Raw genomic sequence first — 115,343 nt, forward strand, 5'->3', positions numbered from 1 at the left:
GTCGCAGCTGGCCACACGCCGCGTCAATTTCGCGTCCCTTGGTCTTCCGAACACTGACGCTGATCCCGCGTGCCCGGACAATCGACACAAACTTCTGGATCGTCGATGGAAACGGCCGCTCATACGGCAGAGTTTCCACGGGATTGTAGGGGATCAGGTTAACGTGCGCCTTGCGGGCCTCGAGCAGGTTGGCCAGCGCCTGCGCATCTTCGATTCGATCGTTGATCCCACGCAACATGACATATTCAAACGTCACCTGCCGACCGCTATTCCGGAAGTAGGCGTCGGCCGCGTCCATCACGGCACCGAGCCCAACCTTTTCGTTGATCGGCACCAGCTCGTTCCGCAACGCTTCCGTGGGCGCGTGCAACGAAACGGCCAGGTGATACTGTCGGCCCAGCCCCGCCAGAACCATCATCTTCTCGGGCAGGCCCACCGTCGAAATGGTCACGCGCCGCTGCCCCAGGCCGAGCCCTTCCGGGGAGCAAATTCGGTCGAGGGCCGCGACCAGGTTGTCGAGATTCGCCAGGCTTTCGCCCATCCCCATGACCACCAGGTTGGTGATCGTCTCGTCGGGGGGCAAGAGGTTCCGGAGCCGAACCACCTGCTCCACCATCTCGCCCCGGGTCAGGTTTCGCTCGACCCCTTTGAGCCCGCTGGCGCAAAAAACGCAACCCATCCCGCAGCCGACTTGCGTGCTGATGCAGACCGTCCGGCGATCGCCCTCCGCCATCAAGACGCACTCGATCCGCCGGCCGTCCGCGCAGCCCAGCAAGAGCTTATCCGTACCGTCGGGCGCGACGTGATGATAGGCCACCTCGGTCCCGAACACCCCCCACTCGGCGTCGAGCTGCTCGCGCAACGCTTTCGGAAGATCCGACATGTGCGCAAACTGTTCGACGCGACGCTGAAAGACCCAGCGAAAAACTTGCCGGGCATGGAAGCCGGGAAACCCCCGCGCGACCATCCACTCCGCTAGCTCCGGAGCGGGCACTTCCAATAACGCTCGTTTCATCGTCGTCCGCGCACTTCTGGTATCAAGAAGAAGGTACTCCTCCGAAAGATCGACGATCGATCCTTGCGAAGCTCGAGACGCTCGCTCCCATCCATAATACGTCGAACATCAGAGACAAGTCTATCAAAGTCGTGGGTCTAAGAAACGATCTCGGTCCTTCTGAAGCCAGCGAATTCTCTGAGGCGAGCGAAAACGCTCGAGCAAACCAGAGCGCAATAAAAAACGCCCCGACCCTTCGATGAAGAAGGATCGGGGCGTTGCTGAAGGATTCCGGCGATCACCGACTTTCGCGCCAAAGGCACTATCATGGGCCTGACGGGCTTAACGGCCGTGTTCGGAATGGGAACGGGTGGGACCCCGTCAGTATGTTCGCCGGAAAAGCACTCGGCAAGCGATCAAGCCTGCCGAGCACGTGTCAGTCGTTCAGATTCGTGTGGTCATCACGCAAGCTCAAACCGCGGTTTTCGATGGGCATGACCAACCGTCTTCGTGTCTCTTCACGACGCGTGGTCCCCGTATTGGATGGGATCCGTCGCCGTGTGATCGATCGAATGCGATCGGTGAATGATGCAACCCTGATTCCAGTCCGTTTCGAGTCCCGATCAAGGGAGCCGGCGGACGGATCGGGGTGGTCAAGCGATCGGCTGTTAGGACCGGTCGGCTGCGGCGATCACTCGCCGTGCACTCCCGGCCTATCGACCTGGTCGTCTTCCAGGAGCCTTCGCACTTGCGTGCTGGAAACCTCGTCTTGAAGAGGGCTTCGCGCTTAGATGCCTTCAGCGCTTATCCTTTCCCGACCTAGCTACCCGGCGATGCCCCGAGCGGAACAGCCGGTACACCAGAGGTCGGTCCTCCCCAATCCTCTCGTACTAGGGGAGACCCTTCGCAAGTTTCCTACGCCCACGGCAGATAGGGACCGACCTGTCTCACGACGGTCTGAACCCAGCTCGCGTACCGCTTTCATTGGCGAACAGCCAAACCCTTGGGACCTTCTCCAGCCCCAGGATGCGATGAGCCGACATCGAGGTGCCAAACCTCCCCGCCGCTATGGACGCTCGGGGGAGATCAGCCTGTTATCCCCGGAGTACCTTTTATCTGTTGAGCGACGGCCTTTCCATCCAGCACCGCCGGATCACTAACGCCGACTTTCGTCCCTGCTCGACTGATGGGTCTCGCAGTCAGGCACCCTTCTACGTTTGCGCTCATGTTGCCAGATTGCCGACCTGGCCGAGGGTACCATTGCACTCCTCCGTTACTCTTTGGGAGGAGACCGCCCCAGTCAAACTGCCCGATGAGCATGGTCCCGGTCCGGGCTACGGACCGGTGAGGATCAGAGTCATTTCAGGGTGGTATTTCACCGATGGCTCCCCGACGGCTGGCGCCGCCGGATCACGGCCTCCCACCTATGCTACACAGAAAGGACGCTGACCCAATGCCAACCTGCAGTAAAGGTTCACGGGGTCTTTCCGTCTGACCGCGGGTACGTGGCATCTTCACCACGGCTACAGTTTCACCGGGTCCCTCGTGGAGACAGTGCTCCAGTCGTTACGCCATTCATGCAGGTCGGAACTTACCCGACAAGGAACTTCGCTACCTTAGGACCGTCATAGTTACGGCCGCCGTTTATCGGGGCTTCGGTCGCCAACTTCAGCTTACGCCTCATCGGCTCCCTTAACCTACCGACACCGAGCAGGCGTCAGACTCTATACGTCCTCTTGCGAGTTGGCAGAGTCCTGTGTTTTTGATAAACAGTCGCTAGAGCCGATTCTCTGCGGCTCTCCTTACGGAGAGCACCCCTTATACCGAAGGTACGGGGTCATTTTGCCGAGTTCCTTCACGAGGGTTCTCCCGAACGCCTTCGGATACTCGCCTAGCACACCTGTGTCGGATTGCGGTACGGGCCGGATGGTTCGTCCAGACAGGGCTTTTCGTGGCCGGCTTGGCATCAGGCTTCCAGATCGAATGCTGTCGGCCTTGCGGCACGGGGTATTCTAGCACCCCGACCTGACTGAAACCGGCGTCCTCTGTCGTTCAACCTTACCATCGGGTGGCGGAATATTAACCGTCTGTCCATCGGCTACGCCCTTGGGCCTCGCCTTAGGTCCCGACTGACCCTGGGCGGATTGACCTTCCCCAGGAAACCTTGTGCTTTCGGCGGACAGGCTTCCCACCTGTCTTGTCGTTACTCGTTCCGGCATTCGCACTCGCCCACGCTCCACAGATCGTTTCCATTCTGCTTCGTTGCGGTGGGCGACGCTCTCCTACCATCAGTTTTTAACCTGATCCGCGACTGCGGCACGACGCTTAGTCCCCGTCATTTTCGGCGCGGGATGGCTCGACCGGTAAGCTGTTACGCACTTTTGAAATGATGGCTGCTTCTAAGCCAACATCCCGGCTGTCACCGCGATCCCACTTCCTTTGCCACTGAGCGTCGATTTGGGGGCCTTGGTCGGCGGTCTGGGTTGTTTCCCTTTTGAACGTGAAGCTTATCCCCCACGTTCTGACTCCCGGGGTCCGTCACGCGGTATTCGGAGTTGGGTTTCGGAGGGTAGGCGGGAAGCCCCCCTACCGAATTCCGTCGCTCTACCCCCGCGTGATATGTCCCGAGGCTGGCCCTAAAGCCATTTCGGAGAGAACGAGCTATCTCCAGGTTTGATAAGACTTTCACTCCTCCCCACGGGTCCTCCCCCAGTTTTTCAACACTGGTGGGTTCGGTCCTCCACGACCGGTTAGGGTCGCTTCAACCTGCCCATGGGTAGTTCACCTGGTTTCGCGTCTACTGCACCCGACTATGGCGCCCGATGAAGACTCGCTTTCGCTACGGCTCCCCCCCTGAAGGGGTTAACCTGGGGCCGGATACAGTAACTCGCCGGATCATTATGCAAAAGGCACGCGGTCACGCGGTCCGAAGACATCGCGCTCCCACCGCTTGTAGGCACGGGGTTTCAGGTTCAGTCTCCTCCCCTAATCGGGGTTCTTCCCACCGTTCGGTCGCCCTACTGGGTTCGCTATCGGTCGTCATCGAGTGCTTAGCCTTGCGGGATGGTCCCCGCCGATTCAGGCCGGGTTTCACGTGCCCGACCCTACTCGGGTACCGAAGAGGGGAGGTTGCATCGTCGCTTACGGGGCTATCACCCGCTCTGGCGCTCCGTTCCAGGAGACTTCAGCTGACGCTCACTCATCCCATGTTATCGGCCCCACGACCCCGAGTGGTGTCCCACTCGGTTTAGGCTGATCCCCGTTCGCTCGCCGCTACTGAGGGAGTCTCGGTTGATTTCCTTTCCTCCGGGTACTGAGATGTTTCAGTTCCCCGGGTCTCTACAGGCATTCCAGGATCGACGTTCGTTGGGCAACTCCCCTGGACTTATCGCAGCCTTCCACGCCTGTCTCTCTGATGACGCCTAGGCATCCCCCCCGTGCCCTTAGGAGCTTGACCACGCCGATCCGGACGCCGCGGTTTCCCGAAAGAAACTCGACTGCCAGACTGGCGAGGGGTCAGTCCCCGATCTCTCTTCGATCGAGTGCCCAGCGTCTCGCGACGCAGGAATCACTCTCACTTGGGTAACGATCCCAATGTGAGGTCGGTTGCTTCGCAGCAAGCGACTCTCACGCATCCGTAAGGGTTCCACTGTATTGTGGAGAGATTCTTCTACTTTGGTCTGCCACGACCACTTCGTTTGCGGTTCTCACTTGCGTGATCTAACCACCGAATTGGAAAAGAGCTGACCGAACTCCCACGACGGACCCGCAAGACCGAAGCCTTGAAGTTCCCTCCTGAGAATCCGCACTGGCCGCTGGCCAGGGGGCGAGACCGCGTACGGTCCCGCCCCGCACCCAGCAGTGCAAAGCAAACGGAAGAAAGCGAAAGGACCCCTCGGATGAGGGGTCCCCTCCCTGGTCGATCGTGTGTGTGGTTCGAGAACCTTGGTGGGAAGCCGGCGTAAATACCATCTGATCAAGGAGCCGGTGCCGATGCGGCCCTTCTTGAATCGGTTCCATCGCCGAAGCGATGTTCCACGATCCTCAGAGCCGAGATTTTCTAAGAAAAATCCTTAGAAAGGAGGTGATCCAACCGCAGGTTCCCCTACGGTTACCTTGTTACGACTTAGTCCCCATCACGGGTTTCATCTTCGGCGCCTGCCTTGCGGCTCCGGCGACTTCGGATGCCCCCCGCTTTGGTGGCTTGACGGGCGGTGTGTACAAGGCTCAGGAACACATTCACCGCGGCATGCTGATCCGCGATTACTAGCGATTCCAGCTTCATGCGGGCGGGTTGCAGCCCGCAATCCGAACTGAGGAACGGTTTTTGCGATTAGCGTGACTTTGCAGCCTAGCAACGCTCTGTCCGCCCCATTGTAGTACGTGTGCAGCCCCAAGCATAAGGGCCATGAGGACTTGACGTCATCCCCGCCTTCCTCCGGCTTAACGCCGGCGGTCTGTCTAGAGTTCCCACCGTTACGTGCTGGCAACTAGACACAGGGGTTTCGCTCGTTAGGGGACTTAACCCAACACCTCACGGCACGAGCTGACGACAGCCATGCAGCACCTGTGCACGTTGTACCTTGCGGCCTCACCGACGTTTCCGCCGGCTAATCCGTGCATGTCAAGCCTGGGATAAGGTTTTGCGCGTAGCCTCGAATTAAGCCACATACTCCACCGCTTGTGTGAGCCCCCGTCAATTCCTTTGAGTTTCAGCCTTGCGACCATACTCCCCAGGCGGGGTACTTCACGGTTTCCCTACGACAGGGAGCCCATCGGCGAGCCCCCTATCCAGTACCCATCGTTTACGGCCAGGACTACCGGGGTATCTAATCCCGTTCGCTCCCCTGGCTTTCGCGTCTCAGCGTCAGTAGGCATCCAGGACCTCGCTTTCGCCACGGGCGTTCCTTCCGATCTCAACGCATTTCACCGCTCCACCGGAAGTTCCAGGTCCCCCTATGCCCCTCCAGACTCGTCGTATCCGCGCCCCTTCCCCGGTTGAGCCGGGGGATTTCAGCGACAGACGCACGAACCCGCCTACACGCGCTTTAAGCCCAATGATTCCGAATAACGTTCGCACGGTTCGTCTTACCGCGGCTGCTGGCACGAACTTAGCCCGTGCTTCCTCCAGGGATCAATCAAGGCCTTGCGACCCTTTTTCCCCCTCGACAGGAGTTTACAACCCGAAGGCCTTCATCCTCCACGCGGCGTCGCTCGGTCAGGCTTGCGCCCATTGCCGAAGATTCTCGACTGCAGCCTCCCGTAGGAGTCTGGGCAGTGTCTCAGTCCCAGTGTGCCGGGCCACGCTCGCACGCCCGGTAGGCATCGCAGCCTTGGTGGGCCATTACCCCGCCAACAAGCTAATACCACGACAGCCCGTCCCAAGACGCCGAAGCTTTGGCAAAACACCGATGCCGGTGTCGTTGCGTCGCTGGGGATTACCCGCGGTTTCCCGCGGCTATACCCAATCTTGGGGTTGGTTACCGTCGCCTTACTCACCCTTGCGCCACTGGCCTTGCGGCCCGTTCGACTTGCATGCCTAATCCACGCCGCCAACGTTCATTCTGAGCCAGGATCAAACCCTTCGAGATTGGTCGGTTCGTTTGCTCCGAAAAGCAAAAGATCCGGTCCTCACCTTCCAAAGGGTTGAGGAATTTGCTAACTGGTCGCAGCTCGAGGGCACCGGGGCAAGCCCCTGCTCCCTCGTGCTGTTGGCTGTTGGGTCCGTCTCCGTCGCGATTCGACCTCCAACCAAACGGGGTCGAGACGACTCAAACGGCTCCACGCCGGCTTCCCTCAAAGGTTCTCTTCAACCACAAGAACCACGATCGACCGGATTGTCAAAGAACGAAGTTGCTATCGATGCGATTGGCCGGAGCGACTTGCCTGTGAAGGCGTGTCACGCCGGCCGACCCTACCGACAACATCGCGGCCCGCTGTCTTGGTCGTCGGTTTCCCGCCGCCAGGTCAGCCGGCCGTTTCGTTGTCACCCGTGGTGACACAGGCGACAAGGGAGATAATAGCAGGTTGGTTCCGAAGGTCAACACTCCACTGCCGAATCGCTCGCTTTTTCGCGAACCGAAGTCGACGACCACGTGTCAGGCCGCCTCGCATACGCGCGTGGCCAAAAGCATGTCCGCTCTCCTGTAGGGTGGGCACGGCCCACCAGGTTTCGCCCCTGAACCTGGAAAGCCCGCCCCGCACGGACAAGCCGCTGGTCTCCAGCCCTCGTTATCAGGGTGCCCAACGGCAATCCCCAAGCATGGATTCAAACCGTCGGCTTCTCGAGGAGCGGACGCCCCCCCTACCCTCTTCGGTACAACCTGGTGGGCCGTGCCCACCCTACAAGAGGGCGTGGGCCATGCAAGTAGGCGTGGGCCATTGCAAGAAGAGGGCGTGGGCCATATCGCTTCGGTTCGTTCCAATCGAAATCCGATGCAGGTCGACCTACAGCAGGCAGGGGAGAAATGCCGAACCCATATAGAGACGGTCCTCCGAAGACGGCAATGGATGCCGGCACCTTCGGGTGGGAACCAGACTGGCGGGGCAAGACGCCCTGCCCGCACCGACGGATCGACCTAGGCAGGGCCGAACGCCCTGCTCCACAGACGGAACGACATTGGCGGGGCCGGACGCCCTGCCTGCACAGACGGATCGACACAAGACAGGGCCAGGCGACTGGCCTGATGGGGAGACGGAGCGCCACCGGCGGGGGTCGGACCCCTGGCCGCCTCGTATTCGGCGATTCTGAACAAAACCGCACAAGCCGGACCGGCCCCCCGGGCCGGCCCAGGCGGTCGCACCGACACGGATCCGCCAGCTTCGCCTTAACGGCAAGGCTGACGTAGCCGGGATACGGCCCACAGAGCGTTCCTTTAATGATTTGTTACCCCAAACCCGGGTTTTCCCCAGAGCCCGCAATTCGCAAAGTCCAGGTGGAGTTGTTAACCAAACCAGTCGATAACGATCGCTAGGCAGCACTGGTTTGGATTCGCGTTCAAAAGCGATCGAATACGTTCGATCCTGAACGAGAGTTTCGGGGAGCGGAGGAGTCGTCTTGCCCGTCGCCATGCCCACCCAAACTGACTGGGTTAAGAGCGTTCTGTTCGACCGGGGCTACCTGGCTCGGATACGAGGCGACGCGATCAAGGTGTATCTGGTGATGCTTGAGATTTGCGGGGGCGAGCCGGACAAGAACGTGACGATCAGCCTTAGCCAGCTGATGAAGCGAACGCGGCTGTCTTGCCCCACGGTGATCGAGGGACTGTCGCGGCTGGAGAGTCTGGGGCTTGTGGTCTCGACGACCCATGAGCGCGGCAAGGTGAAGACCTACTACGTCTCTGATCCCCCCGTGAGTCTGACCGAGTGATTGCGTTTCGCCGCTTTGTTGCGACTTCAACTTTGGTACGTCGGCTCCGGGAGGGTGCCCGCAGGTCATGGCCCCTTACTTCTTTCGCGTCGAGCACGACCTCTTGCGGTCCGAGTCGTTCAAAGCCCTCGGGGGCTCGGCGATCAAGGTCTACCTCACGATCGGGCTCTATTCCGACTTCGGGTCGGACTGGGCTTACCCCAGCATCCGGACCATTGCCGCCCAGGCAGGGCTGAGTCGTCAGACCGTCCTGGCCGCCATTGAGGAACTGACGCGCCGAGGCCTGCTCGCCGCCAGCAAGTCGAAAGGGCGATCGACGGCTTATAAGATCATGCGACAGGCCCCGCCGGAGCGCCCGCCGGCCAAAACCACCAAGCGAGCTGAAAACCTGCCTGCCACTGGTCCAACTCTTTTAGAGGGGACCCCCAAAACTGGCCTATTTTCTTTAGACCTCCCCCCGGAAACTGGTCCAAATTCTTTCGAGGCGTTGGCCCAATTCCTCGGCCCGGCTGGCCCCGAGGCTGGGCCCAAACAAGAACAAGGATCAAGAGAAGACACGACAAGCATCCCGATTCCGGGAACACCCTTCCGTTTGTCTGCCGCCGGACGGCTTCTTGTTGCTGTGGATTTGCAGGAACTGCTGACAAATCAGGGAATCCCGAAGCAGTTGGCCGGTCGCCTGGCCGCGCAGAAGGAACCGGAGGACGTCGCGAAGGTCCTCTTGAATGCCTTTTACCTTCAAAGCCAGGGCAAACTGCAAAATGGCCCCGGCTATATTCGCGCCGGGCTCGAGGATGGGTACGACCTCTTACCTCAGGTCGCCAACAAACTCGAAACCCGACGGCGCGAGCTGGAAAACCGGCTTCGCACCGTGGAAACCCAGCGCGAGCAGCGGCGTGAAGAGGAGTCGCGGGTGGCCGAAGAGGCGGCGATCAATCTCGTGATCGAAAGCCTGCGACCGCAAGAATTGCGCGAGTTGATCGCGCAGGCCGTGGCCTCATTGCCGGAGCCGATCGTGCGCCGGAACCCGACCCTCACCAACCCCTTCCTGCGGGCCAAAGTGTACGAACTGGCCTGCGGCGAACCCCTGTCCTAAACCCATATCGGCAAGTGGTTTACGCGCGATCAACAGGTCGCGCACTTGCCCGAGCATTCGCCCCTCGGTGCGCGCGCGGCGCACGTGTTGCGGCAAATAAGCGCCGTCCATCGGACAACTGATCCGCCGCTCCGGCAGGAACCCGGCGGCGACCAGGGCGGCATAGCCATAAAAGGCATGATCGAGATAGCCATGCCCCGCGGGCAGGTCTTTTTCGGTCTGGTTCGCCACCAAAAGTGCGAGGTAGCCGCCGGGGCGGATCGTGGCAAATGCATGCCGCGCCAACTGGTTCAAAAAGTCGACCCAGGCGGCAAACGGCGCCGTCGCGATCCCCTCGGCGCCGTACTGCCGCGCCTGCATCGTATGGTAGGGCGGGTCGCAGAAAATGAGGTCGCATCCGCTCGTTTCGGGCGGAAAGCCGTTCTTTACGTCGCGTTCCTGGACGTCCGGGCGTACGGAGTGGATGTCGTACGCAAGACAGCGGCGTCCCATTGATTCGCAGACGTCGATCACGGTGCCGCCGCCGGCCATCGGGTCAACGACGAGGGCATTCGGTGTCGTGTAATAATGCAAGGTGTGGGCGACGATTGCCGGCGGGATCGCTCCCGGATGGGGGACGCCGAAGCCGTGGTCGTGTTTGAACGCCCAGACGTCGTACGGGGTGGGTCGAAATCCGGCGGCGAACCGGTCGCGCCGCCTTAGGTCTTTATAAGCGGCATGGATCGTCTTGGTCCCGGCGTCGAGTCGGGTGAGGCTGGCGACCGCGCGGGCGTCCCCCTCCTTCGCGGTCTTCCAGATCGCCCGCGCCTGGCGGTAGAGGTCCTTGCCCCCGAGACCGATCGCCCGGGCGAGAGTTGAGTCGCTACGACCCGGCCGATCGTCGGAATTCCGACAGTCGGTGGTTTCGCCATTGTCGGAGGCCTCGTCCTGGAACTGGCGAAGGTTCGCCAGCCGCCGCCGGCGGGCCGCGGCGGTCTGCAACTCTTCGTGCGCGTCCGCCTCGCGCATCATCTGGGTGAACGTTTTTCGCCGCTGGCGGTTATATTCAAGGATCGCCAGGTCCCGGGCGGCCCGCGACGGGTAGGACTTAATCTCGCAGGGGACCTCGGTCAGCCCGAGCGCACGGGCGCAGGCGAGTCGGCGGTGGCCGGAAACCAGCTCCCAGGTCGATCCTTCGTGAACGACGGCCAGGGGGACCAGGATTCCCTGGGTGCGAACGCTCTCGATGAGGTCGTCAATTTCGCCCGCTGGGTCGCCGTAAATCGAGATGCTTAAAGGGTTTGCCCGGATTTCTTCGGGGGCGACCAGGCGGATGGCCGGGGTGGGTGTCAAGGTGGAAGGCATGGCCGGGGCGTCCTTGTCCTCAGCAATTCCTCGTGAAGATCGGGCGTATCAGTCGCCGATCCCTTTAGGGTTGATGGGGCAACCTAGCAGGACCCCTAAGGTCTGTCTATAACGGTTTCCGGCGTGGCGAGGGCTGGTCCGTCGCCTGATTCTGGGATAGGCGCGCCAACGATTCTGTGGAGAATGCCGAGGCATTAAATGGGGACCATGGATGGTCTCCTAGGCCTGTCTCCGCGGTCGGCAAGGAGGCTACGTTCATGTCGTCCATGCGGCAGGATCCGTCTCATCGGCCGGGGCCGGTGGGTCGGACCAGGGGGCCCTCTTCCGGAGAGGGTTCGAGGCGGGAGTGTGGTGCCTGGCTCTCGGTGGTCGTGCCGGCCAAGAACGAGGCGGCCGGTTTGCCGCAACTGGTCGAGGAAATCGCGCGGGCGTTGCGGCCGCTCTGCAGCCCGGCGGCAGCAGCAACGGCGGCGGGTGCGCGGCTCGCCGGCTTCGAGATCATGATTATTGATGACGGGTCCACCGACTCGACCCCCGAGGTCCTCGAGGGGCTCGGGGAGGCCTATCCCGAGCTTCGGCCGGTCCGGCTGGCGAGGAACGTGGGGCAGTCGGCGGCGACTGCGGCCGGGTTCCGCGAGGCTCGGGGCGACTGGCTGGCGACCCTCGACGCCGACCTCCAGAACGACCCGGCCGACCTCGCGGCGCTCTGGCAGGCGCTGCCCGGCCATGACGCCGCGCTCGGCTGGCGGGTCAAGCGTGAGGACGTCTGGTCGAAGCGGATCATCAGTCGATGGGCCAACCGGATCCGCAACGCGGTCCTCGGCCAGTCGATTCGCGACACCGGCTGCTCGGTCCGGATTTTCCCGAGAGACATGGCCTTACGGCTGCCGATGTTCTATGGCGCGCATCGGTTCCTCGGCCCCTTGCTGCTTCGCGAAGGCTGCCGGATCGTGCAGGTGCCGGTGACTCATCGTCCGAGGCCGCACGGCGAGTCGCACTACAACCTTTGGAACCGGTCGCTTCGGGTCGTGATCGACCTGTTCGGCGTCGCCTGGTTGATGAGGCGCTCGGTGCGCTATGAGCTGGCCGCGACCGTTGCGGACGACGCGCTTTCTCCTTCTCCCCCTGCCCCGCTTTCCCCGGCCCGACGTGGTGTCGGTCAGGAGCTTTGAACGATGTCGGACCTGTCGCGCCTCTTTTCCGACCTCTGGAGCGTGTTGTGGGGCATGTCGCTCTGGGTCAAGATCGGCTTCCTGGGGCAGGCTGCGTTCACGGCGCGGTTCCTCGTGCAGTGGGTGGCCTCCGAGAAGAAGAAGGCCTCGGTCGTGCCGGTCGCCTTCTGGTGGCTGAGCATTATCGGCGGCCTGGTCCTGCTCGCCTACGCCATCCATAACCGCGATCCGGTCATCATCGTCGGCCAGGCGACGGGCTTGCTGGTCTACATCAGGAACCTGATGCTCGTCCAACGCGCCCGGTCCCGGGGGGCCAAGCGAACGAAAAAGGACCAGAAGGATCAGGGCGAGCCCGCCGAGCTGGAGTCGACGACTCGCCCGCATCGGGTCGATTCCGCCGCCAAGAAGATCCCTTGGTCGTGAATTGAGGACTGAACGCCCCTCACCCGGCCGGGGCCACCGGGTCCTGAGCGGGTTGCGCCTCGGGGGCAAGCCCGAGGAGTTGCTCGACGGCCAGGCCGATGTTCTCCGCACGCATCAAGGACTCGCCGACGAGGATGGCCGAGACACCGGCGGCTTCGAGCCGCTCGACGTCCGCGTGGGTCCGGATCCCGCTCTCGCTGACCAGGAGCACGTCGGGGGGGATCTGGGGGCGGAGTCGCAAGGTCAGGTCGAGGTCGGTGACGAACCGGCGGAGGTCGCGGTTGTTGATCCCGACCAGGTCGGCTCCCGAGGCGAGCACGCGCGGCAGGTTGGCCTCTTCGTGGAACTCGACCAGGGCGGCCATGCCCAGGCCTCGAGCGCGGGCGAGCAACTGCGCCATCGTCTCATCGTCGAGGATCTCGGCGATCAAGAGGATCGCGTCGGCCCCGGCGAGCCGGGCCTCGACGACCTGGTACTCGTCGATGATGAAATCCTTGCGGAGCAACGGGATCGCGACCGAGGCTCGGATCCGCGCGAGGTAGGACAGATGCCCCTGGAAATAAGGGACGTCGGTCAAGACGCTGAGACAGGCCGCCCCATGCCCTTGGTAAGCGCGGGCGATGGCGATCGGGTCGAAGTCGGCCCGGATCACCTTGGCCGAAGGACTCGCCTTCTTGACCTCGGCGATCAACTGGATCGGCCCGGGTCCGGCCAGTGCCGCGCGGAAATCGCGGACCGGCGGGGCTGAGGCGGCCTGGTCCTCCATCTCCTGGAGCGGCATTCGGAGCCGGGCCGCGGCCACCTCACGCCGCTTGGATGCGACGATTTCGTCGAGGATCGATTCCGCCACGGCGGTTTTCCCTTTCCCTATTTTCTTTTCTTCTCGGTTTTCGGCCACTTCGGTTGTCGTGGCGCATCCCCTTTGATCGGCAGCCAGCCGGCTGTCGATTCTACCGTAGGAGAGTCGAACGTCGCGACTCCCCTTCGCTTTACCGGCATTTTCGGAGCGGAGGCTTCGATCTTTCCCTTGTGGCGTCCGCGTCGGTTATCATAATGTTGAAGAATCGCTAAACCGGGTCGGGTTCGCTACGGAAGTCAAATGAGGACAGGAGAGTCAGACCAATGCTGACGTTGTTCGGTTCAGGGCACCGGTATTGCGATGGGGTCTCTCGGCGCTCGTTTCTCAAGATCGGCGGCCTGGCGATGGGTGGGCTCAGCCTGCCCGAGTTGCTCCGGGCCGAGGCGCGGGGGGCTTCCGGTGGCTCGTCGAACAAGTCGGTCATCATGGTCTACCTGACGGGCGGCCTGGCGCATCAGGACACGTTCGACCTCAAGCCCGACGCGCCTGAAGGGATCCGAGGCGAGTTCAAGCCGATCGCGACCCGGGTCCCCGGGATCGAGGTGGGCGAGCTTCTGCCCAGGATGGCCGCCTCGATTGACAAGGTGGCCGTGCTTCGCTCGATCGTCGGCCTCCGCGACGAGCACTCCAGCTTCCAGAACATCACCGGCTACCCGATGGACGTCAGCCAGCGCGAGGGGAAGCCGCACTTCGGGTCGGTGGTCTCCAAGGTTCAAGGCCCGCGCAACGCCGTCGTGCCGCCGTTCATCGACCTCTTCCCGACGATGCAGCACCGGCCCTACAACACGCCGGGGCCCGGCCACCTGGGCCTGATTCATGGCGCCGCGCGCATGGATGGAGACGACCTCGCCTTGCTCAAGCAGACCGAGGTCGCGCCCGCTCGGTTCGCGGGGCGCAAGCAGCTCCTCACCCAGTTCGACCAGTTTCGTCGTGAGGTGGACACGGTCCAGGTCGGGGGCATGGAGAGCGTCTACCGCCGCGCGTTCGATGTGCTGGCCACGAGCCGCGTGGCGCAGGCGCTCGACGTCGAGCGGGAAGACCCGAAGCTGCGCGATCGCTACGGGATCGGCTCGTCCAAGCACCTCGGCGACGGCGCCCCGATGTGGAACGACCAGCTCTTGATCGCCCGCCGCCTGGTCGAGGCCGGGGCCCGCTGTGTGACCGTGGCTTACGGCTTCTGGGACACGCATGGAAATAATTTCGGTCACTTGCGCAATCATCTCCCGCTGTTCGATCAGGGGATTTCGGCTCTGGTTGAAGATATCTACGCCCGTGGTCTGGATCAGGATGTGACGGTCGTCGTGTGGGGCGAGTTCGGCCGGTCCCCCAAGATCAACAAGGACGCCGGCCGCGACCACTGGGCGCCTGTGAATGGGGCGTTGATGGCCGGCGGCGGGATGAAGGTCGGCCAGGTGATCGGCTCGACCGACAAGCTGGGCGGGGCGGCGGCGAGCCACCCGATTCATTACCATGACGTCCTGGCGACCGTCTACCACAACCTCGGCATTAACCCGCACTCGTTCGTTCAGGACAAGTCGGGCCGGCCGATCCCGATCCTTCCGGGGACGGCGACGCCGATCGCGGAACTTGTCTGAGCGACGGGGGGCCTGAGTTGTCGCCTGGAGATATCTCTACACCGTTCGGTGCTTCGGCTGAACCCGGAGCCGCGTGGGCTGGAGCGAGAAACACGAAGAGCCGGGAGACTGCCCAAGCAGTCACCCGGCTCTTTGATTTTTGGAGACTGTCGCCAGGATACCGGGATCTCATTCCCACGCTCTTCGTAGGAACGAGTTTCGCCCGCGAATTTCGGACTCCGGGGCAGACAGACGGCCCGGTTTCCTTGAGACAGACTCGATTTTTGTGGATGTATGATCAAGCGGTGTTCGTTTGCGTGTTTTGTGTAAAAAAGTTCTCATTGAATAGGGTGAGTCCGCCGATGGTGTGTGTTCGGGGGATCGCTGAGCCACGCTTCGCTGGCCGCCATCCGGTGCCGTGGGCGACTTCCTTGGCGGACAGCAGGGTGTTCTCTCGAAATCTTTCGTTGAGTAACACCCCGTCATGCCTTTTTTTTGTTCATTTAGAGAGATCGATCGGGAGTTCGGAGGCCGTCACATCCTTGACGGAAAGGTCCCCAAACACGGCCCGTTGTTTCTCTGTTCCTTTCGCGATGTACCAGCCGAGGATCCGGTCGGCCTGGCCGAGCTTGGCCCCCGCGCCGACATAGTGGAAGGACTCGGGCTCGGCGTGGTCTTCCACGAATTGGAGGACCGGCGACCGGTGGATCTCGCGGGTGAGGTATTTGTCGTGGAGTCGGATCAGCTCCTGTTCGACGAGGGTTTGGTCGGCCGGTGTCTTGAGGCTGGCCGCGTTGAACTTCGCCTGGTCGAATGCCGCGTAAGGCGAGTCCGGGAAAAGGCCGTCGTTGAACCGCGCGGCGGCCCCAAGGTATGCGATCATTTCCTCCTCGGTGATGGTGGGCTTGGCGAGGGCCTGGTACGCGTAGCCGGCCGGAGGATCGAGGCTGAAATCCGCCGCGTCGAGCTTGGGGTCCAGGACCATCTCGTGTTCCCGGTAGGCGACGGGGAAACTCGAAGAGAAGAGCTTCTCGGCGGCCTGGTTTCGTTCCGGTGCGGTCTCAAGATCGAAGCGGTTCTCATTGGGGATCCAGATGGCGACCAGCCGCTTCGAGTTCAGGTCGAAGAAGAAGTCGTGGAGCGCGTATCCCTGGTCATCACCTCGATCGATCATGGCCCGGACGACGTTCGTTTCGGTCTTGTCGATTTCCTTGCGCCCCTGGAGTGAGATGGATTTGACGCGTAGGGCTTTGGCGACCAAGCGGTCGCGGAGCGCCTCGCCGACCCAGGCGAACGGCCCGCGGAGGTCGAGTCGGCCTACCGGGGCTTTCAAAACCGCTTTCTTGTCCTTGAGGTCGAGCACCAGCATTCGCCCCACCCGGGCGTCGCTGATCTCGACGATCCGAGGCTGGTTCGCTTCGTCCAGGAGGGTCTCGCGGTACTGGCCCGGGTGCCGGTAGGCGTGGAGCCGGCGTTCCGGCTGGAGCCAGGTCCGCTTACCGTCAGCGCTCGTCACGCGCGAATAATAGGTGGTGGTCCAGGTCAGGGTCTTGGGGGCGTCGACCCCCGGGATGGTGCCGGCGAAGGCGTTGCGTCCGACCGTTCCCTCGGAGCGGAAGAGGGCGAGGCCGAACAGGGCGAGGAGCAGTGACGCGGCAATCCACCTCGAACGGGTCATGACGGTTCTCCGGCAGGAAAGCAATCGGGGTGTGGGAGGCTTCGAAGAGTCGATGGCGTATCGGGCTCGCCAGGCGTCAAAGTCCGGTTGCGGCGGCGGGCCCAGGGCCGCTCGGAGCTGATCTTCCCAGCCCTCGTCGTGAAGCGAAGTGTTCATGTCTTGGCTCCTGATGAGTCATGGGCGTCGAGAATTTTGGCCAGTTTGCCCCGCGCCCGCTGGAGGCGTCCGTGGATGCTCTGGACGGAGAGGTCGAGCGCCTGGCCGATCTCGTCGTATGACAGACCGCTGAAGTAATGGAGTAAGACGATCTCGCGCGAGGTCTCCTCAAGGCATTGCAAGGCGTCCTGAACCTGCAGCCGGAGATCGGAATCGCACGCGGGTTTGGGGGCGTCAGGCAACGGCTCGTGGGTTGGCCGGTGGGCGTCCAATCGCGAAGCCGTTCGTCGGCAGATCGTTCCCAGCCACTGGGGGAACCGGTGGCGGTCCCGCAACGTGGGCAGGGTCCGCCAGGCGATCGCAAACGTCTCCTGCGCTGCGTCTTCCGCCAGGTGGTGGTCCGCCAACCGGGCGCGAGCGATCCCCACCGCCATGCGATAATGACGCTCGTACAGCAGGCCAAAACTGGTCAGGTCTCCCTGACAGGCGGCCGCGACGAGTTCCGCGTCGGGACGATGCACGGGGGATTCCATCTCCTTGTTGAACCGAGCGAAGTCAACACGGCCGCTGTTGGGTTAGTGCATCGAACGGGTGGGAAATGAGCGCGGAGTTGTTGGCGATCTTTGCGCGCGGTCGATCGCGACTTGACGGGTTCGGGGGCGGGCCGAGGTCGTCGTTCCCAGGGGTGAACGCTTACGATGTCCGCGGTTCGACTCAGGGGAGAGCATGAAGCCGAGACCCTGGAGACGATCCGCGAGAACGCCAATCGACTCGTCAGAAGAATGTCGGATCCCCGTTATTGCTGGCGTGGGACGTGCTCATGCCGAGCGTTGATTGTGGGGTAAAGCGTCACACGCCTCCAGGCATGCTCGCAGCCAGATCACCTCATCCTTGCCTGTCAGGCCGGTAAGGCGGCCCAGCGCCAGCGCGGCATCGATCAGCGGTAGGTTGGGCGGTTCGGTCGGTCCCGAGTCCACGATCTGGGCGGCGATCTGCTGGGTGGCCTGGAGGGCTTCTTCCACGAGCCCGAGCGTGAACGAGATCGGGTTGGCCCAGTTGAGGTCGCCGCTCGAGACCGTTCCAGTCTTCGTCGTTCGATCGAAGGTCAGGACGAACTGCTCGCTGTAGCGGTTTTCAAAATAGCCGTGATAGAGCCTGGGAGTGTCGGTGTTCCGGAGCCCGGGGGGCGCACCGCATCGCTCGTGGTGTGTGTTGTACGCGGCGAAAACGAGGCCGGCGCCGTCGGATTTCTGACCCTTCGGTCTTGCCATCGCGGTCGGTCCCTTCCTGTAAATTTGCGATGCTCATTGGAATGGATGTTTCCATGGTTGCAGTCGTGAGCTGCGGTCGCCAGGTCCGAGCTCGCCGAGACTTATACTCGCGTTCATTCTTCACAATAAATATGGTGGCCGCTTCTCCTCGCGTTCATCATTCTGTGGTAGGTTACGACTTCCCCATCTCTCTTTGTATTGCGGCCCCTGTCATATTCGTGACTGATTTGGATCGGGACTGCCGCACCGGATGGGGGTATTTGACGCTCTTTGAAATCATCTCATTCGTTTGGAAAGGGGACGCCGTCATGTCCAGGACGAGAAGTGGGTTCACGCTGATCGAACTTTTGGTGGTGATCGCGATCATCGCCGTCTTGATCGCGCTGCTGCTGCCGGCCGTGCAGGCGGCGCGCGAGGCCGCGCGGCGGTCGCAATGCGTCAACAACCTGAAGCAGATGGGGTTGGCCGCGCACAATTTCGAGTCGAGCAACGGCTACTTTCCTCCGGGCTTCGGACCGACGCCCACGATCGGGGTGCCGCTTTATCCTCGCCCCACTGCCCAGGTCCAGATCCTCCAGTATCTTGAGAACTCGAACCTCTACAACACGTTCAATTTTCAATTCAATCTCAACGGAATCAATAACAATAAAACCAGCGACGCCAACTACACGGCCGGGACTCAGTTGATCTCGGCCTATGTTTGCCCTTCGGATCCCTCGAACGTGAGGTTCGCCGGAATCTTGGGGTACGATAATTATTTCGCATCGATCGGTGGGACTGCTTGCGCGGAGCTTGGCCCTCCGCCGGCCGGGTACGCCGCGGGCAAGACCGAGACGAACACGGCGGTCGCTGGCATCTTTAATGTCACGCTGGATTATGGGCAGCCGGACAAGTTGCCCAATGGGGACTTCAACCCCGAGTATCTCCGCGTCTCAGGTAAGACCTCAATCGCCACCGTCACGGACGGCACCAGCAACACGACGATGTTTGCCGAAACGGTCCGTTCGGTGGCCTCGGCCAACCTTGATACCGAAGTGCCGGCGAAGAGTTACTTGAACGTCTTCGGTATTGCCGCGGGGAGCTTTACCACGAGCGTTCTCCCGCCGCTCGCGACCTGCACCGCGGGTGCTCGCTTGAAGTATCGCGGTCAGCAGTATTACCGGGGCATCGCGCCCATGACCTTCTTCAGTCACACGCTGACCCCGAATTCGAAATTCTATGACTGTGCGAACAGCAGTGACTATATCTGTGCTCATATCGGGGCTCGTAGCACCCACTCCGGCGGTGTGAACGTGGGCTTCGCCGATGGGTCGGTTCGCTTCATCAAGGATTCGATTAGCCCTACGACTTGGTACGCACTCGGAACGCGTGGCGGAGGCGAGGTCGTGAGCGCGGACTCTTACTGAGCCCGTCGACGACTGCATATTATAGCGATTAATGATCGGTTGATGCCGAAAATGGCCTGACGGGGGGGCGGGTGGTGGTCTCTGCCGCCCTCGATTCCCCCCCCGCTCTCTCTTTCACTCGCCCGGCTCTCAACTTCCCACATTCAAGGAGTCCCATGAGACCTTGGATCCGACGTGCCAGTGTGAGACTCTTTGCATCTCTGACGCTTCTTGGCCTCATGGGTTGCGGCTCGAAGAATGTCGATTTCACTCCCGACCAGGTTGAGGAGTCGAGGCTGCGCGAGGTGAGTCAAGTGCTTCGAGAGTATCAATTGTTCAATCCCAAGCCGCCGAAGTCCGTGAAGGACATCCAGGCGTCCGCGGGGAGTTCACCCGGCGGCTTCGAATTGATCAAGAGCGGTGAAGTCGTCGTTTGTTGGGGCGCGAGCTTGCCCGACACGAAGGAGGAGCCAGGCTCCGGGGACTCGAAAGAGGTGCTTGCCTACCTCAAGAAAGTTCCTCAGGAGGGAGGGCTTGTGCTCATGCTCGACCGAACCGTGCGGAACATGACCGCCGAGGAGTTCAAGGCGGCTCCCCAAGCGGGAACTCTTGCTCCCGCCAAGTGAGGTTCGCGATCCCGGCGAGTGGGGAGTGTGAGCACCCCCCTACTCTGTCATGATGAGAGAAAGCAAAAAAAGAAGATGGTGGGCCGTGCCCGCCCAACGGGTAATTGAACGCTGAGGATTGCTTCGCTATGACCAGGTTCAAGGTTCTTCTCACGCCTCTCCTGATGTTCGCCGCGGCCGGGGTTTCGGCGGTTGCGGCCGAGCCGACTCGGATCCGGATCCTCAGTTACAACATCCACCACGGCGAGGGGACGGATCAAAAGGTCGACCTCGAACGGCTCGCTCGGGTGATCCTGTCGGTCAAGCCTGACGTGGTCGCGCTTCAGGAGGTCGATCGGGGTGTGAAGCGGACGAACAAGGTGGATGAGCCGGCGGAGTTGGGCCGGCTGACGGGCATGCGGCCGATCTTCGAGCGGAACATCATTTTCGAAGGGGGAGATTACGGCAACGCCATCCTGAGTGGTTTGCCGGTCACCAGCCATAAGAATATTCCGCTCCCTTCCCACTACGTCGGTGAGCAACGCGGCGCTCTGGTTGCCGAGTTGACTGCCCCCGATGGCCGCACGCCGTTTCGGTTCATCGCCACGCACCTCGACTACCGTGGCAATGACGGGGAACGCCGAGATTCGGTCAAGCGGCTCGAAGAAGTGGCCCGTGAAGCGCCCGATCGCCCCACGCTCCTCGTCGGTGACCTCAACTCCTTGCCCGACAGCGAGGTGCTCACTCAGTTCGAGGTCAACTGGAAGCGTTCGACGTCGACGCCGCTGCCGACCTTTCCCTCGGATAAGCCGACCCGCCAGATCGACTATGTCCTCTTCCGCCCCGCCTCGCGCTGGAAGGTTGTCGAGAACTGGGTGCTGGACGAACCGGTGGCCTCGGACCATCGGCCGTTGCTGGTCGTGCTTGAACTGGTGAATTGATTCGGGCGTGCGTTGTTGAACCCACGATTGATTGAGGTGGTTGCATCACGACTTCCAAGGGATCATCGATCGCGCGCCTCCGAGAGCGGATTGATTCCCCGGTCGGTTGGGGGGAATCTCCAACCGACCGGGTCGTTCGCCGATTGACAGGCGCCAGTGGTGATCTAGACTTGTGGAGTGCGAAGGAACCGTGATCGGAGGATCATTTCTCAATGATCACTGGTATTCTGGTTCGGGATGAGAAATCCACGCAGCCTCTTATCGGTCGCCGATCCCCGGATCGGGGCAGCGGGGACTTCTCGCAAGAAGTTTCGAGGGTTGCCCGATTTTCGTCAAGCTGTCCCGTCGGTAGGTCGGCATGGCTACGGAGGCGCACAAATGGGGGGGGATTTCGACGGGTATCAAGCGCTCAAGGGAGTGAATGATGGCGAGAGTCCTTGTGGTCGATGATTCCAGGTTCAGCCGGAATTTGACAGCGCGTATCCTTCGCGAGGCTGGGCATGAGGTTGTCGAAGCCTCGGACGGCGAACGTGGCCTGGAGGCGGTTCGCGAGCATGAGCCCGACTGTGTCGTGCTCGACCTCCTCATGCCGGTCCTTGACGGGCCGGGCTTTTTGAGCCGACTCCGGGGTGAAGGATCGGTTCTTCCCGTCGTGGTTGCCAGCGCCGATATCCAGATTAGCTCACGGCTCCTCTGTGAGGAACTGGGGATCAGTGGGTTCGTGAATAAGCCGGCCCGCGCCGAAGAACTCTGTCCTTGCATCGAGCGGGCCATTCGAGGCTCGTCGGTGGGAGAGCCTCGATGAGACTGGATCCGTATCAAGAGGATGCGCTCCGGGAGGTCATTAATATCGGCATCGGCCGTGCCGCCGCCACGCTCAGCGAACTGATGGGGACCCGGATCGAGCTCTCGATCCCGAGCATCGCGGTCTACGAGTTCGACGATTGGCTCGGGCAGGGTGGCGCGGGGGGGATGGGTGTGGCGGTCGTCCAGGACTTCGAGGGCCCCTGCTCCGGGCGGGCGGTCCTCGTATTGCCCCTGGACAGCGGTCTGCGCATGGCACAGATCCTCGGTGGAGTGGAGGACGGCTCAGACGAGTTAGACCTCGAGTTGAGCGGGATCCTGGCCGAGGTCGGCAATATCATGATCAACGCAGTGCTCGGCTCGCTGGCCAACGCCACGGGGGCCCGGCTGTCCTACGGCTTGCCCGAATTCTACAGCGAACCGGAGTTGGCCTTCCTCTCGACGCCGGTCGCCGGTGAGGGCGTGAGAGGGATCCTGATTGCCGACACCCATTTTCATGTCCGACAATTCGCCGTCCGGGGCTCACTTCTGATCGCCTTCGAGCGGGGTGGGATCGAGGTCTTGGTCCAGGCGCTCTGCGCCACGGAATCCGACTCCCGGGAGGTTCGATGACCGACGAGGGCGTGACGGTCGGAATCCATCCGGGGCTGGCGGAATCCCTCGACTTGATGCCGCTGGGTGCCTGCGTGATCGACGTTGACAGGACCGTCCGTGTCTGGAATCGGACCCTCGTGGAATGGACCGGAATCTCCCGCGAGGAAGCCGTCGGCATGGACCTGGCCGAGCGCTTTCCCGCGCTCCGGGGGAATCGGATCGGGGGGCGGCTCCAGCAGGTGTTCGAGGCGGGGAGCCCCGCCGTCTTCTCCGCGGCGATCCACAAGCAATTCCTCGCTGTTCCCACTCGGCTCGGTCCGCCGGGAAGTCTGATGGTCCAGCAGACCCAGGTGCGTCTGCTCCCCGGCCGATCGACGCTGGCCCTGATCACGATTGGCGACGTCACCTCCGAAGCGTTTCAGCTTGCCGCCCTCCGCGCGGAGCGGGCCCACCTGGTCGCCGCTCAGGCCGAGCTCCTGCGGTTGATGGAAGCGGCCGAGGCCGATCGACGACGCGTGGAACGGCTTCATGTCGAATTGCAGCAGGCGCACGTCTCGCTGGAACGGAAGAACGCCGAGCTGGCCGAGCTCGCGGCGACGGACGCCTTGACCGGCCTGGCCAATCGCCGACGGTTCCGAGAGGCGCTCGAGACGGCCTCGGCATTGGCGATCCGCGACGACCTGCCCCTCTCGTTGATGATGCTTGATATTGATGAATTCAAGAGATATAACGACGAATATGGCCACATCGCCGGCGACGAGGTCTTACAGGGTTTGGCCGGTATCTTTGGTGCGAGTCTCCGAGTCTCCGACACCACCGCGCGGTACGGCGGCGAGGAGTTTGTCGTCCTGTTGCCGAGGACCGATGCCAGGACCGCCCGGCTGGTGGCCGAGCGACTGCGGGCCGATATCGAACGCCACGCTTGGCCGTTGCGACGTGTGACGAGCAGCGTCGGGGTCGCCACGCTTGCCCCCTCGAGCGCGGGCGCGGCCGAGTTCTTGAACCAGGCCGACCGGGCGCTCTATCACTCCAAACGGCGGGGACGCAACTGCGTCTCCCACTACGAGGACCTGGCGTTGCTCACGGCCAGGCAGGAACCGCGCAGCGCCCCCGATCTGAACCCGCAGGGAGACGCCGACCCGGCGGCCTGGCGACAAAATGAGGAAAATCCGCAAGGTGCCTCCGCATCCGACGGAAAAATAGGGAAAGATTGCCTGGGCGCCGAAGCGCCCGAGGAATCGAATGGAGGGTTTACCCACCTCCGCGCCTACCCCGGTCCGCCTTCGGGGAGACAGGCCAACACGGCTTGATTGGTTTCCGGCCATCGTCGAGGCCGCCAAGAAAGCGGGCGCGGATCCACGTGAGGTCCTCCAGGTTCGCGGGCTCATTGCCGCCCCTGCGGGGCTGCAGATTGCGTGCATGACTTCTCTGACTCACAACCAGCAGGCCGAAGAGGACACGTGAGCGACCTGGATGGCAGCCTCAGGGAATTCCTGGACGAGACGTACGAGAACCTCGGTCAGTTGGACCTCGATTTCGTGGCGATCGAGGCGAACCCCCACGACCGGTCGAACTTGCTCGGGATTGCGCGCACCCTGCATACGCTCAAGGGGACTTGCGGTTTCTTCGGCTTCGCCAAGCTGGAAGCGCTCGCCCATGCGGGTGAAGACTTGCTTCACCGGTTGCGCGACAGCTCGCTCAACCCTGACGCCGAGTTCATCGGGGCGATGCTGGACCTAGTGGACGCAATCCGCCGGATCCTTGCCCATATCGAGAAGACTCATGAAGAGGGGGACGACGACAACTCGGCCCTGATCGCCCGCCTGACGACTCGGGAGCTCGATTCGTGTCCCCGCGAAGCGGCGAGCCGCGGGCCTGACGAGTCGCCCCTCGGTTTGTCGCGAGCCGTCGAAGCGGGGCCGCCCCAGGCTGCCTCTCGCGAATTCCGCGCGGGGGAGGCCGCCAGCGCCACCGTGCGGGTTGGCGTTGGGTTGCTCGATCGACTGATGGATATGTCCGGTGAGTTGGTCCTGGCCCGCAACCAGCTCATGCAATACGCCGCGACGAGCGACGATCCGCGGTTGCTGGGTTCCCTGGGCCGGATGAGCCAGATCATCACCGAGTTGCAGGGGAGCGTGATGAAGTCGCGGATGCAGCCGATCGGGACCATCTGGGATCGAATCCCACGCGTGGTCCGCGACCTGGCGCAGTCCTGCGGCAAACGGGTCCGGATCGAGTTCGAGGGCCGGGAAACCGATTTGGACCGGACCGTTCTCGAGGCGATCAAGGACCCGCTCACCCATGCCGTGCGGAACGCCGTCGATCACGGCATCGAAACGCCCGAGGAACGCGTGGCGGCGGGCAAGCGCGCTGAGGGTTGCCTGCGGCTGCGGGCCGCCCACGAGAGTGGCCGGGTCCAGATTGAGCTCATTGACGACGGGGCCGGCATCGATCCCGAGCGGATTCGCGACCGCGCCTTGAAGCACGGTCTGCTCACCCGCGAAAAGGTGGATCGCCTGGGCGATCGCGAGTTGCTCCAACTCCTCTTTCTGCCCGGTTTCTCGACGGCCGAGCGGATCACGAGCGTATCGGGGCGCGGGGTCGGCATGGACGTGGTGAGGGCCAACGTCGAGCGGATCGGCGGGTCGGTGGAAATCCGCAGCGAGCTTGGGGTGGGGACGACCGTCGTGATCGTGCTTCCTTTGACGCTGGCCGTCATCCCTTCGCTGATCGTCAGCGAGGGGGACGACCGGTACGCGATCCCCCAGGTTGTGATCCGGGAGCTGGTCCGGATCGAGGAAGCGGGGGCGGGCCGAGGCCGAGGGGTCGAGACCTTCCACGGATCGCCTGTGTTTCGGCTCCGAGGAACGCTGCTTCCCTTGGTCGAGCTCGGGCGGGCGTTGGCGAGGCCGGAGCGGCGGCTCGCCCTGGATCGCGACGTCCTGAACATCGCCGTGCTTCAGGCCAACGGCGCGAACTTCGGGCTGGTGGTCGATCGGTTCCATGACATTGAAGAGATCGTGGTCAAGCCACTCGACAAGCATTTGAAAAATGTTGATGTTTTCTCGGGTGCGACCGTCCTTGGGGATGGAAAGCTCGCGATCATTCTTGACGTGCCAGGCCTGGCACGGAAGGCGGGAATGGCCGGGAAAGCCGACCAAAGCGCCGCGCCCCTGCCCGATTCCTCGACCGCCGGGGCTGGAGGCGAGACGGCCTCGACCTTGCTCCTCTTCGAGCTCGGCAACGGTCGGAGGATGGCCGTCCCGCTCGACCTGGTGGCCCGGCTGGAGGAGATTCCGGCTTCGGCCGTGGAGCGGGCCGACGGCCAGGAAGTCCTCCTGCATGATGGCCGGCTGATCCCCCTGCTCCGCCCCGATGGCGATCCGGTCGTCACCGAGGCCGCGGTCCGAGGGGCCGAGATCCTCAAGATCATCGTCTGTCGCGTCGGCGACCGCCGGCTGGGCTTGGCCGTGGACGCGGTCCACGACATCGTCCGGACCACGTTGCGGGTTCATCATTCGGAACGCAAGCAGGGAATCGAGGGGGCGGCGATCATCGAGGGACGCGCCACCGACCTGCTCGACCTGCCTGGTTTGATCCGGGCCGCCGCTCCTCTCTTCTTCGTCTCGCCCGACTCCGATTCCGCGCTTGCCGCGGCGGAGGTGTGAACCTATGACGACGCATCGCCAACTCTGCACGTTTCGCCTGGATGACCACCTCTACGGTGTGGACGTGGCGCGGATTCTGGAGATCCTCCGAGCGCCGGCGGTGACCGGAGTCCCTCTGGCCTCCTCGTCGGTCCGCGGTCTGATCAACCTTCGCGGCCAGGTGATCACGGCCCTCGACCTGCGGTATCGCCTGGGGCTGGGTGCAGCCTCGACGGACTCGGCCCTCATGGCCCTTGTGGTTCGGGACGAAGAAGACGCCGTCATTCTGCTTGTCGATCATGTCGAGGATGTCCTCGAGGTGGATGAGGCCGGGTTCGAGACCACGCCCGACACGCTCCCAGGCGCGGCCCGAGCGCTGATCCAGGGGGCCTACAAGCTGGAGGACCAACTCCTGCTGCTGCTCGACATCGACGAGGCCGTGAAGCTCGCGACCGATTCCCCGGAGTTCCTCGCATGAATCCCGATTCCCAGGCCGACGTCCGTGGCGCGGGGCGGCTCTTCCAGCTCCGCAACCTGACCATCCGCTCGAAGCTCTTCCTCCTGATCGGCGTGTTCGCGGCCGGGTTCGTGGCCTTCGCCGCCTACGCCTACAGCACATTTGAAGCGGTCAAAGTCAATGGATTGCTCTATAGTAAAATTAACTTGATGCAGGAGATGGATAGCGACTACAAGCCGGCTGTGGCCACCATGGTGGAACCGCACACGCTGACGCGCCAGCTCGTGAGCCTTGATGATCAGGCGAAGCTCCCCGCGTTGATCGAGGAAAGCCGGAGGTTGCGGAAGGTGTACGAGGATCGCTATCAGTACTGGAGCAAACAGGCGCTCGAGGGGGAGCTCAAGGAGGCCGCGATTGTCTCGGCGTACCTCCCGGCGATCGCCTACTTCAAGATCAGGGACGAGCAACTGATCCCGGCCGTTCTGGCGGGCGATCGCGACGGGGCTCGTAAGCTTCTGGACGGCGAGATGAGCCGGCTCTATCACGACCATCGACTCGGGGTGACCAAGGTCAATCAACTGACCAGCGCCGCGATCAAATCGACCGAGAAGGAAGCGGCGTTGTTCCTCCAACGGCGGCTGATCCTTTTGCTCGGGCTGGGAGTCGGCCTGCTCGTGACGGTGGTCGGATTCTCCCTCTGGATCGTCCGAGGGATCACCCAGCCGTTGAACCGGACCATGCAGGTCCTGGGCGCGGTGGCCACCGGCGACTTGACGGATCGGCTTCAGGAGATATCCAGGGATGAGGTCGGCGTGATGGGACGGGGCTTGAACCAGGCGCTGGATCGGATGGAGGGCGCCGTCCGGTCGATCGGGCAGAACGCCCAAGGCTTGGCCGGTGCCGCGGAGGAGCTCTCGGCCGTCAGCCGGCAGATGAGCGACAACGCGGATGAGACCGCTTCGCAGGCCAACGTCGTCTCGGCGGCCTCGGAGCAGGTCAGCGTGAGCGTTCAGACCGTCGCCGCGGCCGTCGCGCAGATGGGGGCGGTCTCCCGGGAGATCGCCAAGAGCGCCGGCGAGGCGGCGGGCGTCGCCGAGGGGGCGGTCCGGATGGCCGAGGCGACCAACACCACCGTCACCCGGCTCGGTCAGAGCGGCGCCGAGATCGGCTCGGTCGTCAAGCTCATCACCTCCATCGCCGAGCAGACCAACCTGCTCGCCCTCAACGCGACGATCGAGGCGGCCCGCGCCGGCGAGGCTGGCAAGGGTTTCGCCGTGGTTGCCAGTGAAGTCAAGGAACTGGCCAAGGCCACGGCCAAGGCGACCGGAGAGATCGGCCAGAAGATCGAGGCGATTCAGCGCGACACCGCGGGGGCCATCGCCGCGATCGGCCAGATTGGTGGCACGATCTCCCAGATCAGCGACCTTCAAGGCACGATTGCGGGCGCCGTTGAGGAGCAGACGGTGACGACCAGCGAGATCGCCCGAAACATCGCCGAGGTGGCTCAGGGGAGCTCCGAGATCGCCCGGACCATCCTGGCCGTCGCCGAGGCCACTCGCGGCACCTCCGAGGGGGCTGCGCAGACCCAGTTGGCGGCCGCGGAACTCGCCAGGATGGCGACCGAGCTTCACGGCCTCGTCGCCCAGTTCACTTACGATCGGGCCGACGAGGAACAGCGACCGGGAGCCCACGGGGGGGATGGCGGACGGCGGCTGCTCTCATCGCGATTCCCCATGAGAAATCCGGCCCGCCTGAACGGGCAAAGCCAGGGCGGTTTTTATGTTCGCAATTAAAATGGATGTTAGCGTCTGGATGTTGCGAAGCCGTCTGCGTTCGGGGGGATCACAGGCCGAGCGATCAGGGTGGCTGGGGGCCGTACTCGGACCCAGGTCTTTTGGCTCGCCTACCGGGGTCCGAGTACGGACCCAGCCACCCAGGCATGGGCAATTCAAGAGTGAACTGCTGTAGATTCTCGGAGGGATCTCCTGATGCGCGTGCTCATCGTCGATGACTCTCGGGCCGTTCAGTCCATCCTCACGCGAATCCTGGTGGGCCTCGGCTTCGAGGTCCACGTGGCGAGCCATGGTCGGGAGGGGCTCGAGCGACTCGCCGAGATCGACCGGATCGCCCTGGCGCTGGTGGACTGGACCATGCCTGAAATGAATGGCCTCGAATTTGTCCGCGCCGTGCGTACTCGTCATGAGTATGATGGCCTGAGGCTGATGATGGTCACCGCGGAGACCGACATGGACCGGGTGGTCGATGCGCTCGAACAGGGTGCTGATGAGTACCTGATGAAGCCATTTACCAAGGACATGATTGTCCAGAAGCTAGAACTTTTGGGGATGATGTCCGCATCGACCGATCCTCTCCCGCAGCCGCCGTTGACCCGATGAGCCTGTGCCTCGAGGATCACCTGACCGAGCGGAGCCGAACCCGAGCCATGCGAAAGCTCCGCGTCCTCATCATCGGCGGTTCCGTCATCGTCCGCCGGACGGTGGCCGATGCCATTGAGGCCGACCCCGCCCTGGAGGTCGTCGGCGTCGCCGCGGGCGCTCGCCTTGGCCTGGCGATCATCGAGCAGGCCCACCCCGACCTGGTCGTGCTGGGCGCGGTGCTGCTGAGGGGGACCGTTCCGGAACCTTGGCGACGATCCGCCGCGAGCACCCGCAACTCGCCGTCGTTCTGTTCGGCGACGAGCGCGAGCCGCGCCGCGATCTCTCCACGACCCCCGGGCGGCTGGAGGCGGCGATTCACGGGGTCCCCGACGGGCTCATTCCCACGATCAAGCGACATGGCGTCAGTACTGAGGGTTTGAGCACCCCCCGGACCGTCGCCCCAATGGTTCCTGGGAGGATCGAAGTCTTGGTCATTGGCGCTTCGACCGGGGGCCCCGATGCTCTCTCCCGGCTCCTGTCGTCGCTTCCGGCCGATTTCCCGGTCCCGATCCTCATCGTGCAGCACCTCCCGGCCAACTTCACGCGGTACTTGGCCGACCGGTTGGCGCATCAGTCGGCCTTTGAAGTGCAAGAGGCGACGTCCGGCGATCGACTTCTCCCCGGCCAAGTTCGGCTGGCACCGGGGAACGTTCATATGGTGATTGCAAAAGATTTCCAGGGGCCCTTCGTTCAGTTCAATGAAGATCCGCCGGAGCAATCGTGTCGGCCGTCGGTTGACGTCCTGTTCCGCTCGGCGGCGGCCGCCTTCGGGCCGACTGCGCTGGCGGTTGTTTTGACCGGCATGGGCCGAGACGGACTGGCCGGGTGCGTGGCGATCCGTGCGGCGGGCGGTCAGATCCTCGTTCAAGACGAGGCGACCAGCGTCGTCTGGGGGATGCCCGGCCACATCGCACGCGCCGGCCTGGCCAACCTGGCCCTGCCGCTCGACGCGCTGGGACCGGAGATCGACCGGCGGTCGCGTGAGGGAATGCCGGCGCGGCGCAGGACCGGGGGAGAATCCGAGGAGGCGCCATGCCGTTGAGCCGAGCCGACTTCGACTTTGTCCGGGACCTGGTCTGCTCGCGATCGGCCATCGCGCTCCCCGCGGAGAAGCTGTACCTGGCCGAGGCTCGCCTCGGTCCGCTGGCCCTGGCCGAAGGATTTGGATCGATCGCCGAACTCCTGGGCCAAGTCCGCGCCCTGCCGGGCGGCGGCCTGCCTCAGAAGGTGGTCGAGGCCCTGGCCACTCACGAAACCTCGTTCTTCCGCGACCTCCATCCTTTCGAGGCCCTGCGCCGGGACATCCTCCCCGAGCTCATCCAGCGGCGGTCGGCCGAGCGCCGGCTCGAGATCTGGAGCGCCGCCTGCTCCAGCGGCCAAGAGCCTTATAGCATCGCCATGCTCTTACGCGAACATTTCGCGGGCCTCCCCGGCTGGACCGTCTCGATTCTCGCGACCGACATCTCTTCCGAGATCCTCCGGAAAGCAGGCGAAGGCCGCTACAACCAGGCCGAGATCAACCGAGGCCTGCCGGCGCGGTTGCTCGTCAAGTACTTCCGCAAGCAAGGGACCTCCTGGCAACTCACCGACGACATCCGCCGGATGGTGGAGTTCCGGGCGTTGAACCTGATCGAGCCTTGGCCTCGTTTGCGTGCTCCGGACATCCTCCTGCTCCGCAATGCCCTGATCTATTTCGAGACCGAAACCAAGAAGATGATCCTGAGCCGGATCCACCGAGTGCTCCGCCCCGACGGCTACCTCTTCCTGGGCGGAGCCGAGTCCACCCTCGGTCTGGCCGACGCCTTCGAGCGAACGGACCACGAGCGTGCCGGTTGCTATCGATTGCGTTAACTATGTGTAAATTAGAATTGTCGTTAAGTGATTGGAGTTTGTTGTGAGGAGACATTGTGTCTCTCGATTGTCTGAATTTTTCGAGACTGTAGCCACGTTGCCGGGTGTTTGTTGTCAGCCGGAAGACAGGGAGCTCACGCTCCCCGCTCGCCTTTGTCTGGCGAGCGAAGACCAACGACCAAGAGACGGCACCGATCGTGGTGCAACGGATTTCGCTCGCCTGGAAGGCGAGCGGGGAGCGTGAGCTCCCTGTCTTTGAGTCTTCGCGTGGGGTGGTTCTTTTGACACTGTGGTAGCGGAAACCCCGTAACGTGGCGTCAGTGTCAATTATTCTTGGATCATCTGCGTCACGACGCTCGAGGAGATCGCGATTCAAATGCCGAACGTGGCGAAGCCGGAATGACAGTCTCCATTCATGCCGGGGTCTCTGCTGTTCCACTCCCGGCCGATCGAGATGCTCGGGATCATTGCATTCGATCAGGGCCGGGGAGGAATCGCCCCTTGCCGACGTGGCCGAAGACGCTCAGAGCTTGAGCCCCTTGCGGGCGATTTGCACCTTGAGGGCCTCGCTGACCGCCTGATCGAACCCCGTCGGGTTCTTGGCGGATTGCTTCTGACGCTCCTCGAGAATGAACGCATCGCGCTTCTTCGCGAGCTCGAGGATTTGCTCGCGGATCTTCTTGCGCTCTTCGATCTTGCCCGCGATGACCTTCTTACGCTCGTCGGCCGAGAGCTTCTGGAGTTCGTCGGGCAGCTCGTCCTGCTTCAGGGCGTCGAGCTTGACCGTCCCGTTCTCGACGCCTTGGATCAGGTCGCTATCGTCGTAGGCTGCGGCGTTGATCGCCTTGTTGAACGCACGTTCGGCCCGGGCTGTCGCCGGGGCGGCCAGGGCGACGTTCCCCTCGAGTTTTCTATGGGCTGCGGCCTTGTTCGATCGAAAGGCCAGGCCGCTCAGCATGCCCATGCCGCCGCCGTAGGCCATGTACGTCTCCCCGACCTTGGTCCCGAGCTGGGAGAGTTCGGCGTCGAACGGCGTGGCGATGGCCACGACGCCCCCATCCTGGGCGATCGCGAAGTATTGCCCCTCGCCCGCGCGACAGATCCGCCTCCAGACGTCGCCGGTTCCTGGCAGATCGCCGCACTGGATGGTGTTGACGATGATCCCGGCCTTCACGGCTGCCGACGCTGTGGTGATCGTGTCGGGTTCGTTGCCGTAGTCGTCGTGGGGCGGTGCGTCCCCGACCAGGAAAAGGATCTGGGCGATGTTGCTGGAGCGGGGCGACCAGCCGGCTTTGTGGACGCCGTCGGCAAGCGCCTGCCGGACGTCCTCCGGGGTGTCTCCGCCCCCGTCGGCCTTGTAGGCCATGAGCGTGCTGTAGACCTTGTCGAGGTCCCGCGTGACGGGGAGGACCTGCGTGACGTAGGCATCCTCGTGATCGCGGTAGGCGACCAGGCCCATCCGGACTTCCGGCTTCGCGGGCGACTTCATGACCTCGTTGACGATCCCCCAGATTTTCTGCTTCGCTCCGTCGATCAGACCGCCCATCGAGCCGGTGGTGTCGATCACGAAGACCAGCTCGATCGTCGGCTTACCGCCGGCGACGTCCTTGACCTGCCCGGCCGGATCATTCTGGGCCCGAGCGGCCGTGGTCGCGAGCAAGACCGCTCCGCCGATGAGCAGACGCTTTGCAAGACGCATGGGTCGCCTCCCGAAGTCGAGCGAGTGAAGGATGTGAGCCGGCTATCGGATTAACGGATGCCAGCACAGATCCTTAGACGAGGGGAGCGATTCCTCGGTTCCAGGCGCGCGAGGGCCCGGATCTTTGCGACTCCCGACCGGCCTTGTAGGATGGACCTCATCCGCAAGACAGGCCAGATGACTCAGGCCGCCACCGCTTCCCGAGGTCCCCGCCCATGAAACACCTGCTTTCGGCCATCGCGCTCGGCCTGCTGGCCATTCCCCCAGCTCACGGCGAGGGGGTTCCCCGCCCTTACATCGAGGCACGCGACTACTCGAAATGGGAAAATGAGGTCGCCGCCTACGAGGCGTCCGACGGCCAGACTCCCAAGGGAGGCATCCTTTTCATCGGCTCTTCGACGATCCGGCTCTGGAAGACGCTCGCCGAGGACTTCCCGGAGCACAAGGTCATCAACCGCGGCTTCGGCGGCACCGAGATCGTCGATGCCACCCACTTTGCCGACCGCCTGATCTTCCCCCACGAGCCCAAGCAGATCTTCCTCCGGGCCGGTGGTAATGACATCCATGCCGGCCGCACCCCCAAGGCCGTGGCACGCGACTTCAGGGACTTCGTCAGCGTCGTTCACGCACGCCTCCCCAAGGCGGAGATCCTCTACATCAGCGTCAGCCCCGCGCCCGCACGATGGGGCGAGTCGGATAAATACCGGGAGCTGAACCGGCTGATTCGGCAGATGGCCCTGGAAATGCCGCTCGTTGGTTTCGTGGACACGTACGACATGGTCCTCAAGCCCGACGGCAGTGCCATTCCCGAGCTGTTCGTCAAGGACAGGCTCCACTTCTCGCCGGAAGGATACAAGCGGCTCAGGGAGCGTGTCCGACCGTTTCTGACGCCGTAGCAGGGAGGGGGGCGAGGAATCCGAATGCAGCCCGCCCGAACGGGTCGCCGGGATCGACCGCGCGAACCTTTGAGGGGTGAGTGCCTGTCAGCGCAGGCGATCCTGTTGAGATTCATCGATGCGTCGCGCGATTTCAAAGGGAATCTATGAACTGGTCGCCACCCACCCTGGCCGACGTCCTGCGGGCCAAGGCTTCGATCGCCCCCTACCTGCGTCCCACCCCGACGCTTGAACGCCCTTCACTCGATGCGGTGTTGGGTTGCCGGGCTTATGTCAAATGCGAGAACCTCAACCCGACCGGGGCGTTCAAGGTGCGGGGCGGGATCAACCTGCTCTCGACTCTCGACGACGAACAGAAAGCCCGGGGGGTGCTGGCCGCCTCGACGGGCAACCATGCCCAGTCGGTCGCCTATGCGGCGCGGCTGTTCGGAATCAGGGCGATGATCTACATGCCCGAGGCGGCCAACCCGATGAAAGTGGCCGCGACCCGCGCCTTCGGGGCCGAGGTCGTGCTCCACGGGCGTGACTTCGACGAGGCGCGACGGGCCGCCGACGCGAGGGCCAGGCAGGAGGGCATGCGTTACGTCCACTCGGCCGACGAGCCGCTCCTGATCGCCGGCGTGGGGACCTATGCGTTGGAGTTGTTCGAGGTCGCGCCGGATCTGGACGTCCTGTTCGTGCCCGTCGGGGGCGGAAGCGGCGTCCTGGGCGCGGCGGTTGTGGCCCGGGCAGTGAACCCGAAAACGAAGGTCATCGGTGTCCAGGCCGAGGGGGCGCCCGCGGTCTACCTCTCATGGAAGGCGGGGCACCGGGTGGTCACGGACGAAGTCTCCACGTTTGCTGAAGGGCTGGCAACCCGCGAGCCGTTCGACCTACCGCTCCAACTGCTGCCCAAGCTGGTCGACGAGATCATGCTGGTGAGCGATGCCGAGCTGGAAGCGGCGATCCGCCTCCTACTCGAAACGACGAGCCAGGTTGCCGAGGGGGCCGGAGCCGCGGCGGTCGCCGGCGCCTACCAGCGACGCGGCGAACTGGAAGGCAAGTCGGTCGGTCTGATCCTGAGCGGCGGGAATCTCGGGATGGCGACCTTGAAGCGGATCTTGGAAGTTTGACAGCCTCATCAGTATTGAATAGATGATGAATTATGTTATGTCAAATCATGTAGTTTTTGCGTTTTCCTAGGTGGCCAAGGAGAACATCGAAAACAAGATGATCTGACACCGAATTGTTCCCTACCGGATGCCCCGTCGCGCCTGCTCTCGTCACTCGGGCAGGAAGGGTGCTGAGGGCCGGGGCCCGGGTCGACGTCGTCGGCCCGGCCGAGTCCCCCGGGCCCTGCCCCGCGGAGGTGGCGATGGCCGGCGGTCCGGCCGGGGGATCGTCCCCCGGGATCCCCTCCCGGCTTACCAGCCGCGGGAGGAGAGGTCGGCCACCTGTGGCCGTTCCAACTCCTCATAGTCGCGATAGCTCATGCGGATCGCCTCGTGGTGGGTGTTCCCCTCGAAGACGATCCGTTCGTCGCGCGTGAGCGACTCGTCGACCAGCGTCGCCAGGCCGTACTGCGAGCCGAACGGCGGCAAGGCGCCCCGCTCGCAGTCGGGAAACAGCCGGGCGAACGCCCCCTCGTCGGCCAGGGCGACGGTGGCGGCCTGGAGCACGCCCCGGGCCTTCTCCAGATCGACATGGTGCGTGGACGGTAGGACGGCCATCACGTAGCGGCCGTCGGCCTCGAGGACCACGGTCTTGGCCACCTCGTCGCCCGGGACGTGGACGGCCTGGGCCACTTGCTGGGCGGTGTAGGTCGTGGAATGCTCCAGGACCTCGAAGGCCCGCCCACCCCGGCTGAGGAATTGCTGGATGTTCATGATCCACCTCCGATTGATGCGTCGGTGCTTGGGTCCCCCTTGCACGCTCGCGGCCGGCGACCGGGATCGGCGCGGGATGGGACGTCGCGGCCCCTGCGAGCGAACTGATCGCCTCGGTGTGATCGCCACCGACCGCACGGAAGGGACTCGGGACGAGGTCGGCGATCGGCGGCTGGGCCGTAGCCGTGGTGCCTCGACGCTGGCGGCACTCCGCACCGCGGGCTCACGACCCGGGGCAAATCAGCACCTTTTGATGCTACCGCCGAGGCCGCCTCCCGACAAGCAGGTACCCGGAGCCGCTGCATACTCGTGCGCAGATCGAGTGGCCAGGCACCCCAGTTGGGAGATCTGGGGAATTCAGTGAAAATGGGTGGCCAGCCGTAAACCTGGACGGATTGTCCAGGTTTCCCGCTTTACCTACTATAGGTGCCTAGATCGAGTGGCCAGGCACCCCAGTTGGGAGATCTGGGGAATTCAGTGAAAATGGGTGGCCAGTCGTAAACCTGGACGGATTGTCCAGGTTTCCCGCTTTACCTACTATAGGTGCCTGGCCACCATTCCTTCCATTCCCTTTGGGCCGGGAAGCGTCACGGTTCCGAACCCGTGATGTGCCGCCCGGCAGTTGTCTCAGCTCAATGCCGAATCGACCGCCACGGTGTTCGGGCTTCAACACCGTGGTAGGGTTCTGGTCGATGGCAAGAGAAGGGAGCTTGGACGAAAGTGAAACCCGTCCCCCGTGTTTCGGGGGGACGCCGTCAGGCTCGCTCTCGGCAAGGACTCATCTGAACCCGCCGCCCATCCCGCCACCCATGCCTATCGATTGCTGAATCGATTGTAATTCCCGCTGCTCCAACTGGAGGCGTTTGCTGAAAACAATATATTTTGCTTTGATCTTTTCGTATTCCTTTCGTGCCGCTTCGGCCTTGGCCTGTTGGGTCTCGTCGTCGCTGGCGGCGAATTCGGCAGTGGCGAGAGCGTCGATGGCCTTGCTCAACGGGTCTTGCAGGAGGTTGAGCTGAGCCTGAAGGAGCTGGGTTTCGATCCGTGCCTTCTCGATTTTCTCGAGGGCGTCCTGCCTGTCGGCTGCTGTGGGGCAGGTGAAACGGCGTTCGGAACCCGCATCCCCGTAACCCGGCTCTTCCCCAGTTCAGCGGCCCGCGCGATGATGTCTGCCTTCTTCTTGGCAATGAACTCACTCAAGGCATTGGCCTCTTTTTCAGAGAGGTTTGCCTCAGCCTTCAAGCCCTGCCGTCCCTGAACCATCAATGCCTCTCGGAGGATCGTTTTGTCGACGTCCTGCGCAATTTCTATGAGCTCGAATTCGATACCCGGACTCTGCGGCTGCCTCGATGCCTGCTGTGCGAGCGCTGGTGCACAGAGAAGGAGGAGGACTAAGGCAAACGCGGCTAAGCTCTTCATGGGAGACTCCTGTAAGGGGTTGGGGAAGCCCGATCGTCGCAGGGCTTGGCTTTGCAGACCTCGGTTCTCAGCGCGGCAGATCGCATCAATCCTCAGTACGGCCCCTGCCCTGTCCTTCGGCCTGCGGTGCAGGCTGAGCGGCTTGGGGATCGTTGTCCCGTTCACGTCGCGAGGCGAAATAACAGGCAACCCAGCCGCCAGCGAACGCCCAGAGCAAGGCTTCCAGCGCCTCGCCGATCCGCTGATACTCGGGGACGTTCGGAGTCATTGCGCCGCCAAATCCGCCGCTCGTTTCTGTCGCACCCACGATCCCAACAGGGACGCTTTGGAACCCTCCACCGGTGCCGCCGGTCGGGGTGGGTTGGAGGACGTCTGCGAGATAGGTGAAGAGGTTCGGGGCCAGGAGATGCGGCCCGATCCTCTGGTCCACCCACGGGGCGTAAAGCAGAATCAGGTAACCCCAGCCCAGTGTGGCGAATCCTGACCAGTAGACCCGCCGCATGCCTCGCTCCAAGGCAACCCCGAGAAGCGAACAGATCATCACAAAAAACGTGATCGAGGTCATCGCCCCAGCCCAGGACGCAGAACCACTCCGGATCGCGGCGAAAGCGACGGCGCTGATCGCCACGATGAGGATAATGTGGGCGATCGTGATCCGAGGGCGTTTCATGAGAGCGGCTCCGGAAGGGTTTGAGATGTGTCCATGGTAACGGAGCGCGGGGTCAGAGTCCTACGTATTTCGGGTTAAGGCGCCCAGAAATCACTTCATCGTTTCCCTGCAATGGCCGCCTCGGCACTTTGCTGATGAATGATTCTGTGTTAGAGTTGATTCTTAATTGAAATACTTTGGTGGCCGAGAATAATGTGATCTGGCGTCTGAGTGTTTGGATCGAGCCGCGCACGCCGCGCAGTAAGCGGTCCCAGGCTGACGTACCGAGATGCAGAGCCAGAGCGCAACCAGATTGCTTGCATTACGGAAGTAAATCACGCTAAACGAGTTTCATTCACGGCCAAGCGGTGATACTGTAGGATTAGGGGCGGTCATTTTTAAATGTGGAGACGAGCCTTGCGAAAGCCCAGGCCATTCGCCACGCCCCCTGTGCAGTTTGCGCTCTTGGGGTTGGTGATCGCGGTGGTCCTTGTGGCGTGCGTGCTGGGAGCCGCCGCCGCCTTCGCAAGGGAGCCAGTCAGCGCGCGGAGCGTTCTCGCGGGGTGGGCCGCGCTCTACGGCATCCCATCCGCAGTCATTTTCGGGAGGAGTGTCCCATTCAGGAGGGTGGTCAGAGTCGCGGGGAGGATCATCCTCTGGGGTTCACCCGTCGCTTGCCTCACTGGTTTGCTCAGCTTTGCCATGAGTGGTTACGTCGGCTTGGTCGGAGGCTTCTGCTTGATGATGCTCGTGATCGGGTGGGGGGCACTCTTTGCGGCCGCTTTCTCCTCAGACAAATCTGGAACGCATCAAGATGGACTCGACCCGTTGTCTCTCTCCCTATAAGTTCCGTCGATAGGCCTGCCTCCCCCCCCCCTCCCCGCGGATCAGGATGCGAACGCGGGTGATCGTCTCGGTCGCTTTGCTTGTTTTCCTTCTGGGCTGGTAGGGATCATGGGTTTTCTTTCGTGGACAGGTCCTCGACCCGCCCCGCCGCCTGGCAAGATCCGATTCGAGTGATTGGTGAGCTCACGAGGCGGAAAATCGTCGGAGAAAACGAGAGATGAAGACTCAAGAACCATTGCCAGGCCCCGGCCGCTTTCAATGGAACAGGGGAGGCTGGTTCGGCGGACAACTCGGTTGCACGGCATGGATGTTGGCCGGGGCCGTTGTGCTTGCGCCCCATGCCGCGGTGCTCGCGGGCGTATGGTTGGGCTGCTTCGCGGTCGCCAACGTCGTCGGCAACCGGCTTGTGGCGGCGTCGACACCGGATCCGGCCTTACCCGGCGCTCCAAGCCCTGTTATTCGTCTCCGGAGTCAATGGCTTGGTCGCGTTGGTCGCTCTTCATGGACTTCGCCCCGGGCTCCGCATTACCCGGCCGATGGGTGTCCGGCTGGCGGACGACCCGTGGATGATCCCTTGTTTGTTTGCGGTGATTGTTACTTTAATGATGTATTGCTGGTTTATGGAGTGGGGTGCAAGGAAGGAGAGGTCGCGGTCCCAGGATGAGACTGACCCCTTTGGGTCCACCTGAGCCACGGACTCGCTCCGAGAAATCGTTGTCCTACAACTCAAATGTGACCTACAGTGAATTTATGAGCACCAGCCGCATCACCACGCACATTCTCGACACGACCTGTGGACGACCCGCAATCGGCGTGTCCGTCCGGTTGGAAGTCCAGGGTCCCCATGGTTGGCTTGGAATTGGCTCCGGCGTCAGCAATGAGGATGGGCGGATCATGAATCTAGGCCCGGCCGAGTTGGCGGTTGGGAACTACCGGATCGAAATCGATACCGGCGCCTATTACCAGCGGATCGAAACGGAATCCTTCTTCTCCTCCGTTTGCCTGAGCTTCACTCTCAAAGATCCCGCCCAGCACTACCATGTGCCTTTGCTCCTCAGCCCGTTCGCCATTTCTACATATCGAGGCAGTTAACCATGACGTCGTCATCGGGCTCAATTCTGGCCGACACCGCGGCAAGCGAGAAGATCGTTCTGGGGAAGAACCAGTACGGAAAGGCCGGCAACCACGTCGTTCGGATCACGAGCGACACCGCCCGTCACGAGATTGAAGATCTGACCGTCATTTCCCAGTTGCGCGGGGACTTCGAGTCTTGCCACACCGAGGGGGACAACAGTCATTGCGTGGCCACGGACACCCAGAAGAATACGATCTTCTCCTTCGCACGCGAGGGTGTGGGGTCCCCGGAGGCTTTCCTCCTGCGCCTGGGCAAACACTTTACCACCAGCTTCGAGTGGGTGAGCGGCGGCCGATGGGCCGCGGAGCAGTTCACCTGGCAGCGGATCCAGGTCGACGGCAGTGAGCATCATCATGCCTTCGTGCAGAACCGAACCGAAACCCGTACCGCCGTGCTTCTGATCGACAAGGACGGCCCGCACCTGGTGGCCGGACTCAAGGATTTGACCGTGCTCAAGTCCACCGGTTCGGAGTTCCATGGCTTCCCGCGGGACAAGTACACCACGCTGGTGGAGACCCACGACCGGATTCTCTCCACCGACGTGGCGGCCCGCTGGCGGTATAACACCACCGACCTGGATTTTAATGCCGTCTATGCCGATGTCCGGCGAATTCTTCTGGAAACCTTTGCCAGAGTTCACTCGTTGGCGCTGCAGCAAACACTCTTCCAGATGGGCAAGAACGTGTTGCAGGCCCACCGCAACATTGTGGACATCCGATTCTCCATGCCGAACAAGCACCACTTCGTCGTGGACCTGGCGCCGTTTGGCCAGGACAACCCCAACGTCGTCTTCTGGGCGGCCGATCGTCCTTTCGGGCTGATTGAGGGGACTGTCAAACGCGAGGACGCAACCGATGATCTCTGGGAATCCATCGTCGGCTTCTGCTAACTTTTCTGAACTGTTCAACCCTTTGGAGATGCCGATGTCCGACAAAAGTGAAGGGGCTGTGCGCCACATTGTCTGCGATCGAGTGACGAAGCCGCTGCCCCTTTACTCGCATGCGACCGTTCACAACGGCGTCGTCTACGTCTCCGCCCTCCAAGGTTTCATCCCGGGGACGTTCGATTTTCCGTCCCCGGCCCCCGCGGATCAAGCGCGGCAGGCGCTGGCAAACCTGAAGGTGATTCTTGAGCAGGCGGGATCGAGTCTGAGCCACGTCCTCAAAATCACCATCTTCATGACAGATATGCGGGACTTTCCCAAGATCAACGAGGTGGTCAACGAGGTGTTTCCGGAGTTACCTCCCGCCCGGAGCTCGATCGCCGTGGCCGAGATTCCGCGGGAAGCGAAAGTTGCCATCGAGACCATCGCGGCGCTGAGAGACGCGTGACGAGCGAGAGGATGTTCAGATCACCAAGTCGGGATCAGTCTGGCGTAAGCATCGTGAAAGCCAGGCACGAAATCCGGGAGTCTTGTGAGTCTGTCGCAAGGAAACCGGGCCGTCTATCTGCCCCGGAGGCCGAATTTCGCGGGTGAAACTCGTTCTGGCCGCTCTGCGGCCTCACCCGCCGGAGAAGACGACGCAGAGCGTCGCGGACGGCATTCCCACGCAGAGCGTGGGAACGAGATCCCGGTTTCTTTGCGACGGACTCAGTCTTGCAAAGGTTCTGTGTATTAAATGTGGATGGATGATTCGAAAATAAAGACTTGCCATGTTAGATGCCGAATAATTCAATCACGCGGCCCCGGTCTCCTCATCCCGATGCCCAAACATCCTCCAGATACCGATTATTGGAGCGCAGTTCGTCGAGCCACAAATCCGCGACGGGATCGTCACACTCCGTCTTCCCCGCTCTGACGGCGCGGAAGGCGGACCGGACGTCGGAGACGAGTCGCGCGGCATCGCCGCAGACGTAGACCACGGCGCCACGGTCGAGTAGGTCCCAGACGCGATCGGCGTCTCGGAGGATGTTGTGCTGAACATAGCATTTCGGCTGTCCCGAAATCCGGGAGAAGGCCGGGATGAGTTGCGTCAGGCCCTTGGCCTCGAAGTCGCGGAGTTCCTCCTCGTAGAGGAAATCGTGGCTCGGGTTGCGGCAGCCGAAGAAGAGGAGCGACGGGCCGACGTCATGGCCGCGGTCCTTGAGGGCTCCGCGTTCCTGCAGGAAGCCGCGGAATGGGGCCAGGCCGGTGCCTGCGCCGACCATGATGATCGGCGTCCGCGGGTCGGCCGGGGGTTGAAACGAGGTGCCGGGGCCGCGGACGAAGCCGAGGATCTCGCTCCCCATCGTCAGCTCGGCGAGGTAGTTCGAGGCCACCCCCTCGTACAGGCCGTGGCCGGAGCGGGACGCGTCCCGGACCACCCCGACCGTGATGCTCGCGACACGCTCGTTGACGAGCGGTGAGGATGAGATCGAATAGTACCGCGGTCGAAGCGGCGGCAGCATGCCGAGGAACTCCTCGAACGCCAGCGCACACGACGGGTTGGCCTCGAGCAGGTCGAGCACCGAGCGACGCGGCAGGAAGACCTGCTCGCGATAGCGGGCGAGGCTTGCCTCGTCGTCACCGACGAGAGGGGTCAGCCTTGCCTTGTCGGGGGGACAGAGGGCCTTCTCGGCAAGAGTTCGCACCTGGTCACGAGTCGCCGGGTCCTGGAGCTCGACGTAGCCCCCCACCAGCTCCGCGAGCCGGATCGGCCGGTCGAGCGGCAGATTCGACTTGCCCGCGTCGTCGCGGCGGATGATGACCTGGGCATCGGCGTCGAGCCGGAACCGTTCGAGGACGCGGCGGACCGCCCCCGCTCGATTGCGCGGGAGAACGCCGAGATGGTTCCCTGTGTGGTAGCTGACGCCGTCGGGCAAGGCGAGCTCGATGTGCCGGGTCGATCGCCCGGGAGCCTGCGCTTCGCCCTGCTTTTGGAGTTCGCGGCTGGCGACCACGGCCATGCGCTGGGCGGAATAGGCCGCGACGAACGGGAGGTCGACTTGGGTGTCGACCGCCTCGATTCGATACGCCGCCCTCGGCTTGGCGGCGGCCTCCGCCTTGATCTGCAACCCCAAGGCCGAGGCGATCCGGGTCCAGAGTGGGCTGTACCAGGTCTGGAACTGGCCATCAAGGTCGTCCGCGGCGTCCCCTTCGCCCCGATCATGGATCCGGGTCGCCCCGCCGGCGGCGAGCTTCTGGTCGATCAGTTTCGGGATCGCCTGATAGGTGGCCGCCCAGTTGTGGTCGCCGCATCCGAAGACGGCGTATCGGACCCCTTGGAACGCGTCGGGACCGACGCTTCCCTTTTGCAACCAGTCGCAGAATCGGCCTGCGTTGTCGGGCGGGGCCCCGTTGTAGGAGGAGGTGACGATGATCAGAGCACCCGCGCGGGGCAGGTCGCTCGTGGCGTCGTCGAGCGCGGTGATCGCGACGGAGAAGCCGTGGGACCGGCCGTCCTCGGCGATCCGCTGGGCGAACCCCTCGGCCGTGCCAAGGTTCGAGCCGTAGAGGATCAAGAGCGGAGTGCCTTGGCCCGCGGGGGGAGGAGCCGCGGCCTCCGCCGTTTCCTGGGCGACGCTCAGGGCCACCGGCAAGGCGGGGACGGCGGCCCGGACTCGCCCCCCGCGCGGCCGGACCTTCATCGTGAAGCCGTCGGGCTTGAGGGTGAGCGTCTCCTTCACGCGAAGCCGGTAGTTGGCGTGGTCGATCGGCTCGAACCGCCTGAGGATCATCCCGAGGACGAGCGTCGCCTCCTGGATCGCGAATTGCTGGCCGATGCAGGCCCGCTGGCCGTTGCCGAACGGTTTGTACGCATTCGGCGGGAGCTGTCGCTCGCGCTCCGGAGCGAACCGGGCCGGCTGGAATTCCTCGGCGTCCGCCCCCCAGACGCTCGGGTCGCGGTGGAGCATCGGGAGCAAGACGATCAGGTTCTCCCCCCGACTCAGGGCGAACCGGCCGCCGAGCGTCGTCTCCTCACGCGGGTAGAGGGCGAAGGCGGGGGCGGTTGGCCAGAGACGGAGCGACTCCTTGAGGATCTGCTGGACGTAGACGAGCTGGTGGACCTGGCTTTGCGTCGGGGCCGACTCCGGGTCGGGGCCGAGGACGCGGTCCACTTCCTCATACGCCTTGGTGAGGGCCTCGGGGTGGTTCAGGAGGAAGTAGAGGGCGAAGGAGAGGAGGCCGCTCGTCGTCTCGTGGCCGGCGATCAGGAAGGTGAGGATCTGGTAACGGATGTTGACGTCATCAAGCCCTTCGCCGGACTTCTTGTCCAGGCCGGTGAGCATATAGTTGAGCAAGTCGTTCTTCGTGGCCATCGCTTGCGGGTCGGCTCTGCGCTCCTGGATCAGCCGGTCCACGACCGCATTCATGTAGGCGATGTCCTGTTCCTGGCGGCGGTGGGTGCGGAACAGGAGGGCCTCCTGGAGCGGGAGCCGGTTGGCCTGGAGGAGCGACTCGCCGAGCGAGCGGACCATCGCCTGAACGAACGGGTGGGGATCTTCGCGGTAGAACGAGTTGAACCGGTAGTCGAACCCGCAGAGGCCGATGGTGTCGAGCGTCAGGCGGGTCATGTCGTCGGCGACGTCGATGGCCTCGTCGGGGTTGAGCCGCGACCACTTGGCGACGAGCTGGTCGGCGATGTCGATCATTTGCGGCAGGTAGCCCTGCATCGCCTTGGCGCCGAAGTTCGGCATCAGGATGCCGTGCGCCTTGGACCAATTCGGCTCGAAGGTCCAGGCGGTGAACAGGCCGTCGCCGGAGAAGGTTCGGACCTTGCTCAAGGATGTGCTGATTAGCTTATCAAAGCGCCGCTCGTCGCAGGCCTCGTTGACCAGCTCCTGGCTCGAGAGGATCACCAGCTTCCGCCCCGGCAGGTCCAGCCGGTAGATCGGGCCGTGCTCCTTCGCGAGGCGGATGAAGCTTTGGAGCGGTGCCTTGCGGTCGAGCGCATTTAGGTTGCCGAGGACGGGCCAGGCCGTCGGCTGGGGAATCGGCTCGAGCCCTACCTGCTTCGCGACGTCCATAGATTCAACCTCTCCCCAGCCTCGAGAATCGACCGAATCGACTCGGTCGATTCTCGAGGTCGACTTGAACCCTCTTGGAATCCGTGCTCGACGCCTCGGCGCGAGTTCGGGGGTAGCGCCACCAAGGGATCAGGCCCGGCTGGCCGACCGCATCCGACCGCGACCGTTGGCGGAGCCTTCCCGCCCGCCCTTGGATCACGATCAGGAGCAGTTCCTCGGAGGAAACATTCCGCCAGGCCCGAACCGCCTCCGGGCTAACGCGGAGGACCGTCCCCGGTTTCACCTCCACCGACTCCCGATCCACCAGGAACTGACCCCGGCCCGCGGCGACGATGTAGACGACCTCGTTCCGCCGGTGCCGCATCTCATACGCCGTCTCCTCCCAGGGGAGGACCTTGACGAACGAGACGTCAACCCCGGTCGGGTGAAGTCGGTCGCGGAGTGTCGGCTTGCCCGGAATCGGGAACGGTGGGATGAGCCCGAACGCACTCGTCTGGCACAACCCGTCCAACCCGTCGGCGTGAACCACGGAGAACGTCGAGACCTCGGTGGTTGCGGGCTCCGTGACCGTCCGGGCCAAAGCCCGGTTCGATGTCGGCCGGAGGCGCACTCCAAGGCGCTGAAGCTGCACTTCACCAAACCCCAACATAACCGTCTGCCCTCCTCATCATGATTTCACCCACAGAACCCGCGGTTTTCGTATTAATGACTCAGGGTCAGTAATGGTGGAAATCTAGGGAAGGGGGCGTACGATGTCAAGGGAGCGCGCCTGGGGTTGTTGCCGTGGAGCCGCCTTCTTTAGAATGCCAAGCTCCCTGGGGCACCCTGCCGCAACCGTCGTGTGAGACCGACTTTCGAGGAATATCGCGTGCGGATTGCCGACCCTGAGAAACTCCCGCGAATTCTCGAAGCCGCCACGCGATTGTTCGCCGAGCGCCCGTTCCAGGCGGTGCACATGAAGGAGATCGCCGACTGCGCGGAGGTGGCCAAGGGGACACTCTACCTCCACTTCAAGGACAAGGAGGCCCTGTTCCGGGCGATGATTGTGCAGGTCTCCGCGCAGCGGCTGGACGAGACTCAGGGGCGAGTTGCGGGCGAACCGGACCCGCACGAGAAGCTGCGGATCTTGATCCGCGACGCCGTGCAATTCTCTGCGCTTTATCCGCACTACCTCGAGACGCTCTATCATCTCGACGGGAATCCGGCCCAGGACGAGGATACGGCCCTCCGCCGTCGTCGGGAACGGCTGTTTGTGTTGATCGAAGAAATCCTGGTGACGATGGAGAATCCGTCCGTCGTGCATCCGGATCGCGCTACCCTCGCCCTGCTGGGGATGATGCACCGGGTGATGATCTTCACCCCATCGCCCTGGCCGGACGACCTGGCCGACTGGATCACCGACCAATTCCTCTTCGGGGCCACCGGAACCGGGGAGAGAAGAGAACAGGGGTCGCGATCCTGAGATCGTGATCTATGCTATTTTTATAGTTGTGTATCATTGTTAAATGTAATGAATTGTATATTTTAATGATTGTGATGCAAGTTAACTCACCCTCGCACCGAGTTCTTCCGTCAACAGTTCGGTGAACAGCCGAGCCTGCGGCCTTGGCGTGGCACCTCTCCGGCGAACAATGGTGATCTGTTCGGGTGGGAACAGTCGGTCCACGGGAAGAGCCTTGGTGTGGGGGAAGGCGAATAAGTTGCGGGGGAGCGGGAGGAGGGCGGGCCCAAGTCCCAGGCTGACAAATCGGAGCGTGGCCAACGAGATGTTGTTCTCCAAGAGAACTTGAAGCCGATCGAGTAGCCCCGCCGCGCGGAGGACGTCGTCGACGGCGCGTCGCCAGGAGCCCCCTGCGTCGGGAAGGATCACCGGGTAGTGCGCGATGTCGGTCAGAGCGAGGCGGCGACGCTTCGCGAGCGGATGATCCTCGGGAAGGACCAGCGTGGCCGGCCGCTCGCACCACGGCTCGATCTCCACGACACGGTGACTGGCCGCCACCACGGCCGGGTCGTTCGGCCAGATCCCCAGGTCGGCATCTCCCGATGCCAGAAGATCGAGCATCTGTTCGGTCGACGCACTCAAGATCAGTTTGAGCTGGATATCGTCGTGGCGCTGACGGAATGCGACGACCGGCTGGGCCAACTCGGCGACGATGGCACCCGGCGTGGCGACGATGATCAAGGTCCGCGGGATCGTCCTTCGGCGTTGTTCGAAGGCATCGCGCAGGGAATCCACCGAACTGACGACCGAGCTCGCCATTTCCAGAAGCAGGAGGCCGTCATCGGTCGGCCACATCTCGCGGCCTCGTCGATGCAACAAGGCGACCTGGTACTCTCGTTCCAAGGCGCGGACCTGCTGCCAGACCGAGGCGTGAGAGATTGAAAGCGCCCGCGCGGCCGCCGAGAAGGACTTATAGCGAACGCATTCGCAAAAGGCCCGGAGCTGGCCGAGATGGAGCTCTTTGTAACGGTGGATTCGAGTCGTGCTCATGCCAAAGACTCCCTTGCACCTGTAAGCCCCAGTTACAGCAGAGTAACACTTTTCATGAGTTGGGAACAGTTGCCCGTCGGTCCTGGCTTGGGTACATCTATCTGCTGAATCAAAATCGTACTCATCCTCTCGCTCCCAATCGTGCCCCCCTCTCTCTTCGGGAGAACCCCATGAACCGGGAATGCTTCTCCGTACGACGACGCGGTTTCACCCTCATCGAGCTCCTCGTTGTCATCGCCATCATCGCCGTCCTGATTGCCTTGCTCTTGCCCGCGGTCCAGGCGGCGCGCGAGGCGGCTCGCCGAGCCCAATGCACGAACAACCTGAAGCAGATCGGCCTCGCGTTTCATAATTATCACAGCACTCACGACAGCTTCCCGCCGGGCTGGCTGGCCGTGCCGAACGCGAGCGGAGCCCGGAACTTCTGGGCGATGCTTATCTTTCCCTACATCGAACAGGGCGTTCTTAACAACTCGTATAACTATAGTGTGGGGTTCGGCGGGCCGAATTTTTCGACGATCAACCAGACGTCGTTCCGGACGGTGATCAACGCCTATCTTTGCCCGAGCGATATCGGCGGGTTCAGCATGAATTACGATCCCAAAGGATGGTCGAGGTCGAATTACGTCGCCTGCTACAGTCCGGACGGAGTGATGGTCGAGGCCGGTGTCCCATTCTCGTATGACAACTGTGCCAATACTCCCGCTCAGAACCCGGGGAAAAGACAGGCTCTGTCGAATTTCGGAGTCACCCGCGGAGTGCGCAACGTGATCGACGGCACGTCGAACACGGTCGCCGTCTCCGAGCTGATCACCGGCCCGGACCAGACGAGCGACCCACGCGGCCTCTGGTCGAACGATTGGGGGGTCCAGTACACCCACCTGCGCGCACCGAACACGCCGATCCCGGACGCGATCTGGTCGGTCATCGCCAATGCCCCTTACAACTGGTGCACCAACACCAAGAAAGGGGCTCCTTGCAACGGCGCGGCAGCCTGCTGGAGCACCGAGATCTACTCCGCTCGGAGCGTTCATCCCGGAGGCGTCAATGCCACCATGGCCGACGGGTCGGTACGGTTCTTCAAGAATTCGATCAGCCTGGGAATCTGGCAAGCGGTCGCCAGCATCAACGCCGGGGAAGTCGTCTCGTCGGATTCCTTCTGAGTGGACCCCATTGCATCGACATCCATCACGGAGTGATCATGGTTTTCCTCAATTGGCTCAGGTCGAGTCGTCGGATCGCTTTTGCAATCTTGTTAATATTGGCATGCGGGTGCGGAACCGGCCCCAAGACCTTGCGCGTCTCCGGCAAGGTCACCTACGACGGCAAACCCCTTGAAGACGGCTCGATCGTCTTCGTCCCGATCGAGAACGACAAGGCACCGGGGGCGGGCGGGACGATCACGGCCGGCACTTACGACATCCCGGCTTCGTCGGGTCCGTTGCAGGGCGTGAAGTACCGTGTCGAGATCTCCGCCATGCGAAAGACGGGACGCAAGCTCCCGAATATCATGACGCCCGATTCGCCCTCCATTGAGGAAGTCGAGAACTACATCCCGAGCATCTACAATGGCCAATCGACCCTCCAGACTACGGTGCTGCCCGAGAACGCCGGCAAGCAAGACTTTACGCTCGAGCCTGCCCAGAAAACCAACGGAACCGCCACGGCGAAGCGTTGATCCTCTCGATATTTAACAACGACCCGCCAGAGAGTGAGGAATCACCCTCGTTCCCACGGTCCCCCGTGGGAACGAGTCGCGAGAGGCTTCCTATGATTTCACAACGACCCGCCAGAGAGCTAAGAATCATCCTCGTTCCCACGGTCCTCCGTGGGAATGCCGTCCCCGACGCTCCGCGTCGTCTGGCCGTCGCAAGCCGAGCGTCCCAGACTTCATTCCCACGGGGGACCGTGGGAACGAGTCGCGAGAGGCTTTCTATAGCCCTGGATCGGGTCGTTGATATTTGACGAGCTGAAGTGCAATCGATCGACTTATTTGTGAATGATTATTTTTTTCGTGGAACTAAAAAGGAGTACGGCTCGGTGTTTCGACAAGTTCGCGTGAGTGGGTGGGCAATACTTCTGTTATACGGCACGAGCACCCTCGGGAATGCGAGGGGCTCCGAGGGGAAGATCCTCTCCCCCCTCCCCTATCAGGTGGTCCAGCGCGAAGGCTTTGATCCCGACCGTGCTCACGAGCACCAACCCGGGGGGCCCGCTCTCGGTCACGGTCACCTGCCGATCACCGTCGAATGGTCGGAGCCGTTGCCGTCGCGGTTCGAGTACCGGGTCGTCCGCCGGGGGGAGGGAACCGGGACCGGGACCGAGTGGGCCGCGCTGGAGGTCGCGCGGTCGGATCGGACGATCAAGGCGATGGCGGACGTCCCGGCGGGGGGTTGGTATCGCCTCGAGTTGCGTGGGCTCGAGGGGACGCACGTGATCGGGACCACGGCCGTGGAGCCGGTCGGGGTCGGTGAGGTCTTCATCATCGCGGGTCAGTCATACGCCGCCGGAACCAACGATGGACTCTTGCGCGTGGAAGATGCCGAGGGGCAAGTGGTTGCCCTCGACCTGGTCGCGAAGCGTTGGCGGGTCGCCCATGATCCGCAGCCGGCCGTGGGAGATGGGGGGACGATCTGGCCGGCGTTCGGCGACGCGTTGCGCCCTTTGGTCCGGGTCCCGATCGGTCTGGTCAACGTCGCGGTCGGAGGGACGTCGTCCCGGCAATGGTTGCCGGGGACGCCACTCTACCGGAACCTGGAGACCGCCGGGAAAGCCGTGGGACGGTTTCGCGCCGTGCTTTGGCAACAGGGGGAGTCGGACGTCATCGAGAAGGTCGCGATCGAGACCTACGTCGCGAATCTCCGGACGATCCGAGCGGGCTTGTCGCAGGCCTGGGGCTTCGAGCCCCCGTGGCTCCTCGCCAAGTCCACCCTCCACCCCACAGTTTACAACGATCCCACTCATGAGGGGATGATCCGAAGTGCGATTGATCGTCTGTGGAGAACCGAAGGCTTCCGTCCCGGTCCCGACACCGATATTCTCGGCGGCGAGAATCGCGGCGGTCCGAACAGCCGTCGCCACTTCTCGGAGGTCGGCCAGCGCCGGGCGGGTCTGCTCTGGTTCGCCGCAGTCTGGGCTGAGTTGCAAGGGTCGGTGCCTCTCCAGGGCGTGCGATGAAGGTGCCGCGGGGATCGGCGTCGAGCTGATTCTCGCGGCCGTGTTCGCGGCCCTTGCCGCGGTCGTGATGACCGGTCTTGTTGAGTCCAGTGGGCCAGCGCCCTTTTTTGATGGTTTTCTCGGAGAAATAGGTCTATGACAAGCGTCAATCGTCGAGGGTTCCTGGGCGCGACCGGAGCGCTGGTGGCCGGGCAACTGGGTGCCCGTGAAGCCACGGCCGGGGTCGGTGCGAACGACACCATCGGCATCGGGGTCGTCGGCGTGGGAAGCCGTGGTACGGTCCTGCTCAAGAACCTGCTCCAGATCCCGGGGGTGGCGATCCGGGCCGTGTGCGACATTGACCCGGCGCACCTGGAGCAGGGGCTGAAAACGGTTTCGGAGGCGGGGCAGAAGCGTCCGGAGGGCACAGCCGAATGGCAGCGCTTGCTCGCGGCGGACGGGGTCGATGTCGTCGTCGCCGCGATCCCGTGCGACCTGCACGCGCGGCTTTACCTCGACGTGATCGCCGCTGGCAAGGATCTGTACGGCGAGAAGCCGATGTGCTTGACTCCCGCTGACCTCGACGCGGTCGTCAAGGCCACGCGGGCGTCGAAGCAGATCGTGCAGATCGGCCACCAGCGGCGTGCCGACCCGCGCTTCCTTGAGACGATCGGCCAGGTGCATGGCGGCGAGCTCGGGTCGCTCGTCGAAGGCCGGATCCTCTGGTCGAACTCGTGGGGGCCGTTGCTGGGCTGGTTCGGCCAGAGTCAGCGGTCCGGCAACTGGATCGTCGAGCAGGCCGTGCATAATTGGGACGTGATGAACTGGGCGATCCGGGCCCGGCCGGTGCGCGCGGTGGCCCTGGGCCGGAACGACCTGTTCCGCGACCTCCAGCCCGAGCGCGACGTGCACGACTATTACTCCGGAGTGGTCGAGTACCCCGGCGGCATCTTCGTGAACATCATCCACAGTTGGGTCGCACCCAAGAAGTTCAACGAAGAGTACACTCGACTGATCGGTACGAAAGGAGGCATCGACTTCAACACCGGCACTTTCTCGTACCGCCCCGACCAGAAGAAGAACGATCGCCCCTTCGGTGGCGGCGAGCTCAACAACACGCTGCTCGCGCTCGAGGCGTTCGTTCGGTCGGTCCGAACCCGATCCGAGCCTGTCTGCACGGTCGAACACGGGCGCGACGCCGTGCTGACCTGCCTCCTCGTTCGTACGGCCGTCAAGAGTCAGACCGTCGCTACGATGGAACAACTGATCTCTTGAGCCGTGCCACGGACGCATGAAAAGAGCGACCTCTCTGCATGCCGATGGCCGATGTCACGATCGAATGGCTCACGACCCAGTTGCGGCCCCGCGCTACCTTGGGTTGTGAGTCACCCGAACGCAAACCGGGCGGGCGCCAAGGGGCATTTGTCAAGATCACCGTTATCTGGGCAAAATGGGACACCACAAGGAGTTTCAGGGGTGCTTTTGTTCAGATTGAAAAAGCTGAGTCAAAATGTATGAATGACTAAATTGAATCAATGTATCAATAAATAGGCATGTGATGTTTGTTGGCGGTTTCGATTGCTCATTGAGGCTATGGTGAAGCGAATGATTCGGCCTGTCTTGCTCAGTAGTCCATGTCCGCGGCGTGCGCTTCCCAGTCGATGGACAGGATTTGGGCGACCACGGGTGGATCAATTGGGAATGCGAACTCATCTTGGAACCAGATTACCACAAGCCCAGACAGGTCGCTGGTCTCGTTGCGGGCCGGTTGGAGCGAATCGAACCGCCCTATGCACGTTACGTCGGGGAGGGCCGACGGAATGCCAAACGGATATGACTTGCCGTTCCGATTGTACTGGATAGGCGTCTCGGTCGGGCGGATGAGGTACGGTCCACCCGCATACGGCTTGTCGCGGTGGTCAGCGACCAGTTGCTCGAGACGCTGCTTGTTCCGCTCGACGGTCGGCAACCCTTCGAGTAGTCCTTCGTAGGTCAGGTACTGCCGAAATTCGCGAAGATACAGCCGTCGGCCTGACGGCAAGTCAAGTTCGCCTGTTTTCGCCATCCGAACGCCCTCAGCTCGCCGAACACGAAAGATCAGCGGACCAACCCATTTGAACGGCCTTAGATCGTAGCAGAAGCCGTTGCGACGGTGCAACGCTCGCCGAAGCGCGAGGTCAGGCGGTCCAAGTAAGAGAAGAGGAAAAAGAGAAGAGGACATGCAATGCGATCTCAGGATCGCAATGCATGTCCTCTTCTCTCTCAGGTGGTCGTGACGGGGGTGGAGGGCAGACGGGCTGTGTGGCTGCGCTTGGGCTAAATAGCTCCTCTCAACAGGGAAAGTAATTCAAGCGGCCTGCTGATAGACGGAGCGGCCCTCGACCTTGAATGGGTTGCGACTGCCGAGCCAGGTGAAGGTCAGTTCCAACAACTCCTCCATGGACTTGCACTGATGGTTGCGGGTGATCTGGTCATGCAGATTCCACCACACCCGCTCGATCGGATTACAATCGGGGCTGTAGGCCGGCAGGAAGTGCAGGTCGATCCGCTCGCGGTGCTCGTACAAATACACCGCCACATCGTTGCTGGCGTGGCACTTCGCGTTGTCGCAGATGATGTGAATCTTGCGGTAGCGCCTCAGGCAACTCCGAAGATCATCCAGGTGCTTCAAGAACAACGCCGTGTCCCTCCCTTGCTTCGGGGCGCCCTCGGTCAGAAACACCTGCCCCGTCCGCCAGTGGATCGAACCGCTCAGATAGCGTTTCTCGTTGTTGCCGGGTGTCTCGACCTTCGCCTGGTGGCCCTTGACCATCCACATCGAGCCGATCTTGGGATTCGTGTTGATATCGACCTCATCCTGGAAGACCACCGTCTCGTCCTCAGGCAATCCGGCGATTAACTCGCGGAGCTTTTCCAGCTTGGTTTCCCGCTCCGCGTCGGTCGGCCCGACCGTGGGACGCGGGCGACGATAGACCAGTCCCCCCTGATGCAGCCAACGACGAACGGTCTCGCGAGAGACCTCCAGGTCAAATTCTCGAAGCATCAGCAGTACCACGATCTCGCAGCACCAGCGGCTGCGGAGGAAGCCGAAGTCGCGGGGCTTCTGGGATTTGACCCAGTCCACGACGACGGCGACCCACTCGGCGGCGAAGCGAAAGGGGCGGCCTGGTTTATGCCCGCTCAGACCCTCCACCCCTTCGGCGTGAAACCGCTTAACCCAGCGGTCGATAGTCCGCGAACTACAGAACAAGAGCGTGGCGACGGTGGCCCAGGTGTGCCCATCGTCCAGGAGCAAGAGGAGATGCGATCGGAAGCGGACCTCGGGGTCGTGGTCCTTGCGATATCGATCGAGCAACGCCCGGCGCTGCCCGTCGTCGAGGGTAACGCTGTGTGCCATGGGTGTGAATCTCGGGGACTGGACATGAGTGACACTACCCAATTGTACAGACCCCGTCTACTTTCCCCGTTGCGAGGAGCTATTTAGATACTCAGAATTATTCGTAATATACGATATTGTACTGATGTTTGTTTGTCGAAATTCATTCTGCCTTCGATTCGTGTCCGTCCGGTAAACCACGTCTTTCAAACGGGCCGACGGCGCGGGATGATGTTCGGGGCACCCTCTTGAAGTGAACGCAGGGGCCGCGCAAGCCAGGGTCCGGAACGCAACGGCCATCGGGTGAACGCGGGGCACGAGCCACGGGCAAGCCTTTGGTTCATGTCCGTGGGCGGAACATCATCCTCTCGGTCGGGCCCCCGGCACCGACCGCCACCCTGAGTGCGGCGAACCAAGCATCCGTCCGGTCGCCCAGTGGGCGGACCTGCCCGCTGCCCGTACCGGGCCCAGGATGACCGCGGCCCTGGGGACGCGCTCGGTGTGCAGGAGACCAAGACCGCACATGGGGGTAGCGATTGACGACAGCTCAACCCCTGGGCACCTTCGCGTTGTGAGGATCCACTTTCGACGTTGCAACGGCCGCCCTGGGGGCGACCCACGGTCGGGAAGACGCTGGGTTGGAGAAAGCATTCGGTGAACCGCAGCTTCGATGTCTTTTGTGGGCGCGGCGCACACAATCGCCCCGAGCTCGTCTGGGACAGAGACGAACTCGGGGCGTGGGGGTGTTCAGTCCTTGGCGGCTTCTCTCGCCTGGCGCAACGCCTGCCAGCGGTCGGGCAACAACTCCTCGATCCGACGCGCCGGGTGTGTGCTGACCCGGTCGAGCACGTCGCGAAGGTACGCCTGCGGGTCGATCCCCAGGTTCTTGCACGTCGTGCACAGGCTCATCAGCACCGCCGCCGTCTCGCCCCCGCGGTCGCTCCCGACGAACAGCCAGTTCTTTCTTCCAAGAGCGATTGGTTTGAATGCGCGTTCACATGCACCGTTATCAAGTTCAAGGAACCCCGCCTCCAGCGGACGCTCAAGCGCCGTCCAGTGATTGAGCGCATACTGGATCGCCTCGCCGATAGGGCTCTTCGGCAGCACCTTCGGCGCCTCGGCTACCAGCCAGTCATGGAGCTGCTTGAAGATCGGACGCGATCGCTCCCCCCGCAGCGCGTGCCGGGCAGCGACGAACGCCTCGTACTCCACGGTCTCAAGTCTCTCCTTGGCCTCTCGCTCCACGTCGTAGAGCAATCCGATCCACGCCAGCGCCTGGTGCGCCCGCGGCGGGTCGCTGGTCCGGGCCTCATAAAACTTTCGCCGCGCGTGCATCATGCACCCGACCTCGATGATCTTTCCCGAGGAGTACAGTTGGTCGAAGACCGAAGCGGCATCGGCTTGGAGATAGCCTTTGTAGTCCTTGAAGATCCCCGCCGGGCCGGTGCCTTTTCGGTCCTCCGTGTAACGATAAACGACATAGCGATGGTAGTGGTCGCCGATGACGTTCCAGAGCCGTCCGGTCTTGATCCCCTTGCCCTCGTGATCCTGCACCTTCACCGGTGTTTCGTCAGTCTGGACGACCCGAGACTCGAGGATCTTGGTCATCATGAGCGTCACGATCGGCGCCAGCAAATCGGCGGCGACGGCCATCCAGTCGCACATCGTCGACCGGGAGATCTCGACTCCATGGCGAAGGAGGATGCCTTCCTGGCGATAGAGTGGCAAGTGATCTGCATACTTATTGGTAATCACGTGAGCCATCAGTCCAGGGCCGGGGAGCCCCTTCTCGATCGGCTCGGGAAGCCGCTCGGCGATCACCACGTTGGCCATGCATTCGGAGCATGCATATTTCGGCCGCACGTGCTGGAGCACGATCAGCGACGCAGGGACGTATTCGAGCTGCTCGCGGACTTCCTCGCCGATGCGGTGGCGCACGGCGCCGCAATCGGGACACGCGAGTTGTTCGGGGGGGACGTCGTGGAGGATCGGCTTGCGGGGCAGGCTCGCAGGGAGCGGCTTTCGGCCGTGGCCCTTCTTCTTGGGCTGGGGCGCACCCGGAGGGAGCGGGGACTCGGGGGCCGGGCCGGGTTGCGGCGTGGGCTCGGGCTCGGGCTCGGGCTCGGCCTGCGCCAGGATTTCCTGAGCGAAGAGCAAGAGCTGAGCGGGGTCGACCCGCTCGCTCTTCCTGCCGTAGCGCTGGCGGAGGAGTTGTTCGAGCTGATGCTGAAGCTTGGCGTTGAGATGAAGCTGCTGGCCGAGCGTCTCCAACAACTCGCGGATGAGTTGATGGGCCGTTTCGAGGTCGTCGGGGAGCGGATCGGCCGGGGTGATCATACCCTATACTACGTCGACGCGTGCTCATTTGTTTGTGAAAATTTCTCCGAATTTTGGAGGGGTGTCAGGGGCCGCGTGTAGCGGTGCCGTCGTCGGGCCGTGTTCAGGTCGATGCCGGCCAGGAGCGCGGCGAGATCGGCGGTGGTCATCTCGACGCGGCCCGCGGCGGCGTCTGGAAGGCGGAAGGTCCCGCTCTCAAGCCGCTTAGCCCAGACGGCCAAACCGTCACGGTCCCAATAGAGAATCTTGATGCGATCCCGTCGCTTGTTGATGAAGACGAAGAGGTGGCCGGAGAGGGGATCGAGTTCGAGGGCGCCCGCGACCAGGGCGGAGAGTCCGTCGAAGCTCTTACGCATATCGGCTGGTTCTTTGGCGAGGTAGACACGAACGGCGGCGCTCAGTCCGAACATGGTCGCTCCTCGACGAGGGCGATAAGTTGGCGGAGGGTCTGGGGATCGAAGCCGGGTGCGACAGCGATTCGGCGGCCACTGGTAAGAATCAGTTCGAGAGGCTGTGGGACGGGAGCGGCGGCGGGGATGGGATCAGGGAGGATGGTGACGGGGACGAAGTGGGCCGCAGCGTCGGCGGAACGAGGGTTCGCGGGGGTCGGCTTCGGGGTGGGGGCCTGGTAGAGGCGCTTTCGGAAGGAATGGATGGAGATTCCGCGTCGTTGGCAGAACTCGGCCTGAGTCAGGCCGCTACGGCGGAAATCGTTGAGGAGGGCGTTCCAGCGGAGGTCGAGGATATGGCCCCGAGACATGGCGTGATCTCCCGGACAGGGCCGTCGGCCCCATCACGGGAATGATCGCCGGTTTTCACGCCGCCTTCCAGATGCAGTCCACCGGACGGACTCTTCGATTCGCCGATATTCGTCTTCCAGAAGCCAAAGCTTCACGGCTTCGTAGGTTGGCTCATGATGGATGATCGTAATAATCCAATTTTGGGTCAATAACCAGAAATTGTCCTCTTTCGGAACTTTCTGGGGTTATGATCAGTATGTAGGGCTTTGAGACAGAGTCATCTGCCCACACCTCATACCATTCACCTAGCATCAAGACGTTCCTTTGCTAGGCTCGGCCGGTCCTGTTCTTGGGATAAGGTGATGCTTGCCGGTCGCCAGGTCAAGCTTTAGTTCTGCGTAGTTCAGTGTAACCTTATTCCCTGCCGCATCAATATGGTATCCAATGGACTCATCGAACTGAAGTCCATAGCGTTCAGCATTCCGAAGTGCACCAGTGGATTCGCCGTCAGCGAGAACCTCCTGTTCGGCCCTGCGTAATGTCGCTTCATCATTGAAGACGTGCGCAGAACCCTCTTTTTTTGATGGGTTTCTAGGCCTCGGGCTTGTCCGGCAAGTGCTTGTTTAGATGTTTAGTGTCGTCGGTCAGACCTTCTCGGTTAGGCATTCTTTTGGGAGCAACAGTCGGGCGATCCGATGGAACCTGGGGATCGTCGGCTGGCGACCTGCCTCCGCCCGGCAAACCGGCTCGAAGGGCTAAAGGCGAACAAAAGGAACATTCGTCGATATCGCCGTTGTCTGGGTAAAATGAGATACTACAAAGAGACTCGAGGTAATTTTGTCCAGATTGCGCAAAATGCGTCAAAATGTAGGAATGTCCAATTTGATCCCGCCGTTCTCTAGCAAGCAACTGTCCACAATGGCCAAGTCAATGTAGGGTGACCAGGGAGGGGGCATCATACAAATGGAGACAGGCAAGCAGATTGATTTTCTCATGCCTTTCCCTAAGTCTTTCAACTCCGATCGACCAAGCTCATTGAGGGGCCGCGGCCTTGCGAGAATTCGGGCGGTAATTCACAGATCTATACAGGTCGGGCCGCTCCGTCTTGAGCCATTTGAGATAGGCTGTGGCGGCCTGGAATCGCCCGGCCTTCCGCTCAGCCGAAGTGAGGGCGTCAAGCTTCATCTTAAACTCGTTGCCGCCGCTAACGTAAGCCCCTTCGCCGTAGACATACCCCCCGAAATCCTCGAGGCTTTTGCCACTCAGCGCCTTCAATCCGATGTTGCCGATGTGGCGGGACATATACGCATCGTCCGACACGGAGGCGATCAGCACGGGCATGACATCGGCCTTACCGAGTTGAGCAAGCGACTTCGCCAGAGTGAACCGGAGGAACTGGTCATCCTTTCCCGTCGAGCCCTCGAACAAGGCTCGGAGAGCCTGTTCGGCACGTTGAACCTTGAGGTCGCCCAAAAGGAAGGCGCAGTGGTAGCGTATCCCGGGGTCTTGGTCGAGCAGTCCATTCCGAAAAAGCGTGTCAATCGTCCGTTCATCTCCCGCGAACGAGGTGGTAAGAAGCTCGTAACAAGAGCGGCGGACCCGCGCTTCGCTGTGATTCCGTGCCGCCTCAGTCAGCATGGGCACGACAGCTACTCCCAGAGAAGTCAGTTCTCTGCGTGCGTCGGCCTTGGACGGCCAGTTCGTCTGAGAAGAGGCTCGGACGAACTTGTCAATGGTCGCTTGCACAGCGTCGGCCGAAGTTGGAAGGGGCTCTCCGGCAAGAGAGAGGGCTGCGCGAGCCAGGCCCCAAGCCAGGGTCATAAAGAGGATGGACTGCTTCATGCCACTTCCTCGAGTGAGGGCGGATCGATAGGGCTCATACCAGGAGATACCTGGAATCGCCCATCACGTCAATCACGGTCGGATTGGCGACGCAGCGTGCGACGTCTCGATCCAGAACGAAAGGCCAGGAGCAACCAACGAGGGATAGAATGACCGGATGGCCGCCACAGAAATCGTTGTCTTGGTCACGGCTCGCATTGGTTTCGTTCGCTGGCTGAGGAGACCGGCTTTAGCTCCTCTCACCTGTGGCAAGAGGATCTTGGAGGAATTAAAGGGGGCAGGAGCCGATATCGCGATCTCGGCTCCTGACCCTTTTTCTGTTTATGACCTTCCCAAACGACTGAGAGAAGAGGACATGCATTGCGAACCTGAGATTGCAATGCATGTCCTTTTCTCTCGTACTTCGATGTCGGGACGTGCAGAGAAGGCCCGTGGGCAGGCGAAGGCACGATGAAGCCGAATCCTGATGCCCGATCAACATCCCCGAGATTGACAACCAATTCCGGTCGATCACACAATCGATTCGGTGCCGGATGGTCCGAGGCTACGCCGATCGATTCCATAAAGGCGCTGAGCCGGGGCGGGGATGGTTCGTCTCTACCAGATCACGCTGATCGTCTCGACCCTGGCTCTATGCTGGCTGGGCATGCAGGTCGTCCACGAGACCGGACATGTCCTGACGGCCTGGGGCAGCGGAGAGAGGGTCGATCGGGTCGTCCTCCATCCCCTGACGATTTCCCGCACCGATGCTACGCATGGCCGACATCCCCTAATAGTCATCTGGGGTGGTCCGATCCTCGGCACGCTCTTGCCACCCTGCGTCTCGGCCCTCTCAAAACTGGCCCGCTCTGGCTTGACTTACCTGTTTCGGTTCTTTGCCGGTTTCTGTCTGATTTTCAACGGGGCGTACCTGGGCGTCGGGTCGTTCGAGGGTGTGGGGGATGCAGGCGACCTGTTACGTCACGGGGCTTCCCGGTGGACTATGATCGCCTTTGGCCTCATCTGCGTGCCCAGCGGGCTCTTCCTCTGGCATGGCCTCGGCCCCCACTTCGGGCTGGGCGAGTCGAAAGGCCGGGTCGATCGCTGGGCGGCACTGGGGAGCCTTGGCCTCCTCCTAGGAGTCGTGCTGATCGAAGTTGTCTTCGATAGCCGATGATGAGCCCTTGAAGGTCTCCGGTGGCCTGAGGTCGGGTAAGTTAATCCCCCTCTGGGCGGGCAAGAGAAGAGGACATGCATTGCGTATCTGAGTTCGCAATGCATGTCCTCTTCATCTTGACTCCGGGATCGAGTCGCCGGGGCAGTCCCTGCGTGAGAAGGGGTTGAATTTTTTCACTCAGGCCAGCACTACAATGCATGTCCTTGCTGTTGCTGTTATGTGGGACCCCGCCGCTCGACCGCAGCACGGTGTCCTCGACACCCTGGACGATCAACCGCTTGTTGTCTCTTCGTCAGCCTCCTGGTCCATCTCTTGAAATTCGGCAAAAGCCCTGGATTCCATAATCAGGAACGCCTCCCGCAGTTGTGATGATCGACGCTTGGGGGCAAAGCCAGGCCACTCCGGGAAGCGTCGATGGGCTTCATCCCAAAACTTTCGGAATTGTTCGTCTGGCTCCTCGAGGATCAGCGTCGTTCGGAAGCGGAGTACAAAGCGAATTACCTGCCAATGGTTGATGAGCTTCAAGACTCGAAACTCGGGAAGTTCATCTGACCAAACGAGTGCGCCTGACATCATTTCGTAGCTGAAGGTCGCCTGCCGAGAACGGGCCAATCCTCGCATTAATGGTGCGATATCCCGCATCGCCTGTGTCGCAATAAGATTCAAGCTAACACCTCTTTGCATCTCGGCTGACTTGCGTTTTAGGACAGATGAAGGGGGCGTTTTTCGGAACCTGAGGAGTCTTCCAGGTGGTTCTCGGCATTCCCTCGGGGCCGAGTGGCAAAGAACAGGATCTCGGCCCTTCGGTCAGGAAATGCCTCCACTGGCTTGAGTCCGAAACGTTGGCGTGCCGTGAATTCCGCGGGTTCGGGCGTTGGGCCATGGCTCAACGCTGTTCCTCTGTCAGTCGGAGGCGGCGGGCCTGGCGGAACCAGACTCGGAGTAGGGTCAGGCCGGCGGCGACCAGGCCGATCGAGAGTCCGATCCAGAGGCCGAGCGCTCCCAGGCCGCCGGGGAAGGCGAGGGCGTAGCCGCAGGGCAAGCCCAGAGCCCAGTGCGCCAGCAGGTTGACGAGCATCGGGGTTCGGGTATCCCCGACACCGCGCAGGACGCCGGTGGTCACGCCTTGGAGGCCGTCGAACAACTGGAAGCAGGCGGCGACCCCGAGGAGTGTCAGGCCGGTCGCGACGACGGTGGGGTCGGTGGTGAAGGCGCCGAGGATCGAGCGCGGGATTAAGAGAAAGGTCAGGCCCGAGCACGTCATGAAGCCGGCCCCGAGCACGATCGCGGTCCAGCCGGCGCGCACGGCGGCGACCGGGTCGCGACGGCCCAAGGCGCGGCCGACCAGGACCGCGGCGGCCGAGGCAAGGCCGAGCGGGATCATGAAGGTCACGCTGGCGACGTTCAAGACGATCTGGTGCGCGGCCAGCGAGGCCGAGTCGAGTCGGCCCACCAGGGTCGTGGCCGTCGCGAACACGCCGACCTCCAAGGTCAGGTGGGCCGCGGCGGGGAACCCCAGGGCGAGGAGTTGCCTGATTCTCGCCAGATCGGGCCGCCAGTCGGTTAGTCTCAAGGTCAGGCCCGAACTGCGCCGAGGGATGACAGCGGCGATGACGACGACCAGGGCCATGTAGATCCGCGAGACGGTCGTGGCCCAGCCCGATCCCTCCACGCCCCAGGCGGGCGCTCCGAGGTGGCCGTAGACGAGCACCCAGTTGGCCAGGGCGTTGATCAGGTTGGCGCTGATCAGGGCGAACACGATCGGAGTCAGACGGCCGACTGCCTGCAAGTAGCGCCGGAAGGCGGCGTAGACGAGCAGTGGTCCCATGCTCCAGGCAATCGCACGGATGTAAGGGGTTGCCAATTTGATGATGGCCGGATTGACTCCCAGCGCGTTCAGCCACGGCCCTGCCATGAAGACGAGGCCGGTCAACGGGAGTGTCAAGGCCAGGCCGAGGTAGACCCCTTGGGTCAGGGTGCGTCGGCAGTCGGCGAGCCGCCCCGCGCCGAACGCTTGGGCGATCAGGGTGTCGAGCCCGAGCAGCATTCCCATTCCGAAGACGGCCACGGTGAGGAAAAAGGTGCCGCCAATGCTGACCGCCCCGATCGCCTCGGCGCCGAGCCGGCCGACGATCATCGTGTCGACGATTCCCATCGCCATCCAGCCCAACTCGGCGAGGATCACCGGCCCCGCGAGTTGCAAGGTGGGGGCCAGTTCCCGCAGCATTTCCCGGCGGCCCGTGGCCAATGAATCGTCCTCTCTTGCAATTTCAGCCATTCTTGGATAAATCACTTTTGGTTGAGTGTTCTCGGGCGTGGCACCGATTTTGCAGAATTTCAGCGGGTTCGGTTAGCCCAAACTGACGAGCAAACACAAACGATTTTTGATTTGACTGCGGCTTGAAGACGATCAAATAAGAATTCAGCTCGCAGTTGGATCGGGAGAGGGCCGGGGGTTCCGGCCCGTCCAGGATGGTGGGGAGGGGCGTTCACGGTGCAGGTTTTTCCGCCGAGCACGAACACGATTTCCCGCGTCAGCATCTTCGGGGCGGTCTTTTTCGCCGTGGGTCTGCTGTTCGTGGTCTATCTGATTTTTCGGTCGCCGTACATCACCCAGGTGAACGTGACGCGGGATCAACCCGTGCCGTTTAGCCACGAGCACCACATTACGGCGCTGGGGATCGACTGTCGCTATTGCCACACGTCGGTTGAGTCCTCAACGTTCGCTGGGATTCCCGCGACTGAGACGTGCATGTCGTGCCATTCTCAGATTTGGGTAAACAGTCCGATGTTGGAGCCGGTTCGCAAGAGCATGCAAACCAATGAGCCGATTCGCTGGAATCGGGTGCATGATCTTCCCGACTATGCCTACTTCAATCATGCCGTCCACGTGAATAAGGGGGTCGGGTGCGTCAGTTGCCACGGGCGGGTCGACTTGATGCCGCTGACCTGGAAAGCAGAGCCGATGACCATGGAGTGGTGCCTGGGGTGTCACCGCGAGCCCGAGAAACACCTCCGGCCGATCGAGGAAGTCTTCAACATGACTTGGACCCCGCCAAAGGATCAATTGGCGCTGGGACGGGAGCTGATCAAGAAGCAGCACATCCCAGTCGACCGGCTCACCAACTGCTACGTGTGCCACCGATGATGATTCATAGCCGAAAGACAGACGGACTCGACCTCGCCTCGTTGCGCGAGCGCCTGGCCGGCCAGCGCGGACCACGCTACTGGCGGAGCCTCGAGGAACTGGCTGAGACCGAGGAATTCCAATCGTTCCTCGATCGTGAGTTCCCCCACGGCGCTCCCGAACTGGTCGACGCCACCAGCCGCCGCAACTTCTTGAAGTTGATGGGCGCCTCGCTGGCCTTGGCCGGAGTCAGCGGTTGCACGCACGAGGCGGGCGAGAAGATCGTGCCCTACGTGCGCGCTCCCGAGGACCTCGTGCCCGGCAAGCCGCTATATTACGCCACGGCGCTGTCCCGGAGCGGTTCCCCGATCGGCGTCCTCGCCGAGAGCCACATGGGCCGGCCCACGATGGTCGAGGGGAACGAGAAGCACCCGGACAGCCTGGGGGCGGTCGACTTCTTCGCCCAGGCGGCGGTGCTCACCCTCTACGATCCCGACCGCTCGCAGGTGGTCACGCGCCGCGGGGGGCAAATCAGCACCTGGGACGCGTTCCTGACCGCCGCGGTCGCCGCGCTCGACATCCAGCGCCCGAACAAGGGACGCGGGGTGCGGATCCTCACCGAAACGGTCACCGGGACCAGCCTGGGACGTCAGATCCGGGCGTTGCTCGAGGAGTATCCCGAGGCGACCTGGCATCAGTACGAACCGGCCGGCCGCGACACCGTCCGCGCCGGGGCTCGGCTCGCCTTCGGGCGTGACGTCGCCACCCGCTACCACGTGGCCAAGGCCGACGTCATCTTCGCCCTCGGGTCCGACTTCCTCGCCGAAGGGCCGGGGCATCTCCGATCCGCACGCGAGTTCGCCGCCCGTCGCGAGACCCTGGAGTCGATGAACCGTCTCTACGTCGTGGAGACCACGCCGACGATCACCGGCTCGATGGCCGACCATCGGCTCGCCGCGTCGGGGCACCGGATCGCCGACTTCGCGAACTTCCTGGCCCGCGAGCTCGAGGTCAAGGTCGCGTCCCCGGGTGGTGCTCTTTCCGAACCGGAAGCGCACTGGGTCCGTGCCCTGGCGAAAGACCTGCGCAAGAGCCGGGGCAAGGCTCTGGTCATCGCGGGGGAAGAACAGCCCCCGCTGGTTCACGCCCTGGCGCACGCCCTCAACCAGGTGCTGGGGAACGTCGGCACCACGGTCGTCTACACCGAGCCGGTCGAAGTCCAGCCGATCAACCAGGCGGAGTCGATCCGCACCCTGGCGGCCGACCTCGATGCCGGCAAGGTGGACCTGCTGTTGGTGCTCGGGGGGAACCCCGCGTACGATGCGCCGGTGGACCTCAACTTCGGCCCGAAGATCGCCAAGGCCAAGTTCAGCGCCCATCTCGGGCTCTACGAGGACGAGACGTCCGCGCTCTGCCTCTGGCACCTCCCCGAGACCCACGACCTCGAGGCCTGGGGCGACGTTCGCGCTTCCGACGGCACGGTGACGATCCAGCAGCCCTTGATCGCCCCCTTGTACGACGGCCGCCCCGCGATCGAGCTGATCGCCGGCCTGCTCCGGCACCCGGACCGCTCGGGCTATGAGATCGTCCGCGAGACCTGGAAAGATCAGGCGGGCGCGGCCGATTTCGAGACATTTTGGCGGACGGCTGTCCATGATGGTGTCGTCGAGGGGACCAGCTTTCCCCCGCTCGCGGTTTCTCTGACCGGCGAACTGGCCCAGACGGGCGTCCCCCGCGCTCCCCAAGGGGAGGAGTTCGAGATCGCCTTCCGCACCGACCCGACGATCTGGGACGGGCGGTACGCCAACAACGGCTGGCTCCAGGAGCTCCCCAAGCCGTTGACCAAGATGACCTGGGACAACGTCGCCCAGTTCGCCCCGGCCGCGGCCGAACGGCTCGGACTGAGCAACGGTGACCTGGTTGAACTTAAATATAAGGGTCGATTGGTCGAGGCGCCGGTCTGGATCACGCCGGGGCACGCCGAGGCCTCGGTGACGGTCACGCTCGGCTACGGCCGGACCCGCGCGGGGCGGGTCGGCAACGGAGCCGGGTTCAGCGCCTATCGGTTGCGGACGTCGGACGCCCCTTGGTTCGACGCCGGTCTCGAGATCCGCAAGACCGGGCGGACCTTCACGCTGGCCAACACCGAGCTGCACCGCAACGTGCAGAGCCTGAACGAGACGGGCGAGGCCGCCGAACAGCGGCACCTGGTCCGGGTCGGCACGATCGACGAGTTTCACGCCGAGCCGCATTTCGCGCAACACATGGAGCATGCTCCGAAGCCGAAGGACTCGCTCTACCCCGAGATCCTCGGCTCGGTCGACCGGCTCGATGTGGAGCAAGGGGCGACCATGCCCCCCGGGGGCTCGGGCTACGCCTGGGGGATGGCGATCAACCTCAACGCCTGTATTGGCTGCGGGGTCTGCGTCGTGGCCTGCCAGGCCGAGAACAACATCCCGATCGTGGGCAAAGAAGAAGTGGTGCACGGGCGCGAGATGCAGTGGATCGATATCGACCGCTACTATCACGGCGACCTGGACAACCCCGAGGTCTATCATCAGCCTCGGACTTGCATGCACTGCGAGAACGCCCCTTGCGAGGTGGTCTGCCCCGTCGCCGCGACGGTGCACGACGACGAGGGGATCAACAACATGGTCTATAACCGCTGTGTCGGCACGCGATACTGCGGCAATAACTGCCCCTACAAGGTCCGCCACTTCAACTTCTTCCACTACTCGAAGCCGGTGGCCGAGAGCCTGGTGGTCCTCAACAATCCTGACGTCACGGTCAGGGCCCGCGGCGTGATGGAGAAGTGCACCTTCTGCATTCAGCGCGTGAACGCGGCGCGGAGCACGGCGGAGATCCGCGGGACGCCGATCAGCGATGGCGAGGTCAAGACAGCCTGTCAATCGGCCTGTCCGACCCGCGCGATCGTCTTCGGTAACGTCAACGATCCCGACAGCCAGGTTTCCAAGTTGAAGGCCGATCCGCGGAACTACGGGATTCTTACTGAATTGAACACCCGTCCGCGCACGACCTACCTGGCGAGGCTTAGGAACCCGAACCCCGAGATTGAGACGGAGTCGCGCGATGGCGTCTGATCGCCCCGAGAATCTGGAGCAGGACGAGCACTCAGTCCTGGCGCCGGGGCATACGTACGCCTCGGTTACGGACAAGATCAGTGCGATCGCGCTCACAAGCCCGTTTCGCAAGAGCTGGATCTTTGGATTGGCGATCTCGTTCCTGCTGACCTTGATGTTGTTGACCACGATCACGGCGGTCTTGACCCAGGGGGTCGGCCTGTTCGGCATCCGCCGGCCGGTGATGTGGGGTTTCGATATTGTCAACTTCGTGTGGTGGATCGGCATCGGCCACGCCGGGACCTTGATCTCGGCGGTCCTGCTCCTGTTCCGACAGGAGTGGCGGACATCGATCAACCGGTTCGCCGAGGCGATGACCCTGTTCGCGGTCGCCTGTGCGGGGCTCTATCCGCTTATGCACATGGGACGGCCCTGGTACTTCTACTGGCTGACCCCGTACCCGAACACGATGGCGCTCTGGCCGCAGTGGCGAAGTCCGCTCGTCTGGGACGTCTTCGCGGTTTCCACCTATGCGTCGGTGTCGCTCTTGTTCTGGTACGTCGGCCTGATCCCCGACTTGGCGACCTTCCGGGACCGGTCGAAGAACCGGTTCTCGAAGATCATCTACGGGATCCTGGCGATGGGCTGGCGCGGGTCGGCGATCCACTGGCACCGGTACCGGACGGCCTACCTGCTCCTGGCCGGGATCGCCACGCCGCTGGTCGTCTCGGTCCATACGGTGGTCAGCCTCGACTTCGCGGCGGGGGTGGTGCCGGGCTGGCACACGACGATCTTCCCGCCTTACTTCGTGGCGGGGGCGATCTACTCAGGGTTCGCGATGGTCTTGACCCTGGCGATCCCGCTTCGACGGTACTATGGCCTCGAGGACTTCATCACGTCGAAGCACCTTGAGAACATGGCCAAGATCCTCTTGGTGACCGGCCTGATCGTGACCTACGGCTATGCCCTGGAAGCGTTCTTCGCCTGGTATAGCGGCAACACGTTCGAGCAGTTCATGATGAAGAACCGGGCGACGGGGCCATACTGGCACACGTATGCACTTCTGATTCTTTGTAACTGTACGTCGGTTCAAATTCTCTGGTCCAAGTGGGCGCGGACGTGCGTGCCGCTCTTGTGGGTGCTCTCGATCGTCATCAACATCGGCATGTGGCTGGAACGCTACGTGATCGTGGTGACGAGCCTGGCCCGCGACTACATCCCGGGGGCGTGGGGGATGTATCACGGATCGGTCTGGGACTACTCGATGTATTACGGCACGATCGGCCTCTTCTTCGCCCTCCTCTTCCTGTTCATTCGGGTCCTGCCCGTGATCTCGATCGCCGAGATGCGTGAGTTGGTGGCCGAAACCCGGGAACGGAGCGGTGGCGAAGAGCATGGCGGGTCGCATGACGATGACGACCAAGACCTCGTGGCCTCATCGGGATAACGGGCGATCAAGCGATGAAAACAACCGCACCACCAGTTTATGGTTTGATGGCCGAATTCACGAGCGCCGAGGCGGTCGTTTCGGCCGCCGAGCGCGCCTATGAAGCGGGCTACCGTCGGATGGATGCGTACTCGCCCTATCCGGTGGAAGGGCTGGCCGAAGCGATCGGGTTTACGCGGAACCGGCTTCCGCTGCTCGTTCTGATCGGCGGGCTCGTGGGGGGCTTGGGCGCCTACTTCATGATGTGGTACTCGTCCGTGATCCACTACCCGATCAACGTGGGGGGCCGGCCGTTGCATAGCTGGCCGGCCTTCATCCCGATCACGTTCGAGCTGACGGTCCTCGGGTCGGCAGTCACGGCGGTACTCGGGATGCTCGGCCTGAACGGGCTGCCGATGCCCCATCACCCGGTCTTCAACGTTCCGGGCTTCGCCCTGGCGTCACGCAACCGATTCTTCCTCTGCATTCAGTCGGACGACCCCCAATACGACCCGACCACGGTCCGCGAGTTCCTCGAGGGACTGGGGCCGAAGTTGGTCTCGGAGGTCGCCACTTCGGCCGGTGGAGAGGCCACGGGGCTGGGACATTGATGCCGAACAATCAACCTGACATGCGTTTATCAACGAAAGAGTCGAGGATGCACTTCGGGCTTCAAGACTACTGTCGAGCGCGGCCGGCCACTTGGCTGCCGTGCCTGGCGCTCTTCTTGCTGCTGGCGGGTTGCGCCGAGCAAGAGATGGACAAGCAGCCGAAGTATCAACGCCCCTATCAAGAAAGCACTTTCTTCGCCGACGGCCAGTCGGCTCGCCCCTTGGTCGCCGGCACGGTCGCTCGCGGCCAGGCGCGGACCGACCGGGCCTACTACGAGGGGAAAGTGTCGGGCGACCTGTTGATCAACGAGATCCCGGCCAAGGTGGACCGCAAGTTCCTGGCCCGGGGACAGCAACGCTACAACATCTACTGTTTGCCCTGCCATGGCGCGACCGGCGACGGCCAAGGGATGATCGTCAAGCGAGGGTTCTCGCCCCCGCCTTCGTTCCATCTCGAGCGGCTTCGGGACGCGCCCTCGGGGCATTACTTCAACGCCATCACGAACGGCTTTGGCGCCATGTATTCTTATGCCTCGCGAATCCCGGTCGATGATCGCTGGGCGATCACCGCTTACATCCGGGCGCTTCAGTACAGTCAGCACGCCAAGCTGGATGATGTCCCCGCCGAGTTTCGGCCGAAACTGGAGGGCCAAGGGCGATGAACGCCCCTGTTAATCGTCACCCGCGCCCGTCGCTCGACCGAGTTCGCCGCATCGCGGCCCAACTCGCCGCCGGGGGCGCTGCGCTCTGTCTTCTCGCCTGGCTGGTCAATCCCGCCCGGTTCTTCCAGTCGTATCTCGTCGGGTTCATGTTCTGGGTCGGCATCTCGGTTGCTTGCCTGGCGGTGATCATGGTTCACCACCTGGTCGGCGGGCTCTGGGGGTTCGCGATTCGCCGCCCCGCCGAGGCGGGGGCGTTGACCGTCCCCTTGATGGCGCTCCTGTTCCTGCCGATCGTGCTGGGGATGCGTTACCTCTACCCGTGGACCGACCCGAGCGTGCTCGCCGCGCACGCGGTGGTCCGGGCCAAGGTTCAGTATTTAAATGTGAACTTTTTCCTGATCCGGGCGCTGATCTACTTCGTGATCTGGACCGGTCTTGCCTTGGTCCTCAATTGGGGGTCGCGGGTTCAGGACCGGACGGAGGCCCCCTACCCCACCCACCGGCTCCAGACCTTGAGCGGGCCGGGGATGGTCCTCTACTTCCTCACGGTGACGTTCGCGGCGGTCGACTGGGGGATGTCCCTGGAGCCCGACTGGTTCTCCTCGATCTACGGCGTGATGCTGTTGGTGGGGCACGTCCTGGCGACGTTGGCGCTGTTCATCATCGTCGCGACCTGGTACTCGGAGACCGAGCCGCTGTCGGAGGTTGCCACGCCGCAAGCGTTCAACGACCTCGGGAACTTGCTGCTCGGGTTCGTGATGCTCTGGGCCTACATGTCGTTCTCTCAGTATCTGATCACCTGGAGCGGCAACCTCGCGGAAGAGATTCCGTGGTACCTGAGACGCTCGGTCGGAGGCTGGCGGCCGATCGCCGCGATCTTGATCGTGTTCCACTTCTTCGTCCCGTTCTTCTTGCTGCTCTCGCAAGATCGCAAGCGGAAGGCGCGGGCCTTGACGAAGGTTTGTATCGCGATCTTGTTCATGCGTTTCGTGGATAATACCTGGCTCTACCTGCCCGCGTTCCAGGCGCGCAGCATCCTCGAGTTCTGGTCGGTCATCCCGGCGTTTGCCGCGATCGGCGGGATCTGGATGGTGGTCTTCCTCAACCGGTTGGACGCGAGGTCGCTCTTGCCTCAGAACAACCCGCAGTTGATTGCCGCCCTCGAGCACCATGGACATGGAGACTGAGCGATGGACCAGCACCCCGTTGAACATCGCGCCGAGGGGGACGGCACCAACCCCGGCTATGAGGTCAAGGATGTCAATCCGCGCTACCTCCTGGCATTCGGGATCGTCCTGGTCATTTTCCTGACCGTGCTCGAGGCCGGCGAGATGGGAGTCTACCGGCTCTTCATCCAGCCGACCGCGTCGGATCCAGCCGCCCGGGCGCCAGGCGATATCTACGACGTTCTGCACCAGACGCGGGAGACCGCGAACCAGACGCTGACCAGCTACGGATGGGTGGACGCCAAGGCCGGCGTCGTTCGGATCCCGATCGATCGCGCGATGGACCTGGTGGTCGCGCGGGACGCCCTCAAGGGCAAGGGACCGAAGACCGAGGCCGAACTCAACGGCCACGCCGGCACGCCCGCCGAGGCGGCGGACGCCAAGCCCGAAGCGACCAAAGACTCCACGCCCAAGGAGAAGGATATGAAGAAATGACATCCTTCAAAGCGGGACGACCATTCTTTGGTCTGCTCGCATTTCTGACGCTCTGGACCGGGATCGGCACTGCGCCGGTCCGGGCGGACCAGGACGAGATGACCGGGATGATGGCGCGGGTCGGGTTCGACCAGAACCTCGACGCCCAGATTCCGCTCGACCTGCCGCTACGGGACGAGCACGGGCGCACGGTCAAGATCGGCGACTATCTGGGGAAGAAGCCGGCGATCCTGAACCTGGTCTATTACCGCTGCCCGATGCTCTGCAACGAGGTGCTCAACACCTTGTTGCGCAGCATGAACGCGCTTTCGTTCGACGTGGGCAAAGAGTTCAACGTGATCACGGTGAGCATCGACCCCAAGGAGACGCCGGGCCTGGCCGCGCGGAAGAAGGCGAGCTACCTGGCTCGCTATGGCCGCCCTGGAGCCGAGAACGGCTGGCACTTCCTGACCGGCGACCAGGCATCGATCACCGAACTGGCCAAGGTTGTGGGGTTCCGCTACGAGTGGGACGCCAAGAACAACCAGTACGCCCACGCCGCGGGCATCATGATCGTGACGCCGCAGGGCAAGCTCTCTCGCTACATCTATGGATTGAGCTACCCCGCACGTGACTTGCGTCTTGGCCTGATGGATGCCGCGATGCGGAGGATCGGCTCGCCGATCGACCAACTGCTTCTCTTGTGTTACCATTACGACCCGAGAACAGGTCGATATAATCTTGCGGCAATGAATGTCATCCGAATCCTGGGCTTTGCCACGATCGGGAGCTTCGGGACGTTCGTGTTTGTCATGCTCCGGAGAGACCGGCGGAAGGTCGTCCTAGAGGATGCGTGAGTGATCGACCGTGGGGCCGGCCGTTTTGGCCGGCCTAAGCCATCGAGGATTCTGTCGAGTCATGTGGGACTTCCCTCTATTCCCGGATCGGGCCACCGCCATTGCTTGGCGGGTGGATGCGGTCTTTTTCTTCGAGCTGGCGATCTGCCTCGCCTTTACGGCCCTGATCTGCTTCCTGATCCTGTTCTACGCGACCAAGTACCGCAAGGGGTCGCGGGCGGACCGGTCGAACCCGGTGTCGTCGAACCACCTGCTCGAGGTGGTCTGGATCGGGGTGCCCCTGGCGATCTCGATGATGATTTTCGTCGTGGGGACGGTGGTCTACTACCAGATGTTCCAGGTCCCGCCCAATGCCCCCGAGGTTTACGCCATGGGCCGGCAGTGGATGTGGCAGATCGAGCATCCGGGGGGCAAGCGCGAGATCAACGAGCTCCACATTCCGCTTGGGCAACCGGTCAAGCTGTTGCTGAGTTCGCAGGATGTGATTCATAGCTTCTACGTGCCGGCGTTCCGCGTGAAGCAGGATGCCGTGCCCGGCCGCTTTACTTCGATGTGGTTCCAACCCGACAAGGTCGGCAAGTTCCACTTGTACTGCGCGGAGTATTGCGGGACCAAACACTCGGGGATGATCGGCTGGGTCGTCGTCATGGAACCGGCCGACTATCAGCGCTGGCTGGAAACCGGCCCCTCGACGACGCCGATGGCCACATCAGGCGAGCAACTGTTCAAATCGTACGGCTGCAATGGTTGTCATGGCGTGAACTCGACGGTCCGGGCCCCCTTGCTCGACGGAGTTTACGGCCACTCGGTCCCCCTGGACGGGGGAACGATCGTGACCGCCGACGAACGCTATCTCCGCGACTCGATCCTTCTGCCCGCGTCGCAGGTCGTGGCCGGTTATAAACCGGTGATGCCGACTTACCAAGGGCGGATCAAGGAGGACGAGTTGCTCAAGATCATTGCTTACATCAAGGCGCTTGGTCGCAAGAACGAGAGGGTGGAGAAATGAGCGCCCAAGGGGCCGAGCCCCAGCCGAACTATCTGACGGCCGGGCAGAGCGTGCGGTCGTGGCTGCTGACGACCGACCATAAGCGGATCGGTCTGCTGTACATGCTTTCGATCACGCTATTCTTCTTCCTCGGCGGCGCGGCGGCCACGCTTGTGCGGCTCGAGCTGATGACCCCCCAAGGGGACGTCGTCCAGGCCGAGGACTACAACAAGCTGTTCACCGCGCACGGCGTGATCATGGTCTTCTTCTTCCTGGTCCCGTCGATCCCGGCCGTGCTCGGTAACTTTCTGATCCCGATCATGATCGGAGCGCGCGACCTGGCGTTCCCGAGGATGAACCTGGCGAGCTGGTACATCTACATGCTCGGCGGCCTGTTCACGATCTGGTCCTTGCTGACCGGAGGCGTCGACACCGGCTGGACGTTCTACACCCCGTACAGCAGTATGTTCTCGAACACCCAGGTCATGTCGGCCGCGGTGGGGGTGTTCATCGTCGGGTTCTCGTCGATCTTCACCGGCCTCAACTTCATCGTCACGATCCACAAGATGCGCGCTCCGGGGATGACCTGGGGCAAGCTCCCCTTGTTCGTCTGGGCGCATTATGCGACCAGCGTGATCATGATTCTGGGGACCCCGGTGCTCGCCGTGACGATCGCCCTGGTGGGCCTGGAACGGTTCTTTGGGTTCGGGATCTTCGACCCGAAGCTCGGAGGGGACCCGATCCTCTTCCAGCACCTGTTCTGGTTCTACTCGCACCCGGCCGTCTACATCATGCTCTTGCCGTCGTTCGGCGTGATCAACGAAATCGTCCCCTGCTTCACGAAGCGCCCGGTGTTCGGCTATCACACAATGGCCGTCGCGATGATGGGCATCGCGCTCCTCGGCTTCTTGGTCTGGGGCCACCATATGTTCGTGAGCGGCCAGTCGATGTACGGCGGGATGATCTTCTCGATCCTCAGCTACCTGGTGGCGATCCCGTCCGCGGTCAAGGTCTTCAACTGGACCGCGACCCTGTACAAGGGGACCGTCTCGGGCAGCACGCCGATGCTCTACGCCCTCGGCTTCATCGGCCTGTTCACGATCGGCGGCCTGACGGGCCTGATGCTCGCCTCGCTGGCGGTTGACGTCCACGTCCACGACACCTACTTCGTCGTGGCCCACTTCCACTACATCATGGTGGGAGGCGCGGTGATGGGCTACCTCGGCGGCATCCACTTCTGGTGGCCCAAGATCACCGGCCGGATGTATCCGGAGATCTGGGGCAAGCTGGCCGCGCTCACCGTGTTCCTCGGGTTCAACCTGACCTTCTTCCCGCAGTTCGTGCTCGGCTACTTGGGGATGCCGAGGCGCTACTACGAGTATCCGCCCGAGTACCAGGTGCTCAACGTCATGTCCACCGCGGGGGCCTCGATCCTGGCGGTTGGCTACATGCTTCCCTTGGTCTACCTGGTGCTCTCGCTCTGGATCGGCAAGGAAGCCGGGCCGAACCCTTGGGGGGCTGCGGGCCTGGAATGGCAGATTCCGTCGCCCCCTTCCGTCCACAACTTCGACGAGCCCCCGGTTGCGCCGGAGCGGCCCTACGACTATCCGCTCAGGGAGTATGACCGTGAGCTTAGCTGAAGCCCGACAACCCAACAGCCGCCTGGCCTCGCATTTTGAGGATATGGGTCAGCAGCTCGAGAGCTCGACCCTGGGGATGTGGACCTTCCTGGCCACCGAAGTGATGTTCTTCGGTGGTCTGTTCCTGGGGTTCTGCGTCTACCGGTTCACCGACGCGTCTCACGGGTTCGCGCTGGCCAGCCGGCAGCTCGACATCACGCTGGGGACTTTCAACACCTTCGTTCTCCTGACCAGCAGCCTGACCATGGCCTTGGCCGTGCGGGCCGGGCAGACGGGGGATCGTAAGGGGCAAGTTCGCTATCTGATCGCGACGATGATCCTGGCGACCAGCTTTCTCGGGATCAAGTCCTTCGAGTACTACGAAGAGTTCGAGAAGCACCTGTTCCCTGGAGCCCACTTCAACCCGGCCGCTTTGAAGCTGCCGGCTGATGCCCCGGCCACCTTGGCTCAGCACGCGCAACTCTACTTCGTCTTCTACTTCTTCATGACCGGCCTGCACGCGTTCCACATGATCATCGGGATCATCATCATGGGAATCCTGGCCGTGCAGGCCCAGCGCGGTAAGTACACCCCTGACTACTTCACGCCGTTGGAGCTGACCGGGCTCTACTGGCACTTCGTCGACCTGGTGTGGGTCTTTCTCTTCCCGCTCCTTTATCTGATCGACCTCCACAAATGAGTGCACATACAACTCCGCACGTTCTCCCGAAATCGACCTACTACGCGGTCTACGCCGCGCTGATGGTCTTGCTCGTGGCCACGGTTGGGTTTGCCTTCATCGACCTGGGATCGTTCAACTTCCCGGTGACGATGGCCATCGCCGTGGCCAAGGCGCTGATGATCGCCCTGATCTTCATGCACGTGTACTACAGCGAACGCCTGGTCTGGGTCTTCGCCGGGGCTTCGTTCCTCTGGCTCGGGATCATGATCACGTACACCCTGAACGACTACTTCACCCGAGGCATGCTCGGCATCCTCGGGAAGTGACCACCTGATCGAATCCTTTGGGATTCTTCGTTCCCCGACCGAGGGAACCGCGGACCACCGAGAAGTCCGCGGTTCCCTCGCTTTTTTGGTGTTGAGTTGCCCGGTATTTGGGGTCTCCCGCACTCTCGATGATGTCGGCCGAGCAAGTCCCGTCGTCGTCGCCCCTCGTCTCCGTCAGGCGACGCTAAGGCAAACGTAATCAACCCGGACCGATGGAGGTGCCGGATGAATCGACCCGAGGGCCCACTCGATCAGTTCACCAGGGTCAGGGTCGGATACTTCGGCCGATAGAACTTCCCCTTGTATCGCCGCATCAGGTATTCCATCACATAATCCTCTTCGTGCTTACCCAGCAGGAAGACAGCCTTGATCGACTCGACGCCGTGATCTCCCGCCAGGCGACGGACAAAGCCCGGACTGATGCTCTCGCTCAAGATCCATCCCCGGATTACCCCCTCCTCACTGGGCGTCAGGCCTGTCCCCTTCTTCTTGAGCCCCGCGAGGAGGTCGACGAAGTCCTGGATGATCTCCATCCCCTCCTCGGGGTTGAAGTAGACTCCGATGCCGTCCTTCGAATCCAGTAATTCGCGAGGGAGATTCATCGCGGGTGATGGCGACTTCAACCCGTGCTTCTTCATGACCTGTTCCTGGTCTCGGGGCGAAAGCGAGGCGATCTTCTCCTTCGCCGTCTTTTGCCAGTCGGCGGCCATCGCCAGCCCGTCGGGGTAGGCGACCCAGTCCTCGCCGTGCCGCGTCACGAACTCCTCATATTGACGGTGGACAAGCTCCCGCGCCTTCTTTAGATCCTCCGGGCTGTAGCGGTAATAGATGGCGGGCAGCATGCGATAGTCCCGCCTCAACTGGGCGATCGTCGCCGCGTCCAGGCGATCGAATGTCTTTTGCTTCCCGGACCAGTACCATTCGCCACCCCAGGGCACCAGGCTGCCTTGAATGAAGCAGCCTCGCGGGAACGGGTTCCGATCCAGGCTCATGCGGACGCGATACTTGCGATCGTTGATCACGTTCAGGACCTCGATCCGCTCCTTGGTGCCCGAGAGGACCTCGTATATGGCGTTGTGCCGCTCGGACCATGAAAGCAGGTCGGTTCGCCGCTCCGGTGGGAGGTCCAGGACGCTCGCGAGGATCTCCAGCGCCCCCAGCCCCGACCATTCAGTGCATTGCTGGCAGAGGAAGTCGTCGATGACGGCGATCTCCGAGGGCTTGGCCTCCTGTTCCTCGACGTAACGCTCGAAGAAGGTGCGGAAGAGATACGACCGGGTGCCCAGCCAGATCAACTTCCGCTTGACCTCCCAGCCATAATCATCGGGCGTCCCGAGGAAGTGCCTGATGCCCGAGTCCCTCGGGAGGTCGGCGAACTGCTCCCGCAAGGACCCGGCCACGGCATCCGCCACGCGGAGCAAATCGACGTGTTCGGGGGCGATAATCAGGTCGGGGATCATCCGGGGATAGAGGACGTAGAGGAGGTGCCGGACGCGGCGAGGCGAAATCTCTTCCGGGGGGCGATTGGCTTCCACCTCCGGGATCAGGGGCAGAGGTGTGCCGAAGAAATCGCGGTGATATTGCTCAAGGCTGTGCCAGATGCCGATCCCGCAATGGAGGTCCTCGGCAAACTCGACCAGGATCGCCGCGAGCGTTTTGAGGTGGGGACGGGCGATCTTCAGCGTGTCATGGGTTAAGTCCTTCTGTGTCCTGGTCAAGGTTCGCACCAGCGCGGTCTGGATTCCGGGGAGGTAGTCCTCCACGGAGCCCTCGAAGCCTTCGGGACGGAACTGCAACTTCGACATCGGACCTGTTCCTTGGGCGATTTTAGGACAGGGTTGGGGTCAAGAACTTCGTCGCCAGCATTCCCGCCGATTCTCCCCGATTCCGCCTCAAAGGTGCAAATGTGGCCAGACGCCTCAGCAGGGTAGGTGTCAGCGGTATGTCGGAGGCCGAGCGGAATCGAGCCTTTGAGCGGTTCGAGTGACCACGGTAACGCAATCGCCGTTGGGTGCCACGCAACGTCGATTACTGATGCCTCATCCTACTGCACTCATGTGCTTGTTTAGCAAGGCTTTCTGTTCCTGAGTCAGGGTGTGGAGCACAGGCGGTTTCGGCGGCTTATGCGGTTTGCGACGAGGCCACTTGCGTGTGGCTTTCGGGCTCTTCTGCTTCCGGCACCCGGCGCGGCAGCCCGCGAGTCGCTTGTGGTAACACTTGGCCTTGGGTTTCACGGCCGCGTCGATCTCCTTGCGGATCTCGATCAGAACTTTGCGGGGGCTGATCACTGGGCCATCGGTCGCCGACGCCGACGCCGGCCGAAGCGCCAGGTCGGCATGCGCCAGGAGGATCTGCGTGGCCAGCAGTGACAACTCGGCCTCGCGATGCACCAAGGCCACCGTGCGGCTAGCGAGTTTCAATTTATTGATTATACGCTTGTATGTGCGAAATAGTCCTTCATTACGCCATCTCCAGCGGTAGAATTTGGCGGCCGTCGCCGCCGACATCCGGGCTGGGTCGAGGACGTCGGTCAGGAGCCAGACGTCGCGTTTGACCGACCCCTTACCCTTGCCCTTGGCCGGGATCCGGATCAAGCGGCATTGGATCGGCGCTTCCCCTTTCTTCTGGACATAGTTCGGCCAGTACAAGACAGGGCCTTCGGTCCAATCCTCCAGGTTCGCCACTTCGAGGGTGTAGAGGTCGACCCGCGACGACATCCGGAACAGGAACGATCGCTTGACACCGAGGATCGCCCGGACCAGATCGAAGCCCATATAAGCGGCGTCGCAGACGATCAGGGCCTCGGGCGAGAGGGTGGCGAGCAAGTGCCTCAAATGCTCTTGCTCGGCCGCGGTGCCCGGGCCGAGTCGCCACGACCAAAGCAGTCCCGTGGGCAAGTGGACGAACGCCGTCAGCCAGACGTTGGGGGCCGCGTCGTTCTTGCCGGCCTGCCCGAGTCCCCGTTCCAACTCGGGGGTGCGGGGGCACTCGATCCGCGAGCCGTCGCAGCCCATCGGCTCGAAGCCGTCGACAATCCGCCGCGACCCCAGTCGGGCGTGGATCTGTTGCCGAACCCCCGCGGCCAACGCCCTGAGTTGTCGCATGGGGACGCGTCGCATCGCTTTCTGGAAGCCGACGAGGGTCTTTCCCGGGCGTCTTCGCGACTCATGGCAGGCGACGTAGTATCCCCGGGCCTTCTCAAACCTCTCGGACTCGGAGTCGCCGGTGGCCCAGGTCATGGCGAGCATGACCACGACCAGTGGCTGGAGATCCCACCGCGGCGCCGACCGCCTTTGAGGAACAACCCCTCGGGCTTGCTTCCAGACCGTCGGGGTGAGAAACTGTCGGACATAGCCGATCAACGACTGCGGTTGCTGCAAGCCTTGCAGCGTCCGAGCTGCCTTCATCGCCGTTCTTCCTCAATCCAGGTGAGTGCCGGTTGCTAGCCGCACCCATCATGACGAAGAACGGCGATTTTTTGCCCCCCCTTCTCTCGAACGAACCGCAGCCACGGAGCGGCAGTAATTCTCTGGTCCGGTGAGAGTTACATCCGTTGTTGACGACGCCGAGTTACTGACGTTGGGTGCCACGGGTTGTACCCAACCCGTGAACGAAAGCCCAGGTGTTTGGCTCACGGGTTGGGTACAACCCGTGGCACCCAGGGCTTGCACATGATTCAATACAAAGAAAAACCAGGTCCACGTGCTTAGAAGTCGATCTTCGCCCGCAGACCGAAAAGGAACGACGACCGGGCGTCGAATTGCGCGGGATCAATGGCCTGGACGTCGGCCGCCAGGGTGAACCCATTGGTGATCACCGCGTTATAGTAGAGTTCGAAGCCCTGGTCGTTGCGGACCGGAGCGACCGTCCGGAGCGCATCCTGAAGGACGCGACTGGTCCCCAGGTAGTAATAGCCCACGCCGAACGAGTCCGCGGCGCGGCCGGGCAGCGGGCTGGCGCCGCCGGCCCCGAGGTTGAGGAGCCAGTGGATCGGATTGGTCTGCCCATTGGCGAGACTCGCGTTCCCGAAGATCCCCCAACCCTTGTTGGGGGTCTCGGCGTCGACGACGATAAACTGATCGAATCCGTACGTGAGCACGTATTCGCCGTTACGTCGAAGCGAATTCGTCACTGACTGGGGTAGGATGACGTAATCGTCCTCGGTGAGTGGGCTGAACTTGCCGGTCGCAAAGGCCATTTCCAAGGTCTGGTGACCGGGCAAGCCGAAGGGCGTCACAGGCAAGCGAAGGCTGGCGAACATGGTCGCGCCATTGCGGAACATTCGGCTCAGGCCACTCGTGTCGGGGCTGCCGCTCGAGTCGAGGACGAGGAAAGTGAAGACCGGGTCGTATTCCCGGAGGTAACTGAAGCCCGCGCCCGGGGTTGAGTAAGGAATCGTGTGGCCGTAGATCGGGCTGAGGACGAACGCTTCATTCATGAAGCGATTGATGCCGTTACCGCCCAGGAAGGGATGGATATTGACGCCGTCGGCGGCGTTGAGCTTGCCGAAAGTGACGACGAAATCGGGCCCCAGGAACTGCTCGACCTGCAAGTTGGTCAGGGCCGAGGCGCTTCCCGTCGGCTTGGGAAACTCCATCGCGAAGTTCGCGGGGATCAGGGAGCCGGTGTCGCGGTTGACACTCTGCCCGAATCGGCTCTCTCCGTGGAGGTTGACGAACAGCCCTTCCCAACCGAAGAGTTTCTCGGCTTCGATGGTGCCGAAGTAGTCGAACTTGAGCCCGTAGGGGAAGGACTGGCGGAGGCCTCCGCTCGTCGTTCCCTGGTAGAACTGCGAGAGGTTGGTGCGGAGATCGATCCCCTTCTCGAACAGGGCGTCGCGCAAGCCGAACCCGTTTCCCATGAGGAAATAGGACGGAGCGGCCGGCGTCGGGCGCTCTGTCGTTTCGGTTGGCGGCTCGGTCGTTGTCGCTGATTTCCCGCCGGGCAGGTCCGTGTACGGCCAGGCCGTCGGCGCCGGCCTCGCACCGGCCGGGAGATTCGCCCCGGGCAGCCCCGGGATGATGACGGCGTTCTGCGCCTTCGCGCGGGTCGATGAGAGGGCGAGGAGGACCAGAACGCCAGGCAGGAGAACGACCCATCTCCACTTGTGGCAGCCAACCCTGATCATGAAATCCTCGTCGATTCCCGGCGGCCTTTTGATCCGGGCTTGGCCCTCCTCCTCCAAAAGCTCATGTCGCGGGCTGACGACGGATGAGCACCCGGTTCGCCCGAGGGCAGCCGTTCAATCTCGCGGTCGTATCGAAATTATCGGCAGAAACGGCCCGACGAACGAGCGTCCCGAGTCGGAAATCGCGAATTGCGCCGCAGGATGGACCGTGAAGCCAGTTCGTGCCGGCATGGGTTCGGTGGCAGGGATCGGGTGAGAGTAGGCGAACGCACTGATGTGAGACGCTCTCGATACCCCATCTAAGTTCGGAAATTCAACGCGTTTTCACGACTGATCCTTGCGTCGGCACTACTCGTCGCCTAAATTGTCCCCTGCGTGGGGGTCGGAACACACAATCACTTTCCCGATGTAGACTTCACGGTCATCGATCGCGGCGCAATCAACACGGGTTCATCCTGTGTCTAAGCGGCCGGCCACGGTTTTACTTGAATTCTGATGGGTGGCGGGGCCATGCCAACCCGTGCCGCCCAGGGCCGCATGCCATTCAACGGAAGTTCACGTCCATCTGTGTAGCGGCCATTGCTTGGCTGCGGTCAACCCTCAGAAAATCAAGGAAAACCGTGACCAACGACTTAGGTTCCGGCCACCGAACCAGTAACGAGGTTCCTACAGGGGGCGCAGGACCATGAGTGGATCGGATTCGTCGGGCGAGATGAAACGGCGCGATTTCCTGGGAGCGGCCGCGGCCGCGGCGGCCCTGGGGGGCCTGGAGGCGGCCCCGGCCTCGGGGCAGGAAACGAATGCCGGCGCGGACCCCAAGCTCAATGCGGCCCAACTCTACAAGCGGCATGCACCGAATCGCCGCCAACATGATCGCCCACTCCCCGATCTGAGCCAATACGCCGGGATGCAGGCCCAGAAGGCCGAGGGCACATTGCCCTCGGCCTACCACGAGAAGGAGATGCGTCGGATCAAGGAACTGGGCCTGGAGCCTGCCGATTCGATCCAGGACAAGTCCGACATCAGTTGCTTCCAGCGCGGAAGCTCGCCGCACTGGTCGGGCATCAATACCTTCCTGAAACTGCCGTACGTCGAGGACGTCCGCAAGGTGGGCGAATACGACGTCGCGTTCGTGGGGGTGCCGTTCGACATCGGCTGTACCTTCCGCTCGGGCACCAGGTTCGGGCCGCAGGGGATGCGGCGGATCTCGGCGCTGTACCAGAAATACAGCTATGAGCACGGGATCGACCTGAGCGAGACGCTCGCGATGTGCGACGTCGGCGACATCTTCTGCCCGGCCAACATCACCAAAGGTCACGACCAGATCACCAAGGGCATCGCGCACATCCTGTCGCACGGCACGCTGCCGATGATCATGGGCGGTGACCACTCGATCGGCTATCCCATCGCCCGCGCGGTCGCGCAATGCGTCGAGGGGAAGGTGGGGATCATCCACCTCGACCGTCACGTGGACACACAGGAGAAGGACATGGACGAGATTATGCACACCTGTCCGTGGTTCCACGCGACCAACATCCCGAATTGCCCGCCGTCGAACCTGGTGCAACTGGGGATCGGAGGTTGGCAGGTGCCCCGCGCCGGCGTGAAGGTGGGGCGGGACCGCGGCACGACGATCCTGACCGTCAACGACATCGAGAAGATCGGGATCGACAAGACCATCGAGATCGCCCTGGAAATCGCGTGGAAGGGGGCGAGCGCTGTCTACCTGTCGTTCGATATCGACACGCTCGACGCGGGATTCGTCCCCGGGACGGGCTGGCCCGAGCCGGGCGGATTGCTCCCCCGCGAGGCGCTCAAGCTCGTCAACGGCATCGCGAAGGAGGGGATCGTCGCCATGGAGGTCTGCGAGGTCTCGCCGCCGTACGACATCTCGGACGTCACGTCGCTGATGGGCGTCCGGCTCATGATGGACGTGATCGGCACCTTGGCCAAGAACGGCCGCATCGGCGGCCGGCTGAAGCTCTGACCGGGTGAGACGTGACGACAACGGTTTTCATCCTCGCGACCGATCTTTCGCCAGCGGAGGCGGCCTGGGCGTCCACGAAAGCCCAGGCCGCGAGCCTCCGGGCGTTCGCGGAGCGTACCCTCGGCGTGCCCATCCGGGTCGATCTCGCCTGCCTGCCTGGGCGATCGACGGACGACCCGGGTGAGCACCACCTGGGTCGGGTGATCGACCGGCTGGTTGGCGATGAGGCCTCGCTCCTCTTCGTGCTGCCGGCGGCGTTCGACTTGAACATCTGGCAGCGTACGACGCTGGGCGAGGAGGTGGGCGCCGCACGACGCCGGTACCCCGGGGTCTCGATCCATCACGATACGGTCGATCCCACGCATCCCCTGCTCGTCGACTGTTTCGCCGGTCAGGTCCTCAAGGCCTTGGAGGATCGGCGGGCCTCGCCGGTGCAGGCCGGGCTCCTGCTGGTCGCCGACGGCCAGGGCGACCCCGCCACCCGCGCCGACTCGTACCGACTGATGCGTCTGCTCTGGGAGCAGGCCGGTCTGAGGCTGGGAGCGGTCGGCTACGTGCGTCATGCGCAGCCGTTCCTCAAGGAGGCCCTGGGGCGCTGCATGCGCGAGCCGCTCGACTGGCTCCTCCTGCCCCAGCGGCAGTGGGACGGCGAACTCTGCGACTATGCAAGAGTCATGCTCGAAGACCATCAACGGGAGTACCCCGAGGCGACGGGCTGGCGTCTGCTCGAACCGCCGGGGGATCACCCGGCGATCCTCGCCTGGCTCGAACAGCGCGTGCTCCGCCTCTGGCAGGAGAAACGGAGCCGCCAGGCGGTCCGGGTCCCTTCCGCCAGGCACCAACCCGAACCGTCCCCGGGGTCGTTGTGGTCCGGCGAAGGCTGGACGCCGACGGGCGAGGCCGTCATCGTGCCGCGGACGGGATGCGTCGCGCGGGCCCGGGACTCCGCCGCGCTCTCCGAAATCCTCGCGCGGGTGCTCCCCCGCGCCGAGCATTATCTGGTGAAAGTCACCTGGCACGGCTACGCACAAGGGACCTATACGGGGCCGGCCGCGCTGGACCTCCTGCTCGGCGCCCTGCCCGGCCGGGCCGTGCTGCTGGAGGGGCATACCAGCAGCCGGAATCTGGGCGGCGTGGAAATCGACTGGGAGGCCGGCACTGAGCGGCACCGCACCTGGGTCCGGCAGCAAGATGTTGAATTCCTGCGACGGACCGGGCTGGCGGAGGTGATCGCCCGACATGGGGCCCAATACCTGAACGTGACCGAGGCGTGGTGGGACGGCGCTTGCACGCCGGCGGAGGAGGTCCGTGCGGCCCTTGGAGACGTCACGCTCCGGCATCCCGAGCTTGCGGATTTCGTACCGTCCGCCCTGATGGAGCTTCGCGGCACGCCGCTGATCAGCCTCGCCCGATTCAAGGGGCCAACCCGTCTCGGACTCGCGAATCTCTTCGGCCTGATCCCCCGCCCCTTACGGACCGAGTGGCACGGGCCCGACATCACCCACTTCGCGTCGGTCTGCTGCGACCTGGCTCGGATCTACGGCGGACTCTTCCCCTTGTTCGGGCTCGTGGAGGGCTTCGACTCGGCCGTGCGCTGGGACCGCAAGGGGCTGTACCGCAGCCGTTGGGGGAATTACGACCTCGTCCTCACCGACGGGCTCTTCACGCTGAGCGAAGGGCTGATCGGGGCCGACATCCTGGCGAGCCGTCTGCAAGGCCAGGACGTCTCGCGCAGCGGGTTCTATGACGTGGTCAGGGATCGGCTAGGCTGGACGCGGGGGGAAGCGGAAATGGCCCTTCCTGGCGATCTCCAGGCGAGTCTGATCTGAAGAAACCGTGCCAAATCCCAACCCGCTTAACACCTTTTTTGGATTGCGGACACCTGCGTCTCGCGCCATCAAAGGCCATTTCTCCCTTGGCTCACTTCGCCGAGCCTGCGACGATCCGACCGATCGGAACCGCCTCGCGGACCCTCTTGACCTGATCCCCAAAGCGGGGGCGAAGGCGGGTTGGCTGCGTTGCATCGCATCCGTTCCCATTCCGCGCACACCACAAAGTGACAATCGTGAACCCGATTGGGTTCCGCATGCGGTCGCCTCATGATCGGCGTTGCCCACCCGCCCCTGGGAACATACGTTCCGCACATCTCGCCTGCAATTTCTCGGAATTTTCACCTCCTGCTATTTCTGGCATACGCTGATGTATTGGCTCCCGCGACCCGCTCCTTCCATGATCTCCGCCACTGACTTGCTCACATCACGCCTCCTCGTCCCGCCAACCCATCGTGATCGTTCCCCATCGATTCTTCGCTTGTTTCCCATGCAAGGCAATGTCCCAACCGTTCCCTGCCTCCTTTCGGAGTCAAACTTGAGGATTCGCTTTTGACGTAAGTCTTGCGGGCCTAGACTTACGTCAAGGCGTAATTATTTCTGCAAGTCAACAAAATTTTCCACCTTGACCCGCTCGACTCTCGGACAATCATGCCGACGGGAATCACAACCCGACGCCTGTCGCCAATCGCGGGCATGTCGAGGACGATTTGATCCCTCTCGAGGCCATGGTCCATGCCAGAACAAAAACGACCGCGCCAGTCGAATCCCGCTCCCGATCTCAGTCCCGGCGAGGCGGCCCACACCGGCGGTCAGTCCCTCAAGTCCTTCCGGCTCGGCGCCCTTCCCATCCTCGATCGGATCATCCGCCGACTTCGACTGGATGACTTCCTCCGCCAATACCTTCCCCCCGAGGATGCCCGCCAAAAGATCGCCACCTCCACCGGCCTCCTTCTCTTGCTCAAGAACCTTCTCGTCTCCCGTGAACCCATGTATGGCGTCGGCCAATGGGCGAGTCGCCACCCCGCCGAGTGGTTCGCTCTGACCCCGGCCCAACTGCCCCACTGGAACGACGACCGCGTCGGACGTTGTCTCGACCGACTCTTCGACGCCAATGTCCCCTCGTTCACCCTGGCCGTCGCCACCCATGCCGTGGCGGAGTTCAACGTCGCATTGGACGAACTCCATAACGACTCGACCACAATCACCTTCCACGGCGACTATCGCGAGGCGGCCCAAGAGGACCTGATGCGGGGCCAGAAGACCCAGGCCATTACCTGGGGGCACAACAAGGATCATCGCCCTGACCTCAAACAACTGCTCTACGTCCTGACCGTCACTCGCGATGGCGGCGTACCGGTTCACTTCCGCGTCGAAAGCGGGAATACCACCGACGACCGCACTCATCGTGCCACCTGGGACCTGCTGTGCCAGTTGACCGGGCGACGGGACTTTCTCTATGTGGCCGACTGCAAGCTCGCCACCGCCGAGAACATGGCTTACCTGCACCAGCACGGCGGCCGATTCCTGAGCATCCTGCCTCGTACCCGCTCCGAAGATGGCGAATTCCGCGCGTTGTTGTACCAGGACCAGGTGACCTGGAAGCCGATCCATGAGAAGCGGGATGAGAAGGGAGTTCTCCTGGAACGCTACAGCGTGGCCGACCAGGCGACCCTCAGTGCCGAGGGCTACCGTCTGATCTGGTGTCACAGCACACGGAAAGCGGAAGTCGACGCATCATCACGTCATCAGCAAGTGGAGCGTGCGTTGCTGGCGTTGTCGGAACTGCGGTTAAAACTCAGCTCGCCGCGTAGCCGCTATCGCCAACTCGGAAAGGTCAAGGAGGCGGTCGCGGCCATCCTGGAGCCGCGGGACTTGGCCCGGTGGATCACAGTCGAAGTCGTGGAAAAACGGGAGGAAACTTACCGTCAGGAGGGGCGTGGCCGTCCCAACGACAAGACGCGCTACGTGAAAGAGGAGACCGTTCGCATCGCATTGACTTACCGCATCGACCATGTTGCTCTCGCGGCGGAAATGTGCGTCGACGGTGTCTTTCCCCTAATCACCAACGAGTTATTGCTTACTGAGGAAGAATTGCTATTAGCATACAAGCGTCAGCCGGTAATCGAGAAGCGGTTTTCGCAACTCAAGACAGACTTCGAAGTGGCTCCCGTGTACCTGCAGAACGTGGGGCGGATCCAGTCGCTGCTTTGCGTCTATTTCTTGGCCCTGTTGACCGAGGCGCTGCTGGAGCGGGAACTGCGTGCGGCGATGAAACGCGATGGTGTGAAGAGTGTGCCTCTGTACCCGGAAGGTCGAGCGTGCCATCGCCCGACGGCACGTCGGGTGATTGATTTGTTCGAGGAGGTGCAGCGTCATCAGCTGATCGTGGAGGGGCAAGCGCCAGTGGAATTCACGACCGAGCTCTCCAAGTTGCAACGCCAGATTCTGAACCTGCTTGGCATGGCGACGGCCTACGATCGCTGAAATTGCAGGCCGCCGGAAATTCGGAGATAATGAACCAGAGATGTGCGGAACGTAGGCTGGGAACGCTCGCCAGTGGGGGCATTGTTGATGGGATTGCGAATGCCTTAGTTCTTAGGAATTCGTTGATTTAACAAATTGAAATTGAATAGACTTGTAAAGACTCATGTTTCATTCAGGCTCGACTCGGTCGGGAGTTGCAAGCGATTCCGTCGGCTTGGTCGGTGGCCCTGATCCAGGTGGGCGGCGCACGAAGGGCGGCCGTAAATGAAGGATTTAAAAGGAGTTGCAGTTTTCGCTGAGGTGGGAATCTCGATCGGGATGAGGAGCTATGTGGGGACACCAATGTTCACGCAACGGAGATCAGTGGTTAACAGAGTTTCGCGGATTCTTATGGGAAATTTCTTGACAGTCGAAGCGATGAGCCGCTAAATAGAAAGTCTCCCATTTCCGTTCCTTTTGCGTTGATCTCAACACGGTGTCAGTCCGGATCAGTGCGAATTCATTAGGGTATTACGCTCTGTCGCGGCTCTGTCTGTGCTCTTCGGCATATCGGCCTCGTCCTGGTTTGTCGATCTGGGCGAGACGGGGTCAGCGTCTCGGACATCGATCGTAGAGCTTCTCCCCATCTGGAGAGAAGCAGATCCCCCCATCCGCAGAGAGGTTTCCTGACAATCGGCAGCGTGCCAATCCTTTCGACACTTGATGTGTCAATGGCGTCGTTGTCGGTCCGGATCGTCGTTGACGATAGGCGTGGAGCTGTAATCATGATGTGCTTTCGTCGCTTGAAGAAGTCAGGCTTTACCCTGATCGAGCTCCTGGTGGTCATCGCGATCATCGCGGTCCTGATCGCGCTTTTGCTCCCGGCCGTCCAGGCGGCTCGCGAGGCGGCCCGAAGGGCTCAGTGCGTCAATAACCTCAAGCAAATCGGGTTGGCGACTCACAATTATCTCAGCTCGAACGAGTTGTTCCCGCCCGGGGCGATCAAGGGCGGCTGGAATCTCAACAGCAACGGCATGAACTGGCGTCCCTTGATCCTGGCTCACATGGAGGCAACCAACCAGTACAATATGATTAATTTTAGTCTCTATGCCAATCAGAACGGCCCGAGCTTGGCGACGATCTGGTATACGACGATCGCCAGCTTCCTCTGCCCGTCCGACGGTCTCGGGCAGAGCCCCGTCGGCTTCGTTCCGTACATGGGGCCGAACGGCTCGACCTCGGTGACGGTGGCCCCGTTCCGACCCGGTACGACGTCAGGGCAGCTCGTCCCCGTGTCGAACTACCTGATGAGCTTCGGCGACAACTACGCCATCCTCCCGCTCTCCGGCGCCAACCCTTGGGAAACCACCGCCGGAACCGTTCCCCGGATCGGCCTGGACGGCTTCTGGGGCACGAATAATAACGGGGGGACGATGCGCGGGTTCTCGGACTATTCGACCGGTGGGATCGCCACAATCGCGTCGGTCACCGACGGCACGAGCAACACGATCTTCGTCGGTGAAGGACTGCCCGACGAGGATGCCAACAACGACTTCTGGAGCTTCACCGGGGCCGCGGCCGGCACCACGGTCCCGATCAACTGGAAGACCAATCAGCGCGATTCCGCGTGCGTGGACAAGTGGGGCTCGACCAACTGGAACTGCCGGTTCAGCTACGCCGCTCGAGGATTCAAGAGCCGACATTCCGGGGGCGCGAACTTCCTCTTTGCCGATGGCTCGGTCCACTTCATCAAGAACTCCATCAATCGGATCACGTATGCGGCGCTTGGCAGTCGCAACGGCGGCGAGGTCATCAGCTCCGACTCCTACTGATCGGCTCTGTCGCTTGCCATCCCTCGACCCCTCGGAGGATTCTCTGCTATGTCGATTCGCCGAGTCTTGCCGATCTGCCCTGTCCTGTCCGCGGCGCTTGCGGCCGTGATCGTCATGGTCCCCGGTTGCGGCGATGACGGCGGTCTCGCGGCCCGCTACCCGGTCACTGGCAAGGTGACCTACAAAGGAGAACCGATCAAAAAGGCGGTGATCAACTTCGTCCCCAACGATCCCAACGGCCACCCGGCCGGAGGGACGGTCGAGGATGGGCATTTTGAGTTGACCACCTTGAACCCCAACGATGGAGCGCTCCCCGGAAAATACAAGGTGACCATTGATGATCGGCAGCTTGATGCCGATGCGATGCGCTCCGAGGCCGATGCCGTGGCCAAGAAGAAAGGCGTCACCTACACGGCAATCCCCCAAGAACTGCAGGCGAATGCCCTCAAGAGTTTGAAAAGCACCCTCCCCGGCAAGTATCAAATCTCGTCCACGTCCGACCTCGAGGTCGAAGTTAAGGCCCAGTCCAACACGATCGGCCTGGAGTTGAAGGACTGAGGGCGGTACCCTTCGCGTTTCGGTCGACTCGACGATCAAGAGCAACGGGCCCGGCCCATCCATCCTCCGATGGATGGGCCGGGCCCGTTTTCTGGAACCGCGGTAGGGAGCATTCGGAAGCAAACCCTTCTTTCGTGTCACCTCGGAGGTGACGAAAGGCCTTCACTTTTTCCGATGAGGAGGAAGGTCGGTTCTCAACGTTCTCCATCGACGTCACCGCGGTTCGGTTTACACGTGCCACGACAGTTGTCGTTGCCCGGTTCTCAAGCATACGCAGCGGTCAAATGCCCGAAATCCTGGGAAGAAACCAGTCAATTCGGGTTTTTTGGGTCGAGTCGCAGGGTAGGTCCGAGAATTGCATGTGTGAGTCGGTGGAAATGACTTGACGGCAAGCTGGCTTCATTTGTTGATCGATCTCCGTCCCCCGTGGTCCTTGAATGGATGAAGTCGAGTTCCCCAGCGAAGTTCCGCGGAAAACGATGGATCCCAGGGGGATTTTGAACTGAGTGGGGTTTCACAACGATCCCAGGGGCCCTTGCGACTGACTCGACCGGCTCGGGTGATTGGCTCGGCCTCGGGTTGCATGGGTGATAGCGGGCTTGATCGGAGGCCGTGATCCGGGCGGCCGCACTCCGTGGCGCGGGCTTGGATGGATGTCACGGACGCGATCCGCAACGATCAAGGAATGCGATCAATTCTCTTGATGTGTTCGGGTGCTTGGAAAAATCATGGTTCGTCTCAACCGAAATCAGAAGCCGACAAGATTTCGTGGTTTCTTATCGGAAACTTCTTGACACTCGAAGTCTTGGGTCGCTAAATAAAGAGTCTCTCATCCTGTCTCTCTGTCGCTTTCGTTCTCGTCCATGCCGCATCAGTAAGAAGTACGAATTTATTAGGTCTTTGCTCAGTCACGGCAGTGTCGGTGTTCTTCGACGCTTTCTGTCTCGTCTGGGTTTGTCGATGTCGGCTTCATGGGGCAAGCGGCCCCGGGCTTCGGCAAACGATCCCCTTGCGCAGAGATGTTTCTTCGTTTGCGGCGGCACACCTGCTCGCGAAATCGATATAGGTGCATCAACTGACGTTATCGCATCTCTGCCCGCAATTCCTGTCAAGCACGGAGTTCTGTTCATGAACGCTCATCGTTGCTCGCGGAAGCAAGGTTTCACCCTGATCGAGCTGCTGGTGGTCATCGCGATCATCGCGGTCTTGATCGCACTTTTACTTCCGGCCGTCCAAGCCGCTCGTGAGGCCGCTCGGCGGACTCAATGCGTCAATAACCTCAAGCAAATCGGGTTGGCGACTCACAACTACATCAGCACGAATAGCGTGTTTCCTCCCGGGGCGATTAAAGACGGGTTTCAGACGTTAGGGCTCGGCAGCAACGGAATGAGCTGGCGTCCGCTGATGCTGTCCTATATGGAGGCGGGGAACCAGTACAATGCGATCAATTTTGGTCTGTCGAACACGCTGAGTGGTCCGAGCTTGGCGACGGTCTGGTACACGTCGATCGCCAGCTTCCTCTGCCCGTCCGACGGACAGGGGCAGGCTCCCGTCGGTTTCGTCCCGTACAAAGGGCCGAACGGCTCGACCTCGATCACGGTGGCTCCCTTCCGCCCGGGCTCCACGACGGAACAACTCGTCCCCGTGACGAACTACCTGATGAGCTTCGGCGACAACTACGCCGTCCTCCCGCTCTCCGGCGCCAATCCTTGGGAAACCGCCGCCGGAACCGTTCCCCAGATCGGTCTGGACGGCTTCTGGGGCACGAATAATAACGGGGGGACGATGCGCGGGTTCTCGGACTATACGACCGGTGGGGTCGCCTCGATCGCATCGGTCACCGATGGCACGAGCAACACGATCTTCGTCGGTGAAGGACTACCCGATGAAGACGCCAACAATGACTTCTTTAGTTTCACCGGGGCCGCGGCCGGCACCACGATCCCGATCAACTGGAAGACCAATCAGCGCGATTCCGCGTGCGTGGACAAGTGGGGCTCGACCAACTGGAACTGTCGGTTCAGCTACGCGGCCCGAGGATTCAAGAGCCGGCACCCCGGCGGGGCGAACTTTGTCTTCGCCGACGGCTCGGTCCACTTCATCAAGAATTCCATCAGTCGCGTCACCTACGCGGCGATTGGCAGCCGCAATGGCGGCGAGGTCGTGAGCTCCGACTCCTACTGAGTCGCGCTGGCTCTGGCGGCCGCCACCTCCATGGCGAGCGGGGGCGACTCCGATCGGAGTGGATCGGAGCGGAGGGATCAGGCAGGCCTCTGCTCCGAGCCCGGCTCGACCATTGCTGGAGCGACCTTGGTCGCTGGTCGATCTTCCGAAATCAGGTCCGAGCGAGACGCTCGACGCCGCGGGGAGTCTTCTTCTTATGTTCGTTTCTCGAATACTGTCGGCCCGTACCCGTTGGTCGGTCGCGTTTGCGGCTCTGGTCGTCATCAGCCCCGGTTGCGGCGATGACAGCGGGCTCTCCGCCCGATACCCCGTCACCGGCAAGGTGACCTACAAAGGAGTGCCGGTCAAAAAGGCGGCCATCAACTTCCAGCCCAACGATCCGGACGGGCGCCCGGCCGGGGGAAAGGTCGAAAACGGTGAATTTGTCTTGACGACGTTGAGCCCCAGCGACGGGGCGATTCCCGGGAAATACAAGGTGACCGTCGATGATCGCGAGCTCGATGCCGATGCGATCCAGTCGCAAGCGGATGCCGAGGGGAAGAAGAAGGGGGTTTCCTATGCGGTCATCCCCCAGCATCTCCAAGCCAATGCCCTCAAGAAGATGAAAAGCGTTCTCCCGGGAAAGTATCAGATCGCGTCGACAAGCGACATCGAGGTCGAGGTGAAGGCCGAGACCAACACGCTCACCTTCGACCTCAAGGACTGAGCGGGGTTAGGTCTCTCCTGCCCTCCCCTGGATCGGAAATCGAGTGGGGGGCGAAGCCAACCGGGAGCGCGGGCTCCCGGTTGGCTTCGCCCCTTTTTTCTGGTTTTCCGCTTCAGGCCATGATCGAAACCATCTCGAGCACCGGCTCGCCGTAGGCCGGTTCGCCATCGATCCGGAGGGTTGGAAATCGGGCGCGGGCCGTTGCCCGGTCGGTTCGCTTCGTGAGCAACTTCCAGGCGATCGCCTGGTCGATCGTGACGACCGAATCGGGATTCTGGTTCTCATCGACCGCTGCGATCAAACACCAGGCGTTCTCCTCTCGTCGGAGGAACCAATCGCCCCCTGAGTCACCGACGACCCGGATCGAGACGAACGTTCCTGCCGGGGCCTTGACGTCACGGTAGGTATGCGGCAGTGCTCGCATGAATGTATCGAGAACCGGGTAATAGAACCGCCGCTCATCAATCGGGGTGGGACGATCGACGGCATCGGCAATCTGCCGCTGGTGATGCCAGCGTTCGGTGAATTCGCGCGCGAGGTCGAACCCCATGAGCGATTCCGACTCGCCCGCCCAGGCCACCGAAAAGCAGGCTCGCGCCAACGGGTCGGTTGACTCGAAGAGATCCGCAAGCTCGGCCGTGGCCTTCTCCAACAGCCCAATCAAGACCGTCGGGCTCAGTCGGGCCGTGGCCGCGGTCCATTCGGCGTTCAGCCGATTCAGGTAAGCGACGAGCTCCGTGTAGGAGTCGAAGCCCTCGGGCGCGTGCGGTGGGATGTAGCCGTCACGCTGGATCGAGAGCCTGCGCAGCGCCGAGTCGAGCAGGTGCGAACTGATGTCTTTCACGGACCAGGCCGAGCAGACGGTGGGCCGGTTCCAATCCTCAGGTGCGAGCGAACGCAGCAGGTCGAGGAGATGCCCATCCAGTTCGCGGAACAGGTGTGAGACGAGGATCGGCGCGGGCGATTTCATCGGGTTGCTCCCTCGTTTTTCGGGTTCCACGACCCTGACAGACCTCACGGTGTTCGGGTTCGGGCGGGTGGTTTGACGTGGGAGGCGTGTGAAGGTTTATTGTGGATTTATGGGACATCGGCCTGTCCTTCCGCGGCCTTGACGAGGGCGTCGATCGCGGCATTCAGCTTCAGGGGGTCGGGGATGCCGAGGTATTTGTGGCGGATGATACCGTGGTGATCAAGGACGTAGAGCGTTGGCCAGTGGTGGACGTTGTACCGGCGTGCGATCGGCCCTGGCGTGTTGGCGTTCCCGCCGCCGTCCCACCATGACCGCCAGGTGAGGCCCTCCTGCTTGATCAATTCCTTGAGCTTGCCCCGGTCGTCGTCGCTGTTGACGCCGAGCAAGGTGAACGGCCTGCCCTGCATTCGCGCTCTGATTGCGTTCTCGTCTTTGTACATGACGCTGCATGATCGGCACCAGTCGGCCCAGAAGGAAATGACGGTCACCTTGCCCCGGAAGTCGCTCAGTCGGATCCGCGTGCCGTCGGCGTCCTCCCCTTCGATCTCGGGCGCCGGCTTGCCGACGCAGAGGTTGCGGATCTCGTTCAGCTCGGCACCGGCGGCTTGCCCGAGGTTCTCGTTGCGGGCGTGGGGAACTTCGCCGAACTCCCTGGCCGTGCGCTCGAAAACGACCTCGGCCTCTTTCATCAGGTTGTCGGGGTTGTTCGCGAGAAACCGGGCGATGTTTTCCTTCGTGGAACCGTTCTCGAGGAAGAGACGCTCCCACTCCTTGGCTTTCTCGGGATCAGCCATTCCTTGGAGCCTCTCGGCCTGGTTCTTGAGATACTGCCCGAGCGCCAGGCAAGCGAGGCCTCTGACGGCATGGTCGTCGTTTTTCTCGAGGACTGCGCGGAGGAGTTTCTCGGCCGCAGGTGATACCGAATGGCTTACGCTCAGGGCCGCATGACCTACCTTGATCGTCTTGACGTGTTCCGGTTCCGCGAGCCGGTCGACGGCACGCCAGAAAGCAGGACCATCGAAGCCGTTCGTCACGATCCAGATCCAGGCGTCAACGGCCACACGATCCTCAGGGACCGCCTCGGCGAGCTCGAGGAAACGGCCGACGTGGAACTGGGGATTGCGCGGCGTTGCCGTTTCGACCTTTTCCAGCAGCGCTCGGTAGCGGCCCCTTGGTGAATTCGCGTCCGGCGCCGTGAGCTCGTCGAGGTCGCTGACCCTGAGCTCCGGAGCAAGCGTCTGCCAGCCGCAGACCACCACGTTCCAGTGGCCAGGAGGCAAGGGAAGCGTCCGGAAATTCTTGCCGTCGCGGTCGACTTGCGCAATCGACCCGCGCTTGGTTTTGCGATCGTGCAGGTTCAGGGCCAGTCCCGAGCCATCGGGCGACCAGGTTGCGGAGACCATGACGCCGGGCTCGAAGGTGACCGGTAGCACGCGCCTGGGTCCGCCTTCGAGATCCAGGACAAGGAGTCGGCACGTCCGGGGCTGGTTCCCGGTTTTGACTTTGGTGAAGTTTATGCTCCGGCCATCGGGGGCGATCTGATAGAAGTTGTAGCCTTCATCCTTCGAACCCTCGGTCCTGACTTCGACCCAGGCGACGCTCCGGCCGTCGGGGGAGATCCGAGGGATCGTGTAGAGGTCATCCTGGGCCGAACCCTCGGCCAGGATCCGGGCTCCGGTCCCGTCCGGGTGGACGAGCCTGAGGGCTCCCCGGTGGGCCGGCTCTCCGCCCTTGGGTCGCATGGCGAGCCAGCTCCCGTCGCGCGAGCAGTCGAGGACGAGGTCGGTCTCCGGGACGGGCAGCCTGGTCCGGCCGGAGCCGTCGACGTTGACGCGCCAGGTCTCGAACTTCTGACCCCCTTGGCCGATCGGGACTCCAATGACGACCCGCTGCCCGTTGTCCGACCAGTGGGGTTGCCCGTTTTGCTCGAAGATCCGCCGAGGGGGCAGCTTGCCCGTCGTGTCGTAGATCCAGATACCGAGCTCCGCCTCGTCATGGTCGCGGCCAAGCTGCGAATAGACGATGAATCGACCGTCGGGCGAGATTGGTCCGGGGGGGAGGTTCTTCGCGATCGCCCGCCACTTCGCGGTCACCGGGTCGAGGGCGACCATGGAGATTTGGTTGTTCTCGTCGGCGACCTGTGCGATGATCTCGCCTCTCCTCGGCTTTCCCTTTTGGGTCGGACCACGGTCATTCCCGGAGGGAGACGCTGCACTCACGGCCCGGTCCGGTCCACCGGCTTCAGGCGGAGCTCCCGTGGTTCGGTAGGCGATGACGCCCATCCCGATGGTCAGGACCGCGACCGAGACTGCCACCGCGGCCCCCACGCCTCGCGTCAACCTGGCAATGAACATCATCTTGAGCATCCCTTCTGTGAGTGCGACGACCGACGCCGAGACCACGCCGGCCGCCGTTTTGCCGGCCGTGATCCGGGTCGCGGCCTGGACCATCGAGTCGGATAGCCTGGCCGGCATCGGCACCTGGGCCATCTCCCGCGCCGGGAACCCGGCGGGCAGTGCGAATCCGGGCCGAACCAGACGTTCTCGCAGCATCTGCCGCCCCCGCGCCAGGCGACTCTTGACCGTCCCGACCGGGCACCCGAGGTGCCGCGCCGCCTCCTCGTAGGTTCGACCTTCCAGGTCGCAGAGGACGACCGGCCGGCGATAATGGCCCGGGAGTCGGTCGATCGCTTCGTGAAGGGCCGCTCCGAGGTCATCTCGCCCCTGGCTTGCCGAGCGGTCCGAGGCTTCCTGGGCCGCCGCCTGCTCCGCGAGTTTCCGCCGGCTTGCAGTGAGCTTGGCACGAATCGCGATCCGACACGCCACCCGGTGGAGCCATGGGGCGAGCGAGTCCTCGACCCAGAGCGCATCGCTCTTATACGCCAGCACGAGGAAGGTGGCCTGGAGGGCATCCTCGGCCTCATGGTTGTCCCGAAGGATTTTCTGGCAGGTATTCAGGACGAACCGGCCATGCCGTTCCACAAGAGCCGCGAAGGCGAGTTCGGCGGCCTCGCCCCGGCGCATCGAAAACCGCTCCAAGAGCTGACCATCGGTCAGGCCCGCGGTCACCCCCTGGTTGAACAGGGTGCCCAGCTCTGCATTCACGGAACGACCCGGTTCAAACCCCACGGAGCTAGCCCCCATCGACGACTTGCGGTTGCCTTCACCCGGTTATAAGGCAGCCGGGACGACGGATTGTTCCAATGATTTTAAGAATTCGCCGGCTGGGCTTGATCTCTTCGCGCATCTTCGGAGTTTTCAGAGCAGGCTCGGCTGAACGGCCTGCCCCCCCCTCCCCGCCTTCTCGCGAGCGGTCTGATTCAGAGTCCTTCTCGCCCGATCGGAAAGGAATTTATTAAATTCGAAATCGGACATGCCATGTTTCGATAAGTGTGAAGTGGTGGCTCCCGACTCGCAACGAGCCGTCTCTCGTGGGTTCAGAAGATTTTTCGCTTGGGCCCGAGAGCGGCGATTGTCGCGGAATGATTGAAGATGCAGTAAAAAATAAAGAAATATGAAAAGGCAATGGGTGATCGCTTTTGCTACGTCTTCCCGTTCCTGGCGAGAAGTCTCGGAAAGTTCGTGGGAATTGTCCGGCCGTTCGATCATAATCAGTCCCCAGTCTCGCCGTCTCCATCGGTGATTCATTCATCCCAATCACGTTCAGGAGGGGATCGATGTCGCATCTGAGTCGTCGCCAGTTCTTGGGTCGTTCCGTGGCCGCCGGCATCGGCGCCAGCTTCGCCATCGGGGGCACCAAGTCGTCCGGCCGGGTCATCGGTGCCAATGATACCATCCGCCTCGGTGTGGCTGGCCTGAACGGCCGGGGTGGGTCGCACGTTGACGCCTTCTCCGGCATCAAAGGGGTCGAGATCACCTATCTGATCGACCCGGATAACACGACCTTCAAGAAGCACCTCGACACGCTCAAGAAGCGGGGGGGAAGCGCACCGAAGACCGTCGCCGACGTCCGACACGCGCTCGACGACAAAGAGCTCGACGCGATTTCGATCGCCACTCCCAACCACTGGCATGCCCTGATGACCATCTGGGGCTGCGAGGCGGGCAAGGACGTCTACGTCGAGAAGCCGGCGAGCCACAACGTCCACGAGGGGCGGATCGCCGTCGACGCCGCGCGCAAGTACGGCCGGATCGTCCAGCACGGCACCCAGAACCGGTCGAACCCCGCCTGGGCGCAAGTCGCCGAGGCGGTTAAGTCGGGCAAATACGGCAAGCTGAACGTGTCGCGCGCCCTCTGCTACAAGTCGCGTAAGAGCATCGGGTTCAAGCCGGATATGGCCGCTCCTGCGAATCTCGACTTCAACCTCTGGACCGGCCCGGCCCCCGAGCATCCGTTCAACCAGAACTTCGTTCACTACAACTGGCACTGGTTCTGGGACTACGGCAACGGCGACATCGGCAATCAGGGGGTCCACGAGATGGACAAGGCCCGCTGGTTGATCCCCGGGGCCACCCTGCCCAAGAGTGTGATCTCGGTCGGCGGCCGGTTCGGTTACAAGGACCAGGGGCAGACGGCCAACACCCAGATCGCCGTCCTCGACTACGGTGATTCCCAGCTCATCTTCGAGGTCCGTGGCCTGCCGACCAACGGGTATCGTGGCGAGATGGTCGGTAACTTCGCCCACCTCGACACGGGAACGCTCACCGTTCAGAAGGAAATCAAGGAGCAGGGCAAGGTCGTTCAGCCGGGGGGCGCGGTGTTCATCCCGAAAGGGAGCACCAGCGACAAGGCCGAACCGTTGCCCAAGCTCGCGAAGTCGTTGGGCCCGGTCATTGACGGCGAGAAGGGACACTTCGCCAACTTCATCGCCGCCGTCCGGAGCCGCAAGGTCGACGACCTCAACGCCGACATCCTCGAAGGACACTACTCGGCCGCCCTCTGCCACCTCGCCAACATCTCGTATCGCCTGGGCAAGCCGACTCCGTTCGACTCCCAGTCCAAGGCCTTCGGCGACAACAAGGAAGCGTCGGAAGCCTTCGGACGCATGGAGGAGCATCTCAAGGACAACAGCGTGACGCTCAGTGAGACGACCTACCAGGTCGGCCCCAAGCTCGTTGTCGACGCCAAGACCGAGTCGTTCGTCGATCGTCCCGACGCCAACAAGCTGCTCACCCGCGAGTACCGCAAGCCGTTCGTCGTCCCCGCGTCGATCGCCTGAGCGATCGGACCGGTTTTGCCACACGAGGAGCCTGGGCTCGTTTGCGAGCCCAGGCTCAGTTTGCGCGCAGCGCCGGCTGGGTTGGGGCTTGGAGAGACGCAGCGTGGAGCTTGACACCTACTTCATGGGATTCTTCCTCATGACGGTCGCCTCTCGGATTTTGTGAAAACATGAGGGTTTGATGGTTTATTTGAGTGGGGCCGTCAGAGGGCGTCGGGGAGCGTGAACTCGAAGTCGTACGTATGCTTTCCCTCGGCGATGTTGATCCCCATCTTTCCGGCAAGTCCCACGAGCTGTCCGGAGCCGGAGTCTGGCACGACGGTGATGGCGAGTTGCTGGGCGCTGTTCGACATGGTGCCGCTGTGCTGGAGGACGAAGCTGCCGCTGCGACCCAGGAGTGTCCCTGTCACCCGCTCGATCGCGACGTAACCGGCCGAGCCCTTGACCTCGGTGCCGGCGGAGAGCATCTCCCCCTTGCTGGTCGCTTCGAGATCGCCATGGAACTGCTTATTGATCGACATCCGGCCGAGGGTCGAGCCTTCGGCCTGGTCGGGCGGCGCCAGCGGGTGGAGCTTGACTTCAAACGATCCGGTTGCCTGCGTTGCCATGGCCGTCTCCTCGAGTCGGAATTGTACAATCGATCCGTAGCTGACGAAATCGGTTCGCCTACGAGATTCTGTTATTCGGCAGGTTGCCCGAGAAGCCGAAGCGCCCGATCCTCGACCGCGCTGTTCCGTCGCTCGACGAGGATGGTAATGATCGCGGAGGTCGCCGCGCACCCGGCGATCGTCAGGGCCATCGGGCGGTTCGTGCCGTCGTGAAAGATCCCGACGATGGCGCCGGTGGCGGCACCGACCGTGAACTGGAGCATGCCCAGCAGCGCGGACGCGGCACCGGCCTGGTGGGGGAAGGGGGCCATCACCGCGGCGGTGGCGTTGGGCAAGATCAGGCCGACCGTCATCAGGCAGAGGAAGATGTCCGCGAAGAAGGCGGGGAACCCGCCGATCCCGGTCCAGGCGAGGACCGGCAGGAGGAGGGCGGCCACCAGGTTGCCGAGCGAAGCCGCGCGAAGGATGGTGTGGGTGTCATAGTGCCGGGTCAGCCAGCGGTTGACCTGGGCGGCGCCGATCAGGCCGATGGCGTTGCTGGCGAAGAGGAGACTGAACGCCGCGGGCGAGAGCCCGTAGAACTGCATGAAGAGCGACGGAGCCGACGCGACATAGGCGAAGATCAGGCCGAGCGCCAGGCTGACCGGGGCCGCGTAGCCGACGAACTTGCGGTCGACGATCATCGACGCATAGCGCCGGCCGATCGAGCCGATCGAGTCTCGAGTGCGCCGCGACGGGGGATGCGTTTCGGGCAGGTCGACCGCGACCGCGATCCCGCAGAGGCAGGCGAACCCGGCCAAGGCCCAGAAGATCGAGCCCCAACTGCCGACGCGCATCAACCAGCCGCCGACCGACGGGGCGAGGACCGGCGCGATCCCGATGACGAGCATGAGCATCGAGTAGATCCGCGATGAATCGGCCTCCTCGAAGGAGTCGCGGACGATCGCCCGTGCGATCACCATCCCCGTCGCGCCTGCCAGGCCCATGACGAACCGGGCGAGGATCAGCGACTCGATCGAGCGGGCGAACGCGCAGGTCACCGAGGCGACCGCGAACGCGGCGCAACCCCAGAGCAACGGTTTCCGACGCCCGAGGCGGTCGGAGATCGGCCCGCAAATGAGCTGCCCAATCGCCAGTCCTGCCAGAAAGAATGAGAGCGTCAGTTGCATCGCCCCCCCTTGCGCCTTGAGGTCGCGCTCGATCTGGGGGAAGGCGGGCAGGTACATGTCGATGCCGAGCGGACCGAAGGCGTCAAGCAAGCCAAGGAGAATGATGAAACGGAGCCCAGGACTGACCGAACGGGCGTCTTCCTCGCCGTGCGAAGGGGCAAGTGTCAACAGTTGATCTGAGGCCATTGATAAAAGTCTCGGTGGTCTCGGGAGGTGGCCGCGAAGGGGGGGATGTCGGGCGGGGTGAGGGAGAGAGAGCCGCCAAGCCAGGCGATCGAATGTTCACGAACGTTCGCGGCGATCATTCCAATGACCGGCGAACGTCGCGAATTATAGGGAGAACGATCGATGAGGCAACTCCGGCCCCTCGGGATTGACCGTCTCCCCTATTGTCGGTGAGCCCCGGCCTGGCTCCCGCTCACTTGGCGATGATGAGCCCGAGCGCGTGGATCGCTTTCGTCGACCGCCCCTGGAGGCCGACCGGGACCTCTCCGCTGCTGAAGACGTCCTTGGGACTCCCTCCGTTGGGATCCCCAAGCCAGGGAGAGGTGTACGAGTCGGTGGGGACGAGCCGGCCGTTCTTGATGCGCATGTAGACGATCTCGAACCCATCGACCCCGAGGCCGGTGTGGGTGCGGAACCCCCCGACGGCATAGTCCGACTTGGCGACGGTGGTCGTCTCGGTGCTGGCCACCGTGCCGTGCCGTTTCCCCTCGATCAGGCGAGTCCCCACGCGGTAGATCGGCTGGACCGAGCTGATCTTCGGGCCACCGAAGAATAGGTGGGTGCTGATTCTTACACCCACCAGCACGGATCCCACCGGCCCGATGTCGCGGAACTTGTCGCGGTCCCCTCCCCAGAACGTGGGAGGAACATCGGCCAGCCGATCGGGGGCGTATCCTTTCCGGCTTCCAGACGCTGCCGTAGGGTAAGTTTTTACGGCCGAACCAGGGTTCGGATTGGCCCTCGGATTAAAATTGGACTGATTATTGAAATTTGAGTTAATGTGAGGATTTTGACTGGTTCCGGGCATGGCGAGCCGGTTCCTCGGGAACGATCCGAACTCGCTCGGGAAGCCGCCGTCGCGCGGCTTGGGGGTGGTGTTGGGCTTCGTGACCTGCACGGGGGTGGGCTTCGCGATGTCGAGTAACGTCTGGTGCCGCGCTTCGGCGATCAAGGGAAAGGCGTTCACGTACAGGTCGCGCTTCACCGTGCCTTCGGCCAGGAGCAGACCGAGGGCCTGGCCGAGCGGCGGGGAGAGCGCGAGCAGATCACGAAACTCCTTGACCATCAAGCCCGCTTCGGCCGCGGCGAGCGCGATGTCCACTTCCTCCTCGAACCGCGTCGCCAGCGCGAAGACGGGCTCGGTCCGGCTCAAGGCCGCCCCGGTCTCCTTCACGGCCCGTGCGTACCGATCGAGGTCGCCCCGCATCAGCTCGTCCATCCGTGCGCGGGGTGGGTAGAGCGCGATGACCGCGTCGGCGACCTCCTTGCCAAACGACCGCGATTTGACGACCACGTCGCGCACCTGGTCGGCCTTCTCGATGAAGCCGCGGTTGTGGCAGCTCATGCAGGAGATGCCGTTGACCACCGCGCCATCGGCTTGTTTGTTGTCACGCACGATCTCGGTCGGCCCTTTATCGATCCGTTGCCCGTGGCCGTCGGTGAGCATATACCCGTTCAGGCCGTTGGGGAGTGCGAAGACGGTCTCGCCGCCATCGTGTTCGAAGTCAAAAGCGCCGTCGCCCGGCCCGAGGGGATGGGCGAACAGGTTCTTGCGGTCGGCGTTTCCGCCAAAGTCGTAGCTCCGCCAGTAGCCGCCGTTGGTCGACTCGTGCCGTTCGATGAGCCGATTGTTCCGCGAGATCCCCGACGCATTGAAACCAGCGCGGGCCGCGCGGTCCTGACGGATGTTGGCGAGGGCGTCGACGTCGAGCTTCTTCTCGAGCTCTTCAATCGATGCCGGCAACCGAAGCACGTCATGGTAGAGCGGTGGCCTCGAGGCTGCGTAGACGAACCAGTCGGCCCGGACGAACGCCAGCTCGCAGGCGGTCATCGTGTCGATGGCTTCGGCCGTGGCCCCGTTGTAGTTGATCCCGTAGGGGTAGCCGCTCAGGATGGCCGACCAGGTTCCCTCGTCCCAGAGGTAATCCCTGAGGTCGATACGGAGGATGACCCGGCCCGGGTCGATCGGCTTGGGGACCGTGATCCGCCGGTTCCAAGAAAGACTGTTGATCAGTTTGGAAAGGCCGTGGCGATAGGTCTGGAGCTGGTCTTCGTTATAGCCGGCGTTCGCCAGGTGAGTGAGGGTGAAGTAACGGATAAAGCGACGTTCGCGGGTTCCCAGTCCGCGGAGGTCGTCGAGGATCAATTTTAAGATCTCGATCTCGGTTATGAACCGCCGGACACCCGCGACCCGGCTTGCGGCGACCTCGGACGCACCCCCTTGGATCCAGTCGCGCAACCGGGCCACGTCTTTTGCGCTTGGCCTGGGGAGTCGCGGAGGGTTCGCGGCCCGGTCCTCGAAGTCGACTTCGGGCGGCATGTCGCCGTTGACCACGCGTTTCAGGAGTTTCGACCGCTCGGGGACTCCCGGAACAACCCGTTTGCTCTCGACGAGTTTCTTGAGGTCGGTGACGACATTCAGACCCCCTTCGTTCCGCCCGTCTTGCCCGTGGCAGCGGTAGCAGTATTTTTCGAGCATCGCCCGCGTCGCCTCGGCCGCAGTGCCTGCAAGCCGGTCGGCGGCGTGGCCTTGTTTCGTGGTGGAGGGGGACGCGACGATGATTGAAAAAAGTGTGAATGCGACAAGAGGGTGATTGGGTCTTCGCAACGGCAACAACATGGGATGGCTCCAGAATCGCTCTCGCGGTTGGCATTGATATGCGAAAGGATGATGGGTCGAAAGTTGTCGATCCGACCTCGGTCTGCCCCCGTACTTCAAACGTCGAGAATCGACCTGTCCCCACCAAAGCATCGCCGTTGCGATGGCCCAGTCGTCATCGGCTGAGCACTATGGCTCCACAGAGAGGTAAAGGAGGGGAGAAGAATTTACCCCAGGGATACTATCGCATCACCTCATGCTCTTTGCAACCGCTTCCGTCGGTCTTCGACGTGTGTAAGACTTCTCGGCCAGTGGTTGTGAAGTGGAGGAGTCGGCCGACGCCTAACCGCGCGCTGCAGCGGACCCCGGCCGCCGCAGGCGCGTTCTGGTAAGATCAAGCTCACTCTCGGCGGCCGGGTCCGCGGAGCTTACTTGTGATACGCCACGTGCGGCAAGTACGGGCATGAGCAGTGAAGCGACGGAAGGAAGGATATGACGCTGAAACGAATGGACAACGTCCTCATCGTTGTCGACGATCTCGAAGCCGCCAAGGCGTTCTTCATCGAACTGGGCCTCAAGCTCGAGGGCGAGTCGACCGTCGAAGGGCCTTTGGTCGGGAGCCTGATCGGGCTCAAGGATGTCCGGGCCACCCTCGCGATGATGCGGACTCCCGATGGGCAGGGCATTGAGCTGGACAAGTTCCACACGCCCAACGCGATCAGGTTTGGGCCCGTGGACGCGCCGGTGAACACGCTGGGCATCCGTCGCGTCATGTTCACCGTCGATGACATCGACGCTGTCGTTGCGCGCATGCGCGCCCACGGGGCCGAGCTCATTGGCGAAATGCAGTACGAGGACACGTACCGGCTAGCCTACATCCGCGGGCCTGAGGGCATCATTGTCGCGCTTGCCGAGCAACTCGGCTAAGGCGTGCCTGGCGGTGGGCTTTACGTGAGTTGGTGACACAGACGATCGGTTGTCGGCATGCTTTTTCGTGATTGTATAAACGATTGATTTCGGTCCAGGCAAGTCTTTGGGGATCGGCTGGCCTGGCTTGACGGCGGTGACAACTTGACCTTCGTAGTGCAGGCAGGCGTAAGTGCAGCGTCTCAGATCAGCGGGCGACACGCCTACCCCCAGGGGATTGTCCTAAGGCTTGGTTCCTGTTTTGGGCCGTTTCGCCGGAGCGTTGGGGGATTCCAGAGGCAGGCCGGTGGCGCCTTGGGCGCGGTATTCCTTGTCCTGTCGATCCCAGATGGCAACGAGGGCTTTGAGCTTTTCGGGATTCTTGGTCGCAAGGTCGTGCGACTCGGCGCGGTCCTTGGCGAGGTCGTAGAGTTCCCAGTCCCCGTCCGGGCCGCGGGAGACGATCTTCCAGTCGCCGGCACGCAGGGCCCGGTTCCCTTGGTGTTTAAAGAAAAGGAACTCACGTTCAATCGTGATATCGTTTGCCAGGGCCGGGACGAGGCTCTTGCCGGGCAAGGGGGGCCGGTTCTCGCCGTGGAACGATTCGGGCGCGGGGGTCTTGGCCAGTTCGAGTAAGGTGGGGACGATGTCGACGAGGTGTCCCGGGGTGTGGCGGAGCTCCCCCTTCGCCTGGATGCCGGCGGGCCAGTGGGCGATCAAGAGGGTGGAGATTCCCCCTTCGTGGTTCCAGATCTTGTGCATCCGGAACGGCGTGTTGGCCAAGGTGGACCAGCCCGGGCCGATTCCGAGATAGCTTTTGGCAGACCCGAGGGGCGCGGAGGGGTCGTGGCCGTCACCGCGGATGATCTGCTCCTGGCTGGCCCCGTTGTCCGAGAGGAAGAGGATCAAGGTGTTGTCGAGGACCCCTGCCGTTTCCAGTTGCTTGACGACGCGACCGACCTCGCGATCCATTCGGTCGACCATGGCGGCGTGAATCGCCATCTTGGTCGCCTGGAATCGTTTCTGTTCTTCGGAGAGCGTTTCCCAAGGGGCCGCGTACCGGACCTCGCCGGGGCTGATCCGCGTCCGCAGCGCGTCTTCCGAGAGGTTCGAACGGCCGAAAACGTCGGGTTCGGGCGAGGGGAGCTCGCCACCGGCGATCCCGAGCTTCCGGATCCGCTCCCAGCGCTCTTTGCGAACGACGTCCCAGCCCGCCAGGTAGCGGTCGCGATAACGTGCGATGTCTTCCGGGAGAGCTTGGATCGGGAAGTGAGGTGATGTAAATCCAACGTAGAGGAAGAACGGCTCGCCGCGGTGGTTCGCTTCGTGGTCGGAGAGCCAGGAGACGGCATGGCTCGCGATCGCGCGCGTCGCGTAGTACCCGTCCTCGGGCCTGGGTTGCGGGAGCGGTCGGTCGTCGAGCTGGTGGTTCTTGGGGGAGAAGAAGCGATCCTGGTCCACGACCAGGTAGGACCGCTCGAACCTGGCGGCAAGCACCGGGCCGTCGACGTGCCACTTGCCCGAATGATACGAGCAATAGCCCGCCGGCTTGAGGAGTTCGGGAAGCAAGGCCGCCCACCTGGGGCGCCGCGCGGCCGGGTCGCGATTGACTTGCTGGGGGTAGTAGCCGCTCAACAAGGCCGCGCGGGACGGCCAGCATCGCGCCGTGTTGTAGAACTGCGTGAAGCGAAGTCCGTTGGCGGCGAGCCGGTCGAGGTTCGGCGTCTCGATCTCGCCACCGTAACAGCCGACGTCGGAGAACCCGAGGTCGTCGGCCAGGAAGATGACGACGTTCGGTGGCGAAGCCGTGGGGGCCTTGGCGTGTGCGGCTCCAAGCCCCGCCAGGCACGCCAAGGCCGTCAGGGCCAGCGAAAGATGGGGTCTAACGAACCACTGTCGCTTCATGAGTTTCCCCCGAGCGGGCGCTGGTTTCGGGTCAATGATCCTCGTCGACGAGCCAACGGTGAGTAGGCCGGCCCGGCCCGGCCGTTTGGGGTTTGGTTTTGCCCTGACGGTTCGCCGATTAGGATGCAGCCCCATGGGATTCTACCGGCCGGGCGACTGGAATGATTTCTCGAGCCGGCGGAGGCCCTCGTCGATCGAGACGGTGGGATGGTAGCCGAAGTCGCGGCGCGCGGCGGTGATGTCGAACCAGTGGGCGGTCGAGAGCTGGTGGGCCAGGAATCGGGTCATCGGCGGCTCGGCACTCAGTCCGAGGGTGCGGTAGCCTTGCTCGAGGAGGGTGCCGGCCAGGAGGGCGGCCCCGCGTGGGACGCTGCGCGTGACCGGCGGAACGCCCGCGGCGGCGAGGATGCCGTTGATCACGGACCAGAGCGGCCAGGGCTCCCCTTGCGAGAGGAAGTAGGCTTTGCCGTGGTTGGGCGAATCGGGGCCAAGGTGGTCGGCCGCGAGCAGGTGGGCCTCGGCGGCATTGTCGATGTAAATCGTGTCGACGAGATGATCCTTGCGGCCGATCCGGCGGAGCCGGCCCGCGCGGGCCCGGGCGATCAGGCGGGGGATCAGGTGGTTGTCTCCGGGGCCCCAGATCAGGTGGGGCCGGAGCGCGGTGGTGGCCAGCTCGGCGCCATCGGCCGCGAGCACCAAACGCTCGGCCTCGGCTTTGGTCGCGGGATAGGGCGAGTCAAAGTGGCTGGCATAAGGGACCGACTCGTTGACCCCTTCCATGTCGCGGCCGTCGAAGACGACGCTGGGGGAACTCGTATGAACAAGCTTGCGGACGCCGTGCGCTCGGCAGGCGGCGAGCACGTTGCGCGTTCCTTCGACGTTGCAGCGGTGATACTCGTCGTACGGTCCCCAGATGCCCGCCTTGGCCGCGACGTGGAAGACGACGTCGCAGCCGTCGACGGCACGGAGGACGGCGTCGGGGTCGGCCACGTCGCCGCGGATCGGCTCGGCGCCGAGGGCACGCAGTTCGGGGTAATCGCCACGTGCCAGACTGCGGACGGTGTCGCCCCGCGCGCGGAGGGACCGGACGATCGCGTGGCCGAGGAATCCGCCGCCGCCGGTCACCAGGGCGTTCATTGCAGCCTCCCGGCCGCCCAGGCGGCCAGTTTCTCGCGGAAGATCTTGGCGTTGTGGCGGATGTCGACCGGGAACGCTTTATGGAACAGGATGGTTGTGATCCCCTTCGTATGAGGATATTTCGCCCCGAGTTCGCGAAGCTCGCGGCGGAGGACTTCTTTCGAAAGGGGGCGATCCTGGTTTTTGCCGGTCGCGGTCGTGGTGCGCTGACGCTCGACGCAGAGGACGGGTCTCATCGCCTCGCGCGGGCCGACTCCGACCAGCGCGGTGCGGAAGACGGCCGGGTGGGTATTGAAGACGGCCTCGCAAGGGATCGTGAACAGCGTTTCTTCGGGGGTCACGACGCGGTGCGCCTTGCGTCCGCAGAACCAGATTCGGCCCTGATCGTCGCGATAGCCGACGTCTCCCATCCGGTGATAGACATCCCCCCCCTGCCCTGGAATGGCGATCTTGGCCAGGGCTGTTGACTCGGGGCGGTTGACGTACTCGCGGGTCACGACCGGCCCTCGTACGACGATCTCGCCAATCGTGCCGTCGGGGAGGCAGAGATCGTCCGACCAGGCCGATATGGGATCGTCGGAGACTCGGATGATCTTCACGACAACATTGCCGACCGGGCGGCCCACGCAGACCCCGGCCCCACGGTCGGTCTGGTGTCGGGTCTCGCTGAGGATCTCGTGGCTGTCGATCGAGCAGACGGGGAGCGACTCGGTCGCGCCGTAGGGGGTGGTCAGGGCCGCGGTCGGTTCGAGCATCGTGGCGAACGTCTCGAGCACCTTGGCCGGTACGGGCGCCCCCGCCGAGATCACCCGGCGGATCGTCGGCAGTTTGATACCGTGCCGGGCGCCGTAGTCGCCGACCCGGCGGATCAGGGCCGGGGAGCCGAACATATTGGTCACACCGAAGTCTTTGACGGCCTGCACGATCATCCCGGGGTCGACTTGCGCCGGGCGGGTGAAGTCCATCTCGGGGATGATCGCCGTCATGCCGAGCGCGGGGGCGAACAGGGCGAAGAGCGGGAAGGTGCAGAGATCGATCTCGCCCGGGCCGAGGCCGTAGAGGTCGCGGAGCACGGCCACCTGCGCCTCGAAGATCGAATGGGTGTAGACGGCCCCCTTGGGGACACCCGTGCTGCCGCTGGTGAAGAGGATTGCGGCGACGTCGTCGGCCCGAGTTGGGGCAATCGGGTACGATTTATCCTCAAGCCATTGGGTGTTTCTGTGCGAATGCCATTCCGCGCACGGCGGGGCGACCGGTACGATGGTTCGGAGGGTCGCCTTGCCCCAGCCGAGCAGCCGCCGCGCGAGGTTCGCCAGCGGGATGCCGATGAACGCTTCGGGCTCGGCCTCGGCCAAGCATTGGCCGATGTTTTTGATTCCCATGCCGGGATCGATCAGGACCGGGATCGCGCCGATCTTGAACAGGGCGAAGGTCAAGGCGAAGAATTCGAGGCTCGGCTTGACCATCAGGACCGTGCGAACGCCTCGGGTGATCCCGGCTCGCTCGAGGATCTGCCGCGCCACGGCGTCGCTCTCGCGGTCGAGCTGCTGGAACGTCCAGTGGGTGTGCGCCGCACGGCCGGCGCGGTCGCGGCCGGCCGGGCAGACGGCCGCCAGCGTGTAAGGCTGGGTCTTCGCCATCGCACGGAGATGGGTGGCGATGTTGACGACGGCCGGGCTGGCGCCAGTGCCGGTGGACTCAACGCCTCGGACCGGACTGATCCCTTCCGTCGCCACCGGAGTCTCCTTCGTTCAAAACGCCTGATCTTCGTTTCGTAGGGTGGGCACGGCCCACCATCTTCGTCTTTTTCTCGTCGGCTCGGGTTGATTGCAACCCCTTCGCCATCACGATTGTCCCGGGAATCCCCTTGGTGGGCCGTGCCCACCCTACGAGACGGAGACGACCGCACCGGGGCTTTCGCTCACGGGCTTATTTCCACCCGGGGGGCCCGGGCGTCTTGCTCGAGAGGATGCTTGGCGAGGAAAGAGCGGACCAAGGGGACGATCGCCTCGGTCTCATCCTCGAGGATATAATGCCCGGACTCGGGGAACCGGTGGACCTCCGCCCGGGGGAACCGGCGGATCCATTCGTCGAGGAAATGGCGGTCGAAGACGAAGTCCTTCATCCCCCAACCGATCAACATCGGCACGCTTGCCAACGCACTGAGGCGATCTTCGACTTCGGAGATCAGTTCGTAACCGCGGTCGCCCGGGCGGAGCGGGATGTCCTGGACGAATCGGTGGATGGCGATTCGATTGGCCCAGGAGTCATAGGGCGCGAGGTAGGCCTCGCGGACCGTGCGCGACATCGGGTGATGGGTGCAGCCGATCCAACGGGAGGCTGTCCCCCGGCAGAATGCGTTCAGGCCGCGGACCATCCAGGAGCCTAGCGGCGTGTCGCGGCAGATCCACAGGAGCCAGGGGAACGATTTCGCCTTGGGCAGGTGGAAGGCGCCCGTGTTGAGGATCACCAACCGCGCGATTCGCTCGGGGTGGCGTGCGGCATAGGTCATGCCGATCATGCCGCCCCAGTCGTGGACCACCAGCGTGATGTTGCTATTGACCCCGAGGTGGTCGAGGAGCGCTTCGAGGTCGTCGACCCGGCGGCTCAGGGTGTACGGGTAACGCGAGTCGTCGGGCTTGTCCGAGAGCCCGCAGCCGATGTGGTCGGGAACGATGGTCCGGTACGAGCCGTTGAGCTCTTCGACCAGCGAGCGGTAGTAGAACGACCAGGACGGGTTGCCGTGGACCATGACGACCGGCTCGCCCTGACCCTCGTCGAGGTAGTGGTAGCGCAGGCCTCCCAGGTCGAGGTCACGCCCAGGATGGGCCAGGCGAAATTCGTCGAAGGCGCTGGTCATTCGTAGTCCTGCATCTCAATCGAATCCGAACGCTTATGTGGGATCGGCCGTGTCCACCATCCGGGAATTGGTGGGCCGTGCCCACCCTACGAGCGATTACCACTCGAGCCCGAGCATCAGGCAGTTCAAGCCGCTGCCAATCCCGAGGAAGGCGACGCGGTCGCCGGGCTGGAGGAAGTCGCGGTCTTCGGCCAGCGCGGCGGTCAACGGGAGCGAGACGGTACCGATGTTGCCCAGGTAGGGGAAGCTCGAGAACTCCTTGGCCGGGTCGATGCCCAGTGACTGGAGGATCGTGTCGCGGTGCCCCGAGCCGACCTGGTGGCAGATGACCTTGTCGATCTGGTTGCGCATCCAGCCGAACTTGCGGAGGAAGGCGGACCAGGTCCGGGTACCGAGGTCGACGCCGTGCTTGAGCACGGAGATCGAGTCGGTCGCCATGAATTGCTGGAGGCCGCCGAGCGGGCGGATCGCCTCCAGGCCCCAGCGGCAGAGAGCGTGGAATTGTGGGGCGGTGTGGGTCACGCCGCCGAGCAGGCGCCGCCGCTTCGGTTCCGAGAACGAGCCGTCGGTCAGGAGCATTGCAACCGCCCCTGAGCCGCCGGTGAGGGTGGCCAGTGATTCGCGGAAGTTCTCCATCGTCGGTTCCTGGATCATCCGCTCGATCATGATGTCGTTGATCTCGCGCGCGGTCTCGCACGAGACGACCATGCCCGCCTTGATCTGACCGAGCTCGATCCGGTTGGCGATGTCGATCATCCCGTTGAGCACGCCCAGACAGGCGTTGCTGATGTCGTAGACGGCCGTCTCTTCGCCGACCCCGACCCCGGCGGCCACCCGGCAGGCGGTCGCCGGCTCGAACAGCTCGCGGCAGACCCCGGCATAAATCAAGACGCCGATTTCCTCGGGCTTCACGTTCGACGTCGCCAGCGCCTGCTTCGCCGCCGCGATCGCCCCCTCGGAAACGGGGTAGCCTTCGTCCCACCACCGCCGCTCGACGATGCCCGTCAGCGCTTCGAGCTGCCCTTGAGGAATCCGCAGGGCTTCATAAAAACCTGTCAGCCGTGTTTCCAGCTCGGTCGACGTCACCACCACGGGCGGTAGCTCGTAGCCGATCGCATCGACATAGACTCGCGAATATCTCATCAGAGTCTCCCCGATGCTTGCTTAGGAGTTGAGGCCGAGCGTAAAGTCGTTCATCTGGAAGATCGTCCGGCCGTCGACGGTGAGGAACCCGTTGGCCCAGAGCCGGCGGCGTTGGTCGTCGACCTTCGTGATCGTGGCCTGGACCACCACGCGGCCGGCGGTGGGGAGCACCTGACCTCGGTAGGTCCAGCGATGCGGGACGTCCGGAGCGGCGTCCACAAAGCTCGCGTCGCTTCCCACCCCCCAGCGCTCGGCGGCCACGACTTTAAGCAGTTGCCGGAACGATTCCAACCCCAATGAGCCGGGGCAGACCGGATCCTGGTGGAAATGCGCCTTGAAGTACCAGGCGCCGGGATCCACGTTCTGAGACCCTTCGATGAACCCGAGTCCCGCCGGCCCGCCGTCGGGAATGAAGCAATCGACCTGGTCGATCATTCGCAACTGATCGTCGGGGAACGGAGGCGTTCTCGGGTAGGCGAGTTGCTGGGCCCGGGCCCGCTCGTCGGGGCTCGGTTGGTAGAGCGCGGGGTCGCGGATGCCGATCTGCTCGGCCAGGGCCTCGGCGCGGAAGAAGCCGAAATAGGTATCGCCCTGATAGACGAGCTGCCCGTTCGCGGCCCGAACCTCAAGGTCATAATTCTGGATGATCATGCCCCCGGACCCTGCGACCTTGGTGATCTTGATGGTCGTGACCAGGGTTCCGGTCGCGGGGGTCACCTCGACGAACTGGACGGCCGAGCCTCCCAGGTTGCGGAACTTGAGGTCTTCCTCGCTGGTCAGGGCCGAGCCGATGTACGCGGCGAGCCAGCCGCAAGGCTGAAGCGCGGCCTCGAGCAAGACGGCGAACGGCATCCGCCCTTGCCGCTCGGCGGCGAAGTACCAGGCGTCGGCCGGGACGTCGTACCGCGCCTCGATCACGCCGCCGGCGACGTGCTTCCAAGGCTCGGCCGCGATCGCCGTGATCCGGTCGAGGAACTGGAACGGGGGGCCGGGCAAGCGTGCGATCACGCGGCCGGAATCGAAGATCTTGTATGGGACGCCAAACGCATCGGAGGGCTTGCCGATGGCGAACGCCGTGATCCGGTCGCAGTCGAACAGCGGGGTCGGTTCGCCGCCGCTCGGAATTTGAATCGGAGCCGGGCTCGTCCCGGCCGGACGATTCGCCCAGAGGGCCTCGATCGCCTCGCGCGAGAGGCCGGTCATGCGGAGCGACATGTCCGTGATCTCGACCACCGGCTTGCCGTCGGCATACATCAAGGCATCCACGATCGCGTAAGGCTCGGGGCCGTAGCCCAGCTCCTTGATCGACACCTCATAGGTGACCAATCGCGTGGATTCGATCACTTGGCCCCGGCACTTCAAGCGGCTGGCGACGCCCGGCACCGGCTCGCAGGCGACCTGGTCGTGCTCGCCGATCCAACCCATCCGGGCCAGGTAGATCCGGAGCGTGTGCAGGCAGCACTCGAACATGAGTGTGCCGGGCATCACGCGGTCGTCGACGAAGTGGCAGGTCATGAACCAGTCGTCGGGCTGGATGTCCGCCTCCGCGCGGATCAGGCCGAGGCCGAACCGCCCCCCCTTGGGGTCGAGCGTTTCGACCCGGTCGACCAGGGTCATCCGCCCTCCCGGCAGGCGGGTCGGGCTGTGCAACGGGAGTCCGGCGAACGAAGGGCCGAACGCGGTGGCCAGGTCGCCCTGCCGGAGCGCTTCGACTTGCGAGGCGTCGTACGACTCGACCGCCATCGGCACGAGCTCGACCCAGTCGGCCGGCCGACCACTCGGCCGGGTCTGGCGCTGGAGCCGGGGGGCGACGACCCCTTGGCCCGCGGCGAGCTCGTTGGCGGAGAAGAACCCCGCGCACCCTTCACTCATCGTCATCAAGGGGACACCGTCGACGGTCGCCTCGAACCGGAACCGGAACAGGTGCGTCTCGCCTTGACGGAAGAAGTGATCAATGTGGATATCATACCGGATGACATCACCGGGGCCGGGCAGGCTGCGATGAAAGGTCACGACCGCGTCGAGCAAGCGGTAGACCGCATGCCCCTTGGTGATGAAGTCGATCCCAAGGTAGCCGGAGAGGAACAGGTCGGCCTGCCCCGACTCGACGGCGATGCAGGTCGGGATCCGGCCGCCGTCGAGATACCAGGCGCCGGGGAGGACGTCATGCTCGGTGACGACCCGGCCACCTTGCATCGATCGCGGCTCCCCTTCGATGGTGAGGATCCGATCGACCAGCATCAGCGGCTCGTCGGGGAGCCGGACCCGGGTCGGGTGCGCGTCGATCGGCGCGAACTCGGGGCCGAGCACCGCCTCGATCGAGCCGATGGCGTATTCCATACACTGGTTGCGATCGAGGGCCGGCGCCGGGGCCTGAGCCGCTTCGCTTCGAGGGACGTATTCCTCAACGATCGGCGGGCTGGCGATGGTGGCGGCGGCGGGCTCGGCCATCAGCGCCTCGATCAAGGCCATCTGGAAGGCGAGCTGGTTCGACATCGTCTGACCGATGTTTCCGGAGACACGGAGGAAGGCCTCGTGCGCCTCGGCCTTGGCGGTCTCGCTGCTCGCGAGCTGACGAGTCAAGGGGTCGATCTCCAGGGCAAGTTGTGGCACGGCGGCAGTTCCCTGGTGGCCATTGCGCGCGGGACTCGAGGAATCGAAACGTTCCGGCATGTTTTCCGGTGGTGATTCGTGACGTTCGGACAGGTTTCCCGTAGGGTGGGCATGGCCCACCATGTTTTCAGGCAATGGCTCGTGATGTTCCGGCATGTTTTCCGGCGGTGATTCGTGACGTTCCGGCAGGTTTCCCGAAGATTGGTGAGCCGTGCCCACCCGACAAGAGGGGAATGGGCGGCCGCCGACGCTGACCCGGATGACGCGGCCGGCCGGTTCGCCGGCCACGTTCGTTTCGACCCCGTAAAGGGACGCGAGGTTGACGGGCACTCGCTCGGCGATCAGCCTTCCCAGGATCTCGAGGACCGAGGTGAGCGGGTCTTGGCCGGCCACGCAGACCGAGCCCGAGAGGTGGGGGCGCGTGCCGAGCACCTTGCCGATCATGCGGGTGCACGAGCCGCCCGGGCCGGTCTCGAGGAAGACGCGGATGCCGTCTTCGTAGGCTTGAGCGACGACGGCCGGGAAATCGATTCCGTCGATGGCGTGCGCGACGATCGCGTCGGCCGCGGTCTCACGGTCGAGGTCGTACGACTCGCCTCGCGCTCCGCTGTAGAACCGGACGCCGGGGGGGGGCGTGGTCTTCAGGAGATGCATCGCGCGGTAGGCGGGCTCGACTTGCCGGGTGATCTCGCAGTGGACCGTGCTGACCATCGGCAGGGGGAAGAACCGACCCCCGAGCGTTCGGGCGAGGTCGAGCACGTCGTTGCGACGGCCGCCAACGACCACCTCGCGCGGCGTATTCACGATCAGGAGATAGACCCGCTCGCGGCCGACGAGCGCCGCGCGGACGGTCTCGGCGGAGTGCGGCACGATCCCGGCCAGCCAGTCGGCCGGTTCCCCTTCGGCCAATCCCCAGACGCGGCGGGCGGCCTCGCAAGCGCCGGCCAGCTCGGACCGGAACAAGGGCGAGGTCTGGATCCGCCGGAGCATCTCGTCGCGCTCGGTCCAGCCGCGGAGCGCGAACAGGGCCGATGACTCGCCGAGGCTGTAGCCGATCGTGGCGCGCGGCTCAACGCCGAAGCCACGGAGCAGGTCGCTGACCATCGCGCCCAGCGAAACCTGGCCGAGGATCGGTGCCCGCTGATCGGCGAACGGTTCGGAAAGATCGCCGTTCCAGAACGTCTCCGGTGAGAACTGGCCGCGGAGGAACCCGGTCTCCTGGTCTTGCGCTCGCAGCAGGTCGGGCCAGAGTGCGGAGAGGCCACGGCCCATGCCCGCGAAGTGGTTGCCCACGCCGGGGAAGACGAACGCGATCCCGGCGTCGGGGCCGAGCGGATGACGAGCGAGGAAGACGCGATCCCCTTTCAGACGGAGCGGCTCCGGCTCGTGCGGGTCGCGTTGGAGCCGCTGGCGGGCGTCGGCGAGCAGGTCGGGCAAGCTCCAGGCGATCCGCCGGTTCGACTCGGCGAGCGGTCCAGGGGCCGCGTCGGCCGCGAGCAACGCCAGGCCGAGCCGACGGCCTGGATCCGCGGCGTGGCGCTGCCACCAGGTGCGGGCCAACGCTTCGATCGGCTGGCCTTGATTTTCGGCGGCGAGCCCCTCGAGCGCTTCCATTTGGCGGAGCAGGCCCGGTTCGTCGTCCGCCTCGACCGCGAAGAGGGCGAGGTGCCGGGGTCCGAGGGGCTGAGCCCGGTCGAGCGTGGTCGTTCCGGCCCTCGGCTCGAAGCCCTCGAGGATGATGTGGTGACAGTTCCCCTCGAGACCGAGCGCGCTGACGGCCGCGCGGCGCGGCCCTCGGGCGCGGTCGCGGAGCCAGAATTGCGGGCCTTGCGGTACGAAGAACGGGGAACCCGCCGTGGCCAGCTCGGGGCGAAGCGTTTCGCCACCGCGGAGGGGCGGGAGGATCTGCTGGTGCAGGCAGAGAGCCGCTTTGATCAATGAGGCCAGGCCCGCCGCGGCGCCGGCGTGGCCGACGTCTCCCTTGGCCGACCCCAGGGCGCACGAGAATTTCTCCGGCCAGGCTGAGCCGAGTTTCGCCAAGGCTTCGGCCTCAACCTGATCCTCGTCGGGGCGGCCGCTGCCGTGCGCTTCCAGGTAGCCGACGCTCGCCGGGTCGACTCCCGAGGCCGCGTAAGCCCGCTGCGCGGCGGTTTCATAGGCGGTGGCATCGGCCCCGCTCGAGGTGCCGACGCCGCGGATGACCGCGTAGATCCGGTCGCCATCGCGAACGGCGTCGTCGAGCCGCTTCACGATCAGGGCGGCCGCGCCGTCGCTGGGGACGGTGCCGTCGGCATTCGGGTCGAGCGGGCGAACCGTGCCTGACGGCGAGAACGGGTGAACCCGATCGGCGCAGCGGAAGGTGCGTGGGTCACACGCCAGGTCGACCGCGCCGACGATCGCCTCGTCGATCTCTCCTTGCCCGAGCAGGCGGACGGCGACATCAAGGGCGCAGGTGCCCGACGTCTCTTCGCTGGAGACCGTGAAGCTCGGGCCACCGACCCGGAACTCACGGGCGATCCGGCTGGCGACCAGCCCGCCGAGCGCCCCCATCGTCCGGTTGGCCGTCAACGGGGGGCCGGCCGTGTCGCGGAGGTCTGTAATCCAGCTTTCGAGGTCGTCGCCCGTCAGGTTCAGGCCGAGCTCGTCGTTCCAGCGCCTGGCGCTGGGGAGCATCGACCAGCGGACGTGGAAGTTGGTCGTGTTCAGGTCGAGCCCGATCCCGACGAAGACCCCCGCCCGGAGCCGAGGGCGATCGTCCCAGCCGGCGTCGGCGATCGCATCGGCGGCGACTTGCAGGGCCAGCGACTGCTGCGGCAGCATCTCCTCGAGCTCGCGCGGGGGAATCCGGAATCGCTCGGGCCGAAGCGCGAGCTCATCAATGCCGTATCCCCTTGGCTTGTTTCGCTCGCCCAAAGGCGAGCGGGGAGCGTAAGCTCCCTGTCTTTGGTCATTTGCGTTGGAGCCGGCCGGAAGACAGGGAGCTAACGCTCCCCGCTCACCTAATACCTCGCGCTCGCCTGGTTCTTTGTGGAACCAGACGGCGTCCTGGACACCCCACCAGTTGGTCAACTCGGCCGGTGCGCCCGGGACCTCGCCGCCGAGCACCCGT

Annotated in this window: 86 protein-coding genes, 3 rRNA genes and 3 pseudogenes (2 of these 92 only partly in view); 51 read left to right on the top strand and 41 right to left on the bottom strand. The window is 63.1% G+C overall.

Going from position 1 to position 115,343, the window contains the following annotated elements:
- The 4 genes from rlmN to BUS42_RS25650 all read right to left on the bottom strand — a co-directional run.
- Positions 1-1,015, bottom strand: partial view of a dual-specificity RNA methyltransferase RlmN gene (rlmN, locus tag BUS42_RS25635; protein ID WP_074311791.1) — the 5' portion only. Its footprint begins 38 nt before the window's first position; 1,015 of the gene's 1,053 nt are visible here — the first part of the coding sequence; its start codon is at positions 1,013-1,015; its stop codon lies off the left edge, out of view.
- A 268-nt stretch (positions 1,016-1,283) separates the two neighbouring features.
- Positions 1,284-1,392, bottom strand: a 5S ribosomal RNA gene (gene rrf / locus BUS42_RS25640).
- A gap of 251 nt (positions 1,393-1,643) precedes the next feature.
- Positions 1,644-4,451 (bottom strand): 23S ribosomal RNA (locus tag BUS42_RS25645).
- 620 nt (positions 4,452-5,071) lie between these two features.
- Positions 5,072-6,585: ribosomal RNA gene (locus BUS42_RS25650) — 16S ribosomal RNA — on the bottom strand.
- The 16S, 23S and 5S rRNA genes sit together here, the layout of an rRNA operon.
- 1,466 nt (positions 6,586-8,051) lie before the next feature.
- Between BUS42_RS25650 and BUS42_RS25655 the strand changes: the two genes are divergently transcribed.
- From BUS42_RS25655 to BUS42_RS45375, 3 genes and pseudogenes are all read left to right on the top strand, one after another.
- Positions 8,052-8,363, top strand: a complete 312-nt coding sequence (locus BUS42_RS25655; RefSeq protein ID WP_254053793.1) for a helix-turn-helix domain-containing protein — start codon at positions 8,052-8,054, stop codon at positions 8,361-8,363.
- A 67-nt stretch (positions 8,364-8,430) separates the two neighbouring features.
- Positions 8,431-8,640 (top strand): annotated as a pseudogene (locus tag BUS42_RS46670) (helix-turn-helix domain-containing protein); the annotation flags it as partial.
- 210 nt (positions 8,641-8,850) lie between these two features.
- Positions 8,851-9,459, top strand: coding sequence for a hypothetical protein (locus tag BUS42_RS45375; protein ID WP_254053794.1), 609 nt, complete (start codon positions 8,851-8,853; stop codon positions 9,457-9,459).
- Here BUS42_RS45375 and BUS42_RS25665 read toward each other — a convergent pair.
- Positions 9,361-10,803 (bottom strand): DNA methyltransferase, encoded by a 1,443-nt coding sequence (locus tag BUS42_RS25665; RefSeq protein WP_074311796.1) that lies wholly within the window; start codon positions 10,801-10,803, stop codon positions 9,361-9,363. The genes BUS42_RS45375 and BUS42_RS25665 overlap by 99 nt on opposite strands.
- Positions 10,804-11,060: 257 nt before the next feature.
- On the opposite strand from BUS42_RS25665, the gene BUS42_RS25670 reads away from it, so the two are divergent.
- Positions 11,061-11,975, top strand: a complete 915-nt coding sequence (locus tag BUS42_RS25670) for a glycosyltransferase family 2 protein (protein ID WP_074311798.1) — start codon at positions 11,061-11,063, stop codon at positions 11,973-11,975.
- A 3-nt stretch (positions 11,976-11,978) separates the two neighbouring features.
- Positions 11,979-12,398, top strand: coding sequence for a lipid-A-disaccharide synthase N-terminal domain-containing protein (locus tag BUS42_RS25675; protein ID WP_074311800.1), 420 nt, complete (start codon positions 11,979-11,981; stop codon positions 12,396-12,398).
- Between the two features lie 19 nt (positions 12,399-12,417).
- On the opposite strand, the gene trpC is transcribed toward BUS42_RS25675, so the two are convergent.
- Positions 12,418-13,248, bottom strand: coding sequence for an indole-3-glycerol phosphate synthase TrpC (trpC, locus tag BUS42_RS25680; protein WP_074311802.1), 831 nt, complete (start codon positions 13,246-13,248; stop codon positions 12,418-12,420).
- Between the two features lie 272 nt (positions 13,249-13,520).
- Here trpC and BUS42_RS25685 point away from each other — a divergent pair, with 272 nt between their 5' ends.
- On the top strand, positions 13,521-14,852 hold the full coding sequence (locus tag BUS42_RS25685; protein ID WP_074311804.1) for a DUF1501 domain-containing protein: 1,332 nt from the start codon (positions 13,521-13,523) through the stop codon (positions 14,850-14,852).
- A 478-nt stretch (positions 14,853-15,330) separates the two neighbouring features.
- Here the strand turns inward: BUS42_RS25685 and BUS42_RS25690 are convergent, their stop codons facing one another.
- The 3 genes from BUS42_RS25690 to BUS42_RS25700 form a co-directional block, all read right to left on the bottom strand.
- Positions 15,331-16,509, bottom strand: coding sequence for a hypothetical protein (locus BUS42_RS25690; protein ID WP_143206507.1), 1,179 nt, complete (start codon positions 16,507-16,509; stop codon positions 15,331-15,333).
- Positions 16,510-16,661: 152 nt separating this feature from the next.
- Positions 16,662-17,186, bottom strand: coding sequence for an RNA polymerase sigma factor (locus tag BUS42_RS25695; protein ID WP_159452295.1), 525 nt, complete (start codon positions 17,184-17,186; stop codon positions 16,662-16,664).
- Between the two features lie 297 nt (positions 17,187-17,483).
- Positions 17,484-17,936, bottom strand: a complete 453-nt coding sequence (locus tag BUS42_RS25700) for a hypothetical protein (RefSeq protein ID WP_074311810.1) — start codon at positions 17,934-17,936, stop codon at positions 17,484-17,486.
- A 308-nt stretch (positions 17,937-18,244) separates the two neighbouring features.
- Here BUS42_RS25700 and BUS42_RS25705 point away from each other — a divergent pair, with 308 nt between their 5' ends.
- The 13 genes from BUS42_RS25705 (at position 18,245) to BUS42_RS25760 (ending at position 30,658) form a co-directional block, all read left to right on the top strand.
- Positions 18,245-19,342: a DUF1559 domain-containing protein gene (locus BUS42_RS25705; protein ID WP_074315323.1), complete on the top strand. Its 1,098-nt coding sequence runs from the start codon at positions 18,245-18,247 to the stop codon at positions 19,340-19,342.
- Positions 19,343-19,497: 155 nt separating this feature from the next.
- A complete protein-coding gene (locus BUS42_RS25710) occupies positions 19,498-19,947 on the top strand; it encodes a hypothetical protein (protein WP_143206508.1) in 450 nt (149 codons plus the stop codon).
- Between the two features lie 128 nt (positions 19,948-20,075).
- Positions 20,076-20,867, top strand: a complete 792-nt coding sequence (locus BUS42_RS25715) for an endonuclease/exonuclease/phosphatase family protein (RefSeq protein WP_074311814.1) — start codon at positions 20,076-20,078, stop codon at positions 20,865-20,867.
- A 424-nt stretch (positions 20,868-21,291) separates the two neighbouring features.
- Positions 21,292-21,672 (top strand): response regulator, encoded by a 381-nt coding sequence (locus tag BUS42_RS25720; RefSeq protein WP_074311816.1) that lies wholly within the window; start codon positions 21,292-21,294, stop codon positions 21,670-21,672.
- Entirely contained in the window at positions 21,669-22,283 is a 615-nt protein-coding gene (locus BUS42_RS25725) for a chemotaxis protein CheC (RefSeq protein WP_074311818.1), read from the top strand. Before BUS42_RS25720 ends, BUS42_RS25725 begins: the two co-directional genes overlap by 4 nt.
- Positions 22,280-23,575, top strand: coding sequence for a sensor domain-containing diguanylate cyclase (locus tag BUS42_RS25730; protein ID WP_254053796.1), 1,296 nt, complete (start codon positions 22,280-22,282; stop codon positions 23,573-23,575). Before BUS42_RS25725 ends, BUS42_RS25730 begins: the two co-directional genes overlap by 4 nt.
- A 150-nt stretch (positions 23,576-23,725) precedes the next feature.
- Positions 23,726-25,933 (top strand): chemotaxis protein CheW, encoded by a 2,208-nt coding sequence (locus tag BUS42_RS25735; RefSeq protein ID WP_074311820.1) that lies wholly within the window; start codon positions 23,726-23,728, stop codon positions 25,931-25,933.
- Positions 25,934-25,937: 4 nt separating this feature from the next.
- The gene (locus BUS42_RS25740) at positions 25,938-26,390 is read left to right on the top strand and encodes a chemotaxis protein CheW (protein ID WP_074311822.1); all 453 of its coding nucleotides are present in this window, start codon (positions 25,938-25,940) and stop codon (positions 26,388-26,390) included.
- Positions 26,387-28,162, top strand: a complete 1,776-nt coding sequence (locus tag BUS42_RS25745) for a methyl-accepting chemotaxis protein (protein WP_074311823.1) — start codon at positions 26,387-26,389, stop codon at positions 28,160-28,162. The genes BUS42_RS25740 and BUS42_RS25745 overlap by 4 nt, the downstream gene beginning before the upstream one ends.
- Positions 28,163-28,357: 195 nt before the next feature.
- Positions 28,358-28,765 (top strand): response regulator, encoded by a 408-nt coding sequence (locus BUS42_RS25750; RefSeq protein WP_074311824.1) that lies wholly within the window; start codon positions 28,358-28,360, stop codon positions 28,763-28,765.
- Positions 28,766-28,812: 47 nt separating this feature from the next.
- A complete protein-coding gene (locus tag BUS42_RS45380; RefSeq protein WP_254053797.1) occupies positions 28,813-29,187 on the top strand; it encodes a response regulator in 375 nt (124 codons plus the stop codon).
- A gap of 47 nt (positions 29,188-29,234) precedes the next feature.
- A complete protein-coding gene (locus BUS42_RS45385; protein ID WP_254053798.1) occupies positions 29,235-29,849 on the top strand; it encodes a CheB methylesterase domain-containing protein in 615 nt (204 codons plus the stop codon).
- Positions 29,840-30,658, top strand: a complete 819-nt coding sequence (locus BUS42_RS25760; protein WP_074311825.1) for a CheR family methyltransferase — start codon at positions 29,840-29,842, stop codon at positions 30,656-30,658. Before BUS42_RS45385 ends, BUS42_RS25760 begins: the two co-directional genes overlap by 10 nt.
- Before the next feature lie 523 nt (positions 30,659-31,181).
- Here the strand turns inward: BUS42_RS25760 and BUS42_RS25765 are convergent.
- A complete protein-coding gene (locus BUS42_RS25765; RefSeq protein WP_074311827.1) occupies positions 31,182-32,357 on the bottom strand; it encodes a vWA domain-containing protein in 1,176 nt (391 codons plus the stop codon).
- 215 nt (positions 32,358-32,572) lie between these two features.
- Between BUS42_RS25765 and BUS42_RS25770 the strand changes: the two genes are divergently transcribed.
- Positions 32,573-33,253, top strand: coding sequence for a GDSL-type esterase/lipase family protein (locus BUS42_RS25770; RefSeq protein WP_074311829.1), 681 nt, complete (start codon positions 32,573-32,575; stop codon positions 33,251-33,253).
- A 146-nt stretch (positions 33,254-33,399) separates the two neighbouring features.
- Positions 33,400-34,365 carry a threonine ammonia-lyase gene (locus BUS42_RS25775; RefSeq protein ID WP_074311831.1) on the top strand — a complete coding sequence of 322 codons (966 nt, stop codon included), beginning with the start codon at positions 33,400-33,402 and terminating at the stop codon, positions 34,363-34,365.
- Between the two features lie 291 nt (positions 34,366-34,656).
- Here BUS42_RS25775 and BUS42_RS25780 read toward each other — a convergent pair whose 3' ends face one another.
- The 4 genes from BUS42_RS25780 to BUS42_RS25790 form a co-directional block, all read right to left on the bottom strand.
- A complete protein-coding gene (locus tag BUS42_RS25780; RefSeq protein ID WP_074311833.1) occupies positions 34,657-35,118 on the bottom strand; it encodes an aminoacyl-tRNA deacylase in 462 nt (153 codons plus the stop codon).
- A gap of 778 nt (positions 35,119-35,896) precedes the next feature.
- Complete coding sequence (locus BUS42_RS42105) at positions 35,897-36,112, bottom strand: hypothetical protein (RefSeq protein WP_083670631.1); 216 nt, start codon at positions 36,110-36,112, stop codon at positions 35,897-35,899.
- Positions 36,109-36,537, bottom strand: a complete 429-nt coding sequence (locus tag BUS42_RS25785; RefSeq protein WP_083670633.1) for a hypothetical protein — start codon at positions 36,535-36,537, stop codon at positions 36,109-36,111. Before BUS42_RS25785 ends, BUS42_RS42105 begins: the two co-directional genes overlap by 4 nt.
- Before the next feature lie 85 nt (positions 36,538-36,622).
- Positions 36,623-37,207: a hypothetical protein gene (locus BUS42_RS25790; RefSeq protein ID WP_074311835.1), complete on the bottom strand. Its 585-nt coding sequence runs from the start codon at positions 37,205-37,207 to the stop codon at positions 36,623-36,625.
- A 1,575-nt stretch (positions 37,208-38,782) separates the two neighbouring features.
- Here BUS42_RS25790 and uraH point away from each other — a divergent pair.
- From uraH to BUS42_RS25815, 3 genes are read left to right on the top strand one after another with little or no spacing between them, the layout of a single operon-like run.
- The gene (gene uraH, locus BUS42_RS25805; RefSeq protein WP_074311839.1) at positions 38,783-39,124 is read left to right on the top strand and encodes a hydroxyisourate hydrolase; all 342 of its coding nucleotides are present in this window, start codon (positions 38,783-38,785) and stop codon (positions 39,122-39,124) included.
- A 2-nt stretch (positions 39,125-39,126) separates the two neighbouring features.
- Positions 39,127-40,056, top strand: a complete 930-nt coding sequence (pucL, locus tag BUS42_RS25810) for a factor-independent urate hydroxylase (RefSeq protein WP_074311841.1) — start codon at positions 39,127-39,129, stop codon at positions 40,054-40,056.
- Between the two features lie 34 nt (positions 40,057-40,090).
- The gene (locus tag BUS42_RS25815) at positions 40,091-40,498 is read left to right on the top strand and encodes a RidA family protein (protein ID WP_074311843.1); all 408 of its coding nucleotides are present in this window, start codon (positions 40,091-40,093) and stop codon (positions 40,496-40,498) included.
- Between the two features lie 364 nt (positions 40,499-40,862).
- On the opposite strand, the gene BUS42_RS25820 is transcribed toward BUS42_RS25815, so the two are convergent.
- Both BUS42_RS25820 and BUS42_RS25825 read right to left on the bottom strand, forming a co-directional pair.
- The gene (locus BUS42_RS25820) at positions 40,863-44,114 is read right to left on the bottom strand and encodes a bifunctional cytochrome P450/NADPH--P450 reductase (protein ID WP_074311845.1); all 3,252 of its coding nucleotides are present in this window, start codon (positions 44,112-44,114) and stop codon (positions 40,863-40,865) included.
- A 4-nt stretch (positions 44,115-44,118) separates the two neighbouring features.
- Complete coding sequence (locus tag BUS42_RS25825) at positions 44,119-44,763, bottom strand: cupin domain-containing protein (RefSeq protein ID WP_074311847.1); 645 nt, start codon at positions 44,761-44,763, stop codon at positions 44,119-44,121.
- Between the two features lie 219 nt (positions 44,764-44,982).
- Here BUS42_RS25825 and BUS42_RS25830 point away from each other — a divergent pair, with 219 nt between their 5' ends.
- Positions 44,983-45,576 carry a TetR/AcrR family transcriptional regulator gene (locus BUS42_RS25830; protein WP_074311849.1) on the top strand — a complete coding sequence of 198 codons (594 nt, stop codon included), beginning with the start codon at positions 44,983-44,985 and terminating at the stop codon, positions 45,574-45,576.
- 81 nt (positions 45,577-45,657) lie between these two features.
- On the opposite strand, the gene BUS42_RS25835 is transcribed toward BUS42_RS25830, so the two are convergent.
- Positions 45,658-46,605 (bottom strand): LysR family transcriptional regulator, encoded by a 948-nt coding sequence (locus tag BUS42_RS25835; RefSeq protein ID WP_074311851.1) that lies wholly within the window; start codon positions 46,603-46,605, stop codon positions 45,658-45,660.
- A 170-nt stretch (positions 46,606-46,775) separates the two neighbouring features.
- Here BUS42_RS25835 and BUS42_RS25840 point away from each other — a divergent pair, with 170 nt between their 5' ends.
- The 4 genes from BUS42_RS25840 to BUS42_RS25855 all read left to right on the top strand — a co-directional run bounded on the left by BUS42_RS25840 (position 46,776) and on the right by BUS42_RS25855 (position 51,036).
- Positions 46,776-47,768 (top strand): DUF1559 domain-containing protein, encoded by a 993-nt coding sequence (locus tag BUS42_RS25840; RefSeq protein ID WP_074311853.1) that lies wholly within the window; start codon positions 46,776-46,778, stop codon positions 47,766-47,768.
- A gap of 89 nt (positions 47,769-47,857) precedes the next feature.
- On the top strand, positions 47,858-48,283 hold the full coding sequence (locus tag BUS42_RS25845; protein WP_143206509.1) for a hypothetical protein: 426 nt from the start codon (positions 47,858-47,860) through the stop codon (positions 48,281-48,283).
- 362 nt (positions 48,284-48,645) lie between these two features.
- Positions 48,646-49,782 (top strand): sialate O-acetylesterase, encoded by a 1,137-nt coding sequence (locus BUS42_RS25850; RefSeq protein ID WP_074311857.1) that lies wholly within the window; start codon positions 48,646-48,648, stop codon positions 49,780-49,782.
- A gap of 135 nt (positions 49,783-49,917) precedes the next feature.
- Positions 49,918-51,036, top strand: a complete 1,119-nt coding sequence (locus BUS42_RS25855; RefSeq protein ID WP_074311859.1) for a Gfo/Idh/MocA family protein — start codon at positions 49,918-49,920, stop codon at positions 51,034-51,036.
- Between the two features lie 349 nt (positions 51,037-51,385).
- On the opposite strand, the gene BUS42_RS25860 is transcribed toward BUS42_RS25855, so the two are convergent.
- The 7 genes and pseudogenes from BUS42_RS25860 to BUS42_RS25890 all read right to left on the bottom strand — a co-directional run bounded on the left by BUS42_RS25860 (position 51,386) and on the right by BUS42_RS25890 (position 57,852).
- Complete coding sequence (locus BUS42_RS25860) at positions 51,386-51,826, bottom strand: hypothetical protein (RefSeq protein WP_074311861.1); 441 nt, start codon at positions 51,824-51,826, stop codon at positions 51,386-51,388.
- 282 nt (positions 51,827-52,108) lie between these two features.
- On the bottom strand, positions 52,109-53,158 hold the full coding sequence (locus BUS42_RS25865) for an IS630 family transposase (protein WP_074311863.1): 1,050 nt from the start codon (positions 53,156-53,158) through the stop codon (positions 52,109-52,111).
- Between the two features lie 726 nt (positions 53,159-53,884).
- Positions 53,885-55,474 carry an IS66 family transposase gene (gene tnpC, locus BUS42_RS25870; RefSeq protein WP_074311865.1) on the bottom strand — a complete coding sequence of 530 codons (1,590 nt, stop codon included), beginning with the start codon at positions 55,472-55,474 and terminating at the stop codon, positions 53,885-53,887.
- Between the two features lie 8 nt (positions 55,475-55,482).
- Complete coding sequence (gene tnpB / locus BUS42_RS25875; RefSeq protein WP_074311867.1) at positions 55,483-55,884, bottom strand: IS66 family insertion sequence element accessory protein TnpB; 402 nt, start codon at positions 55,882-55,884, stop codon at positions 55,483-55,485.
- The gene (gene tnpA / locus BUS42_RS25880) at positions 55,872-56,234 is read right to left on the bottom strand and encodes an IS66 family insertion sequence element accessory protein TnpA (RefSeq protein ID WP_074311869.1); all 363 of its coding nucleotides are present in this window, start codon (positions 56,232-56,234) and stop codon (positions 55,872-55,874) included. Before tnpA ends, tnpB begins: the two co-directional genes overlap by 13 nt.
- Before the next feature lie 291 nt (positions 56,235-56,525).
- A pseudogene (locus tag BUS42_RS46675) lies at positions 56,526-56,735 on the bottom strand (DUF6972 family protein); the annotation flags it as partial.
- 511 nt (positions 56,736-57,246) lie between these two features.
- Entirely contained in the window at positions 57,247-57,852 is a 606-nt protein-coding gene (locus BUS42_RS25890) for a HEAT repeat domain-containing protein (RefSeq protein ID WP_254054008.1), read from the bottom strand.
- Positions 57,853-58,642: 790 nt separating this feature from the next.
- Between BUS42_RS25890 and BUS42_RS25895 the strand changes: the two genes are divergently transcribed.
- Positions 58,643-59,212: a hypothetical protein gene (locus tag BUS42_RS25895; RefSeq protein WP_074311873.1), complete on the top strand. Its 570-nt coding sequence runs from the start codon at positions 58,643-58,645 to the stop codon at positions 59,210-59,212.
- 270 nt (positions 59,213-59,482) lie between these two features.
- On the opposite strand, the gene BUS42_RS43075 is transcribed toward BUS42_RS25895, so the two are convergent.
- Together BUS42_RS43075 and BUS42_RS25900 are read right to left on the bottom strand one after the other, a co-directional pair.
- Entirely contained in the window at positions 59,483-59,878 is a 396-nt protein-coding gene (locus BUS42_RS43075) for a hypothetical protein (RefSeq protein ID WP_143206511.1), read from the bottom strand.
- Between the two features lie 220 nt (positions 59,879-60,098).
- Complete coding sequence (locus BUS42_RS25900) at positions 60,099-61,460, bottom strand: MATE family efflux transporter (RefSeq protein WP_159452296.1); 1,362 nt, start codon at positions 61,458-61,460, stop codon at positions 60,099-60,101.
- A 246-nt stretch (positions 61,461-61,706) separates the two neighbouring features.
- Between BUS42_RS25900 and BUS42_RS25905 the strand changes: the two genes are divergently transcribed.
- The 12 genes from BUS42_RS25905 (at position 61,707) to BUS42_RS25960 (ending at position 74,230) form a co-directional block, all read left to right on the top strand.
- On the top strand, positions 61,707-62,360 hold the full coding sequence (locus BUS42_RS25905) for a cytochrome c3 family protein (protein WP_173878272.1): 654 nt from the start codon (positions 61,707-61,709) through the stop codon (positions 62,358-62,360).
- On the top strand, positions 62,357-65,440 hold the full coding sequence (locus BUS42_RS25910; protein WP_074311880.1) for a TAT-variant-translocated molybdopterin oxidoreductase: 3,084 nt from the start codon (positions 62,357-62,359) through the stop codon (positions 65,438-65,440). The genes BUS42_RS25905 and BUS42_RS25910 overlap by 4 nt, the downstream gene beginning before the upstream one ends.
- On the top strand, positions 65,430-66,866 hold the full coding sequence (nrfD, locus tag BUS42_RS25915; RefSeq protein WP_074311882.1) for an NrfD/PsrC family molybdoenzyme membrane anchor subunit: 1,437 nt from the start codon (positions 65,430-65,432) through the stop codon (positions 66,864-66,866). The genes BUS42_RS25910 and nrfD overlap by 11 nt, the downstream gene beginning before the upstream one ends.
- A gap of 47 nt (positions 66,867-66,913) precedes the next feature.
- On the top strand, positions 66,914-67,456 hold the full coding sequence (locus BUS42_RS25920) for a DUF3341 domain-containing protein (protein WP_074311883.1): 543 nt from the start codon (positions 66,914-66,916) through the stop codon (positions 67,454-67,456).
- 47 nt (positions 67,457-67,503) lie between these two features.
- Positions 67,504-68,118 carry a c-type cytochrome gene (locus tag BUS42_RS25925; RefSeq protein WP_074311885.1) on the top strand — a complete coding sequence of 205 codons (615 nt, stop codon included), beginning with the start codon at positions 67,504-67,506 and terminating at the stop codon, positions 68,116-68,118.
- The gene (locus tag BUS42_RS25930) at positions 68,115-69,305 is read left to right on the top strand and encodes a hypothetical protein (RefSeq protein WP_074311887.1); all 1,191 of its coding nucleotides are present in this window, start codon (positions 68,115-68,117) and stop codon (positions 69,303-69,305) included. Before BUS42_RS25925 ends, BUS42_RS25930 begins: the two co-directional genes overlap by 4 nt.
- A 3-nt stretch (positions 69,306-69,308) precedes the next feature.
- Positions 69,309-69,779: a hypothetical protein gene (locus tag BUS42_RS25935; protein WP_074311889.1), complete on the top strand. Its 471-nt coding sequence runs from the start codon at positions 69,309-69,311 to the stop codon at positions 69,777-69,779.
- Positions 69,776-70,615: an SCO family protein gene (locus BUS42_RS25940; protein WP_074311891.1), complete on the top strand. Its 840-nt coding sequence runs from the start codon at positions 69,776-69,778 to the stop codon at positions 70,613-70,615. Before BUS42_RS25935 ends, BUS42_RS25940 begins: the two co-directional genes overlap by 4 nt.
- A gap of 61 nt (positions 70,616-70,676) precedes the next feature.
- The gene (coxB, locus tag BUS42_RS25945) at positions 70,677-71,624 is read left to right on the top strand and encodes a cytochrome c oxidase subunit II (RefSeq protein WP_074311893.1); all 948 of its coding nucleotides are present in this window, start codon (positions 70,677-70,679) and stop codon (positions 71,622-71,624) included.
- The gene (gene ctaD / locus BUS42_RS25950; RefSeq protein ID WP_074311895.1) at positions 71,621-73,243 is read left to right on the top strand and encodes a cytochrome c oxidase subunit I; all 1,623 of its coding nucleotides are present in this window, start codon (positions 71,621-71,623) and stop codon (positions 73,241-73,243) included. Before coxB ends, ctaD begins: the two co-directional genes overlap by 4 nt.
- Positions 73,224-73,922, top strand: a complete 699-nt coding sequence (locus BUS42_RS25955; protein WP_254053800.1) for a cytochrome c oxidase subunit 3 — start codon at positions 73,224-73,226, stop codon at positions 73,920-73,922. Before ctaD ends, BUS42_RS25955 begins: the two co-directional genes overlap by 20 nt.
- Positions 73,919-74,230, top strand: coding sequence for a cytochrome C oxidase subunit IV family protein (locus BUS42_RS25960; RefSeq protein WP_074311899.1), 312 nt, complete (start codon positions 73,919-73,921; stop codon positions 74,228-74,230). The genes BUS42_RS25955 and BUS42_RS25960 overlap by 4 nt, the downstream gene beginning before the upstream one ends.
- A 251-nt stretch (positions 74,231-74,481) precedes the next feature.
- On the opposite strand, the gene BUS42_RS25965 is transcribed toward BUS42_RS25960, so the two are convergent.
- The 3 genes from BUS42_RS25965 to BUS42_RS25975 all read right to left on the bottom strand — a co-directional run bounded on the left by BUS42_RS25965 (position 74,482) and on the right by BUS42_RS25975 (position 79,358).
- The gene (locus BUS42_RS25965; RefSeq protein WP_074311901.1) at positions 74,482-76,035 is read right to left on the bottom strand and encodes a DUF3843 family protein; all 1,554 of its coding nucleotides are present in this window, start codon (positions 76,033-76,035) and stop codon (positions 74,482-74,484) included.
- A gap of 234 nt (positions 76,036-76,269) precedes the next feature.
- Positions 76,270-77,637, bottom strand: coding sequence for a transposase (locus tag BUS42_RS25970; protein ID WP_074304734.1), 1,368 nt, complete (start codon positions 77,635-77,637; stop codon positions 76,270-76,272).
- Between the two features lie 299 nt (positions 77,638-77,936).
- Positions 77,937-79,358 carry a carbohydrate porin gene (locus BUS42_RS25975; protein WP_143206512.1) on the bottom strand — a complete coding sequence of 474 codons (1,422 nt, stop codon included), beginning with the start codon at positions 79,356-79,358 and terminating at the stop codon, positions 77,937-77,939.
- Between the two features lie 685 nt (positions 79,359-80,043).
- On the opposite strand from BUS42_RS25975, the gene BUS42_RS25980 reads away from it, so the two are divergent.
- From BUS42_RS25980 to BUS42_RS26010, 7 genes are all read left to right on the top strand, one after another.
- Positions 80,044-81,345: an agmatinase family protein gene (locus tag BUS42_RS25980; protein WP_143206513.1), complete on the top strand. Its 1,302-nt coding sequence runs from the start codon at positions 80,044-80,046 to the stop codon at positions 81,343-81,345.
- 11 nt (positions 81,346-81,356) lie between these two features.
- Positions 81,357-83,174 carry a hypothetical protein gene (locus BUS42_RS25985; RefSeq protein WP_074311903.1) on the top strand — a complete coding sequence of 606 codons (1,818 nt, stop codon included), beginning with the start codon at positions 81,357-81,359 and terminating at the stop codon, positions 83,172-83,174.
- A 735-nt stretch (positions 83,175-83,909) separates the two neighbouring features.
- On the top strand, positions 83,910-85,661 hold the full coding sequence (locus tag BUS42_RS25990; RefSeq protein ID WP_083670021.1) for an IS1634 family transposase: 1,752 nt from the start codon (positions 83,910-83,912) through the stop codon (positions 85,659-85,661).
- A 764-nt stretch (positions 85,662-86,425) separates the two neighbouring features.
- Positions 86,426-87,472, top strand: a complete 1,047-nt coding sequence (locus tag BUS42_RS25995; RefSeq protein WP_074311905.1) for a DUF1559 family PulG-like putative transporter — start codon at positions 86,426-86,428, stop codon at positions 87,470-87,472.
- A 48-nt stretch (positions 87,473-87,520) separates the two neighbouring features.
- Positions 87,521-88,030 carry a hypothetical protein gene (locus tag BUS42_RS26000; RefSeq protein ID WP_074311907.1) on the top strand — a complete coding sequence of 170 codons (510 nt, stop codon included), beginning with the start codon at positions 87,521-87,523 and terminating at the stop codon, positions 88,028-88,030.
- Positions 88,031-89,158: 1,128 nt separating this feature from the next.
- The gene (locus BUS42_RS26005) at positions 89,159-90,214 is read left to right on the top strand and encodes a DUF1559 domain-containing protein (protein ID WP_074311909.1); all 1,056 of its coding nucleotides are present in this window, start codon (positions 89,159-89,161) and stop codon (positions 90,212-90,214) included.
- A gap of 196 nt (positions 90,215-90,410) precedes the next feature.
- Complete coding sequence (locus BUS42_RS26010; protein WP_074311911.1) at positions 90,411-90,920, top strand: hypothetical protein; 510 nt, start codon at positions 90,411-90,413, stop codon at positions 90,918-90,920.
- Positions 90,921-91,032: 112 nt separating this feature from the next.
- Here the strand turns inward: BUS42_RS26010 and BUS42_RS26015 are convergent, their stop codons facing one another.
- The 3 genes and pseudogenes from BUS42_RS26015 to BUS42_RS46685 all read right to left on the bottom strand — a co-directional run.
- Positions 91,033-91,890, bottom strand: coding sequence for a maleylpyruvate isomerase N-terminal domain-containing protein (locus BUS42_RS26015; RefSeq protein ID WP_074311913.1), 858 nt, complete (start codon positions 91,888-91,890; stop codon positions 91,033-91,035).
- 107 nt (positions 91,891-91,997) lie between these two features.
- The gene (locus BUS42_RS46680; protein ID WP_074315327.1) at positions 91,998-92,579 is read right to left on the bottom strand and encodes a TlpA family protein disulfide reductase; all 582 of its coding nucleotides are present in this window, start codon (positions 92,577-92,579) and stop codon (positions 91,998-92,000) included.
- A 1,857-nt stretch (positions 92,580-94,436) separates the two neighbouring features.
- A pseudogene (locus BUS42_RS46685) lies at positions 94,437-95,033 on the bottom strand (RNA polymerase sigma factor); the annotation flags it as partial.
- Positions 95,034-95,566: 533 nt separating this feature from the next.
- On the opposite strand from BUS42_RS46685, the gene BUS42_RS26030 reads away from it, so the two are divergent.
- The gene (locus BUS42_RS26030; protein ID WP_074311915.1) at positions 95,567-97,069 is read left to right on the top strand and encodes a Gfo/Idh/MocA family protein; all 1,503 of its coding nucleotides are present in this window, start codon (positions 95,567-95,569) and stop codon (positions 97,067-97,069) included.
- Positions 97,070-97,272: 203 nt separating this feature from the next.
- On the opposite strand, the gene BUS42_RS26035 is transcribed toward BUS42_RS26030, so the two are convergent.
- The 3 genes from BUS42_RS26035 to BUS42_RS26045 form a co-directional block, all read right to left on the bottom strand.
- The gene (locus tag BUS42_RS26035; RefSeq protein ID WP_074311917.1) at positions 97,273-97,677 is read right to left on the bottom strand and encodes a DUF3224 domain-containing protein; all 405 of its coding nucleotides are present in this window, start codon (positions 97,675-97,677) and stop codon (positions 97,273-97,275) included.
- A gap of 71 nt (positions 97,678-97,748) precedes the next feature.
- A complete protein-coding gene (locus BUS42_RS26040; RefSeq protein WP_074311919.1) occupies positions 97,749-99,032 on the bottom strand; it encodes a Bcr/CflA family multidrug efflux MFS transporter in 1,284 nt (427 codons plus the stop codon).
- Between the two features lie 232 nt (positions 99,033-99,264).
- The gene (locus BUS42_RS26045; protein ID WP_074311921.1) at positions 99,265-101,691 is read right to left on the bottom strand and encodes a c-type cytochrome domain-containing protein; all 2,427 of its coding nucleotides are present in this window, start codon (positions 101,689-101,691) and stop codon (positions 99,265-99,267) included.
- A 471-nt stretch (positions 101,692-102,162) separates the two neighbouring features.
- Between BUS42_RS26045 and BUS42_RS26050 the strand changes: the two genes are divergently transcribed.
- Positions 102,163-102,597 (top strand): VOC family protein, encoded by a 435-nt coding sequence (locus BUS42_RS26050; protein WP_074311923.1) that lies wholly within the window; start codon positions 102,163-102,165, stop codon positions 102,595-102,597.
- A gap of 222 nt (positions 102,598-102,819) precedes the next feature.
- Here BUS42_RS26050 and BUS42_RS26055 read toward each other — a convergent pair whose 3' ends face one another.
- From BUS42_RS26055 to BUS42_RS26080, 6 genes are all read right to left on the bottom strand, one after another.
- Positions 102,820-104,481 (bottom strand): arylsulfatase, encoded by a 1,662-nt coding sequence (locus BUS42_RS26055; RefSeq protein WP_074311925.1) that lies wholly within the window; start codon positions 104,479-104,481, stop codon positions 102,820-102,822.
- Positions 104,482-104,622: 141 nt separating this feature from the next.
- Positions 104,623-105,618, bottom strand: a complete 996-nt coding sequence (locus tag BUS42_RS26060) for an NAD-dependent epimerase/dehydratase family protein (protein WP_074311927.1) — start codon at positions 105,616-105,618, stop codon at positions 104,623-104,625.
- Complete coding sequence (locus BUS42_RS26065) at positions 105,615-107,258, bottom strand: fatty acid CoA ligase family protein (RefSeq protein ID WP_410001725.1); 1,644 nt, start codon at positions 107,256-107,258, stop codon at positions 105,615-105,617. Before BUS42_RS26065 ends, BUS42_RS26060 begins: the two co-directional genes overlap by 4 nt.
- Before the next feature lie 281 nt (positions 107,259-107,539).
- A complete protein-coding gene (locus BUS42_RS26070; protein WP_074311931.1) occupies positions 107,540-108,478 on the bottom strand; it encodes an alpha/beta fold hydrolase in 939 nt (312 codons plus the stop codon).
- A gap of 96 nt (positions 108,479-108,574) precedes the next feature.
- The gene (locus BUS42_RS26075) at positions 108,575-109,621 is read right to left on the bottom strand and encodes a 3-oxoacyl-ACP synthase III (RefSeq protein ID WP_074311933.1); all 1,047 of its coding nucleotides are present in this window, start codon (positions 109,619-109,621) and stop codon (positions 108,575-108,577) included.
- 21 nt (positions 109,622-109,642) lie between these two features.
- Positions 109,643-115,343, bottom strand: partial view of a beta-ketoacyl synthase N-terminal-like domain-containing protein gene (locus BUS42_RS26080; protein WP_083670641.1) — the 3' portion only. 1,457 nt of this gene lie beyond the right edge of the window; the window shows 5,701 of its 7,158 coding nt (coding positions 1,458-7,158); the start codon falls outside the window, past its right edge; it ends in the stop codon at positions 109,643-109,645.

This window comes from Singulisphaera sp. GP187 (assembly GCF_900129635.1).
In the GTDB taxonomy this organism is placed as follows: Bacteria; Planctomycetota; Planctomycetia; order Isosphaerales; family Isosphaeraceae; genus Singulisphaera.

Excerpts from the sequence above, each read along its gene's own strand:
- BUS42_RS25665 (WP_074311796.1), bottom strand. The coding sequence starts at position 10,803 with ATGCCTTCCACCTTGACACCCACCCCGGCCATCCGCCTGGTCGCCCCC.
- BUS42_RS25670 (WP_074311798.1), top strand. The coding sequence starts at position 11,061 with ATGTCGTCCATGCGGCAGGATCCGTCTCATCGGCCGGGGCCGGTGGGT.
- BUS42_RS25675 (WP_074311800.1), top strand. The coding sequence starts at position 11,979 with ATGTCGGACCTGTCGCGCCTCTTTTCCGACCTCTGGAGCGTGTTGTGG.
- BUS42_RS25685 (WP_074311804.1), top strand. The coding sequence starts at position 13,521 with ATGCTGACGTTGTTCGGTTCAGGGCACCGGTATTGCGATGGGGTCTCT.
- BUS42_RS25690 (WP_143206507.1), bottom strand. The coding sequence starts at position 16,509 with ATGACCCGTTCGAGGTGGATTGCCGCGTCACTGCTCCTCGCCCTGTTC.
- BUS42_RS25700 (WP_074311810.1), bottom strand. The coding sequence starts at position 17,936 with ATGGCAAGACCGAAGGGTCAGAAATCCGACGGCGCCGGCCTCGTTTTC.
- BUS42_RS25705 (WP_074315323.1), top strand. The coding sequence starts at position 18,245 with ATGTCCAGGACGAGAAGTGGGTTCACGCTGATCGAACTTTTGGTGGTG.
- BUS42_RS25710 (WP_143206508.1), top strand. The coding sequence starts at position 19,498 with ATGAGACCTTGGATCCGACGTGCCAGTGTGAGACTCTTTGCATCTCTG.
- BUS42_RS25715 (WP_074311814.1), top strand. The coding sequence starts at position 20,076 with ATGACCAGGTTCAAGGTTCTTCTCACGCCTCTCCTGATGTTCGCCGCG.
- BUS42_RS25720 (WP_074311816.1), top strand. The coding sequence starts at position 21,292 with ATGGCGAGAGTCCTTGTGGTCGATGATTCCAGGTTCAGCCGGAATTTG.
- BUS42_RS25725 (WP_074311818.1), top strand. The coding sequence starts at position 21,669 with ATGAGACTGGATCCGTATCAAGAGGATGCGCTCCGGGAGGTCATTAAT.
- BUS42_RS25730 (WP_254053796.1), top strand. The coding sequence starts at position 22,280 with ATGACCGACGAGGGCGTGACGGTCGGAATCCATCCGGGGCTGGCGGAA.
- BUS42_RS25740 (WP_074311822.1), top strand. The coding sequence starts at position 25,938 with ATGACGACGCATCGCCAACTCTGCACGTTTCGCCTGGATGACCACCTC.
- BUS42_RS25745 (WP_074311823.1), top strand. The coding sequence starts at position 26,387 with ATGAATCCCGATTCCCAGGCCGACGTCCGTGGCGCGGGGCGGCTCTTC.
- BUS42_RS25750 (WP_074311824.1), top strand. The coding sequence starts at position 28,358 with ATGCGCGTGCTCATCGTCGATGACTCTCGGGCCGTTCAGTCCATCCTC.
- BUS42_RS45380 (WP_254053797.1), top strand. The coding sequence starts at position 28,813 with ATGCGAAAGCTCCGCGTCCTCATCATCGGCGGTTCCGTCATCGTCCGC.
- BUS42_RS25760 (WP_074311825.1), top strand. The coding sequence starts at position 29,840 with ATGCCGTTGAGCCGAGCCGACTTCGACTTTGTCCGGGACCTGGTCTGC.
- BUS42_RS25765 (WP_074311827.1), bottom strand. The coding sequence starts at position 32,357 with ATGCGTCTTGCAAAGCGTCTGCTCATCGGCGGAGCGGTCTTGCTCGCG.
- BUS42_RS25770 (WP_074311829.1), top strand. The coding sequence starts at position 32,573 with ATGAAACACCTGCTTTCGGCCATCGCGCTCGGCCTGCTGGCCATTCCC.
- BUS42_RS25775 (WP_074311831.1), top strand. The coding sequence starts at position 33,400 with ATGAACTGGTCGCCACCCACCCTGGCCGACGTCCTGCGGGCCAAGGCT.
- BUS42_RS25780 (WP_074311833.1), bottom strand. The coding sequence starts at position 35,118 with ATGAACATCCAGCAATTCCTCAGCCGGGGTGGGCGGGCCTTCGAGGTC.
- BUS42_RS25785 (WP_083670633.1), bottom strand. The coding sequence starts at position 36,537 with ATGAAGAGCTTAGCCGCGTTTGCCTTAGTCCTCCTCCTTCTCTGTGCA.
- BUS42_RS25790 (WP_074311835.1), bottom strand. The coding sequence starts at position 37,207 with ATGAAACGCCCTCGGATCACGATCGCCCACATTATCCTCATCGTGGCG.
- uraH (WP_074311839.1), top strand. The coding sequence starts at position 38,783 with ATGAGCACCAGCCGCATCACCACGCACATTCTCGACACGACCTGTGGA.
- pucL (WP_074311841.1), top strand. The coding sequence starts at position 39,127 with ATGACGTCGTCATCGGGCTCAATTCTGGCCGACACCGCGGCAAGCGAG.
- BUS42_RS25815 (WP_074311843.1), top strand. The coding sequence starts at position 40,091 with ATGTCCGACAAAAGTGAAGGGGCTGTGCGCCACATTGTCTGCGATCGA.
- BUS42_RS25820 (WP_074311845.1), bottom strand. The coding sequence starts at position 44,114 with ATGGACGTCGCGAAGCAGGTAGGGCTCGAGCCGATTCCCCAGCCGACG.
- BUS42_RS25825 (WP_074311847.1), bottom strand. The coding sequence starts at position 44,763 with ATGTTGGGGTTTGGTGAAGTGCAGCTTCAGCGCCTTGGAGTGCGCCTC.
- BUS42_RS25835 (WP_074311851.1), bottom strand. The coding sequence starts at position 46,605 with ATGAGCACGACTCGAATCCACCGTTACAAAGAGCTCCATCTCGGCCAG.
- BUS42_RS25840 (WP_074311853.1), top strand. The coding sequence starts at position 46,776 with ATGAACCGGGAATGCTTCTCCGTACGACGACGCGGTTTCACCCTCATC.
- BUS42_RS25855 (WP_074311859.1), top strand. The coding sequence starts at position 49,918 with ATGACAAGCGTCAATCGTCGAGGGTTCCTGGGCGCGACCGGAGCGCTG.
- BUS42_RS25860 (WP_074311861.1), bottom strand. The coding sequence starts at position 51,826 with ATGGCGAAAACAGGCGAACTTGACTTGCCGTCAGGCCGACGGCTGTAT.
- BUS42_RS25865 (WP_074311863.1), bottom strand. The coding sequence starts at position 53,158 with ATGGCACACAGCGTTACCCTCGACGACGGGCAGCGCCGGGCGTTGCTC.
- tnpC (WP_074311865.1), bottom strand. The coding sequence starts at position 55,474 with ATGATCACCCCGGCCGATCCGCTCCCCGACGACCTCGAAACGGCCCAT.
- tnpB (WP_074311867.1), bottom strand. The coding sequence starts at position 55,884 with ATGTTCGGACTGAGCGCCGCCGTTCGTGTCTACCTCGCCAAAGAACCA.
- tnpA (WP_074311869.1), bottom strand. The coding sequence starts at position 56,234 with ATGTCTCGGGGCCATATCCTCGACCTCCGCTGGAACGCCCTCCTCAAC.
- BUS42_RS25890 (WP_254054008.1), bottom strand. The coding sequence starts at position 57,852 with ATGCTGACTGAGGCGGCACGGAATCACAGCGAAGCGCGGGTCCGCCGC.
- BUS42_RS25895 (WP_074311873.1), top strand. The coding sequence starts at position 58,643 with ATGGTTCGTCTCTACCAGATCACGCTGATCGTCTCGACCCTGGCTCTA.
- BUS42_RS25910 (WP_074311880.1), top strand. The coding sequence starts at position 62,357 with ATGATGATTCATAGCCGAAAGACAGACGGACTCGACCTCGCCTCGTTG.
- nrfD (WP_074311882.1), top strand. The coding sequence starts at position 65,430 with ATGGCGTCTGATCGCCCCGAGAATCTGGAGCAGGACGAGCACTCAGTC.
- BUS42_RS25920 (WP_074311883.1), top strand. The coding sequence starts at position 66,914 with ATGGCCGAATTCACGAGCGCCGAGGCGGTCGTTTCGGCCGCCGAGCGC.
- BUS42_RS25925 (WP_074311885.1), top strand. The coding sequence starts at position 67,504 with ATGCACTTCGGGCTTCAAGACTACTGTCGAGCGCGGCCGGCCACTTGG.
- BUS42_RS25930 (WP_074311887.1), top strand. The coding sequence starts at position 68,115 with ATGAACGCCCCTGTTAATCGTCACCCGCGCCCGTCGCTCGACCGAGTT.
- BUS42_RS25935 (WP_074311889.1), top strand. The coding sequence starts at position 69,309 with ATGGACCAGCACCCCGTTGAACATCGCGCCGAGGGGGACGGCACCAAC.
- BUS42_RS25940 (WP_074311891.1), top strand. The coding sequence starts at position 69,776 with ATGACATCCTTCAAAGCGGGACGACCATTCTTTGGTCTGCTCGCATTT.
- coxB (WP_074311893.1), top strand. The coding sequence starts at position 70,677 with ATGTGGGACTTCCCTCTATTCCCGGATCGGGCCACCGCCATTGCTTGG.
- ctaD (WP_074311895.1), top strand. The coding sequence starts at position 71,621 with ATGAGCGCCCAAGGGGCCGAGCCCCAGCCGAACTATCTGACGGCCGGG.
- BUS42_RS25955 (WP_254053800.1), top strand. The coding sequence starts at position 73,224 with ATGACCGTGAGCTTAGCTGAAGCCCGACAACCCAACAGCCGCCTGGCC.
- BUS42_RS25960 (WP_074311899.1), top strand. The coding sequence starts at position 73,919 with ATGAGTGCACATACAACTCCGCACGTTCTCCCGAAATCGACCTACTAC.
- BUS42_RS25965 (WP_074311901.1), bottom strand. The coding sequence starts at position 76,035 with ATGTCGAAGTTGCAGTTCCGTCCCGAAGGCTTCGAGGGCTCCGTGGAG.
- BUS42_RS25970 (WP_074304734.1), bottom strand. The coding sequence starts at position 77,637 with ATGAAGGCAGCTCGGACGCTGCAAGGCTTGCAGCAACCGCAGTCGTTG.
- BUS42_RS25975 (WP_143206512.1), bottom strand. The coding sequence starts at position 79,358 with ATGATCAGGGTTGGCTGCCACAAGTGGAGATGGGTCGTTCTCCTGCCT.
- BUS42_RS25980 (WP_143206513.1), top strand. The coding sequence starts at position 80,044 with ATGAGTGGATCGGATTCGTCGGGCGAGATGAAACGGCGCGATTTCCTG.
- BUS42_RS25990 (WP_083670021.1), top strand. The coding sequence starts at position 83,910 with ATGCCAGAACAAAAACGACCGCGCCAGTCGAATCCCGCTCCCGATCTC.
- BUS42_RS25995 (WP_074311905.1), top strand. The coding sequence starts at position 86,426 with ATGATGTGCTTTCGTCGCTTGAAGAAGTCAGGCTTTACCCTGATCGAG.
- BUS42_RS26000 (WP_074311907.1), top strand. The coding sequence starts at position 87,521 with ATGTCGATTCGCCGAGTCTTGCCGATCTGCCCTGTCCTGTCCGCGGCG.
- BUS42_RS26005 (WP_074311909.1), top strand. The coding sequence starts at position 89,159 with ATGAACGCTCATCGTTGCTCGCGGAAGCAAGGTTTCACCCTGATCGAG.
- BUS42_RS26010 (WP_074311911.1), top strand. The coding sequence starts at position 90,411 with ATGTTCGTTTCTCGAATACTGTCGGCCCGTACCCGTTGGTCGGTCGCG.
- BUS42_RS26015 (WP_074311913.1), bottom strand. The coding sequence starts at position 91,890 with ATGAAATCGCCCGCGCCGATCCTCGTCTCACACCTGTTCCGCGAACTG.
- BUS42_RS46680 (WP_074315327.1), bottom strand. The coding sequence starts at position 92,579 with ATGAAAGAGGCCGAGGTCGTTTTCGAGCGCACGGCCAGGGAGTTCGGC.
- BUS42_RS26030 (WP_074311915.1), top strand. The coding sequence starts at position 95,567 with ATGTCGCATCTGAGTCGTCGCCAGTTCTTGGGTCGTTCCGTGGCCGCC.
- BUS42_RS26035 (WP_074311917.1), bottom strand. The coding sequence starts at position 97,677 with ATGGCAACGCAGGCAACCGGATCGTTTGAAGTCAAGCTCCACCCGCTG.
- BUS42_RS26040 (WP_074311919.1), bottom strand. The coding sequence starts at position 99,032 with ATGGCCTCAGATCAACTGTTGACACTTGCCCCTTCGCACGGCGAGGAA.
- BUS42_RS26045 (WP_074311921.1), bottom strand. The coding sequence starts at position 101,691 with ATGTTGTTGCCGTTGCGAAGACCCAATCACCCTCTTGTCGCATTCACA.
- BUS42_RS26050 (WP_074311923.1), top strand. The coding sequence starts at position 102,163 with ATGACGCTGAAACGAATGGACAACGTCCTCATCGTTGTCGACGATCTC.
- BUS42_RS26055 (WP_074311925.1), bottom strand. The coding sequence starts at position 104,481 with ATGAAGCGACAGTGGTTCGTTAGACCCCATCTTTCGCTGGCCCTGACG.
- BUS42_RS26060 (WP_074311927.1), bottom strand. The coding sequence starts at position 105,618 with ATGAACGCCCTGGTGACCGGCGGCGGCGGATTCCTCGGCCACGCGATC.
- BUS42_RS26065 (WP_410001725.1), bottom strand. The coding sequence starts at position 107,258 with ATGGCGAAGACCCAGCCTTACACGCTGGCGGCCGTCTGCCCGGCCGGC.
- BUS42_RS26070 (WP_074311931.1), bottom strand. The coding sequence starts at position 108,478 with ATGACCAGCGCCTTCGACGAATTTCGCCTGGCCCATCCTGGGCGTGAC.
- BUS42_RS26075 (WP_074311933.1), bottom strand. The coding sequence starts at position 109,621 with ATGAGATATTCGCGAGTCTATGTCGATGCGATCGGCTACGAGCTACCG.